The sequence below is a fragment of the Nitrosospira sp. Nl5 genome (assembly GCF_900102495.1).
Lineage (GTDB): Bacteria > Pseudomonadota > Gammaproteobacteria > Burkholderiales > Nitrosomonadaceae > Nitrosospira.
This window is the reverse complement of sequence record NZ_FMVQ01000005.1, coordinates 57,672-173,014: the sequence shown is the minus strand read 5'-3', so window position 1 is coordinate 173,014 and position 115,343 is coordinate 57,672. Positions and strand designations below refer to the sequence as shown.

The window sequence follows — 115,343 nt, the reverse complement described above, 5'->3', positions numbered from 1 at the left end:
ATATGCGAACAGCCATCGCCACCTTGTAGCGCAACCGCAAATTTGCCTGCATCTGCGGGCGCCGCAGATCGAGATACCGGTGTTCCAGGCGCACCGCTTCGCTCAAATTTTCATCGTCCATCAGGAATGGCGGCGTCAGAGAGCTATTGAGGATATCGATGGACTGCACAAGCACCTCGATTTCGCCGCTGACCAGGTTGGCGTTAACGGTACCAGCGGGACGATGCCGCACTGTGCCTGCAACTTTGAGCACGAATTCGTTACGAATTTTTTCCGCGATCTGGAAAGCGGCCACATTATCGGGATCGCACACCACCTGCACCACGCCTTCGCGATCACGCAGATCAATGAAAATCACGCCACCGTGGTCGCGGCGGCGATGCACCCAGCCGTAAAGGGTGACCGTCCGGTTCAGATATTTGGCATCAATGAGGCCGCAATAACCAGTGCGCATAGCGTGTTAAATATAAGGAAGATCAGGAATCAGGACTTGTCGCTTGATGGCGTGGAACTGGCGGGGGAGGCAGCGCTGTTTAACAGTGCTGCTTGTGATTGGGCGGAATGCTTTTTACCGTTGCCAGGTGCGACCACCCCCATGGAAATAATATATTTCAAAGCGGTATCTACGCTCATGTCGAGCTCGATCACATCACTTCTCGGCATCATCAGGAAAAATCCGGAAGTGGGATTGGGGGTAGTCGGCACATAAACACTCACATACTCGCCCTTGAGGTGATTAGCCACATCGCCGCCCGGATATCCGGTCATAAACGCAATCGTCCATGAGCCTTGACGCGGATATTGCACTAACAGTGCCTTGCGAAAAGCCTCGCCCTGGCTGGAAAACAAGGTGTCGCTGACTTGTTTCACGCCATAATAAATTGACTTGACCACCGGGATTCGCCACAAGACCCCTTCCCAAAACAATACCAGCCGCTGGCCAATGATATTGGTCGTCAGCAACCCGGTGATGAATACCACCAGCAACGTCAGCACCGTTCCAACGCCGGGAACATACATACCAACCAGAACTTCAGGATGCAGGCTGGCGGGCAACAGCAATAGCGACTGATCCATGGTGCTAATCAGAAACTTCAGTGCCCAGGCGGTAATGCCAAGAGGCACCCAGATGAGAAGCCCGGTAATGAAATAACGTTTCATATTGAGCGATTTTCGCGCCAGGTATTCAGTCGGTGGCGCAAGCCGGGGAAGCAGTATCGGCGGTAGAGGCGGTTGCAGTAACTGTCTCATTCTTCTTTGCCGCGGGCGCTTCCGCATCCGGCTTGGATTTCGGCTTGGTGCCATTCTTGAAATCGGTGGCATACCAGCCGCTGCCTTTCAACTGAAAGCCTGCCGCGGAAATAAGTTTCGTGTAAACATTGCTGCCGCATGCGGGACAAGCGGCAACTGGCGCGTCGCTCACTTTTTGCAGATGTTCTTTTTCAACCCCACAAGACCCACAGCGGTATTCATAAATTGGCATGACAATCTCCAGCAAGGCGGAATTTGAAAAAACAGGATTATACCTCAACCACTTGGTGTAACCGGAAAATATGGGCTGCAAGCGGGATTACAAGAGGCTGTTGAGGTTATCAGTGCGCATCAAAAGAGGGCACTTGTAGGTTTGTAGCGGGACAAATGTTACAGCGGACAGCGTTTCACGCAGGCTGGTGGAAACAGCACTGGGCACGCATAGGCATGCCTATTTATTTTTGTGAACGTTTATCGTGTAATCATCTCGGTTGTGAGAGCGATAGGGATTTTCCTGGCAGAACCGGATAAATGCCACATGTCCAGCTTCAGTTTCGGAAGCCGCTTCGATATTGTAATCAGCAAGAATGCCGCTGTAATTTGGCCTATCTTCTATCGACGGTTGGATAGGTGTTATAAGAACCTTATATGCCATTCCAAATACCTCCTCTTCATTTTTTTATCATCGTATCTCTTGCCGGTCTTTACATCCGGGAGCTATCCCTGCACTGGGAACCGCAAAGGGCAACTTAGACGTTAAATCGAAAATGCATCACGTCACCATCCTTGACCACATACTCCTTCCCTTCCAGCCGCATCTTTCCCGCTTCCTTCGCGCCCTGTTCGCCTTTGCAAGCAATGAAATCGTCGTACGCGATGACTTCGGCGCGAATGAAACCCTTCTCGAAATCGGTATGAATCACGGCGGCCGCCTGCGGCGCGGTATCCCCTTTTGATATGGTCCAGGCGCGCACCTCTTTTACGCCGGCAGTGAAATAGGTTTGCAGACCGAGCAGCTGGTAGGCGGCGCGAACCAGGCGATTCAGCCCCGGTTCTTCCAGGTTCATGTCAGCGAGAAAGATTTGCTTGTCCTCGTCCGGCATTTCGGCAATTTCCGCTTCCAGAGCTGCGCAGATCGCCACCACAGGCGCGCCCTCGCGTGCAGCATATTCCTCCACACGCGCCAGCAGAGGATTTTCAGTGAAGCCCTTTTCGTCGACGTTGGCCACATAAACGGCTGGTTTGGCGGTTAGCAGGCATAGAGGCTTTAGCAATTGTTGCTGCTCTATATCAAACCCCAGGCTTCTGGCAGGTTTGCCCTGGTCGAGGTGCGCTCTCGTCGTTTCCAGCAGCGCCACAAACTTGATCGCGTCCTTGTTGCCGGACTTGGCGAGCTTGACTTCGCGTTGCATCGACTTTTCCACGGTCGCCAGATCAGCCAAGGCCAGCTCGGTCTGTATGGTCTCGATGTCCGAAACCGGATCTACATTGCCGCTGACGTGCACCACGTTGTCATTGACGAAGCAGCGCACCATGTTGATGATGCCGTCGGTTTCACGGATGGTGGCGAGAAACTTGTTGCCCAGTCCTTCGCCCTTGGATGCACCGGCGACAAGACCGGCGATATCGACAAACTCGACGATGGCAGGCTGCACTTTTTGCGGGTTGACGATTGCGCTAAGTTTGGCCAGGCGCTGATCAGGCACTTCGACTATGCCGACATTAGGCTCGATGGTGCAGAAGGGGTAGTTTTCCGCGGCAATGCCTGCCCGGGTCAGTGCATTGAATAGCGTAGATTTTCCGACATTGGGCAGACCGACGATACCGCATTTCAAGCTCATAAGTTTATTGGCACTCTAAATGCAGGGCCGAGCCCGGCTGATGAAACGTGGAAAATGAAATGAAAGCTGTGGTATTTATCAAGATTTCTCCTTCATCCGCTATCTGCTTTCGTATGCAGCTTCAACATGGCGGCCTGGCAATTGTCTTCCGCGATAAGCGGCCAGACTTTCAGGCTGCGGCTGATTGATTCGTCTATCAGCGGCGCCTCTTCCTTGCGCGGCGGTTGCAATACGTAATTCACCACGGCATTTCTATCGCCGGGATGGCCAATACCGATGCGCAGGCGCCAGAAAGCCTTGGTAGCAAGGTGCGCGGCAATGTCCTTTAACCCGTTGTGCCCGCCAAGCCCGCCCCCCAGTTTCAGCCTGGAGATGCCGGGAGGCAAATCCAGTTCATCATGAACCACCAGAATCTGCTCAGCCGGGATTTTATAAAAATTACATAAAGCTGCGACGGCTTTACCGCTGACGTTCATGTAGGTCATGGGATTGAGCAGCCACAGCTCTGAATCGCCTTGATGAACGCGAGCGCATAAGCCATGGAATCTCGCCTCGGCTTTCAAAGTAATGTGCAATTCATCCGCCAGGCGGGAGACCCACCAGTTCCCGGCATTATGACGAGTGGCTGCATATTCCCTGCCTGGGTTGCCGAGACCGACGATGAGTTTCATCGAGCGTAACAGAATAGTGTTGGATTTACTAAAAGGAAAAGCCCGCCGGAACCGGAACCTTTGAAAAGCTTGCGCCAAACGCGTCGCGGCAAAAGGCGATGATCAGAGACAAGATGCCGCTCATAGCTTGGTCTTCGGCACCAAGGAATGCAACGCGATGAGCGCCGATTCCTCCGCTCATTTGCCAACCGGGCGAAGAGGCGGTTGCGGGGCATCTGCATCTGCTTTGTCAGCGGACGCACTGCGAGAGGGAGGCTGCGCGTCGGCCGTCGCCTCCCTCATCAATGGCACCCGTCCCTTAAAAGCGCCGTCGCGGCCGCAGGAGGTTTATCCAGGAATTCCCTAAAACTCCATCGGTTCGTCCAAAAAACGCAGGGATTATTTCTTCTTTCCAGCGTCTTTCTTCTCGCCTTCCTTTGCCACACCCTCTTTCTTCTGTACAGTCGTCGGGATATCCGCCGCAGCCACGGCGGCGGCAGCTTCCTCGGCCGCCACGGCCCGGGGAATGACGATGGTCGCTACGGGCAAGTTCTCACCTTTGGCCAGTGTGGGAATTTCCACGCCCTGCGGCAGGTTCAGATCGCTCAGGTGCAAGGTATTTCCCGCGGCCAGATCGGTCAAATCAACCGTAATAAATTCAGGCAGATCTTTCGGCAAGCAGGAAATATCCAGTTCGGTAAGCACATGACTGACGATACCTCCAGACAACTTCACCCCTGGCGCAATCTCCGCATTAATAAAGTGCAGCGGTACTTTCATGTGTATTTTCTTGTTCCGGTCGACACGCTGAAAGTCAATATGCAGCACTTGCAATTTGAACGGGTGCATCTGGATGTCACGCAAGAGCACCGGCTCTTTCTGCCCCTCCAGATCCATCGACAAAATGGAAGCATGAAAGGCCTCCAGCTTTAACTTGTGGTAAAGACCGTTATGATCAAGCTCAATCGCTTGCGCGGGACTCTCTCCGCCGTAGATAACTCCCGGCACCTTGCCGGAACCACGCAGGCGGCGGCTCGCACCTTTGCCCTGCAACGTGCGCTTGCTGGCGCCAATTTCAATTTGCATCGTATTTTCTCCAGAATATGGAGCATCCGCGACCAGATGACTCCGATTAATAAACTTGCGAATCTTTGTCCCAATTCAATCCATGATGCGTGTTACGCGTGCTGTCCAGCACGCCACAGCGCCCACATCCATCACTTCAGCCGATTTCGTTATCCGCCTCCCTACCGGTGCTACATGGATTTTGAATCAATAGGGATACGCTCTTACTCCATGAAAAGAGAACTCACAGAATCCTCGTTGCTGATCCTCAACATCGTTTCCGCCAGCAAGCTCGCCACGCTCAGCTGATGAATCCGGATGCACGCTTTCGCATCAGCGCGCAGGGGAATGGTATCTGTAACCACCAATTTGTCCAGCGCGGAATTCTCGATCCGCTCCACCGCCTTGCCGGATAGCACCGCGTGAGTGCAATAAGCCAGCACGCTCGCGGCACCCTCCTCCTTTAATGCCCGGGCCGCCTCACACAAGGTGTTGGCGGTATCCACCATATCATCCATGATAACGCATGTGCGCCCATCCACTTCGCCGATTATGTTCATCACCTTGGCAACGTTGAACTTGGGGCGTCGCTTGTCTATGATCGCCAAATCGCATTCCAGGCGTTTCGCCATCTGCCTTGCGCGCACCACCCCCCCGACATCCGGCGAAACCACTACCAGATTCTGATAGTCGCTTTTCCATAAATCGCCCAGCAGGATTGGCATGCTGTAGATATTATCCACGGGGATGTCGAAAAAACCCTGTATCTGGTCCGAATGCAAATCCATGGTCAACAGCCGATCTATCCCAACAGTGGTCAGCATGTTCGCTACTACTTTCGCGGTAATCGGCACCCGCACCGAACGCGGCCTTCGGTCCTGACGGGCGTAGCCAAAATAAGGCATTGCCGCGGTAATGCGCCCGGCGGAAGCGCGTTTGAGCGCATCCACCAGAACCAGGAGCTCCATCAACGTATCGTTGGTGGGCATACAGGTGGATTGCAAAACGAATACATCCTTGCCGCGGACATTCTCGAGGATTTCCACCATGACCTCGCCGTCGCTGAAACGGCCTACCGTTGCGCGGCCCACGTGGATGTTGAGATGCCGTACCACATCCTGCGCCAGCTTGGGATTGGCGTTGCCGGTAAAAACCATCAAGCTATCGTAGGCCATGGCTGGTAACTAGAGTTTGAAAATTGTAAGGCGGGAACTGAAGGATGGAAGCGGATACAAGCGATTTCTCGCAGTGTCCGGTTGTCCGGCGGTTCCAGGTTTAAAGATCTGAAAGTTGGCTGGGGAGGTAGGGATCGAACCTACGAATGCCGGAATCAAAATCCGGTGCCTTACCACTTGGCGACTCCCCAATGTTTACGGTTCCACAAAATCATGCATGGGATGGCGGTCCAATCCTTGCGCGACAAAACCGCTCATGCCAACCGGAATTTGCTCCAGGGCCGCTCGTGCCGCCTGTCCCGTGGCAAACTCGGCAAATACACAGGCGCCGGACCCGGTCATTGCCCTTATCCCGGCGTTATCGAGCCGCTTGAGCCATTCCAGATGACGCGCCACCTCAGGATATTCCCGGGATACCACGGGCTCCAAGTCGTTATGCCCATGCTCGACGGAAAAGGGCGGTATTTTGATTGGAATCGTGTTTCGTGTCAATCCTTTACTGGCAAAAACCTGCGCGGTTGGCACATGCACGGGTGGTGTCAGGACGAGATACCAGGCGGGCGGTAGCGTGATGGACGAAAGTTTTTCGCCTATCCCTTCAGCAAAAGCATTTTCGCCGAAAATGAACACGGGTACATCCGCTCCTAATCTCAACCCCAGTTTTATTAGCCGATCCTTTTTCCAGCCCAGTCCCCACAGGCGGTTGAGCGCCAGTAATGTGGTAGCCGCATCGGAACTACCGCCCCCTAGTCCGCCCCCCATGGGAATGCGCTTTTCCAGGAAAATTTCCACCCCCCGAGGCGTGGCGCTTTCCTGCTGTAATAATTTTGCGGCGCGTATACACAGATCCTTGTCTTCGGGCACGCCGGGAATGGGCGTATGCAACTTGATCACGCCGTCCTCGCGCACGGCAAAACGGAGCCGATCCGAGAAATCCAGGAAACGAAAAACCGTTTGCAGCAGGTGATAGCCATCCGTTCTACGACCGACCACGTGTAGGAACAGATTAAGCTTGGCAGGAGCAAGACAGATGAGCTCGGTCATCGAGTACGCAGTCGTTTGAGCCTGAATCCGGCTCGTCGTGGACTCCGGAGTGAAATCATTAAAAAGATGAAAGCCAAGTGGCGTAGAACGTTATTGAGAGTCATGGAGTGAACTGATAAATGCGCCGAAAAATACGGGATCAATAGGTTCAGGTTCAGAGTTTGCCCGGGTCCCAATGATCTATTACCAGTTTTATTTGAAGGCTGCCACGGTTAAGCATCAACAATTTCGGTTCCGCAATTTGCGCCGGCATTTGCGTCTGGACCATCGGAAAATAGCTTAAATAACTAATCTCCCATCCGTCCTGCCGGATAGCCGCTACGCGTGCGTTAGCATCCATGTCTATCTCGGCGGCTGTCGCGGGCGAATTCATGCCTCGTACCCAATATTGCAAACCTGCAAGGGGGAGACGCCATCCCAGCACTTGTTCAGTCAGGCTTTCCACGTCGGCGGCGTAATAGCTTTCCTGCTCCGAGGTCGTCAGGTATACGCCCTCCGGATCGCCCCGAATCTGCGCTAGCGTCTGCCCGAGCGGAGAAAGCAGAAGAATTTCATCGGTACTTTCGGTGTGATGCCACTGAATTCCGCCAGAGAAACTTTCTTTGCCGCCCTTCACCGAGACTCTGCCAACTAGCCCGAAATTCGCTGGTTCTGTGTCCGCCGCGCCCGCCCCAGGCTCGGTAACGATGGTGCTGACTATGTTATTTTTAGGGGGAAGGGTGGTGCATGCGGCAAAAGGCAGCACACATGCAATCAGCCCCCACCATGGGACATCGATCCGCTTGTTTAAAAGAAAAAACAGCCGGGCCAGACTGAACCGGCTTTTCACAAGCATGCTCCATTACCTTTCTGCCGCACTGCACTACTTCATGAATTTCTTCATGGTGTTGATCAACGCCTCGTTACCGGGATTGTTCTCGAGGGCCGACCGCCAGACTTCTTTCGCTTCTTCCTTCATTTCCTGTACCCACAGAACTTCGCCCAGGTGGGCTGCAATTTCCGGGTCAGGATTCATCCCGAACGCTTGCCGCAGGTAACTCAGGCCTTGATTAAGATTACCCATGCGATAATGCACCCAACCCAGGCTATCCAGGATGTAAGGGTCGTTGGGGGATAGCGCGATAGCTTTTTCAATGAGTTCCAGCGCTTCCGGCAGGCGACTGCGGTTGCTATGCTCTGCAAGACCATAACCGAGGGCATTATAAGCATGCGCATGATCGGGTTTCAATTGAATCAGCTTGCGTAAATCCTGTTCCATGATATCGGATTTGCCGATCTTCTCCGCCGCCAAGGCTCGGTCATAGAGCAACTCGGCGAAGTCTGGCAGTTTTTCAAGGCCACTGCTCAACAGCTGAAAAGCCTTCTGATAGGCGCCCGTTTCACGCAGTAATTGGGCTTCGGCAATGATCAGCTGAGCACGTTGCTGATTATTCGTAGCCGGCAATTGTTGCAAATACTGGAGGGCCTCATCCGCTTTGCCTTTCTTGGTGAGCAGAATGGCATATCTGATTTGTGCCGGAATATATTGATTGCCGGCCGTCACTGAGCGATACCATTCCATCGCTGCATCGATACGCTCGGTTTTTTCATAAATTCCGGCGAGATAAAAGCGCACCATGCCTGGATCCCTGTAACCCAGCTCCAGGGCCCTCTTAAAATTCAACTCGGCGGTATCATATTCGCGTAATTCCAGGGAGAGCAAACCCACCGCCAGAGCGACGTCGGCGTTACCCGGATTTTCCTCCAGCAATTTCTGGAATTGGTCGCGCGCCTTGATATAATCTTTTTCCGCCAGCAATAACCGGGCATAGGTGATGCGCGTATCGTTGGCCTTGGGATGGGCCTTGAGATAGTCTTCATAAAATTCGAGAGCGCTGGCATTGGAAGTGCGCGCCAGGATCCGTCCCTGATAAACTGCGGCTATCTCCCAGTCCGGACGCAATGCTAATGCCTGCTTCATTTCAGCCAGCGCAACATCAAAATTGTTGGCAAACCAGGCAGCCTGAGACACCGCGAAATGCGCTTCCGGCAGCTTAGGATAGGGCTGTGCAAGTTGTTTTACCAGTTCGAATGTCGCACTTTTATTGGAGTTGCGGGCCAGCAAACTATTCAGTTGCATAAAGGCCTCGTCGATGCTACCCCCCTCCGAGGCCAGCAATTTCTCCAGATGGGGCCGCGCTTCCTCCAATCTGTCGGCGTTCACCAGCAGCGCCGCCACCGTTTGGCGGGCAGTTACCGAATTCGGATCAAGTTCCACCCAGATTTTTGCTGCTTCAAGCGCCATCACGGGTTGACGCGAATGAAGCGCGATCTCGGTGGCACGCTGGGCGACACGGGGATCGCGGGTCGTCCGCGCGAGTTTGAGATAAGTGCGGCTCGCTATATCCTGTTCGCCGCGCTGCAGGGCCGTTTCTCCCAGCAGGAAATCGAACAGCATGGGCGCGGTCAAATCCTGACTGGGTAATTTTGACTTTCCAGCAGCTTGACTCCGCTCCGCCCGCTTGTCGGCATCGGCCGTGGGCTTAGGCAGAATCTGCGCACAGGCGGAGAGAAAAAGCAGCAGCAGCGCGCCAGGTATTTTAAGATTCATGGGGAAATCCAGACAGGTTCGAAATAAAGCAAATAAGGAAATAAGAGGCTGGATTGGCTTTCAATACATCGCACATATTAGGTATATTTTCCGCTTATCACAAGTGCACATTGCCAACTAGCAATTGCCGGGCTTTGAGACTTGAAGCGAATGCGTGACCGGGCGAGGACAGATTTTGAGGATTTTGAGGGCGAATAGTTGCTCTATTTGCCGAAAAAGCCGCGAAATATGAATCGGCCCAGCGCTTCTGCAGGCGATTTCTTCAACTCGGACAGGCTGTCAGTCGGGGTGTTTGCGACATGCTTATATGGCAGCCTTATAAATTCAAAGTTCCAAGTGCGACCTTATATGCACCAAAGAAATATGGAAGGCAATTAATACCCGCAAGGAGCGGCTCCAGACGATTCAAAATGGCAGAATGTTTTTATGGCTGAACAAATTGTCCCTGTAACCGTCTCGGTCCGCGGCTTGTGCCGTAACTTCGATGCACACGTCGCCGTGCGGGAAATCGACCTGGAACTGAAGCGTGGAGAAGTACTGGGGTTTCTTGGTCCCAACGGCGCGGGCAAGACCACCATCATGCGCATGCTCACCGGCAATCTCGCGCCGACTGCGGGGAGCATTGAGATCTGTGGGATAGACTTGCTGGATAAGCCCCGTGACGCGAAGGCACGCATTGGTTATCTACCCGAAACACCTCCGCTCTACCGGGAATTGACCGTGCGGGAATACTTGCATTTCGCCGGCAGATTGCATCGAATAAACAGCCCAAGTATTGATTCTGCCGTGGATAAAGTGATACAACGCTGCGGGCTGAATGATTCAGCCAAACGGCTGATTAGCTCGCTGTCGAAAGGCTATCAGCAGCGGATCGGAATCGCGCAGGCAATTATTCATAATCCCGATGTAATCATCCTTGATGAACCAACCGTGGGGCTCGATCCTAACCAGATCCGCGAAATTCGCACCCTCATTCGTGAACTGGGCTCCGAGCACAGCGTCATTCTCTCGACCCATATCCTGCCGGAGGTCGAAAGCATCTGTGACCGGGTGCAGATCGTACACGAGGGCCGCGTCGTGTTTTGCGGCTCTGTCGACGGACTAAAACTGAAAGGAACAAGCCTGGAGGAGGTATTCACACGATTCACCATGAATCCAAAAATTTCCGAGAGTTTTTCATCGTTGTGATTTTCATCATTTCCCTGTGATTTTCACCATTGCCCGGAAGGAACTGAAAATTCTGTTTAGCTCGCCGCTGGCCTGGATACTGCTTGCGCTGGTGCAATTAGTGCTGACCTGGATTTTTCTCGCCCATCTCGATACCTTTCTGCAAATCCAGCCGCAACTGGTGGCCATCGCCAATCCACCGGGAGTGACGGAGACAATTATTGCACCGGTATTCTCCATGGCTGCGGTAATGCTGTTGATGGTCACACCCGTTTTAACGGCGCGGCTCATTGCTGAGGAGCGCCGTAACCACACCATGACTCTTCTCATTTCCGCGCCCATTTCCATGACCGACATCGTACTGGGAAAATTTCTCGGTTTGATGGTCTTCTTTTCAGCTGTGATAACGCTGGTGGTGGCACTGTCGATTTCTCTACTGGCAGGCGGCACCCTGGATTTCGGCTTATTGCTGAGCAATGTCTTTGGCATATTCTTGATCTCCGCGTGCTTTGCCTCTCTCGGGCTTTATATTTCCTGCCTCACCGCCCATCCGGCGATTGCGGCTTCCGGCACGCTGGGCGCACTGCTGGGATTGTGGGTAATAGACATTGGCGCGGGAGACGAAAAAGAGAGCATTACGCGCAACTTTTCTCTCCTCGAGCATTATGGGAATTTCAATCGAGGCATGATTGACACGTTCGATCTCGCGTACTTTTCACTGTTTATTACCGTCTTTCTGGTGTTGTCCGTTCGCCGACTGGACGGAGAACGGCTACGTGGTTGAAACCGTGCAGGTGTATCAATGATCACAGTGACTGATAAACTGCGGACGCACTGGCAGGTGCAAAATGGCGTGCTTGTCGTGCTGCTGATATTGTTCGTCGTGTCGCTGGGCTACCTGGCGTGGAAAACCCGCGTCCAGTGGGATGTCAGCCAGAACGGACGCCACAGTTTAAGCCAGGCAAGCCTGGAGGTACTGGAAAAGGTTAGCGGTCCGGTCAGCATTACCGTCTACGCAACGGCGCAAGACGCGAAACTGGGGGATATTCGTAAAATTATCGGTGAGTTTCTCGCACGTTACCAGCGCGCAAAACCCGATTTCACAGTCACGTTCATTGATCCGGTCGAGCAGCCAAAGCTCACGCAGGACGCGGGAGTTCATGTTAATGGGGAAATGGTGGTAGCGTTTGAAGGCAGGCGCGAACACCTCACCACTTTCAATGAACAAGCGTTAAGCAGTCTACTGATGCGGCTGGCGCGTTCAAGGGAAAAGCGGGTGATGACGCTCACCGGCCACGGCGAACGCAAGCTGGACGGTATCTCCAGCCATGACATGGGAGAATTTGGCAGGCAACTAGCGACCAAAGGCTTCAAGATCGAGACGCTCAATCTTTCTATTGACCGCGATGTGCCGGCGGATGCGAGCATGCTCGTTATTGCCTCGCCACAAGTTGATCTGTCGGAGGGAGAAGTGGACAAGCTGCTTTCGTATATCGCCCGGGGCGGCAATCTATTGTGGCTAATCGATCAGCAACCTTTGCGAGGGCTCCAGCCGCTGGCCGAGAAACTGGAACTGACGCTCACATCCGGCGTGGTGGTTGATCCTCAAGCTCAGAAGCTAAAATTGCCCATCACTTTCGCGCTGGGTGCGAATTACGGACAGCATCCGGTCACGCACAATTTCGATTATATTACGATGTTTCCTTTTGCCCGGCAGATAACCATCAATGAAAACAAGGAATGGCATAGCGTTTCGCTGGTGGAGGCTGCCCAAAGCGGATGGGTGGAAACCGGCAAGCTGGATTCCGAGGTCGTCTTCGACAAAATGTACGATGTGTCCGGTCCCGTCAGTATCGCCGCCGCCCTTAGCCGCATTTGGCAAGACCGCGAGCAGCGCATCGCCGTCATCGGCAGCGGAAATTTTCTTGCCAATACTTATCTCGGTAACGGCAACAACCTGGATTTCGGCATTAATCTCGTCAATTGGCTCGCCGGTGACGAAAATCTTATCACTATTCAGCCTCGGGCCACTATCGACAGCAGCGTGATGTTAAGCGAGCCGGCGCTAATCATCATTGCCGGCGGCTTCCTCATCATCCTTCCATTCGTGTTTTTGACCAGCGGCGCGATTATTTGGTGGCGCCGGAGAAGAAGATGAGGCCAAAATTTTACAGGGATGTTCCAATTGCCTGAACTCCCTGAAGTCGAAGTCATCCGTCGCGGTATCGTATCCCATCTTGAGGGACGCCGCCTTATTGGCGCTACCATACGAAACCCGAGCTTGCGCTGGCCGGTACCACACGATCTGGGAGGCATGCTTTGCGGGCAGGAAATCAGCAAGGTGATGCGACGTGGAAAATACCTCTTATTCGACTGTGGCAAAGGGACGCTGATCCTGCATCTCGGAATGTCCGGCAGCCTGAGATTGCTGCCTGCCGCAACCCCGCCGCAAAAACATGATCACGTCGATCTGATTTTAGATAATGACACAGTCTTGCGGTTGAAGGACCCGCGACGTTTTGGCGCAATTGTGTGGGAAACCGCCGATGTCGCACACCATGCGTTATTGGCTCGACTTGGGCCTGAACCGCTTACCGCTGCATTCAATGGAAATTTGCTATACGAAAAAACCCGGCGCCGTACCGCCAGCATCAAGGAGGTCCTGATGAACAGCCGTATTGTGGTCGGCGTCGGCAACATTTACGCCAGCGAAGCGCTCTTCCATGCGGGCATCAATCCCACTACGTCGGCGGGACGAATTGGCGTAAGCAGGTACGGCAAACTAGCGCGGGCGATAAAGGAGACACTCCACCTCGCGATAGAAGCCGGCGGCAGCAGCTTGCGCGATTTCGTCAACAGCGACGGCAATCCCGGCTATTTCCAGCAGCAGTATTGGGTGTATCACCGAACCGGGCAGCCCTGCCGAAAGTGCGGCGCTGTCATCGTCCAGATCAGGCAGGGACAGCGTTCAAGTTTTTATTGTCCGCGTTGTCAAAAATAGGCATAGAGAAATATGGGCCAGCCCTCGGCCTTTGCGGCCTTTGCGGCCTTCGCGCCCTTTTGTAGCCGATTTTCTTTAAGTCGACAGGCTGCCAGGGTATATCATCGCCATTTACAAAACTTCGCACAGGATTATAGGACCGCATGAACATCACTTTCATCGGCGGCGGCAACATGGCGTCAGCCTTGATCGGCGGACTGCTGCAGCGGGGTTACCTGCCTGCGCAACTACGTGTAGTGGAAATCAACGCTGAAGGGCGCGAGAAAATAAAACATGAGTTTAACGTGGAAGCGGTGGCGGAGCTTGCCGAAGGCGTGGCCAATAGCGATGCCGTCCTGCTGGCTGTGAAGCCGCAGCAACTCCCAATCGTGGCGCAGGAGCTTGCGGCACTGCTCGGAAATCATCTGGTCATTTCCATCGCTGCGGGTATTCGCGCCACTGATATCTCCCGCTGGCTGGGCGGGTACGAACACGTGGTGCGGGCCATGCCCAATACGCCTGCGCTGGTTCGCTCGGGGGTCACTGGTCTCTATGCTCTGCCTGGTGTGAGTACGGAGGAAAGACACGATGCGGAGGCCATACTTGCTGCGGTAGGTTCCGTGCTATGGGTTGAGCGCGAGGAGTTGCTGGATGCGGTGACTGCCCTTTCCGGCAGCGGGCCGGCTTATGTTTTCTATTTCATCGAAGCAATGCAGAAGGCGGGACAGGAATTAGGGCTAACTGAGGCCCAGGCAAGGCTGCTGAGCCTGGAGACCTTTCTCGGGGCGGCCGGGCTCGCAAGTCAAAGCGATGAAAGCGTTGCCGTGCTGCGCGCCCGGGTAACTTCACAGGGCGGCACCACGGAACGCGCGATAGAGTCTCTGGAAAAAGATGGAGTCAAGAATGCCGTCATACGTGCGATGCATGCGGCAAATAAGCGCTCGCGTGAATTGGGCGATGAGTTTGGCAGAAACTGAATTTTAGGAAACACTGATGCTTAACCAGATACTGATATTCCTGCTCGACACCCTGCTGGGATTGTTTTCGTTGGCGCTGCTGCTGCGTTTTTATATGCAACTGCTGCGCGCTCCCTATCGCAACCCGCTGTCGCAATTTCTCGTCGCACTTACCAATTTTATCGTACGGCCCGCACGCCGGGTGATCCCTGGATTCAAGGGAATGGATCTTTCCACGTTGCTGCTGGCATGGCTTGCGCAATGCATTCTGCTGGCGGGGGTGCATATGCTTCAGGGTTACGATTTCACTTCCACTATCGGTATCGCCGTTGCGGGAATAGCGCTGCAGGGATTGATGGAAATCATTAAAATGACGCTCTACATTATCCTGGTGGCGATAATCATACAGGCGGTACTTTCGTGGTTCAGCCCGCACAACCCGTTGGCCCCGACGCTCGACAGTTTCACGCGCCCATTCCTGGGTGGTATTCGTAGGCGCATTCCTCCCATCGGCAACGTGGACTTGTCGCCGCTTTTCGTGCTGATCGTCATTCAGCTACTGCTGTTTGTCGTGGCGCAACTGCAGCGGGAAATCGCCCGTTTGTTCTGATCATTTTTGTTCGGCAATTAGCTGGCTTCCCTGATCGCGCTTCTCCATGACTTCCAGAGCGCTATCCTCAAACCACATCCTTTCCGCCGCTATGTGTCCAGCTCAAAAAATGCCCCCTCTCATTCTTTTCAACAAGCCCTACGGAGTCATTTGCCAGTTCACCCCGGAGGCCGGCTACAAATCTCTAAAGGACTTCATCCAGTTGCCCGGCTTTTATCCCGCGGGGCGGCTCGATGCCGATAGCGAAGGCCTGGTGCTGCTGACTGATAATGGCAAATTGCAGAACAAAATCAGCAACCCCAGGCACGGGCTATCCAAAACGTATTGGGTCCAAGTGGAGGGCGTACCGGATGAAGCTGCGTTGAATAAGCTGCGACAGGGCGTGACACTGAGCGGTTTCAAAACAATGCCTGCACAAGTAAGCGTAATGGATGAACCCGATAGTCTTTGGCCGCGTACGCCACCCATTCGCTCGCGTAAAAATATTCCTGTTTCATGGATTGAACTGACGCTCAAAGAAGGCAAAAACCGCCAGGTGCGGCGCATGACTGCGGCCGTATCCTTCCCTACGCTGCGTCTGATCCGCTATGCTGTCGGGCCATATTCGCTGCATGGCATTGCGCCAGGCGAGTGGCGCTTCTCGGAACAGACGACCGCCGCTTTAAAATAGGCCGCTAATGTCCACGGCGATTCTCAGGGGAAACGTATTATTTCGCGATCGTGATACTTGGTACCCCATGGCGTGGAATATCGGTAATCGTCATCTGAAACAGGAGATACAACATCTGGAAGGCGTCTCGGTTCCAGCGGGCGAGCGGACCCACGGTACCCACCGAGTAATAGCGGCCGTGCGAGTGAATCGATAGATCGGCTTCCGAGGGTTGCGAGTCGGACACAATCAGTCCCATCGTGGAAATTGGGTTTTCGCCGCCCTTGATCGGCGGCGTCCGGATGTCCTTCTCGATATGGTACTCCGGCTCGTCGCCGATGGACCGGCCGAGGAAACTGAGAATTGCATGGAAGCTTCTGAGCCGGAAGGCTCCTCTAACAGGCCAATCTCCGCCAGGATGGTTTGGTCGGATGTCGAAAGCGACATCGTTCATACTCCACGCTTCCACCTCATCGCTCAGCCGCGCGCGCTCGTCTGAAGACAAGGTATTCGGATTATAGTTGGTGATGAGGATAGGTCCCGCCACCTGTTTGCGAAGCGTATAGCTATTATCCTGCTTGTTGTAGCGCAGGACAAACTCTCTCTCCAGAGCTTGAAAACCTTCTGCTGTAATCGAACCGCCGGGAATTGTCCAGGTGCGTTCCAAGGTCAGCGGTTCGGCATAGAGCTGGTTTTGATCCTGAATGGCCGACAAATGCAGCACCACGCGGCGGAACATTTCATAGCCCGGCTGATCAGAAGGCGTGTTGCGATAAGCAATCTGCTGTGCCTGGTGCTGAATGCGCACTTCCTGTGCCATCAGTCTCAGCAAGAGATCGATATCAAAACGCTGACGGAGCAGAAGGGTGAGTTTGCTTTGCTGAAACGGGGTGAGGAGCCGCTTGGTAAACTCTTCTCCCTCTATCGGTACGATGCTGATGGTGGGATTTTCCGCAACACTCCCGCCGAATATCGGCATCAGCACCTGTCCGGCTAGCCCCCCCAGCGCGGGCGTAGCCCCGGCATTAAAGCGAAAATCGAAGGTGGCCGCGACATTTGATACGCCAGTGAAATGGATGGGCTGATGGTGATGGGCGCGAGCGATATTCGTCAACAGCTGCTTGGACGCCGCGCTGGTAATGGCATCGTCATAAGCGCCAACAGCGCGGTTGAGCGCGATGGGCGATACACAGCCGGGGAGCGCGAGTAACAACCCAATACACGGCAGCGACCATAGTAAATGCTGAAGGTAGAAGACATTCGTGCGGCTTATTTTCATCGTCAAGCAATGAGCGTTCAGATTGCCACGCCAATAAAGGATAATCGAGGCACCCAACGTAGGGATTCAGGCCGGAGTAAAGGTCCATGAAACAACAGTGCTGGCAAAAGCATGGTTAAACAACCGGCAATTAGTATACCGAGCACTAGTATACCGAGCACTACGGGATTCGGTTTGCGAAATTTTGCCGCAAGTGGGTTTTGCCGCCATTTCCGTAGGGGGATGCAACACGCCAGTCCGCTGAAAGGCATATTTGTAATGTATATTTAGACCTATTGCCCGGCGTGCTAACCGGTGGGGATAGCGGGGACTAGGGTCTACCAGAGCTCGAAACTCACAATGCGAACGCCTATTGAAAACCATTGTTGTGAATGACCTTCGAGCGTCGAGCCAATCGTTCCGTCAATCTGAAAATTGGGTCCGAAGACGTGCCTGAACCCCACCTGTGTAGCCATCACTCTCATGGTCGGGTCATATGGATCGCCGCGGTAAATCTCTCCAACGGAATGAAACTTCCCTATGAGCCTTGCCTGAAAACCGAGGCCCGCTGTCAACGTTGGCTTCCATTGCATTGCTTCTTTGATGGTGGCAACACCGAGATTGGCGTGGAATAGCAGGTCGTCCTTGAAGAAGGATTGCGACAGCGCGGCATAGCCAAACATACCGACCCCATCCGGCGTTACCGAACCAGAACCGAATGGAGGTATCACACCAGCCGCAAAAGCCACTCCCGGCCAATCGTTTGGCTTGGTCTCGCGGACGAGCGCTTTCACCTGCAAAATTCCCCCTGTAACACCATAGTTACTCTCAGCACCTCTGTAGCCGCCACCGTGAGTGAAACCAGAAGTAATTTCGAGCCAATTCGTGGGACCTATTGCGAAAAGTGTGTTGTGTGCACTCTCTTGTCTATCCAAGACGAACCACGACTCGACTTGACCGAGCCGGGAACCCACCACACGTGCGTCGTCCGTGACAAATGGGCGAATGGCGTGTGCCCCGCTCTGAGTCATCAGCAGCACTAACGCCAAGGTCAGCGAAGCGATGGTTCGATGTCGTATGAGCTGTATCATGTAGCGCAGGCGAGCATAACCTGACTTGGAATTTGACGTCTAAAACTAGCTCCCTACGCGCACTCGGCTGGTCGCTGAAACTTGGCGCACCAGGAAAATCCGTTCCTTCAAGTTGGATTTCGAATTCGAATCCGCGTCGACCGAATACAGATCGATGTTACCTTTATGGTCGGCCAAATCGAGAGCGGGCTCCGGCATCGTCAGTTCTCTGCTGGGCCTGTGACTCTGTCCCCGGCCTTTCTGCCGTGATACGCTTATAAAACAACTACGAAACCAGGAATCCGCCATGTTTAAAAAAAGTCATTCCCAGCAACACAACAGGAGCCTCGAAAACGAGGTGATCCTGGCTGTGGTCGTATTGTATTTGTTGCTCGCGATCGTGATGACAGTGGTGCATTACATCCAGCCCGCCGAGCAGGAAACGGTAACGTCGTCGACATCGCCTTCCCATAACGAAAGGAGCTCCCGGCAGATTAAAGAATGAATGAGTCTGGGAGCAAGCAGGCCTGCTTATCGCATGATCCGGAAGAAAGGGGAAATTTATCATGATCCGCAGCATTATCAGAGTTAGAAACAACCAGTCGCTTTCCATCATTCAGGGGCTACCGCAGCCAGCAAACGACAAGGACGTGGTTTGGCTTGAAATCAATGCACCGACGGCTGAGGAAACAGCGGACCTGGGCCGGCGCTTCGGCATCGATACCGGCCCACAAAACAGCAGTGTCACGGATGACGGGACTTTCATGTATATGCGCTCCAAGCTGCTCGCATTGGGCGCCGATGCGATCCCGGGGTTTGGAGACGTAACCTTCGTCCTGGGGGAACAGGTTGTGGCAATTCTTTGCGGGGACTCTGATTTTCATCCATTTGAATTCGCCTTGCAACGCATGAACCGGAAACCGGATCATGTCAAAAGTGCAAAGGCGGTATTGCGGCTATTATTACAAGTGGCCAACGATAGCGCCGACGCCGTCATAGACCGGATCGCGGATGAACTGGAGCGAAGTGCCGAGGAGATTTCTGAAATATCCGATGGGTACAATGCCGTTGGCAAGGAGCTGGGCGTGCCGGATCTCATCGGTACGATGCAGGATCTTAACGAAAAAGAAGAGCTGATTTCGCGTTGCCTGGAAGCCCAGCTATCGCTGGCGCGGACGGTGCGTTACCTCAATAGCGAGATTGATAACGTGACCGAGGCAGAGTTGCAGGTATTAACAACCGAACTCGCCGAGGATGTCGCAGGAGTCAAGGAGCATGCCTACTTCGAGCATGAGAAAGTGCGTTACCTCCAAAACGCCGTCACGAATATTCTCAACATCAAACAGAACCAGATCGTCAAAGTCTTCACGATCATCACCGCTGTTTTTCTGCCGCCTACACTGGTGGGCACCTTCTACGGCATGAACTTCGCTGTGATGCCCGAGCTTTCCTGGAAGCACGGATTTATTTATTCGATGATCCTTACGTTAACGGCCGCCCTGCTACCGCTGTTATATATAAAAAGTAAGGGTTGGTTACGATGAGCCGAGGGCATCCACATTTTTTTGGGCAATTGCCGACGAGTTGAAGGATAGGAACTCTCAACCCGCTTCCCCGGTCTACCAACAGCGAGACGTTACGTTTTCCGATCCTGCGCCAGGTATTTAATTTTTGATAGCGGGGTGTATACTGTTTATACGGAGGTTTTCCGCCAAGCGCTGCCTTCAATCTTTCACGGAGAATCAGTCAGCTGAAACCCATTAATGATTTCCGGAGGCATCGAAAGACGCTCCCACACTTATAAAAGTATGCCTGTAGCGCGCCCGTAATAAAATTTACTTGGGATCCCTGCCGGAAGGGGGAAATCATATGAAAAAGCTTTCGATCACATCTGCTCTAATTTTAAGCCTGATTTCAACCGGTGCGCTTGCCACTGAAGAAGCCACATCTGTTGGCAGTCCCGGCGATCCCGGCAAGGTGTCACGCACCATTGAAATAACAATGGTGGAGAATCGTTTCAAACCATCTGAAATAAAGGTAAAACAGGGTGAAACGATAAAATTTATGCTGAAGAACGCTGGCAAGAAAAAGCATGAGATGATGATTGGCACCCCGGAGGAAATTGATAAGCATGGCAAAATGATGAAAAAATTTCCCGATAAGGAACACCCCGATGAACCCAACATGATCACGATCAACCCAGGAGAGACCGGGGAACTGGTGTGGCATTTCACCGAAGCCGGCGCGGTTAACTTTGCCTGCCCGATGCCAGGTCATTTCAAAGGCATGAATTTTTCAGGTATGAAAGGAACCATCGACGTGGAGGCCAAATGAAAACACCCATTCGCACATTCCTGGCGGGATCGATTATCATCATCGCCTTATCAGGTGTCGGCACTCATGCCGCCGCAACAACAATTGACGTCTACAAGAGCTCGACCTGTAAATGCTGCGCAAAATGGGTTGACCATATGCGTGCCCACGGATTTACCGTCAATACCCACGATGTAGGCAACAAGGAAGCACGTGAACGTGCGGGCATTTCAACTACGCTCGGCTCGTGCCATACCGCCCTGGTTGATGGGTACGCAATTGAGGGCCACGTGCCGGCACAGGATGTGAAACGGTTTCTCAAGGAACGTCCCCGTGCCATTGGCCTGGCTGTTCCCGGCATGCCTCACGGTTCTCCTGGCATGGAAGGCGCGCGTAGCGACCCATACAATGTACTTTTGATCGATAAGCAAGGCGATACAACGGTATATAGTCGCCATCTTCCATCTGATCCGAAAGATTCTGTGATGAAGCTGAAGTAAAGAGCGTGAATCCATATCTTGACGATGCTGTCGCCGCCACTATAGCTAGCAATCACGCTTTTCTTACCTGAGGGATGTCATGAATTACGGTAACACGCAGCATCAATGGGATTCGAGTATTGCGCATGGAAGGCAAGGAGTGGTTGGTACGAACATCGAGCAGTCATGAGTGCTCGATATATCCTTCTGGCGGGAGTGATAGCGGGGTTTATTGCGGGCTGCGGCGAATCGAAGCCGCCGGCTCCAACATCGGCGGCGCCCACCGCTGCACCCGCTTCCCCCGCGGTAGAATCAGCGCCATCTGCTGCTGCCCCGGCGCCTTCTGCCGTTGAGCCCACGCCCTCTGCCGCGGTCCCGGTTACGCCCCCAAAAAATTTGGCGGCGCGTAATTTAGACCCGGAGAAAATCAAGCGTGGCGAGGCCGTTTATCAGGCAAACTGTGCAGCCTGCCATGGACCGAAGGGGGAAGCGACTCCAGGCTGGCGAATTCCGGGAGCTGACGGAAGGTATCCTCCGCCGCCTCTAGACGATAGCGCCCATGCCTGGCATCACTCAACGGAGACACTGGAAAGAATGATTCGGGAAGGCAGTCCGGCTGATGGCGGCGGTATGCCTGCGTGGGAGGGCAAGTTGACCAATCAGCAAATCGATGACGTGATTGTCTGGATCAAGTCATTGTGGTCGGATGAGGTCTACGAGGTCTGGGATAAGGAGATTGAGCATAAGCCGGAGCCCCCAAAGAGTTGAGTGCTGAGTTGGTGCGCCAAGTTCATTCGGTCCATTCGACCTGCGGTCGTTGCCGATATACCTGAACCCGGCGGTTAACCGCTCGTTCTTCACGCATTCTTTGGGGCGGCCCTATCGTCCACAAGGGGATTTGCCCCCCATTTGCAACTTTGCCACCTGATTTTCAAATTTATGGCGGGTTCGCTGTGCGTTCAACCGCCGCTACAGATTGAAAGCTTATGCTGACTCTGCTTTCTGTGGTTCCTTTTTTACTGAGGCACGCGCAGGAAGTTTCTCGCGGATACGCGCCGATTTGCCGGAACGATCCCGCAGGAAATAAAGCTTGGCGCGGCGGACATCGCCGCGACGCTTGATCTCGATGTTGGCAATCAGCGGCGAATAGGTCTGAAACGTTCGTTCTACACCTTCCCCGCTGGATACTTTGCGCACGGTAAAGGCCGAATTGAGACCCCGATTGCGCTTGGCGATGACAACACCTTCATAAGCTTGTACGCGTTTACGATCGCCTTCCACCACTTTGACGCTAACAATCACCGTGTCCCCAGGGGCGAAATCCGGAATCGTCTTGCCAAGGCGGCTAATTTCTTCACTTTCAAGTTGTTCGATCAGGTTCATTTGCTACTCCTTGCTGTATTTCGCTTGGTTTCAATCAGTTCTAATTGTCTTCGTAGGCACGTTTGAATTCTTCCAGCAATTTCTTTTCTTCTCCCGTCAGGCCGCGTTCGATTCTCAACGCCAGCAAATCCGGTCGTCTCAGCCATGTTCTGCCCAGCGACTGCTGCAAACGCCAGCGCTTGATTCTGGCATGATTGCCGGACATTAAAACTTCTGGCACGATATTTCCCCGATAGATTTCGGGCCGTGTGTAGTGGGGAAAATCCAGAAGTCCGCTTACAAATGAATCCTGGCTGGCTGATTCCGAATCACCCAGCACGCCTGGCATTTGCCGCACCATACAATCTATCAGCACCATTGCCGCAAGTTCGCCGCCAGAAAGCACATAATCCCCGATGGAGATTTCGTCATCTACTTGGCGCGCTATCAACCGCTCATCCACACCTTCGTAGCGTCCGCAGAGTAGCACCAATGCCGGCAGTTGACACAACTCCATCACCACATCATGATTCAGGAGCCGTCCCTGGGGGGAAAGATAGATCACTTTCGCCCCGTTAGCCCCATTCTCTGCCTGCCTGGCCATCGCCGCGGCGATGGCTTTTTCCAGCGGCTGCGCCAGCATCAGCATTCCGGGGCCACCGCCATAAGGGCGGTCATCCACCGTACGGTAATTATCCTCGGTAAAGTCGCGCGGGTTCCAGGCGTGCAACCCGTAAACCGCATTTTCCTTCGCTCTGCCGGTTACGCCATGCTTGGTGACGGCGTCGAACATTTCGGGAAACAGCGTGACGACATCGAATTCGAAAGTCATGGCGAGTTAGTAATCCACGCCCCAATCCACTATTATCCGGCAAGCATCCAAGTCCACGCTAATGATCACCTGGCTGACGAAAGGGATCAATCTTTCCCTTCCACTTTCTTTCATCAGGCTTTGCACTTGAAGCACGTCATTAGCGCCGGTTTCGAGTAACCCCGTCACTTTTCCCAATTCTTCATTCTGCAGATTAACGACCGCAAGGCCGATCAGATCCGACCAGTAGTAGCCGTCTTTACCACTCTTTGCCAAGGCCGGCAATTGACTGCGAGGGACCGCGACCTGCATGCCTTTTAGCCGTATTGCCGCGGTACGGTCAGCGCATTGCTCAAGTACAGCGGTCAATATACTCCCGTGAACTTCGCAACCCGCAACGTTTACCTCGCGCCAATCGCCATCGCCTTTGCCGAGCCACCATACCGGATAATCAAGCAATCCATCTACATATTCGGTATAGGGAAAAACTTTGACCCAGCCTAATACACCGAAGGGGCCGATAATGCGGCCCATCACCACCATCGGCTCAACCGCGTCGCCTGGCTTAGCTGCTTCCGGCAGGCTTTTCCTTTGCACCGAACTGCCTGACCAGTCTCGCCACGGTATCGGATAATTGCGCACCGTGCGATCGCCAATGGTTAACGCGATCCAGTTGAACACGCAGCGCTTCTTCGCCTCCAGCCGCCCTGGGATTATAGAAGCCAATGCGCTCGATGAACTTGCCATCACGGGCATTGCGGGAATCTGCTACTACCATGTTGAAAAATGGGCGCTTCTTGGCGCCGCTTCGCGCCAGTCGAATAATGACCATGTATATGCCTATGGAGGTCTGAAACCGAAAAGGGTGTGATTTTACGGTAATTTTTACCCTATTAGCAATACAAAAATACTGGCAGCCCGCTCGACTTAAAGAATCGCGCGGGAGAATGACTGGGCGAAGACCGATTTTGACGCCTTTAAAAGGCCAATAGTTGTTTCTCCATCTGCCTTCGTGGATGAAAGCGGCGAAATATGGACCAGTACACTAGTGTGCTTGCTCCCAATTTGGCCCCACGCCCACTCCCACCAGCAGCGGTACATCGAGTTTCGCCACATCACCCATAAGCCGCGGCAACTCATTTTTTATGGTTTCAATCTCATCATCCGGCACTTCCAGTACCAATTCGTCATGGACTTGCATGATAAGTTTGCTGCGCATATTTTGTTCAGCCAGCCAAGGGTGTACCGCGATCATGGCGAGCTTGATAATGTCCGCCGCGGTACCTTGCATGGGAGCGTTGATTGCCGCGCGTTCTGCACCCTGCCTGCGATTGCCGTTGGAACTGTTGATCTCCGGCAACCACAGCCTGCGTCCCAAAACGGTTTCGACGTACCCCTTTTTTCTGGCGGTTTCTCTGGTGCTCTGCATGTAATTCGCTACGCCCGGGTAGCGGGCAAAGTACCGGTCTATGTATGCCCGGGCAGCGGCGCGTTCAATGTTGAGTTGCGAGGCGAGACCAAATTCCGACATGCCATAAATCAGGCCGAAGTTGATGATTTTCGCGTAGCGGCGCTGTTCACTGGTCACCGCGTCCAACGGGAGACCAAACACCTCCGCGGCGGTGGCGCGGTGGATATCCTCCCCGGCTGCGAAGGCTTTGAGCAATCCCGCATCCTGCGAGATATGCGCCATGATGCGTAGCTCGATCTGTGAATAATCAGCAGAGATAATGCTGTATCCCGCCGACGCGATGAACGCTTCGCGAATGCGGCGGCCTTCAGCGGTGCGTATCGGGATATTTTGCAGGTTTGGCTCGTTACTGGCCAGCCGCCCGGTAACCGCTACCGCCTGCGCATAATTGGTATGGACTCGTCCGGTGGATGCGTCCACCATGCGGGGCAACTTGTCGGTGTAAGTCGATTTGAGCTTGGCAAGGCCGCGATAATCGAGCAGGATTTTTGCCAGGGGATAATCCAGCGCGAGTAGTTGCAGCACGTCTTCGTCAGTGGATGGCGCACCGCCCGGTGTTTTCTTGATAACAGGAAGCTTCAGCTGGCCGAACAGGATTTCCCGAATTTGCCCGGGTGAATTCAAATTGAATGGCTGGCCGGCGACTCCGTGCGCCCGGTCCTCCAGCGCCAGCATTTTCTCGCCGAGTTCGCGGCTTTGGCTTTCCAGCAACTTCAAGTCCAGTAATACGCCATTGCGCTCCATTTCGAACAGTATGTTCAGCACTGGTATTTCAAGTACGCGATAAACGTAATCAAGCTTTACCTCCCCTGTAATTGCCGGGTATAAATGTTGGTGCAATTGTAGGGTGATATCTGCATCCTCCGCCGCATATCGCGCTGCGCGTTCAATATCCACCTGATCAAAACTTATGCGGCTGGCCCCCTTGCCGGTGACTTCATCATAGCCAATGGTTTTGGCGCCAAGATGCCGCAGCGCAAGACTGTCCATGTCGTGCGGGCGATGGGATTCCAGCACATAGGATTGCAATAGCGTGTCATGCGCGATGCCGCTCAAGTTAATGCCATGATTAGCGAAGATATGCTTGTCATATTTGAGATTCTGCCCAAGTTTAGGCTTTGCCGGATCTTCCAGCCATGGTCTGAGTTTGTCAATCACGAGATCGATCGCCAATTGCTGGGGGACCCCGGCATACCGGTGCGCCAGGGGCAAGTAAGCAGCCTGATGCGGTTCAGTGGAAAATGCAATACCGACGAGCTGCGCCTGCATCGGGTCCAGTCCGGTGGTTTCAGTGTCCACCGAAACCAGCGGGGCGGCATTGATACGCGTAACCCATTCATCCAGTTGGGACTGAGTGAGAATGGTCTGGTAATCCGCTGATACAATACCGGCGGACCGCTGATCCGCACCTGTTTTCTGGTATCCGGCGGCAGAAGATACATTGCCCCTCTCCCCTGGACCCGTCTCTTGCTGCAATTCCCGCAACCAGCTTTTAAAATCCAGCCGCTCATACAACTCAGCTAATTTTGCAATATCCTGCGGTTGCAGCCCAAGATTATGAAAGCTCACCGGTAACGCCACGTCGCACTTGATAGTAAGAAGTTCGCGCGATCTACTCAACCAATCCAGCGCTCTGCGCAGATTTTCGCCAACGACGCCGCCAATTTCATCGGCATGAGTGATAAGATTATCCAATGTTTCATATTGTGTGAGCCATTTTACCGCGGTCTTGGGACCCACCTTCTCCACCCCCGGAATATTGTCGACTGCATCGCCGACCAGTGCCAGATAATCCAGCATGCGCGCAGGCGTTACGCCGAACTTGGCAAGCACCCCCGCTTCATCGAGGGTTTCGTTACTCATGGTATTGACCAGCGTGACTTGCGGATTCACCAGTTGCGCAATATCCTTGTCCCCAGTTGAAATTATGCATCGCATGTTTTCTCGCACGGCCTGTTTCGCCAGCGTGCCGATCACATCATCCGCCTCCACCCCTTCGACGATCAGCATCGGCCATCCCATGGCGCTAATACACTCATACAGTGGCGTAATCTGCGCCACGAGATCGTTCGGCATCGGAGGACGGTTCGATTTATATTCCGCGTAGAGGTCGTCGCGAAAAGTCTTACCTTTTGCATCAAATACGCACGCGCTATAATGGGCCTGATAATCCTTGTGCAAACGGCGCAGCATGCTGAGCACACCATAAATCGCACCCGTCGGCTCGTTATTGCGGTTACGAAAATCCGGCAGCGCGTGGAAAGCGCGGTACAGGTAGGATGAACCGTCAACCAGCAATAATGTTTTCATTTAGACTTCCAAAGGTTTCCAATGAACCCGCAAGATAAACTCGCTCTTACCATGACAAGTGATTTTCGGGAAAAAACCTGGTCAGCAAGGGAATCGTGGCGCGTGTTCGGGATTATGGCAGAATTTGTCGAGGCAACGGAACGTCTGAATTCGATTAAACCCGCGGTAAGTATTTTCGGCAGTGCACGCACTCTTCCCGATCATCCCAACTATAAGCTAACCGAGCAGATCACCCGGAAATTGTCCGACGCCGGCTTTTCCGTCATATCGGGCGGCGGGCCGGGTATTATGGAAGCGGCCAACAAGGGCGCTTACTTTGGTAAATCACCCAGTATCGGCTTGAATATCCAATTGCCCCATGAACAACATCGCAACGTTTACCAGGACATCAGCCAGACTTTCCGCCATTTTTTTGCGCGTAAGTATATGTTCGTGAAATTCGCCACTGCATACGTGGTGTTACCTGGCGGATTCGGCACACTGGACGAACTGATGGAAGCGCTCACGCTGGTTCAGACCGGCAAGACCCGGAAAATGCCCATTATTCTGGTTTGTTCAGAATTTTGGCGTGGCATGCTTGATTGGCTCCAGCAATCGCTTGTAGCCGAAGGCATGATCGCTCCGGAAGATATGGACTTGATACAGATGATTGATGAACCCGCTGAAATCGTTAATGCGATCTTCCAGTATTACGCAACGCGCGGCTTCGAGCCTTCCGCAGCGGAACGGGAAGTTCAACTCAATCTGTAACAAGCCATGTCATTTCGGATAGAATGAACTCATTCATCCCGCCGGGAGCCGCCATGCGCCTAATCATTCTTGTATTGTTATTGAGCACTGCATTGTCAGCGGCTGCGCAATCCAAACAGCCCAAGCAGCCAAAGAACCTGGTGCCCATACCAGAAGTGCCTGAACCGCCGGCAATACCCCTGCCTTCCCCCGGGGCCGACCAGGAGGATTCCGAGCTTGAGCCGCAGGTTACCATCACCCGGCGTGGAGAGGATAAGGTCGAAGAATACCGCATCAATGGGCGCCTTTATATGATCAAGGTTACTCCCCGCATTGGTGTGCCGTATTACTTGATTGACCGTCATGGGGACGGCGCATTTTCCGATGGCGCCACTGGTGGTCTCGACCAAGGCATTCGGCCTCCAATGTGGGTGATACGCGAATTTTAACCTCACCCGGTAGCTGAACTGAGTGTGAGTTTTTGTGTGCCACTCGGCAGAAGCGCAACGAAGCGGAATACCGTCTTCGTGGCGACGGCAGAGACTTGCGGCGGCATCCCATAGCGAATTACCTAAAAAAGCAGGCCGAGCGGTGAAAAAGGTGCCTGCGGGTCATAGTGCTCGATTGACAGATGAAAAGCTGAAAAATGAGCGGTCAACGTCCGGATTAGGTTAAAATGTCCATAAAAGACAAGAAGATTGCGTCAGCCGATAGTTCTTCTGCTTCCTCCTTTTTTCACTCATGTCTGTATTCACTACCGTCACTCAGCATCAACTTTCCGCCTGGCTGAGAAACTATTCGCTGGGCACGCTGATTAATCTGCAGGGGATCTCCTCCGGCATCGAAAATACGAATTATTTTGTCACGACCAGTCATGGAAAATATGTTCTCACTCTATTTGAAAAGCTCACCGCGGCCGATCTGCCTTACTACCTGAACCTGATGGCATATTTGTCGCGGCACAGCATTCCATGTCCCTGCCCGATAGCTGATCTTGACAATAAATTCCTCGGCGAACTTAATGGTAAACCGGCAAGCATTGTTACCTGTTTGCCTGGAAAATCGCAGGAATGCCCTGGCCTGGCGCATTGCGCAGAGGTCGGCGCACTCCTGGCGAACATGCATTTGTCCGGCCTATCGTATCCTGAGAAAATGGAGAATCCGCGAGGTCCAAAATGGTGGAAAGCGGTAGCGCCCGATATCATGCCATTCCTGACAGCCGAGGAAATCGCGGTTCTCGAAGAGGAACTGCATTTCCAATCGTTGTATCGTTTTGAAAATCTGCCGCGCGGCGTAATTCATGCGGATCTTTTTCGTGACAACGTATTATTCGTCGACAGCGCGATAGGCGGAGTGATTGACTTCTATTTCGCCTGTAACGATGCGTTGTTATACGATCTCGCTATTACCGCCAATGACTGGTGCCTGAGTGAGAGCGGGGATCTGGATGAGGAACGCACGTTGTCTCTACTTGAGGGTTATCACCATGCCAGGCCGCTTACCGCTATCGAACGCGGCGCCTGGCCGGTGATGCTGCGCGCCGCGGCTTTACGCTTCTGGTTATCACGGCTGCATGATTATCACTTGCCGCGCACGGGGGAATTGACCCATGCAAAAAACCCCGCACATTTCATGCACATACTGAAAAGCCATGCGGCATCCCAGCCAAGACTGGCACAAGTCTGGATTTGAACGGTTAACTACGTCGGAATCTGGCGCTATCCTATCGGAGATACGGAAATGGAAGTCAGGCAAGTCGATGCAAAACAGGGATGGCAATGGATTGTGACCGGCTTCCTTATATTCCGCCAGGTTCCGCTGACGTGGATTGTACTATGCACGACTTTGCTTCTGATCGCTGCCACGTTGTCCCTGATACCAGTAGCAGGACAATTTATTTTTACGCTCCTCTCGCCAGTATTTTTAGCCGGGCTGATGATAGGATGCAAGGCCCTGGAACAAGGCGACAAACTGGAGATTACACATTTACTCGCAGGCTTCCGGCACACCTCCGGCCCGCTGATCACTATTGGGGGGATTTATCTGGTCGGACAGGTACTGATTCTCGGGGTATTCATGCTGGTCGGAGGAAATGTACTGATGGATCTTTTGATAGACGGAAAACGGGTCGACGAGAATGAGTTGAAAAACGTCTCGGGAGATATGTTATCCGCATCCCTGGTGGCACTGATGCTATCCATTCCGCTAATGATGGCCGCCTGGTTCGCACCTTTACTGGTGATATTCAAGGATATGCCCGCACTGGATGCAATGCGGATAAGCTTCTTTGCCTGCCTCAAAAACATCGTGGCGTTTCAGATTTATGCTGTCATACTGATCGTGCTGACGATAGTCGCAGCAATGCCCTATGGTCTGGGCTTGTTTGTTCTGGTGCCGACCATGTTTGCCTCTATTTATGCAAGTTACAGAGATATTTTTACGGATGATGTAGTCGAATCAACCGGAGCTGACAGTAGCGATGTCCGACCGGGCTGATTCAGGTTTACATTCACGCAGAAATCAGTTTCGCATACTCCAGCAATAACCACTTCGTGCCGGCACGGCCAAATTTGACCTCCACGCGGGCGTCAGTGCCTTGACCTTCACAGTTGACTATCACTCCCGCGCCGAATTTGGCGTGTATCACGTTCTGTCCCACCCGCCAACGCGATGTCGTCGCGTCCTGAATGTTCAATGTACGAGTCTGCATGCCGTAACCAGTTTCCTGGGCTCGGCTTGCCCCTTGCTTCCGGACTGCCAATCCCTGATTGCCGATCTGATTCTTCTGAAGCGGCTGTAGCCACTTCAGCAAACCATCCGGGATCTCCTGCAAGAAACGCGAGGGAATGTTGTAACGGATCTGCCCGTGCAACATGCGGCTCTGGGCAAAACTCAAATACAACCGTCGCCGTGCGCGGGTGAGGGCCACATACATCAAGCGTCGTTCCTCCTCCACGCCCCCTGCTTCATTACGGCTGTTATCATGAGGAAACAAACCTTCTTCAAGCCCATTCAGGAATACGCTGTGAAATTCCAACCCCTTGGCCGAGTGCACTGTCATCAATTGCAGCGCATCCTGGCCGCCCGCTGCCTGATGCTCGCCTGCTTCCAGCGATGCATGGGCCAGAAATACCACAAGACTGTCATCCTCGGCCTCGTGCACGAAGCTGGTGGCGGCATTGACCAATTCGTTCAGATTCTCCAGCCGTTCGGCTCCTTCGCGTTCAGCGCGGTAATGTGCCGCCAGCCCGCTGTGCTCCAGCATGTGTTCGACGACTTCCGGCAATGGCAGCGTTTCACAACCCTGGCGCATTGATTCAATCAGCGCAACAAAGCCCTCAAGGCCTTTCTTGGGCCTATCCGCCTGGCTTTTCCGCTCGATCCGGGCCGAGAGTTTATTTTCCGAATCGGGAATGGCAGTTGTCCTGCCTCTGCATTTCTTTAGCGCTGCCGCCCACAAGCTCCCCCCTTGCTGGCTGGCATCGTCCTGCAATAGCTCCAGGCTCCGCATGCCGATACCGCGTACAGGAAAATTGATGATCCGAAGCAGCGCATTATCATCGTCGGGGTTGGCTATCAGCCTCAGGTAGGCCAAAGCGTGCTTGATCTCCTGCCGTTCGAAGAAACGCATGCCGCCATATACCCGATAAGCCAGGGAGGCATTGAATAAAGCGTGCTCCAGTACCCGTGACTGGGCGTTGGAGCGGTACAGCAATGCTATCTGGGACAACGCGACGCCTTCCGCATGCAGCGATTTAACTTCGTCCACGATAAAAGCCGCCTCATCGAAATCGGTCGGCGCGTTATACACGCGTATCGGTTCTCCATGTCCTTCCGAAGTCCAGAGATTTTTGCCGAGGCGCCCGCTGTTGTTGCGTATCAGGGTGTTAGCAGCGGCCAGTATGTTGCCATGCGAGCGATAGTTCTGCTCCAGTTTGATGATTTTGGAGATGCGGAAGTCTTTCTCAAAATCTTTCATGTTGCCGGTATTCGCACCCCGGAATGCATAAATACTCTGATCATCATCGCCAACCACAAACACAGCAGCGCGGTCACCGGCAAGCAGCTTTAGCCAACTGTACTGCAACCGGTTGGTGTCCTGAAATTCATCCACCAGGATATGGTCAAATCGGCCGCGATAATGCTCGCGCAGATGTTCGTTTCGCGTCAGCAACTCATAGCTACGCAATAGCAGTTCAGCAAAATCCGCTACGCCTTCCTTATTGCATTGCTGCTCGTAGAAAAGGTAGAACTCAACCATCTTGCGTGTGAAATCGTCATAAATTTCCACCCGCGATGCCCTGAGGCCTTCTTCTTTGGCGTTATTGATGAACCATTGCACTTGGCGTGGAGGAAATTTTTCGTCATCCGCGCCAAGACTTTTCAGGAGACGCTTGATAACCGCCAACTGATCAGCGGAATCCAGAATCTGAAAAGCCTGGGGCAACCCTGCGTCCTGGTGGTGGGCACGCAGCATCCGGTTACACAGTCCGTGGAAAGTGCCTACCCACATCCCACGCGTATTGATGGGCAGCATGGAAGAAATGCGAGCGAGCATTTCCTTCGCTGCCTTGTTAGTGAAAGTGACGGCCAGTATGCCGTGAGGGCTGACCTGACCGGACTGGATGAGATGCGCAATACGGGTAGTGAGCACACGTGTCTTGCCGCTGCCCGCGCCTGCCAGCACTAGCGCTGACTCATGCGGCAGGGTAACGGCTTCTAGTTGTTCGGGATTTAATGCTGAAAGTAGGGAAGACATTGAGAAAAGACTTTTCCGGAACGCGTTTGCTGACCGGAATATTTCGAGCTACACGGCCGTAAAGGATAATAAGGACAACAAGGACAATATAAAGGCGATATACCCGATTATTGTTTAGGGCTCCCTATCGTTTAAAATACAATGGAATCGCTTGGACGCCAGCAGTGCAAAATACGTCAATCTCATCTGATATGACGACGTTACGCCTCATGCACTTTTAACGGGCGCAGAAGTCTGTCAAAAAACACGTACCACAACGAAGTGAATGATAGAGACCCTTTATGACGTTGCACTTTTCAAAAGAACTGCCTGATTACTTGCTTCGGCTTTCCCTGACCAGATCCAGAATCAGCGGCGTTAATATCAATTCAATGGCCAGTCCCATTTTTCCACCGGGAACGACAATTGTATTCGGGCGAGACATGAATGAGTTGTGGATCATGGAAAGCAGGTAAGGAAAATCCACGTTCTTGGGATCGCGGAAACGAATCACGACAAAACTTTCATCCAGGGTCGGAATATCGCGCGCAATGAAGGGATTGGACGTGTCAACTGTGGGTACCCGTTGAAAATTAATATGGGTACGTGAAAATTGCGGAGTAATGTAATGCACATAATCGTGCATACGGCGAAGTATGGTATGGGTCACCGCTTCCGCCGAATACCCACGAGCATTCATGTCGCGATGGATTTTCTGGATCCATTCCAGGTTGACAATGGGCACAACTCCTACCAGCAGATCCACATAGTTCGCTACGTCGGCGGTATCGCTCTTCACTCCGCCATGCAAACCTTCATAAAACAGCATGTCGGAACCGGGCTCTATCGATGTCCATGGAGTGAATGTGCCAGCCTTTTGCTGATAAGGTGCGGCTTCTTCATCATTGTGCAGATACAGGCGGGTCTTGCCGCTTCCGCTCTCGCCATACTCCTTGAACAAGGTTTCCAGCTTCTCGAATTCATTGGCTTCCGGGCCGAAATGACTAATGGGATGACCGCCGTCCTTTTCCGATTCGGCTACGGCTTTCCGCATGGCATCACGATCATAGCGGTGGAAACTGTCGCCCTCTACCACCGCAACGGTCAGTTTCTCACGACGAAAAACATGGTCGAAACTATTCTTGACCGTCGACGTCCCGGCGCCGGACGATCCGGTAACGGCGATAACAGGGTGTTTTTGTGACATGCAACGCTCCTCGGGCAATAAGATAATAGAAATGGGTAAAGGTCTTCGCGCCAATAAACTTGCTCGGCTCCGGCAAGTCGCAGACGCACTTTCGGTCGACATAATACCCGTTTTCTTGAGAATTTTGGCAGGAATAGGCAAAGATTAATTCCGTGGCGGCTCGGTTTGAAGTGTATGTGCTGACAGGAATATACTCAGCCTGATTAGCGGCGCCTGTAGAGTAATTTCCGTCCCTTTGCAGTAGCATAAGACTTTTTCAGCGAATATCGTCTGGAGTCCAGGGTGCGGGCGCGGAATCGCCGGGTCCCCTGTATGGCCGCGATGTCGTCGAGCAGCTATTCCCGGAATTCCATGAGGGGCTTCAAGTTTGACATCCGTCCGGGTCTGGCATAAAATCCGCGGTTATCTCAATAAGCATAAGCAGGCAGGCTTTGTGAAAACATTTTCAGCAAAACCACATGAAGTAGTCCATGACTGGTTCGTGATCGACGCGGCCGGCAAAGTGTTGGGACGTCTCGCTGCAGAGATCGCCCATCGTTTACGGGGCAAGCACAAGCCCATTTTCACTCCTCATGTGGACACCGGTGATTTTATCGTTGTCATCAATGTCGATAAGCTGCGCATCACCGGCAGCAAGGCGGAAGACAAGACTTACTATCGTCATACTGGTTATCCGGGGGGCATTTACGAGACCAGTTTCGCCAAAATGCACGCGCGCTTTCCGGGCCGGCCATTGGAAAAGGCGGTCAAGGGTATGTTGCCGAAAGGGCCTCTTGGCTATGCAATGTTAAAGAAACTCAAGATCTACGCGGGTGCCGCACACCCGCACGCGGCGCAGCAGCCGCGCCAACTCGAAGTCAGGGCTTAAATATATGAGCGCAACGTATAATTATGGTACAGGTCGCCGCAAAAGTGCGGTGGCTCGGGTGTTCATCAAACCCGGCAAGGGTTTGATTACCGTTAATGACAAACCGGTTGACGAATTTTTTTCCCGCGAAACTGGCCGCATGGTGGTTCGCCAGCCGCTTGAGCTGACTGGGAATCTTACAAGCTTTGATATCATGGTCAACATTCATGGGGGCGGGGAATCCGGGCAGGCCGGAGCAGTGCGCCACGGTATTACCCGTGCGTTGATTGATTTTGACGCCACGCTTAAACCGGTGTTGAGCAGTGCCGGACTGGTGACACGTGATGCACGTGAAGTGGAACGAAAAAAGGTGGGGCTGCGCAAGGCGCGCCGCCGTAAGCAATTTTCCAAACGATAAGCTTTTTTGCGCGTACGTCATATTTGGAAAGCCGCCTGTTTCTGGCGGCTTTTTTTCTTGCCATCGATCAGCCCGCTGCATTTTCCATGTAAGCAATCGGGCTAATCGAACCAAAAATATAAAGGCATCTCTAAAAATTCCAGGCAAGCGCATTTGTTAACAATCTGCTCACTGAGGATTTTATGCTTAAAGTTGCTATCGTAGGCGGAACCGGTTATACCGGCGTGGAGTTACTGCGCATCTTGTCGCAGCATCCCCAAGTAAACTTACACGCCATCACGTCCCGTAAAGAAGCCGGAATGGCCGTAGCCGAGTTATTTCCAAGCCTGCGTGGACGTGTGCCACTTCAATTTTCCGATCCAGCCGAAGCCGGCCTGGATAAATGCGACGTCGTATTCTTCGCCACACCCAACGGGATCGCCATGCAGCAAGCCAGGTCATTGCTGGATGCGGGAGTGCGGGTAATAGATCTGGCCGCCGATTTTCGTATCAAGGATGTCGCGGTATGGGAAAAATGGTATGGCATGTCGCACGCATGTCCCGATCTGGTGGCGGAGGCTGTTTATGGCCTGCCTGAAATCAATCGTGACGGAATCAAGGCTGCACGGCTCATAGCAAATCCCGGCTGTTATCCCACAGCAGTGCAATTAGGCTTCTTTCCCTTGATCGAAGCTGGTATTGTCGATCTGGATCATCTTGTCGCGGATGCAAAGTCCGGGGTTTCCGGCGCGGGAAGAAATGCGGAGGTGCATACGCTGTTTGCCGAAGCGGCTGACAATTTCAAAGCCTATGGTGTGTCTGGGCACCGCCATTTGCCCGAAATCAGGCAAGGCCTGTCCCACGTGGCGGCAAAACCAGTCGGACTGACATTTGTCCCGCACCTCACTCCAATGATTCGGGGCATTCATGCCACGCTTTATGCCAGGCTGACCGGTGACGCCGATCTACAAACGTTATACGAAAAACGCTACGCCGGGGAACCGTTCGTTGACGTGCTTCCCGCGGGCGCGCACCCTGAAACCCGCTCGGTACGTGGCTCAAATCTCTGCCGTATTGCGGTCCACCGTCCGCAAGGTGGCGACACGGCGGTGATATTGTCGGTAACAGACAACCTCGTCAAGGGCGCAGCGGGCCAAGCCGTGCAGAACATGAACCTGATGTTTGGCTTGCCGGAAACCCTTGCTATCGACTTTGTTCCATTGCTGCCTTAGTGTAGAAGCCTGCCGACCCGGAGAATCGAAGCGGCGGCTGGAGGAGAATGGTTATTTCCGGGATCTTGGGAATGATGAAATGTCGCCAGTTATCCTTTAGTCGAAACAAACGGCGAATATGGCTGGGGCGGATGCCTTCGCCTTCGCGGCCCGGTTCCTTTAAGTCGGAAGGCTGCCGGGACGGGGGTAGAAACTATTGTGCGTAATGGATTAAAGTTAAACCAGGCGGAAGACGTAGAATAGCAAGGTGCCGTCATGTTGTATTATCTTTCGTTGCAGAGTTGTCACGCCTCGCTTCTATCCGGCGCCCACCGTTTTCCCATTTCGCTCCAGGGAAAAACACTTTGTCAATTAAATTAAAGCTTTCTCCGCAATTTCTCTAATGCCACTACGCCCAGATGTATCGCTTCGTAGCGCGATAATTTGATGGTCAGGATCAAATCGCTAAAAAGAAAAACTGGCATATTCGCGCCGCGAGTGGCGTTGCGCCCGCAAAACCCGCCTTATTTGCGATGGCTGGTTATCGCCGTCCTTGCCACACTTGCGTTAGGCCTGTCTTGGGGCATGTACGATGCCGGACGCAAGTTCGCGGGTTTTGACAAGAATGAAACAAGCTATGAACTGGATCGGCTATCCCAGCTGAACAAACGTCTGCAGCAAGATAACGATGAACTACGCATGAAAGCAGCTGGCCTCGAGCGCCAGTTACAGATGGACGTCGCCGCAAGCGAAGATGTTGCCAAGCAAGTCAAGATGCTGGGAGATGAAAATACCCGCCTGAAAGAAGACGTGGCGTTTTTTCAGAACCTCCTGTCAGTCAACGGAAAGTCCGAACAAAAAGTTTCCATTGGCCGTTTAAAGCTGGAGCGCGGGCAACTACCCGGAGAGTATCATTACAGCCTGTTGCTGGTGCAAGGTGGACAGCGCACCAAGGATTTTCAGGGCAGTCTGGAATTCGTGGTCAATTTCCGGCAGAATGGGGAGAACATGGTCACGCCTCTTGCCAGTGAAAGTCCTTCAAAGACGTTTAACGTTAGTTTCAGATTTTACCAGCGCGTAGAGAAAAGCTTCCGTTTGCCGCCAGACGCCGTTGTGGAAAGCATGCAGGTGAAGGTATTTGAAAACGGTGTAGCACAGGCAAAGTTGGTGCAGACCGTGAGCCTGTCTTTGTGAAGGAGAGAGAATGTTCGGAAAGAAAGCAAATAAGCCTCTTAACCATATTGATTCGCTAATTGGCGCGGGCACGCGCATTGACGGCAATATTACTTTCAGTGGAGGTTTGCGCATAGATGGTCAAGTCCGGGGAAACATCACCGCGACTGGAGACAAGCCGAGCACCTTGGTGTTGAGCGACCAGGCGGTCATTGAGGGCAAAATCAAGGTTTCCCATGCGGTCATTAATGGTACCGTGGTCGGCCCGATACACTCGAACGAATATCTGGAACTCCAGGCGAAAGCCAGGGTCTCGGGTGAAGTATGCTACAAAATCATGGAAATTCAGCTTGGCGCATCGATTGAAGGTATGTTGCTTCGACAGGATGATGCGGAGATCGACAACAAAATCGTGGCATTGATACCCTCCGCCCACGGAGATTGACGTTTAAGTCATAGCAGAGGATAATTTTTCCCATGGTTAATTTTATTCGGAAATCAACATGAACGCAGCAACCGAGGCGGACCTGGTCGCGGGAATGCAGGCCCCATTGATCTTTACCGATGGCGCGGCAAGCAAGGTCAGACAATTGATCGAAGAAGAAGGGAACAATGACCTCAAGCTGAGAGTATTTGTGGCAGGTGGTGGGTGTTCGGGTTTTAAATACGGTTTTACCTTTGATGAGCTAATCAGCGAAGATGATACCGTGATGGAAAAAAATGGCGTGAAACTCCTGGTTGACCCGATGAGTTTTCAGTATCTGGCCGGGGCGGAAATTGACTATCAGGAGAACGCCGAGGGCGCGCAATTTGTCATCAAAAATCCAGGCGCCTCCAGTACCTGCGGTTGTGGATCCTCATTTTCGGTTTAAGTCTAACGTCCATTTTTCCGCAGAGGATGCAAAGGTAAAAACCCGGCTTTAAACCGGATAAATCGCACCGAGTAATCTGGCGCCCCTGGCGCCGGTTACTGCAGGGAGATTGCCTGGAGCCCCCTGAATGGCCTGTTTTGCCAACCAGGCAAAAGCAAACGCCTCCAGCCAGTCCGCATCGACGCCAAGCCGATCTGTCAATTCCACCTTTTTACCTGGTAAGGCTGTCCTTAACCGGGTAACCAGGGTTTCGTTACGCGCCCCGCCGCCGCACAGATAAATTTCCATCGCACCTGGGAAATAAGCAAATATTGACTCAGCAATTCCTGAGACGGTCAACTGCAGCAGCGTTGCCTGCACATCCGCCGGGTTCTCTTGCCCGGATAAGCAGTCCTCCAGCCAGGCCAGACTGAATACTTCCCTGCTGACGCTTTTCGGTGGGGGAAGAGAAAAAAAATGAAGTGCCCGCAGTTTCTCAAGCAACGCCGGAATGACGTTGCCGGATCCGGCCCATAGACCACTTTCATCATATGCCTTTCCGGTATGACGCAAACACCATGCGTCTATCATTATATTGCCGGGGCCGCAATCGAATCCCGTTACATCTCCACCATACGGAAGACTGGTGAGATTGGCGATGCCGCCGATATTGACAATGACACGATGCGTTTGTGAATCGTTGAACAAGACTTGATGAAATGCCGGAACCAGAGGAGCGCCCTGGCCGCCTGCGGCGATATCGCGGCTCCTGAAGTCTGCCACTACGGTAATGCCGGTCAATTCAACAAGCAATGCGGGATTGAATAGCTGGATGGTATAGCCTCTATCCGGTTGGGGGCAATGGCGCACGGTCTGGCCGTGACACCCGATAGCGGCAACATTCCGGGATTCTACTTCATTTTTTTCAAGCAAATTTACTACCGCCCCGGCATAATGACGGGCAAGCTCGTTGCCAAGCATGGCTGCGCGGTGCAACTCATCATGACCCGAATGGTGGATACCCAGCAATCGGCTGCGCAACTCCTCGCCGTAGGGCAAATAAAGGGTGTGTAACAGAGATGGGGACGGCGAATTAAAATCAGCTAACACCACATCGATCCCATCCAGGCTGGTGCCCGACATGACGCCGACATAGTAAGCGTTTTTCAATTCCGGGTAATTTCCCGATTCGGAGTGATTAGAAGGCTAATCCAGGAATGCGAGGCTGGTGCCACGCAGCATATCCAGCCGCGCCATCAATGGCTTTGTGCTTTCGTAGAATGCGGCCATGCTTCTACTTGCCACAGGGTTAGCGACGGGCATTGCCACGCGTAACGGGTCGCGTTGAATACCGTTAAAGCGAAATTCGTAATGCAAATGCGGGCCTGTGGCCATTCCGGTCGCGCCGACATAACCGATTATATCGCTCTGGCTGACCCGCTGGCCTTTACCCAGGCCTTTGGCAAACTTCGAGAGGTGACCATAGACGGTAGAGTATTGCCCCCGATGTTGTAGAATAACGACATTGCCGTAACCACCCTGCCAACCCGCAAATTCCACGATCCCATCGGCGGCGGCCTTTACCCGCGTACCTGTCGGCGCGGCATAGTCAATGCCTCGATGGGCACGCCAGGTTTTCAGAACGGGGTGGAAACGGGCGTGAGAAAAGCCGGAACTGATGCGGGAAAATTCCAGTGGCGATCGCAGAAATGCCTTGCGCAGACTCTTGCCGTCCGGTGCGTAATAGCCGCTTTCCCCGTTTTCCGCCTCAAAGTATACCGCCCGGTGAGGCGTCCCCTGGTTGATGAATTCCACCGCTAGCACGCGCCCGGCTCGAGCCGGTTCCCCATTGCCATAGAGCGAATCATACACCACGGTAAAGCGGTCACCCTTGCGTAAATCCCGATGAAAATCAATGTCGGACGCCAAAATATCGACAATCTGGGTGGCGACGCTGTCAGGCACACCCGCGCTATCGACGGCAGCGAAGAGCGAGCTGTTTATCACACCGGATTTCATCTGAATGTGCGTTTCCAGCTTGGCCGCCTGTCCGCTTACTTTGAAAACGCCATCGCTTTTTTCTATCACCAGCTGTTCACTGCCGCCGAGGAAGTAGCGCAACAGACGCAACTCGCCTGCTGTGGTGGTCTGCACATGGACGATCTTGCCGGCCACCAGTTGATGCATGACTTTGATATCCCTTGTGTCGCGCAGAAAATTGGCTGCATCGTGACTATTCACTTCAAGCCGGGAAAGCAGGGTCCCAATAGTGTCGCCCCGCTGAATGCTTTCCTGCCGCCAGAACGTCATATTTTCATCCGAGGCCGGGAGTATCTCAGGGAGATCAAGCCCGAGAATAACTTCCTCGATAGGAATATCCTCCGGGGAAGTATCAGGCGCGATACCAAAAGCAGTCACCATCCCGAATAAGGGGAAACTCGATAACAGAATTAGCCAGCGTAGTCTTTTTTTGGTCAGCGTCAGCGGTTTTTGCGCTAAAATGCCGATGTTGTCGCCCAGCATGCTTCCCCTCACCAAGTTTTGAGAACATAAAGTTTAACATAACTTGCTCTCTACGTAATGCAGACCTGTATTAATGTCGTCACAATAAAAATGATTAGTTTATTGGTTTACTGATGACGTTTGTCGGACCGGCACGGTCGATTCACTCTTCTGCGAGGAAAGTAGCATTGAATTTATCTGAGTAGTAAAGCGCATCCTCATCTCCGCCTTTCTGAGCATTTCCTATTGTTTCACAGAGAATATTTATGTCCACGGAAGACCTGACACTCGATCTTTTGGCCTATCATGCTTTTCCTCGTCTTGCGGCGGCATTGCAGTCGCGGTTCGATATCATTATCCTGGAGTGGGAAGCTGCTGTGCTGCGAACCCTCCCTGCCGCCGACGAACTGACTCTCCAGCAACTCCGAGACTCTCTGCCACAGATTCTGCGAGAGATCGTGAGCGCATTTGCTTCGGATACACCTTTCACTACTCGTGAGCTGATGGAAGGCAGCAAAATGCATGGCGAAGCACGCTTCCATGAGCATTACAATGTACGAGAGCTGATCGTCGAATACAGGCTACTCCGGAGAGTGATCATTGAACAAGTCTCGGAAGCCCTGGATGAGCGATTGGATGTTCAGAGTAACATTGCCTTGAACATGGCAGTTGATACAGCCCTGCAGAGCGGAATGGTCATGTTCACCGATCACCTGCAACAGCAGATCAAATTTTCCACCGAGGTTCAGTCCAAGTACCTTTCTTTCCTCTCGCACGACCTTCGAAATCATCTCAATCACGCAACGCTTCATCTACAGCTTCTCGCCGCAAAACTTGCGCACGTCCCTGAATGTTCGGATGCAGTAAAGGATATTCATTCGATCAAACGCGCCATCTTTCAAACGACTGCCGGAATGGATAGGCTGCTTCAGGCGGAGCAGCTTCGGAAGGAGTCTGTGGAGCTCAGGAACGGCCTGGTAGATCTGAATCTGCTGCTTTCGGAAGTGGTTAAACAGATATCGCATGAAGCCAAATCCAAGGGATTGGAATTGAACGTGGACGTGCCCGAGAAAGCTCAGGCCGCGAGCGACGAAGGATTACTGACCCTGGTATTGCAAAACTTGTTAGGTAACGCAGTGAAATACACTTCAAGGGGGAGCGTGAAGGTAACCGCCCGGCACCTTTCGGATAGAGAGGACATTGGCTGGGTATTGAGCGTTAGCGACCAGGGGCCGGGAATCGCACCTGAAAAATTGAGCCATTTATTCCTTGCCTTCAAGCGTGGCGACACGTATGGCAAACCTGGAGTAGGACTGGGACTGTCAATCGCATCGGAAGCGGCTAAGCTTCTGGGTGGAAAGCTGGAAATAGATTCGGAAGTCAATGTGGGCTCAACGTTCCGGTTGGTGTTGCCGCGGTAGGAACCGAAGCATGACCATCTGAAGATTTGAATACAATCCGCTCGGCATTAGCCGCTTCTTTTCTACTCGGCGCATTTACCGTTCTCGGTTTTGCGCCGTTTTACCTTTTTCCGATTCCTGTTCTCACGCTCGCGCTCTTGTGCCATTTCTGGCGCAAGAGCGCGACGCCCCTGCACGCAGCTTTGCTAGGCTTCTCCTTCGGCATGGGTATGTTCAGCGCCGGGGTGACCTGGATTTACGTCAGCCTGCATGATTTCGGTGCAATGCCGATGCCGATGGCTGTGCTTGCGCTGTTCTTTCTGTGCGCCTATCTTGCATTATTCCCCGCATTGACAGGCTGGATACTGGCGAAGCTGCACATCAACATACCGGTGCTCTGGGCGTCGACCGCGGGGGCGTTATGGGGACTTTCGGATTGGCTGCGCAGCGTATTGTTCACCGGCTTTCCATGGCTGACGCTGGGATATTCGCAAGCACCTGCCAGCCCCTTGGCAGGTTTTGCTCCCATAGTGGGAGTCTATGGTGTCTCACTGATACTTGTTCTAAGCGCGGCGCTCATATGTTTGTTTTTTGAAAAGCCATTTCGAAAACGGCGCTATCCGTTGTTCCTTTTCGCAATCTGGATTATCGGTTTCGGCTTGCAGCATATCCGTTGGACCAAACCGCAAGGTGATCCGGTAACAGTAAGCCTGTTGCAGGGGAACATCTCACAGGATATGAAATGGCGGGAAGACCAGCTCTTCAATTCGATGGATACGTATGCCCGCCTCACGCTGGAAAGCAGCAGCCGTTTGATTATCACGCCGGAAATTTCCGTGCCGCTCTATCGTGACGAGGTGCCGTCAAGCTATCTGGCTCAACTTGCGACCCATGCCAAGCGGAATAATGGGGATATCCTTGTCGGCATGGTTGAAGCGCCCGCCGGAGCCAGCGAATATTACAATACCATGTTCAGTTTCGGTGCGTCACCGGATCAGAGTTACCGAAAACATCACTTGGTTCCGTTTGGCGAATTTATTCCATTGAAGCCGGTATTCGGCTGGGTGATCAATGTACTGAAAATCCCGCTATCGGATTTTTCGCGAGGCGGCCTTGACCAGCAACCCATGCACCTGGCGGGGCAGAGAGTAGCGGTGAATATTTGCTATGAAGACGTATTTGGAGAAGAAATAATCAAGCAATTGCCGCAAGCCACATTACTTGCCAACGTCAGTAACGACGCCTGGTTCGGGCGATCCATCGGTCCCCGGCAGCACTTGCAGATTTCACAGATGCGCGCGCTGGAGACAGGGCGTTACATGCTGCGTGCCACCAATACCGGCGTTACCGCCATTATCAATGAACGCGGCACGGTATTGCAGGAAGCTGAAGTGTTTACCACGACCGCGCTGCACGGCATGGCGCAGGGATACACCGGTACAACGCCTTATGTCCGTTTCGGCAACAGTTTGACATTAGGACTTGCCGGTGTGCTGCTGGTCGCCAGCTTGTTGCCAATTTTTCGCGGCAGGCGCAAAAAACTGTAAAATCCCAGCCTTATCGTTGTTACCCGTCACGGCAATTTCTCAGGCGTTCTTCATGTTCACATTCCAGGAAATTATCCTCACCTTGCAACACTATTGGGATAAGCAGGGTTGTGTGCTGCTCCAACCCTATGACATGGAAGTAGGTGCCGGCACTTCGCACACCGCTACCTTTCTTCGCGCCCTTGGCCCCGAGCCCTGGAAGGCCGCATACGTGCAGCCGACACGTCGCCCCAAGGATGGACGCTATGGCGAAAACCCCAACCGCCTGCAGCATTACTATCAATTTCAGGCCGTGCTGAAACCCGCGCCTGCCAATATCCTCGAACTGTACCTGGGTTCGCTGAAAGAACTCGGCTTTGATCTGCAGCAAAACGATATTCGCTTCGTTGAGGATGACTGGGAAAATCCAACGCTTGGCGCTTGGGGCCTGGGCTGGGAAATATGGCTGAACGGGATGGAAGTTACGCAATTTACGTATTTTCAGCAAGTCGGCGGCATGAACTGCAAACCCATTACCGGCGAAATCACCTACGGTCTGGAGCGGCTTGCCATGTATCTGCAAGGCGTGGAAAGCGTGTTCGACCTCACCTGGACGAAAGGACTTTTGTACAGTGATATATACCACCAAAACGAAGTCGAGCAATCAGCCTACAACTTTGAGCACAGCGATATCGATTTTTTGCTGAGCGCATTTGGTAGTCACGAAGCACAAGCCGACTATCTGGTGAAACGGGAATTGGCATTACCCGCTTACGAGCAGGTACTGAAAACCGCGCATACGTTCAACCTCCTGGACGCGCGCGGGGCGATTTCGGTCACTGAGCGCGCGGCCTATATTGGACGAATTCGCGATCTCGCCCGTAGCGTAGCAAGAGCCTATTACGAGAGTCGCGAACGCCTGGGTTTCCCTATGGCACCTCGCGACCGGATCGAACAATCCATGGAGAAGATCAGTTGAGCCACGCAGCCAAAAGCCTGCTCGTTGAGTTGCTTGTCGAGGAGTTGCCGCCAAAGTCGCTGAAACAGTTGGGGGAGTCATTTGGAGCTCTCATGTTTGAAGGATTGCAAAAACTCCACAACCTCGACGGCAATGCGCAACTGACAACGTTTGCGTCTCCCAGAAGACTTGCAGCGCATATCACCGACGTCCCGGAACGTGCCGTACAGAAGCCTCGCAAGGTAAAGCTCCTGCCGGTATCGGTAGGGATTGGTGCGGATGGGGAGTACACGCAAGCATTTCGTAAAAAACTACAGCAAACGTGTGATTATCCCGATGAGATATCCCCTTCGGTTCTTGGGGAGCGCATCTCCCGGGAATTTGATGGAAAGGCAGAATTTCTATTCCACACTGATGTATCCGCCGGATTCCCTCTGGCGGTAAACCTGCAACAGGTGCTGCATGCCTTGATCACGAAGCTGCCGGTCGCCAAGATGATGACCTATCAACTGGCCGATGGCTGGAATAGCGCAAGTTTCGTGCGTCCCGTGCATGGATTGGTCGCGCTGCATGGTGCAGAGATTTTACCGATGGTGGAAGTGCTGGGATTGACCGCCGGAAACAAAACCCGGGGTCATCGCTTCGAGGCCAGCGTCAATCCGATAGTATTGCGGGATGCTGACAGTTACGCACAGCAACTGGCAACGGAAGGCGCAGTCATAGCCAGCTTTGGCGCGCGCCGTGCAGAGATTATGAAACAACTCGCCGTTGCCACCGCCGGAGAGGGCCTCAAGTTCGCCGAAGATGAAGCATTGCTGGAGGAGGTGACGGCGCTGGTCGAGCGGCCTAACGTGCTGGTGGGGGAGTTTGATGCGGCATTCCTTGAGATACCGCAAGAATGCCTGATTCTTACCATGAAGGCGAACCAGAAACATTTTCCGCTGCTCGACGTTAACGGCAAGCTCACCAACAAATTTCTCATCGTTTCCAACATCCGTCCCTCGGATGCAAGCCAAATAGTAGGCGGCAACGAACGCGTGCTGCGTTCCCGCCTGGCCGATGCGAAATTCTTCTTTGATCAGGATCGCAAGAAGACGCTGTATTCGCGTGTTGCCGGTCTGGATAAGGTCGTTTATCACAATAGGCTCGGTACTCAGGCCGAGCGCGTAGAACGCATCTGGGCGATCACGCAAGCGATTGGTTTGCAATTGGGCAGCAACGAACTTGCAGCACACGCGGGTGAAGCGGCAATGCTATCCAAAGCAGACTTGCTCACCGGTATGGTGGGCGAATTCCCCGAGTTGCAAGGTATCATGGGACGCTGCTACGCTCAGCATGACGGGCTGGCGGACGATATTGCATATGCTATCGAAGACCACTACAAGCCCCGCTATGCGGGCGACGAGTTGCCGCGCAATATAGCTGGCGTCTGCGTCGCACTGGCGGATAAAATGGAAACCCTGGTCGGCATGTTCGGCATTGGTCAGATTCCGACTGGCGACAAGGATCCATATGCGTTGCGTCGCCATGCTTTAGGTGTAACTCGCATGCTGATTGAAAAGAGGCTCGAAATTTCTCTGGAAGACATGATTGGAATTTCCAGAGGAGCATTCAATAATAAAATTAATTTTGGCAATACAGAATCTCATCAGTTGCTTGATTTCATCTATGAAAGAACGTCCAGTCACCTGCGCGAACAGGGGTACTCCGTACAGCAGATTGAGGCAGTCATTGCAAAACGGCCGCAATTTTTGAACGAGATTCCCCAACGTCTTGCTGCCATACGCGCGTTTTCCGCTTTGCCTGAAGCTGGAAGCCTGGCTTCCGCCAACAAGCGGGTCGGTAATATTTTGAAGAAGGTTGGAAGTAAGATTGGCGGCCCTGTAAATGTTGCGCTGTTGCAAGAGCCTGCCGAGCAGGCATTGCATGCTGTGCTCACCATGGTCATGCCAAAAGCTGAGGCCGCTTTCAAGCTTGGAGAATTCAGCTCGGCTCTTCAAGAACTTGCGGCATTGAAAATGCCTGTCGATGCATTTTTTGATAATGTGATGGTAAATACTGAAGACGCCGCTTTGCGCGCCAATCGCCTTGCGCTATTGGCACAGTTGCAGCAGGCGATGAATCGGGTGGCCGATATTTCCAAGTTGGCTATTTAGCGTAGTGAGTCAGAGATATCGCTACTTCACGGTTTATTCGTTTGAATCGGTTATTTACCGACACTTTTGACTCACACTAGGATTAGCTGCCTAAGATGAAACTGATCATTCTCGACCGCGATGGCGTCATCAATTATGACAGCGCCACCTTCATCAAGACACCGGATGAATGGAAGCCTATTCCCGGTAGCCTGGAGGCGATCGCCCGCCTTACCCAGATGGGTTATCGGGTAGTGGTGGCCACCAATCAATCCGGCATCGGGCGGGGACTACTGGACATGGCGACGCTCAATGCCATTAATGACAAGATGTGGAAGGCGGTGAATCAGGCAGGCGGACGCGTCGATGCAATGTTTTTCTGTCCTCATACCACTACGGACAAGTGCGATTGCCGCAAGCCCGCGACCGGCATGTTCAAGGAAATCGCGCAACGTTTTGGTCTTGAGTTAAATGGAGTACCGGCCGTCGGCGATTCTTTGCGGGATTTACAGGCTGCATCCGAGGCGGGTGCACTCCCCGTTCTGGTATTGACCGGCAAAGGCAAAAAAACGAGCACGAAGGGCGGGCTGCCGGAAAATACCAAAGTATTCCCTCATCTCGCTGCGGCCGTTGATGCTCTGGCGGAATGAGCATGGTCCTCGCCGTGCTGCGCTCGACGCTATACAGTCTGTTGCAGATTATTATTACGCCACTTTATGCTGTGATTGTATTCGCCGCGTTTCCGCTGTCGCCGTTCAAGCGCTATCGCATCACTTCCGGCTGGGCGCATCTGATGTTGTTTTTGCTCCGCGTTATTTGCGGTATCCATTATCGCGTGATGGGAGCGGAGCATATTCCCCGGACACCAAGCATTGTCCTGTCCAAGCATCAATCCGCATGGGAGACGCTCGCGTTTCAGCAGATTTTTCCGCCCCAGGTGTGGGTGCTCAAGAAAGAGCTGTTGCGTGTGCCGTTTTTCGGCTGGGGACTGGCGATGACCAATCCCATCGCAATCGACCGCAGTTCAGGGAAGGCCGCACTGAAACAGATCGTCGAGCAGGGAAAAGACCGGCTTAAGCAGGGATTCTGGATAGTCATTTTCCCGGAAGGCACACGGATCGCGCCTGGAAAAAAAGGCAAGTACCGTATAGGCGGAGCATGGCTTGCAACACATACCGCAACGCCGGTAATACCGGTGGCACACAATGCGGGCGAGTTCTGGGGCAAGAACGCCTTCATTAAACTGCCCGGTACGATTACGGTAAGCATCGGTGCTCCGATAGACCCCTCAGGAATGGAACCGGACGACCTCAATGCCAGAGTCGAAGGATGGATCGAAGCAGAGATGATCAATATCGGAAATCGGGATCAAAGGGAATATGACGGCAGCAGAGAATTTATCTAAATTCCTGAAAGGTAATCCAGCAACGCTTAAGGGGGAAGTCCGTCATATCAGCCTGAACGGCAAGGAGGTGGCGTACACCCTCAAGCGCTGCAGACGGAAAACCATCGGGATGAGAGTAGACAGCCGCGGCTTGACCGTTCGTGTGCCGTCAAGGGAATCGCTACGCTGGGTGGAATCGGTATTGCAAAACAAAGCCGATTGGGTGGTGACAAGGCTGAATGAATGGGAAAACAGGCAATGCAGCAGGCTGGTATGGGAGGAGGACGCGATTTTCCCACTGCTGGGAGAACCTTGGCGGCTGGCAACAACAGCTGACGGAATTGTGCAAATGGTTCGGTCAACAGCACGGACAGCAGCAAATCCGGGAATTGGAGCCAGGCAGTTGAAGTTGCCGCTGCCATCCGCGATAACCGCACAGCAAATCGAAGCAATTGTGATGGAATGGTATCGCAGTCAGGCACTGACGTGTTTCAGCGCGCGCATCGAACTGTATGCGGATAAACTCGGTGTAGCGCTGCCGCGGTTGCGGCTATCCCGCGCCGCAACTCTTTGGGGCAGTTGTAATATACACGGAGTTGTCCATCTCAACTGGCGGCTAATCCAATTGCCGCTCCACCTGGTGGATTATGTTGTGGCTCACGAATTGTCGCACCTCATCGAGATGAACCATTCACCTGCATTCTGGCAAACAGTGGAACGTGTCTATCCGGGTTATATGGCGGCTAGGAAGGAGCTGAAGAGACTTGGATGATAACAAGGCCCAATAGCTGTAAAAAAGCCCCTGTACATTTATTGTCGTAGTTTCAACTTAATCTGGCTATCTGGACTCTATTGATTAGAAGGGCCATGAATGGTCCTCCTAAAGCACGTTGCCGACTAAATTCGGGGGACTTATTCAGAGGCTCTTAACCTTTATGTTAGTATTCCTATTCATCATTCCAGTATCGTCCCATGCGTAAATTCTGCACTGCTTTTCTGCTAGCCCTGCTGCTTGGCGCCTGCGGCTTGAAGGCGCCTCTCTATCTTCCGCAAGAGCAGCAACCCCCTCAGCAATCACCCCAATCGCAACCATTGCAGGGTGAAGAGAAAAAGAAGTGAGCGGTTTCCCGTCGTTTGATTATCGCAATGCCAGTCTTTATGGCGAATCGATTCGGCTGGATCGCATTGCCGGAGAATTCGGCACACCTTGTTATGTATATTCACGTGCGGCGCTAGTCGCTGCGTACAGGGAATTCGACGCCGCTTTTGCCGGGCGCGACCATCTGGTGTGCTATGCGGTCAAGGCCAATTCCAACCTGGCTATCCTCAATTTGTTTGCCCGTCTCGGCAGCGGCTTCGATATTGTTTCCGGCGGTGAACTGAGACGGGTAATGAAAGCGGGAGGCGATCCGCAAAAGGTCGTATTTTCCGGGGTAGGCAAGCGGCCTGACGAAATGCGAGCAGCGCTTGACGCGGGAATACTCTGCTTCAACGTGGAATCGGAAGCGGAGTTGGCGGTAGTGGACCGGGTAGCGGGCGAGATGAATAAAATCGCGCCGGTGAGCCTGCGGGTCAATCCGGATGTCGATGCAAAAACGCACCCCTATATTTCAACCGGCCTCAAGGAAAATAAATTTGGCATACCCTTCGACCAGGCGGAGAAGCTGTATGTCTCTTCTCGACAGTTTGCCAATGTACGCGTTACCGGGCTGGACTGCCATATTGGTTCACAATTGACCGAGCTCGGCCCATTCGTCGAAGCCGGCGAAAAAATACTTGGGCTGCTGGATCGTCTCGAAACACAAGGATTGCAAATCGACCACCTGGATTTGGGTGGTGGACTGGGAATACGTTATTCCGGGGAAAGCCCTCCACGGGCGCGAGATTATGTCGCGGCCTTATGCAAAGGGATCGGCCGTGGCAGCCAACGCATCTTGATAGAGCCGGGTCGCGCCTTGGTGGGAAATGCCGGCATATTGCTGACGCGGGTCGAATATCTGAAACACACGCCGCATCGGGATTTTGCCATCGTGGACGCTGCCATGAATGACTTGATGCGCCCGGCATTATATGACGCCTACCATGAAATCCTCCCGGTTACCGCTAATAAAGGGAACGTTAAAACTTATCAGATTGTCGGCCCTGTTTGCGAAACAGGCGACTTTCTGGGACACGACCGGAAACTGGCGCTGTCCCAGGGCGATTTGCTAGCTATCATGTCTGCCGGCGCCTACGGCATGAGCATGAGCTCAAATTACAATACTCGCCCTCGTGCCGCCGAGGTAATGGTGGATGGCGACCAGGTTCATCTTATCCGAGAACGTGAGTCTGTGGATCAATTGGTCGCCGGCGAGAAATTTTTGCCCTGACTACACTAATGCAGTGAGTCAGAAGATAGCTACGTAAAAATGGCTGGATTGCCGCCATACTGCGTTGTTCATCGTTGCATATGAATAATTATGGCCTCCTCGCGCCTTGCCTGACAACAATCCAGTCATTTTTAACATTCCTTCCCGGTCTACTCATTTGAACCGGTTATGTAACGATATCTCTAACTCACTACACTAGGAATATCGTAGCAAGCCCCAGGAAAATAAAAAACCCTCCGCTGTCGGTGACGGCGGTAATCATTACGCTGGAGCCTGCCGCGGGGTCACGGCCAAGCTTATGCAGAGTCAACGGAATCAACACTCCTAATAACGCAGCCAGGAGCAGATTCAATATCATCGCCAACGTCATCACCAGGCCAAGAGGAATACTGCGATAAATGAAGAAAGCGAATAGCCCGACCACACTACCCCACACCAAGCCATTTACGGCGCTCACGCCAATTTCCTTGGCGAACAGTTTGCGCACATTGCCTGGGTTGAGTTGTCCTAAAGCGAGCGCGCGCACAATCATCGTGATCGTCTGATTGCCGGAATTGCCGCCGATCCCCGCGATAATAGGCATCAGTGCCGCCAACGCCACCAGTTTCTCGATTGAATCTTCAAATATCCCAATCACGCGTGACGCAATAAATGCGGTTATCAGATTAACGGCCAGCCATGTCCATCGATTCTTCAAGCTTTTCCATATCGGCGCGAACATGTCTTCTTCTTCCCGCAGACCGCCCAGATTTAACGCTTCGTTTTCTGACTCCTCACGGATAAAATCCATCACCGCGTTGACGGTGACGCGTCCCACCAGCTTGTCTTCCGCATTCACCACAGAAGCGGAAACGAGGTCGTAGCGCTCGAACGCCTGCGCCGCCTGGTGTGCGTTATCACTGGGGTGAAGCTTTACCATTTCTGTACGCATTACCGATCTCACCTTGGCATCAGGATCGCTGACCAGCAGGCGATTCACCGGCAGCACGCCCTTGAGATGCTCGTTCCGGTCGACCACGAACAATTGGTCGGTATGATCAGGCAGTTCCTCCAGACGGCGCAGGTAACGCAGCACGACTTCCAGCTTCACGTCCTCACGGATGGTAACGACATCGAAATCCATCAGGGCCCCGACTGAATCTTCCGGGTAAGACATCGCAGCGCGTAGCTGCTCACGTTCCTCCATCGGCAGGGACTGGAAGACATCTTCGATAACGTAACGCGGCAAATCGGGCGCGAGGTCGGCGATTTCGTCGGCGTCCAGTTGCTCGGCCGCGGCCAGCATCTCATCGCTGTTCATGGTGGCGATGAGGGTTTCGCGCACCGCATCCGAGACTTCCAGCAGGATTTCGCCGTCGCGCTCCGCCTTGACCAGCTCCCAGATCATAAGACGATCTTCAAGCGGCATGGCCTCCAGAATATGCGCAATGTCGGCGGGATGCAGCTTATCGAGAAGGTTTTGCAGCTCCGCCAGATTCTGTTTATGCACCAAGGGATCGACCGGCTCCTGGCGCGGCACTTGCTGGGTATGCACAAGGCCTTCCACCAGTTTGTATTGGTGCAATAAATGGATCAGTCGCTGCAAGTTCTCTTGCAGGCTTTCGGTTTCCCTGGCGTTATTGGCTTTAGTCATGGCTGATCGCCCTGGTGGCGCGGCAGAATTGCCGATTGTAGGGAAAATCAGGAGGCAGGGCGAATATTATGACAAAATGATGAATCTGAATCCGGTAATTGACGGTTCATTTCTCAGCTTGGCGCATGACACAAGATTCTTTTCTCGCCACTTGACCCCCTGTTCCCTACCGGCTATTTGTCACACCTTCCGCGGCTTGAATTTCTTAAGCATCTCGATTACCGGAGCCGTTTGTGGCCTTACGCCGCGCCACAAAAAGAACGACTCAGCCGCCTGCTCTACCAGCATACCGGTACCGTCTGCCAGACGCGTTGCACCGTCCTTTTTTGCGAATTGCAAAAAAGGAGTATGTCCACCATACATCATGTCATAGGCCAGAGATTCTCCAGTGAAAATGCCAGAGGGCAGTAACGGCAGTTCGCCATTCAGACTGGCGGAGGTAGCGTTAATGACGAGATCGAATTTTTCCCCGCGAAGATCAGCATAGTCGCCGGATACAACGTTTCCGTAGTGCGAAAATTGCTGCTGTAATTCGTGCGCTTTTTGTCCGGTGCGATTGGCGATGGTCAATATGGACGGTCCCTGTTTCAGTAGCGGCAGCATCGCGCCGCGAGCTGCCCCGCCCGCACCCATTAGCAATACCCGCTTCGCAGTAATGGAAAACTCTTGATTGATCATGATGTCGCGCATCAATCCGGCGCCATCAGTATTATCGCCGAGGATCCCGCCGCCATCGAATACAAGCGTGTTAACCGCTTGCGCGGCATGGGCTCGCGCGCTGAGACGGCTTGAAATATTGCAGGCTTCAAGCTTGAACGGGACAGTGACATTTATTCCCTTGCCGCCTCGCTCCCTAAAAATTGCCACAGTTTCAGCGAAAGCATCCATCGGAGCAAGTATGGCTTCGTAACGCATCTCCTGACCCGTTTGCCGGGAAAATTCGGCATGAATCAGGGGTGATTTGCTGTGGGCGATGGGATTACCAACAACGGCGTACAAATCAGGCATGGCGGACTATTAGTTGATATACAGATACTGAGCAACAGCACAGGTTCGATCTGCGCCAATTACCCTTGAAGCCGTCAGGCTGACCTGGATGGTCTGGATGGGAGGGGCGGTTTTTTGAAGTCAGGGCAACGACGCGAAATGGCGTTAAGCTTAAAAACAGCGCTCCATTGCCGGATTCGGGATTACTGGCTTGTGAGCTCGTCAGACCGCGTGAACGCCCAGGTGCGGGTAATGTGCAGGACATCAGTGTCTCGACTGATATCGGGTGGGAAGGGAGAGAATCCATTTTGCCCCGCCAGTTTAACGATGCGTATCGCTGCTTCATCCAGAATTGCTTTCCCTGACGAACGGTTTATTTCAAGCGATTCCAGGCTGCCGTCAGACCTGATGCCAACGGTAAGTTGCAAATTACCGTAGAGCTTTTCCCGCCTCGCTGACTCGGGGTAATTCATGTTGCCGATCCGCTCCACCTTGATACGCCAGTCTTCGACATAGCGAGCAAAGCGATATTCCTGAGTGCGAGCCCCGATAAATCTTCGTTTTGGACGCTTCTGATAAGCATCGTAATCATGGGCGGTTTGCGCTTCCACGCGAGCAATTTCGAAACTGCGCCGCACCAGATCGGCGGCATCGATAATATTGTGATTCTGATTTTGCTCGAACTGCTCGGGATGGGCCTCGGCTTGAAGGATGTCTTGATCGCTATTGACCGCATTCATCAACTTTTCAGCCTCCTGTTCAAGTTCTTCCGCTTTTTGCGTCGCAGTGGCTGTATCAACAGGCGACGGCGCGGGCAAGGGTGTTTTGACGCGGCGGTCGCGATCAGTGTTGCCGCCACCATTGAGGTTAGCCTGCGCCAACGCATCCGCATTGCCCGGTTTTGATGGGGATTTACTGTTGACCAGCACCACTTCCAACGGGACAGCGGTATGGTCGATCCTTGGAAGCGGAATTTTGACGGCAACACCGAATAACACAACCGCGTGCAAAATCACCGATACCAATATTGCCACATTCAAGCGTGACGATGAATGTAACAATCCGCCGGGGAGTGTAGCTAAATTAAAATCCGGTATGTTTGAGGTGGCGCTCAATGTGCCAAAAATTCGAAATTAGACCGTAGAACGTTAAATCCTGAGCACGGCAGTTGACCATTCGTTTTTCATCTCATTTTTTCAACCGAGCACGATGACTCTCAAAACTTTTCTTGCCATCTGCCTTCACCTTTGGCGAGCTTGCTACAGGTCCTTTGGCGGATTATGCATAAGTCTCGTCTATTGTAAAGCAACTATGACCTCCTCGTCACATGGATAACGACAGTTCTATGTTTCCAGTTTACGCAGAAATTTTGCGTTGAAAGTGAGCTCCAGCAAGTCAATCTGAGAAATCTCCAATTCAACATTCGTTTCTGGCGGCACATCTGGTAACGAGGCCACCCGCGCCATCAAGGGAAGATGGTTCAGTTTTACCAGATTCTCCTTAACAACTTCCGCACTCGTTATATTGACCTTTTCCTGCAAGAGCCAGCGCAGGCACCAGTAGCGCTCCATCGTGCGCTGAAAGTCTCCATAAATCTCATAGGCCGCCTCGAAATCCCGCATGGACGTCCTCAGGCTATCGCTTTCCTTGGGATACGGCGGCGTCTCACCGCGCAGCAGCGCGACCAGCTGCCGCTGATTAATGAAATCCACGTAGCGACGCATCGGCGAACTGATCCAGGCATACTGTGAAACACCCAGACCCTGATGTGGTGCGGGAGACGTGCTTATTCTGACTTTGCCGCCTCCCTGGCTGCGATAGATGCCGGAAACACCGCTATCGGCCAATTGCCTGCCCCATTCGGTATTCACGTAAATCATCAGTTCCGACACTACTTTGTCAATTGGTGAACCCCGTCGGCGCTCGCTTATGGTAATGCGGTCATCCTGAACGTTAAAGCCGTAATCGATTTTCTCGTTATTGCTGTCGTTGGTCTTGCCGCGGAACGCTTCCCTCTTGCATGCAAAATTCCACAGCGCCAGCAACTCTTTGCCAAAAGGATGATCGAGATTTCCTCCCGCCACGGTAGATTCATTGAATCGCTCTTCCAATGTGTCGTGCCTGAGATTCGCGGCAACCTTCACGCGTTCAATACGGCTGGTTGTATTGACAACGGTGAAATCGTCCGCCACGTCGAGATACATCGAAAGCGCCGGACACAGCCGTTCTTCGCCCAATGTATAGTGCTGTATTACAGCTTCGGGCAGCATGGTAATTTTATTGCCCGGCAGGTATACGGTAGAAAGCCGCCGTGCCGCCACGGTATCCAGCAACGAACCTGACGGGATACCCAAGATTGGAACGGCAATGTGAATACCGATGCGGAAGCTGCCGAGAGTCAGCGGCGTGACCGAGAAGGCGTCGTCAATTTCGGTAGTAGCGGCATCATCTATGCTGAAGGCGGCCACATCGGCGATGGGCAGATCTTCCGGATCGTTCAATTCGGCGGCTGCATCAAGCGTGCCGAAGTCCGTGCCTTCGGGAAAATGCTCCAGCAAAAACCGATTGACGTGATAATCGTGGGTAGACGGTATCGCACCGCATTTTTCCAGCAGTCTGGCAACACTCAGCCTGTTTGCGGTGCAAACGGCCTCCAGCGCTTTCCATTCAACCGTATTTTTGTCCGGTCGATAGAGAAGATTGCATAGCGACGGTCTGAATTCTTCCGGTAGAGTGAATGTGCCCAGTAACTCCGCATAACGGGTTTGCTGTTCCGCCTGACGGCGCTTTTTTTCCTGACTGGCAAGTGCCGCCTCAAGCGCTTTTGGCGGGGCAGCCTTATACCGACCCCTGCCTTTTTTATAAAAATACATGGGTGCGCTATGCAAGCGGATCAGCACGCCCGCAGCTTCCTCCGGACTGGCTGCATGACCAAAATACTCTGCGGCCAGCGCATCGCTGGCGAATTCGGCCTCGCTCTCGCAGCACTCCCAAAGAAAATTCGGGTCCAGATCATCGGCGGTTCTTTGCGCAAGGTCCATGAATTCGGACAGGGACGGTGCGTCAAATCGCAACAACACCGAAGCCGCTTTTATTTTAGCGCGCTTGCCATGAGGCGCCTCCACCTGAAGCGAAGTGGTATTGTCGGCAAGGATGGCGCCAACCTTAAAAGTACCTTCTTCTTCATAAAAGACATTCATGAAATGGTTTTTTCAGGCGGAGCCTATAGGGGTTGTTTGAATGTCGAACAGGATTTCAGCAGGAAACCTCCTCAAATAGAGCCTCTTGTGGGAATGTCCCCTGGAGGACGCATTCGGAGCGCATCCTCAATTAACGACCGTGGGATTACTGAAACTGAATATATGTAGCCGAAAACGTATCCGCGACGAGACCGTGCTGGCTCATCTTTCTTGGGTCGACCCTCTGAGCACGGGATGCGAAGTCCCGCACCCCGGTTTTTCATTCCCGGAGCAATTAAGCCAGTTAAAATATGGTATGACGACAGGTATGAATACTTTCTAATTTGACTAATACGAACAGCAGATTCTTTTCCGTCTTCTAGAAAAACGGTGGCAACATTGGCCTTATCGCTTCTGTTGATCAGGCTCCCGGAAACATGCCGCTTCACAGCGCTTCAGATCTCAGCTAATTGCCTGATAAGATATTTGGCGGGATTCGACTATAATAACCCAAGAACCGCATTTTCGCCAGAAAGGAACCGCCGTGAACCGATCTTCTATTGCATTAGAGATGCGACGCAAATATTTTGTTCCCCTGTTAATTCTTGTGATCGCTCTCTTGCCTGGCTGTGCGGCGCTGGGGGATGCCGACCCGGATCGTGGCGCAACCACGGTCAGGCAGGATGTTTTTGGGGATAACTTCACGGCCGTAAAGTATCTTGACCAAGGATGGTCACCTGCCGACAGTTTATGGTTTTACACCATCACCCAGGGATCGGACATGATGCCCTACGATTTCTTTCTCGCGCTGGAGCAGGTCGGCAAACCGGAGCCGTTTCGATCCAACGAGAATATGAACCGTTACCGGTATCTGCCGCAGAAGACCACTTCCGGTAATCCGGATGGGCTGCCGGTCGGATTCGTCAAAGATACCTATCAGGGTAAAGAGTATGTCGGTTTGACTTGCTCTGCCTGTCATACGGGACAAGTGAATTACAAGGGCAAAGGGATACGGATCGATGGAGGGCCGGCAAGCGCCGATATGGAAACTTTCATGGCGGATTTGGTTCGCGCCTTGATCGCAACCCTTGAAAATGAGGAAGTCAGGAACCGGTTTGTGAAAAATGTACTGGCCCGCGGCAATTACACCGCTGAAACAGAGGTACTCGCAGACCTCAGGAAATTTCGCGAGCGTCTCGCCAGCTACATTACGATCAACTACAGCAGCCTCCATTACGGCTATGCCCGGCTGGATGCGTTCGGACGCATCTACAACCGGGTACTGGAACATGTCATAAACGTGAGAGAGCTTAAAGAACTGCTGCGTGACCCCAGGGTAATGGGCGACCGCGCAATGACGGAGGAACAGATAGAGTCGATAACAAGTGAAACAGGTAATGTCCTCAGTGGGGCTGAACGAGACAAAGTCGTCGAGAAACTGGTGAAGACGTTAAACGAAAACAACGGCTGGGAAGCCCTCGGACGCCTGCGGAAGAAACTGTTTAATCCTCCTGATGCGCCGGTCAGTTATCCATTCTTATGGGACACTCCTCAGCATGACTATGTTCAATGGAACGGTCTCACGGAAAATGCGGGGCTCAAGGCAATCGCACGCAACGCTGGAGAAGCAATAGGAGTATTCGCCACACTTGATTGGACAGAAAAGAAAGGGTTCTCGCTATCTTCCTTCATCAATGGCCAGGGTCTCTACGGGCCTCACATCAGTTACTATTCCTCGGTTAACGTCAATAACCTGCGTCTTATCGAATCGCGTCTGCTGAGCCTGCAATCTCCATTGTGGCCCGAAGATATCCTTCCCCCCATTGACGCGGCCCGCCTTGCGAATGGAAGGTCCTTGTTCAATAAACATTGCGTGAGTTGCCATGCAAGAATCCAGCGCGATGATCCGGATCGACGCGTGGTGGCGCAGATGTCAAGGGCCAGCACTGTCGGCACGGATCCCCAAATGGCAGAGAATAGCGTGGATTACCAGGGTTTCTCGGGCATTCTACGGAATCAGTATGTTGGCGTTAGTGTGGGCGATATTCTGCTGGACCGGCGGGCGCCAGTTTCAGCCTTGCTGACTAAGGCGACGATAGGCGTCGTTGCCACTCCAGATCAGGACAAATGGTTTTTTCGCCGCTGGTTCGACTGGATTTATAACCTGGCGGCAGGATTTCGCCATAACGAGATCAAGCCTTCGATCAAGCACGGTGACTACGATCCCGACACCACGGCCAACCCGGTTGCATCGTTAAAGGCTTATAAGGCGCGGCCGCTAAACGGTATCTGGGCAACCGCGCCTTATCTGCATAATGGCTCGGTACCAACGCTCTATGATTTGTTACTGCCCAAAAAGCGCCCGGGAGATCCGCAAGACGGCGAATATCGGCCTGACGAGTTTGAAGTGGGTTCACGCGAATTCGACCCGGTTAAGGTAGGCCTGAAGAGCAGCGGATATGGGGGCTTCATTTTCAAGACCGATATTAGCGGCAACAGTAATGCCGGACACGACTACGGGGTTAAACGCACCGCGGATGAGTCCAATGGGCCCGTGGATCAGAAGATTAAAGAGCAATGCATGGACGAGACGATTAAAGACGAACTTCTGGATAAGTCCATTAGAGATAAATGCCTGTCCCCCATGTCCAGGGAAGAGCGCCTGGATCTGCTCGAATACTTGAAGACGCTATGATTAACTCATGATGGTGCGTCGCCGCCGCGATCTTTGATTCTATACGCACCCAAAATAACAAGGGAGGTACCGATGAGTGCAAGTTACCTGGAGCAATACGATGCCGCTGCCGATGAGGATAAGTCTCTCTTGGCGCGCCGCTGGATCGACACGGAACCGCTGCCGTTCTTTAAGGAACTGCGTGAAAAACGTCCCATTCTGATCACCCCCAGATTCACCCTGGTCACACGCTTCGATGACGTCAGGGAAGTGCTGAGTATGCCGAAAGTATTTACGGTCAAGCCCTACGTCCCAAAAATGGCCGATTACCTGATGATGCATGATGATGATGCACTGCATACGCGCGAAAAATCACTGATGCAATGCATGTTGAACCGTGACGATTTGCCGGCCGTGCGCGACATGGTGGCGAACGTCTCCAAGGAGATATTGGACACCGCCCATGGCAACATTGAGCTGGTAAACAGTTATTGCCGCATGGTGCCGGCCACACTGGTGCGAGAATATTTCGGACTAACCGGAGCGAAGCGGCGGGACTTGATCGAGTGGTCCTACTGGAACCAATGGGATACTTTCCACAACCAGCCTTTCGACCTGTTGCCCCCGGAAAAATCCCAACACATTATTGATCGCCACAACGAAACTTCCAAAAAACTTGGTATGTTCATCGTTGAACTGATTGCTCGCCGTACACTGCAGGTAAAAGCGGAGGAAATAACCTTTTCGACCCTGGTGCGACTGGATGACGATATCGTAACGAGAATGCTGCGCACGGATTACCCGAAACAACTGGATTTCGACATCAAGCGTCTGGGACTGAATGCAGGCGGTCTTTTGATTGGCGCAATCGAGACCACGGCTCAGGCGGTTGCCCAGATCATCCAATATCTGATGGACCGTCCGGAATGGCTGGGCAAGGCAAAGACTGCCGCGCTGCAGGATACTCCCGCCGAATTTGACGGCATCGTTTGGGAGGCCCTGCGCTTTGTGCCGATTACGCCATACCTGTTTCGCACCACCGCAAGCGATTACACCGCCGCCAAGGGTACTGGACATGCAACCGTACTTCGTGCGGGCACCCATGTTTTGCCGGTTACCCTGTCGGCAATGTTCGATGAGAGGGCATTTGAATCACCGGATGAATTTATCCCGCAACGCAACTGGTATAATTATTTCCATTTCGGCTTTGGGAGTCATGAATGCCTGGGGCGCTACGTAGGCATGGTCATGATCCCCGAGATGGTGCGGCAAGTCTTAACCAGACAGGATATCAAGGCGAATGCGCCTATCGATTACAAGTCCGGCCCCTTCCCGGAACAATATGACCTTTCCTGGACGTTACAATAACGAGCAGCATGGGCTTTTAATACGGCGCATCCGATATATTGAGCAAGATTGCCGAGCAAATTCTTGTTACCTGTTACCTGGCTCCGGCATCCTTAAGGAGTTTTACCACGTCCCGGTGTCGATACTTCGATGCCAGCATTAGTGCGGTAGCGCCGTTCCCTGCCTTGGCATTCACCTCGGCCTTAGCCGCAAGCAGCGTCTGCACCACTCCGGCGTGGCCAATCTGTGACGCCAGCATTAACGCGGTAGCGCCGTTGCTCAGCCGGTCATTCACATCGGCTCCGGCAGAGAGCAGCATTTGCACGACCTGCCGCTGCCCCTCCTGCGACGCCTGCATCAATACCGTCCTGCCATCGTCCCTCCTGGCATTCACATCGGCTTTGGCCGCAAGCAACTCTTGCACGACCTGTTCATGACCTTTCTGTGACGCCTGCATCAACGCGGTAGTGCCGTCGTTTGTCTTCGCGTTGATATCTGCTTTGGCTTCAAGCAACGTTTGCACCACCTCTTCGTAGCCATTCTGCGACGCGGCCATCAACGCGGTAGCACCATTATCCGCCTTCGCATTCACGTCAGCTTTGGCCGCGAGCAGTGCCTTGACCCGCGGCACATTGCCATTCCCCGCTGCGGCGATAAGATCACTATCTCCCATGTTAGCCCACGTGCTTGCGGAAGCGCAGAATAGCGTTATCAGCATGGCCAAGCCATGCATATGTTTCTGCAACGCCATCATTCAGTTCCCCTCTTTATGACATATCTCTCGTATTCCCGGCTCCGCACCCACGATAAAAACAATCGCTGAGCCGGCTTATGTCGATCCTCAAACGCGGACGATTCCGCGTTGCATCCCTCACGGCGTCGCTCGTGAATCTGGTATCCTGAATCTGTACCCTTGTTGCTGCCAACGGTTGTTCTATTGAGCAGGAATGCGTCGAAATAGGACCAGCAGATGTTTTTGCAGCCAGTTTTCCTTTAATCCGGCAGCCTGCTAGACTTGCCAAGTCAAATATACTTTAAAAGGTTATGTATTGTCGCCTTCAGGAGATTCGATGCGAAAAATTCTTTTGTCGCTATCATTGTTATCAATAATGTCAGCAGCAAGCGCGGCTGAAAACCACATGCGCCCTGGATTATGGGAAGTCACGACGACCTCGATGTTATTGGCCCTGGTGCCCCAGATTCCACCGGATCAAATGCAAAAGTTGACAAACCTGGCCAAGCAATACGGATTGGACATGCCAAAGATCCAAAATGGGACGGCGACATCCAAGGTTTGCATCACGCAGCAAATGGCGGATCAAAAAATTCCATCCTATTTTCATCACAGTCAAACTGGCTGTAGTGTTAAAAATGCGATCCGGACAGAAAATAGTTACAAAATGGATCTCGTTTGTACAGCAGATTCTCAATTCAAGGGCAATGGAAGAGCGGAAGGAACGTTTACTAGCCCCGAGAGCTTCTCCGGATGGACCACATTTAGTGGCACTTTGCAAGACAGCCCGATCAACGAGCATGCCGATACGAGCGGCCGATGGATAAGCGCAAGCTGCGAAACAGCAGAGCCGCCACGCTGATTCCCCTCGACCAGGCCAATCAACGGTTGTTCTATTGGCCTCCATGGACGGAAAGAGCGAAACATTGGACCGGGGCTGGACACTTTTGGGAGCCGCTCTCCTTTAATTTCGACAGGCTGCTATCGCATTCAGCAGCTTTTCATGAATACCGCCGAAATCACCATTGCTCATGATGAGTATATGGTCGCCGGGATGACTGGCGGCTGCGATAGCCGCAATTAACTGCTCCAGGTTGTCATGGCTTACTGCCTTGGCACCTACGGAGCTTAATGCTTGTGCCGCGTTCCAGCCCAGGTTGGCGTTATAGCAGAAAACCAGGTCGGCCAACGCGAGACTATCTCCCAAGCTGTCTTTCCATATGCCCATTTTCATCGTGTTGGAACGAGGTTCCAGCACAGCGATAATACGTGCCCCATTCACCCTGTTGCGCAAGCCGTCAAGAGTTGTTCGGATTGCGGTCGGATGATGGGCAAAATCATCGTATACCGTAATCCCTTTGATTACCCCACGCACTTCCATGCGGCGCTTTACATTTTTGAACTGCATCAGGGCGGCGATAGCTGTCTTGACAGGCACACCGGCATGACGGGCGGCAGCCAGGGCGGACAGTGCATTCATCTGGTTGTGTTCTCCCAATAATTCCCATCGCAATGTTCCCTGAGATTTGCCCATGAAATAAATCGCGATTTCACCGTCGCCTGAAGCGTTAACCTGCCAACCGTTAGCTACCCCTACCCGCTCGACCGGCGTCCAGCACCCTTGGGTCAGAACACGTTCCAGACTCTCCTCTCGCCCGTTGGTGACGACAAGACCGTTGCCGGGAATAATGCGTACAAAATGATGAAATTGCTGCTCAATTGCCGCAAGATTTGCAAAGATATCGGCGTGATCGAATTCCAGGTTGTTGAGAATCGCGGTCCTGGGATGGAAATGGACGAACTTTGAGCGCTTGTCAAAAAAAGCGGTATCATATTCGTCCGCTTCGATAACGAAGAAAGAAGAACTGCCAAGTCTGGCAGAAAAACCGAAATTCCGCGGTATGCCGCCGATCAGAAACCCAGGCTCCATTCCCGCATAGTCGAGTATCCAGGCCAGCATTGAACTCGTCGTGGTCTTGCCGTGGGTACCGGCCACAGCCAGAACCCATTTGTCGCGCAACACATTCTCCAACAACCACTGCGGACCGGATACATAGGGAAGATTCCGATTGAGGATCTCCTCAACGAGCGGGTTGCCGCGCGTCACGACATTGCCAATCACGAACAGGTCGGGATTCAGGTTGATTTGTTCCGGGGAAAATCCTTCGATCAATCCTATTCCCCGAGATTCCAGTTGGGTGCTCATCGGCGGATAAACGCCCGCATCGCAACCGCTGACCTCGTGTCCGGCTTCGCGCGCTATCGCCGCAATACCACCCATGAAAGTGCCGCAAATTCCAAGAATATGTATGTGCAAGACCTAACTCCTGAATCCATTCATATAGCTGTCCTCTGTTTTTTGTTACACTTACACAATTTTTTGCTCTCCTTGATTCGTCATCGAGCCTAATCGGGCAAGGAGCCTAATGCAGAGCGCTCCCAATCTTCATAATCCGGCCCCAATAGGCTACATGCCGGCGTGCCTCGATGCCTGGGTGCGCGACTGATAAATCTGAAAGCGGCAATTCATCCGTGTCGAGATGCTTTTTCGGGATGAACATCCTTAAACCTAAATCCGGCAGTTGACCGCTCATTTTCCAGTTTAGGTTATGATCTACGAAGACGTCTTGCGCCACTTGACCTTCACCTCTATCGTGGGTTTGCTACCGCCGGATTTAGGTTAAATGAAATCGCGTTTTTCCCGCTCCATCCGCTGCTCCGCTTTTTTATTCTGCCTTGCATCCACTGCACTTGCCGACACGCCATCGTCGTCACCGAAAAACAAGCACGAACAGACAGCCCCCTCCGCACAACCGGAAATAAACAATAATAAACCCGTGCTGATTGGCACGGAACGCATACAGGGCCACCATGAATATGAGATCGATGCCAGAGGCGAGACCGAGTTGCGCAGCGGTCCTGTTCGCTCAGCCGATCGAATGAAAGATCGTAAAAAAACCGATGAGCCTGGGACGGGAAACATCGAACAAGCCGGCAGCGCATCGCCAGACATGCAGCCCAGGCCGACGCAGAACTATACACTATCGCCACCTGTAAAAGATGAGCGCACGCTGGCGGCGCCTGCTGCCGAAACGGAAAATAAAGAAAACCAGCCCGTGCTGGCAGGAGCGGAGCAGATACCCGGACACCATGAACAGGAGGGAGAAACCAAGCTCCGCACCCAGGGTGGACGGACTGCCCCCGCTGTTGCCCCTCCCGCGTCACCGGCATTGAAAAATGGAAGCAGATTGGCAATGCCAATTACCGGGGTGGGGGACAAAAAGAACAGCCCCCTGTTTACTGATACCGAGCACCTTCGGGGGCACCTTGTGCAGGAAGGCGATGTCAGGCTGAGACTGGGCGGCGAGGTTGCACCTGATGATATCCCATCGCTGGCGCGGAAGGATGAAATCAAGCTGGGAATACCTGCTACCGGGACGGAAAAGAAAAAAAGCAGACCGATATTCATTGCCGCTGACCGACTGGAAGGCCACGTTGAGCAGGAGGTTGAGGCGATCGGCAAGGCTGAGTTGTTCAGCGGCGACCGGTTTGTCTCGGCTGATCGGATGAAATACCATCAAAGTACGGACACAGTGGAGGCCGAAGGCGGCGTGCGTGTGGAACAACGTGGAGACATATTGGAAGGTTCCCGGCTCAGGTTCAATCTGGCAAACAAAACCGGGCAGTTGAATGATCCCAACTATCGTTTGCGTGATGCCAGCAGCCGCGGCAACGCCACTATGCTGCTATTTGAAGGAGAGAACCAATATCGGCTTCGGCAGGCAACTTATACGACGTGTCCGGCAGGAGATGACGACTGGTTCCTGCAGGTGGACAACCTGGAAATCGACAACGCCAAAAAAACAGGGACTGCGCGGAAAGTCAAGCTCACGTTCAAGGACGTACCGATATTGTACACGCCGTGGATGGATTTCTCATTTAGCGGCCAACGCAAGTCAGGGTTGCTTGCGCCCCTCTATGGTTACAATGTCAGGACTGGTATCGAGTTAACCGTGCCGTTTTACTGGAACATCGCGCCCAACTACGATGCAACATTCTCCACGCGGGCGATGTCCCGGCGCGGGGTTGCGTTGAATACCGAATTCCGCTACCTGGGAACCAATTCGAATGGCAATTTGCTGGCGGAAATATTGCCGAACGACCTTCAAACCAAAGAGACCCGATATCGCGTCGCGTTTGGGCATAGTCACGCGCTCGGGGCGGGTTTCTCCACCCGCCTTGACTACAACAGGGTCTCCGACGACGCCTATTTCCGTGATCTCGGTAACACGATGAATTTGACGTCCCGAGTCAACCTGTTGCAGCAGGGTCTGGTGGCGTATAACCGTAATCTGGGAGACAACGGTGCCTTGAATGTAACGACACTTGTCCAGCAATTTCAGACCATACAGGATCCGCGCGCGGCAGTCGCCGAGCCGTACAAGCGTCTGCCACAGGTGACTTTGGCAGCGAATAAATCTGACGTTCTGGGGGCGGATTTCAATCTGATCAGTAGCTATGCCAATTTTTCCCATCCTACGCTGACAAGCGGCCATCGCGTCACATTCTTTCCCAGCGTCAGCTACCCCATGCGCACCGCGTATGGTTATATCACGCCCAAGATCGGCATTCACCATACCAGATATAACCTGGAATCCTTTGGCACCCCATCGCAGGATACGGATCCGACGCGTACATTGCCAATATTCAGCGTGGACAGCGGCATCGTGTTTGATCGGAAGACAGAATTTCGCGGGGAGAAATTTACTCAAACCCTTGAACCGCGGCTTCTATATCTTTATGTGCCGTTCCGCGACCAAAGTTTTCTCCCCAATTTCGATTCCGCCAAGACGGATTTCAGCTTCGCCCAGATGCTGAGCGAGAATCGCTTCAGCGGCAGCGATCGTATCAATGACGCCAATCAGGTTACCTTTGCGCTCACATCCCGTCTGATCGAAGCAGATACCGGCAAAGAACGTTTGCGCCTCGCCATTGGTCAGCAAATGAGTTTCATAAATCGCCGCATTACCCTGGATGCACCTGAGACAATCGACAGGAGACCCGATCTGGTCGCCGCAGTTACCGGGTTTATCACCCCGAAGATCACCACCGATTCCAGTGTGCAGTTTGATCAGTCCCGGCTCCTGGCGGACGTGGTGCGTTCAGGCCTGAGCTACCGCCCCGAGGCTGGCAAGGTGGTGAATTTTGGCTACCGTTTTACCCGCGAGGTATTGCACCAGGTTGACGCCTCATCACAATGGCGATGGTCGGAAAGATGGCAAACCGTGGCACGGCTGAATTACTCGTTACAGGATCAGAGAGTTCTGGAAGGACTGGCAGGGATTGAGTATAATGCGTGCTGCTGGTCGTTGCGATTCGTCGTACAGCATCTAACCCTCGCCACTCAGAGAACAACCACGGCGGCTTTTTTGCAACTTGAGTTGAATGGCCTGATGCAAATCGGATCAAATCCGCTACAGGTATTGCAGCGCAGCATTCCTGGCTACACCAGGACCGGGAGCCAGGGCAGTGGCACAGTGGAAGGGCCTTAGACGATAGGCCGCACTTATAAAACTGTCGCCCCCACGCAGATCGCCATGACTTTCTTACTCTGCAACCTTTGAATCTCAATCCATCAGTTGACCGCACACTTTTCAGTTTGTATTATGATTGCCGATTTAGGTTGACGCGCTTATTTCACATGGGCACGAAATTTTTGTTACGTCCCCCTTTCCTGGTGGCGATGTTGGTAGCCGGAACTGCCATTGCCCAACAGCCCGCCCATTCCGGTAGTATTATCGCCATAGATCACATCGTCGCGGTCGTTAATGAGAACGTCATTACCCGCCACGAACTTGATGAAATGCTCAAAAACGCACTCAAACAGTTGCAGAAACAGGGAATACAACCGCCTGAACCGGCGGTGCTGGAGAAGCAGTTGCTGGAGCGCGTTATCCTCAATCGCGTGCAGCTGCAACTTGCAAAAGAAACCGGCCTGACAGTAAGCGATACCGAGCTCGACCAGACTCTTCGTCGCATCGCTCAGGAAAACAAGATGTCGCTGCAGGAATTTTACAACGCACTCGAGCAGGACGGAATCAGTTTCAATAAGTTCCGTGACGAAATCCGTGATGAAATTATTTTAGTACGACTAAAGGAACGTGAAGTCAACAATCGGATAAACGTGACGGAAGGGGAAGTGGACAGTTTTCTGCAGGCGCAAGAAACCTCATCCGATGGTAACGATGAATACCGCATTGCCCATATTCTGGTACAGCTGCCGGAACAACCGGATGCTCTGAAAATCCAGGCAAGGCGAAAAAGGGTGGAAACTGCCCTGGATCAATTGAAGAGTGGCGTCGAGTTTGCCAGCGTTGCTGCCGAGTTCTCCGATTCCGCCGACGCGATGCAAGGCGGCGTGCTTGACTGGCGCCCCGCTTCTCAATTGACGAAAAAATTTGCCGAAATCCTGGGACCGATGAAGCCCGGCGAACTGACCGACATCATTCAAAGCCCAAACGGGTTCCATATTCTCAAACTGCTTGACCGGCGCAATCAAAAAGATGCCATAACGATGGTGGATCAGACTCATGCTCGCCATATTCTTGTAAAAGTCAACGAGCTGACATCCGAGGCCGATGCCCGGCGCCGTATCACCGACCTGAAAGAGCGCCTGGACAACGGCGGCCAGTTTGAGGAACTGGCGAGACTTCATTCTGAAGACGCCAGCGCCTCGTCGGGCGGTGATTTGGGCTGGGTCTCACCCGGCGATACCGTTCCCGAATTCGAGCAAGCCATGAACGCGCTGCGGGATGGCGAAATCAGCGCGCCGGTGCAATCTCCATTCGGCTGGCACTTGATTCAGGCGCTCGAGCGCCGTAGCCAGGATATGAGCAAGGAACGGCGGCGCCAGTCGGCCCGCCAGGCAATCCGGGCGAAAAAAGGCGATGCGGCTTTTCAGGAATGGCTGCAGCGGTTGCGTGACCGAGCTTATGTCGAATACAGGCTCGAGGAAGGCTAGCAACTATCGGACTCAAAGGAATACGTCCGGCTGCCTATATTTTTTCTTCCTTTTTAGGGCAATAGAACAATAATTATCGGTCAGTTTCGGTTTCAATATTGAGACTGTTTCCCTCCCCGTGGGCGCCATGATCTCACCTAAACTCACCGCCACCCCAACTCTGGCCCTCACCGCTGGCGAACCTGCTGGTATCGGCCCCGACTTGTGCGTGCAAATCGCCCAAAAAGATTTACGATGCAGGCTGATTGTCATCGCCGACCGTGAACTGTTGCAGGAGCGGGCGCGGCTATTGCAGCTCCCGCTGCAAATAACAGACTACTCCCCGATGGTTGAGATTGAACATAAAACCGCCAGCTTGCACGTACTGCACGTGCCGCTGGCCGAATCCGCTGTTCCGGGAAAGCTGAACCCGGCCAATGCCCGCTATGTCCTCAATACCCTGGAACGCGCCGTTGAGGGTTGCAGCAATGGCGAATTCGACGCAATGGTCACCGCGCCGGTGCATAAAGGCGCCATCAATGATGCTGGCATTGCCTTTACCGGCCATACCGAATATCTTTCATGGCTTACAAACAGCCATGCAGTAATGATGCTCGTCGGTGGTAGCATGCGGGTGACGCTTGCTACCACCCATTTACCACTGAAGGACGTGGCGGCGGCTGTCACATGCGAAACGCTGGAGCAGAAACTGCGTATTATTCAGCACGACTTGATCACGCGCTTTGCAATTCCCAAGCCGCGCATCGCCGTGGCCGGATTAAACCCCCACGCGGGGGAATCGGGCCATCTTGGCCGGGAAGAAATAGATATCATCATTCCTTCGCTGGAAAAGTTGCGTGGCGAAGGCATAAATTTAATTGGGCCGCTGCCGGCCGATACCCTGTTCAATCCTTCGCATCTCAAGAATTACGATTGCATATTCGCCATGTATCACGACCAGGGATTGCCGGTGTTGAAACATGCCAGCTTCGGGGCAGGAGTCAACGTCACATTGGGGTTGCCCATTATTCGTACGTCGGTGGATCATGGTACTGCCCTGGATCTTGCATCAACCGACAGAGCTGATCCCGGCAGTTTGCTGGCGGCAATCGAAATGGCGATAACGCTGGCCGGAATCAGGGGTAAATTTTCTAAATTGGAACATGCTTGTCCATAACGGCAGTGGTTCTCCAATCCATGCATCACATCCCCCGCAAGCGCTTTGGTCAGAACTTTCTAATTGATCCCCGGATCGTAACAGACATTATTCGCGCCGTTCGTCCGGCGAAAGACGACCTCCTGGTGGAAATCGGACCAGGCCTGGGGGCGCTGACACGGCCCTTGCTGCAAACGCTGGACCATCTGCACGTGGTGGAAATCGATCGTGACATCGTCGAACGCCTCCGCCGCGAATTTTCCGAAAAAAATCTTACGGTACACTCGGCCGACGCTTTGGAATTCGACTTTTCCGTACTTGGAGGGAACCTTCGAGTAGTCGGCAACCTTCCCTACAATATTTCGACACCTATCCTGTTTCGCTTGAGCCGATTCGCGGCCAGTATCAGCGATATGCACTTCATGTTGCAGAAGGAAGTGGTAGCCCGCATGGTGGCCGTGCCATCCACCCCGGATTACGGACGGCTCTCGGTTATGCTGCAGTATCGCTTCGAAATGGAACAGCTTTTCATCGTCTCGCCGGAGTGTTTTCGCCCCGCGCCAAAAGTAGAGTCCGCTGTTATTTGCATGGTTCCGCGCAGGCAACCGCTGATTGAAGCAAGCAGGGAAAAATTATTGGCCGAAGTCGTCTCAGCCGCGTTTTCACAGCGGCGTAAAACGCTGCGCAACACGCTGCAGGCTCATCTAAAGCAGGAAGACTACCTCGCGCTGGGAATTGATCCAGGCCTGCGGGCGGAGAATTTGTCGGTGGAACAGTTTGTGATGATTGCGGATCACTTGAGCAAGCGATAGCTCGCTCTAGGCTATGGCGCCAGAACGCGTTTAGGAGTCATGGAATGTCGGGGTTAGATGCTCCCATCGCTATCGTGCTGACGAGCAATTGCAGGAACAATCAGGGACAAGCCAGGTTTCGCGGAATAACGAGAAGTCACTATGTCTCTGACACGGGCTGTCATATCACTGGGGACTATTAACCCTCATTTCTTCGGCATGTAAAGATCGGTAATCGATCCTTCCGCCATTTCGGCAGCAAAAAAGATCGTTTCAGACAAAGTCGGGTGCGGGTGAATAGTCAATCCAATGTCTTCCATATCCGCGCCCATTTCCAGGCTCAGCACCGTTTCACCGATCAGTTCACCGGCATTGACACCTACAATCCCCGCACCGAGGATACGCCGAGTCTTTTTGTCCAGCAGCAATTTGGTCAAGCCTTCGTCGCGGGCCATTGCGAGCGCGCGGCCACTCGCAGCCCAGGGAAATACCGCTTTCTCGTAATCGATGCCTTCCTTACCGGCTTCGGTCTCGGTTAAACCCATCCAGGCAATTTCCGGATCGGTGTAGGCCACCGAAGGAATGGCGCGGGCGTCGAACGCGGCGCCTTTTGCGTGTTCTCCACCCGCGATAATTTCCGCCGCAAGCTTGCCTTCGTGCGAGGCCTTGTGCGCAAGCATGGGTTCGCCGCAAATATCGCCGATGGCAAAAATATGCGGCACGTTGGTACGGAGCTGTTTATTCACGGGAATGAAGCCGTGTTCGTCCACCTTAACGCCGGCTTTTTCCGCGCCGATATCCCGCCCGTTGGGGCGGCGTCCCACCGCCATCAGAATGCGGTCGTAGATTTGCGGTTCGGGTGCCGGCGCGGTATTGGACGCGCTTTCGAATGTCACGCTCAAACCACTCTCTTGCGCCTCGATCCGGATGACTCTGGTTTTCAGATAGATTGCCTCATAGCGTTTCTGGATGCGCCGATGCAGTGGCTTGATAAGGTCCGCGTCCGCGCCGGGGATCAATTGATCCATCAACTCCACCACGCTGATTTTGCAACCCAGCGCGTCGTAAACCGTCGCCATTTCCAGGCCGATGATGCCCCCGCCAATGATCAGCATGCGCTTGGGAATATCCTCCAGCTTCAGTGCGCCAGTTGAATCCATGAGTCGCGGATCGTCATAAGGAAAACCCGGAATGCGCGCCGCGCTTGAACCCGCAGCGATGATGCAATGCTCGAATGACAAAGTTTTCACGCCCTCGCGTGTTTCCACCTGGATCATGTTGGGAGAGGTAAACCTGCCATGTCCTTGCACTACCTGCACCTTGCGCTGCTTCGCCAGCCCTGTCAGCCCCTTGGTGAGTTTGCCGATGATGGATTCCTTCCAGGCCCGCAGCTTGTCGAGTTCTATGGCAGGCTTGCCGAAAACAATCCCCTGGCGCTCCATTTCTTCCGCTTCGGTAACGACTTTCGCTATATGCAGCAGCGCCTTGGATGGAATGCAGCCGACATTGAGGCAGACGCCGCCTAGCGCGGAGTAACGCTCGATTAACACGACTTTCCTGCCGAGATCCGCGGCGCGGAATGCAGCTGTGTAGCCTCCCGGGCCCGCTCCAAGCACCACTATATCGGCATGAATATCGCCACGTGGAACATCCGGGGAAGAGCTGGCCGGAGCAGATTCTGGACTCACTCCCGCAGTTGAATTCTGCGGCAACTCGATCTTCTCCGCAGCGGAACCGGATGACGGAGCAGGCATTTCAGCCGGTGAAGTTGGCTCCGCCGATTCAGCCGCTGCTTCCAGTAGAAGGATAGTCGTCCCTTCCGAGACCATGTCGCCGATCTTGACCTTGATCTCCTTCACAACGCCAGCTTGAGGCGCGGGAACATCCATCGTTGCCTTATCGGTCTCCAGCGTAAGAAGCGGTGTTTCCTTTTCCACCGTATCGCCCGGCTTCACCAGCAATTCGATAACGGGAACGTGCTTGAAGTCGCCGATATCGGGAATCTTGATTTCGATAAGCTGTGTCATGACAACCTTATTTTGGGAAACTGAGCTTCCGCTGCTTGAAACGCCTATTGCCTGATGTGTCCATCGCCGAGCACAATGAATTTCTGGCTGGTCAATCCTTCCAGTCCCACCGGGCCACGGGCATGAATTTTGTCAGTGGAGATCCCGATCTCCGCACCGAGACCATACTCGAACCCGTCGGCAAAGCGAGTGGACGCGTTCACCATGACCGAACTTGAATCGACCTCACGCAGAAAGCGGCGGGCGCGGCTGTAGTCCTCGGTAACAATCGAATCGGTGTGTTGTGAACCATAAATCGCGATGTGTTCAATGGCTTGGTCAAGTCCGCTTACCACTCGAACGCTCAAGATCGGCGCGAGATATTCGGTATGCCAGTCTTCTTCCGTGGCTTCATTCATTTGTGCGACGATGGCACGGGAAGCCATGTCACCGCGCAGTTCCACGCCTTTGTCAAAATAGATTTTACATAGCGGAGGCAGCACTTCCCTGGCAATCCCCTCATGCACCAACAGGGTTTCCATGGTATTGCAGGTGCCATAGCGCTGCGTCTTGGCGTTGTCGGCGATGCAAATGGCCTTTCCCAGATCGGCTCCCTCGTCTATATAAACATGGCATACGCCGTGCAGATGCTTGATGACGGGGATACGCGCCTCGCTGGAGATACGCTCGATCAGTCCCTTGCCGCCGCGGGGCACGATGACGTCGACGAACTCTTTCATGGTAATGAGCTCACCCACAGCGGCGCGGTCGGTGGTTTCGATCACTTGTATCGCAGTTTCCGGCAGACCGGCAGCGTTCAGCCCCTCTTTCACGCAAGCCGCGATAGCCTGGTTACTGTGAATCGCTTCCGATCCCCCGCGCAGGATCGCCGCATTACCCGATTTCAGGCATAACCCGGCGGCGTCCGCAGTAACGTTGGGGCGCGCTTCGTAAATAATGCCGACCACGCCGAGCGGTACGCGCATTTTCCCCACCTGTATGCCGGCAGGGCGGTAATTCAGGTCGCTGACTTCACCGACCGGATCAGCCAGGGCGGCGATTTGAAGCAGGCCTTCCGCCATGCCGGCAACGCCTTTGGAAGTCACTGTTAAACGGTCAATCAAGGCAGAATCCAGCCCTCTGGCCTTCGCGCTTTTCACGTCCGCGGCATTGGCGGCCAGCAATTTCTGCTCGTCGCGCTTGATAGCCATCGCCATGGTAGTGAGTGCCTGATTTTTGACGGCGGTTTCGGCCTTGGCGATCAGGCGCGATGCAGTACGGGCCTCGCGTCCCACCGACTGCATGTAAGTCTTGATATCTATAATGTCCATATCACAACTCCATTTACGCAAAAATGATGGATGAGAAGATTTTATCGCTGATATGGGGCTGTGAATACAATTTAAGACAGGCACATGACAGGCTTCATTGTGCTGCCGTCGCCCGCCTATTGCCCAACGAAGGCCCTTGCTTACATATCGCAAATCGTAGCCCCAGTTGCAGCAATTCATCCCAGGCATCACCCTCCGCGACACCTTTGCTGATCCTGTCTATTCTCGCAACATGCAGCAAAGCCTGTATCAACTGCTGGGGACCGAGGCGCCGGGCCGCGCCTTCCATTGCTTTCTGCTGGTCACTCCACACTCTGGATTGCTTGAACAGTTGCATGAGCGGCTTGCCTGAATCCAGTCCTTTACGAATGGTGATCAGCGCGCGAATATGCCCGGCGAGTGTGACGACAATAAACGGCAACGCGGTGCCCTCGCCTTGCAGGCCTTCCAATATACGGGTGTAACGAACTGTATCCCCGGCCATCATCGCATTTGATAACTTGAAAACGTCGTAACGGGCAACATCCAGTACCGCATCTTTTACTTGGTCAAAAGATAACGCGCCCGCCGGGTAAAGCAGGGCAAGTTTCTTGAGTTCCTGATGGGCCGCCAGCAAATTGCCCTCCACCTTGTCTGCAAGGAATTGCAAGGTATCGGGGGAGGCTTCTTGTCTCTGCATGCCGAGACGGAGACCGATCCACGCAGGCAGACGCGTGCGTTCCACAGGAGAAACCGGAATCATTGCTCCCGCTTGTTCAAGCGCCTTGAACCATTTTGTCGCTGAGCCTTGTTTGTCGATTTTAGGCAAAGTAACGAGCGTAACAGTATCGGGTGGCAGTGAACGGCAATATTCTTCTATCGCTGCACTGCCTTGATTTCCCGGTTTGCCGGATGGGATGCGGATATCCATTACACGCCGTTCGCCGAACAGGGACAGGTTGCTGCTGCGCTGTTGCAAGTCCGCCCAGTTGAAGTGATGATCGATCGTGAAAATCTCGCGCTCGATGTACGCAGCCTCGCGTGCCCTGGCCCGAATTAAATCGGCAGCCTCGAACGTGAGCAACAACTCGTCGCCAAATACGGTGTAGAGCGGGGCAAGCTGTTGCTGAAGATGCCGGGATAGGTGATCGGGGCTAATATGCATGGTTAAACGAATTTATAGCAAACGATGACGGCATTTGAGGCCATCATCTGAATCCGCAGCTGGACGAGACGGCCGGAGTCAGGATGGCTTGGGCTTGGTTTCCGCTATTTTCACCGCTTCCAACCGCCGCAAAATCTGATCTGCGGAGTCGCTTTGCATTTCTCTGACGAGCATCGCTTCCTCTCCCTCTTTCGCGACGACTTGCGCGTCCGTAAAAGGAAGAATGCGACGCAAGGCGATCTCGTTGGTGGGGATGAGTTCCACTCCCTTGGCATCAATGAGGCGAAAAGAAACGCGGTAGAATAATTCGAATTCCCGCACCCGACCGCCTCCAGACACCGACATGATCTGTTTGTCATTCATGACGCTGATAATTTCCAGCGTGGCTTGTGCTTTTTTTGCATTATCAATAACACGGGTGGTGGTACCGGCTTTGATGAGGCGTTTAAGGTCTGTCCCAATAGGGTGCCCTTGCGGAAAAGAAACGTAAATGGTTTCAAACGGGAGCGAAGCCTGGCCCCGTAACTGGAAACCACAAGCAGCAAGCATGGAGCAGAATGCAACTAACACGATTTTGTTCATGACTGAATCCTCAAGTTTTGGATCTGATATTCTTACACGACAATATTCAGCAGCCTGCCAGGTACCAGTACCACCTTCTTCACTGCCTTTCCGGCGATAAATTTCTGCACCTGTTCGCTTTCCAGCGCAAGGCGCTCAATCACTTCACGCTTGGTATCTCTGGCAACACGTATCTGGCTGCGCAGCTTGCCATTCACTTGCACTACCAGTTCAATTTCATCCTGCACTAGCGCTGTGCTATCGGCTTGCGGCCACCGCTGGTCGAGGAGTTCGGTCCCCGGTTTGAGTTCGCGCCATAATGCATGACAGACATGAGGCACGATGGGCGACAACAGCAATACGATTTTCTCCAGCGATTCCTGCATCAGATTGCGTGCTTCCGGGCCCGGATCGTGCAGTTTTCCTAGAGCGTTCATTAACTCCATTACCGCCGCAATGGCGGTATTGAAGGTGTGCCGTCTGCCCAGATCGTCACTCACCTTGGCGATAGTCTGATGCAACTGAAAACGTAGGGCCCTATGTTCAGAGTCAAGTTCTTTGCCTTGCGCTGGACCCGGTGCTGGCACGCCTTGCTGTAAATGTTCGTACACTTGTTTCCACAACCGTTTCAGAAAACGGAACGCGCCATCCATGCCGGTATCCACCCATTCAAGGGTCTGCTCCGGAGGACTGGCAAACATCATGAACAAGCGCGCGGTATCCGCACCATATTGTTCCACCAGTTTTTGCGGGTCAACGCCATTGTTCCTGGATTTGGACATGGTACCCATGCCACCCGATTCAACTGGTTGAGCATCCGCCCGCAGTCTCGCGCCGATGCGCCTGCCTTGCTCGTCGATTTGAATTTCTACATCTGCCGGATTGAAGTAGGTCAAGCGCCCGGTTTCAGTCTTGCGAAACATGATCTCATTCAGCACCATACCTTGGGTCAGCAGATTGGCAAATGGTTCATCGAACTTTACCAAGCCGAGATCACGCATGACCTTGCTCCAGAAGCGAGAATAGAGCAGATGCAGAATGGCATGTTCTATACCGCCGATATATTGATCGACAGGCAGCCAATAGTCCACGCGCTCGTCAGTCATGGCCTCTTCCTGGCCAGCACAGGCATAGCGAATGTAATACCAGGAAGAATCGACGAAAGTATCCATGGTATCCGTTTCCCGCCGTGCGGGCTTGCCGCAGTCAGGGCACTGACACTCGTAAAATGACGGCGTTTTCGCCAGCGGATTGCCGGCGCCATCCGGCACGAGGTCCTCTGGAAGCACCACGGGGAGCTGGTCATCCGGTACCGGGACCACTCCGCATGTGTCACAATGAATCAGGGGAATCGGGCAGCCCCAGTAACGTTGGCGGGAAATGCCCCAGTCCCGCAGCCGGTAATGCACGCGTTTCTCGCCCAATGCTTTCTGTTTCAGCGCTACCGCGATGGCGTCCACCGCCGCCTGAAATTCAAGGCCGGAGAATTCACCTGAATCAAAGGTGACACCATGCTCCACATAAGCCTGCGTCAGGGGCATGGTCAGCTTAACATCACCCGGTTTGATCACTGGCTTGATCGGCAGCGAATACTTTGTTGCAAACTCAAAATCGCGTTCGTCATGGGCGGGGACGGCCATCACCGCCCCTTCACCGTAGCCCGTCAGCACGTAATTAGCGATCCACACCGGCAGCTTTGCTTCGGTCAGCGGATGGATGACAAACAGTCCCGTATTCATGCCTTTCTTTTCCTGACTCGCAAACTCAGCTTCCATTATGGCGCCGTGTCTGCACTCTTCAATGAATTCAGCGAGTTTTGGATTGCTTTTTGCCGCATATAGCGCCACCGGATGTTCAGCCCCTACAGCCACGTAGGTAACGCCCAGCAGCGTGTCGGCACGGGTGGTATATACCTTCAGTGCTTGCGGCATGCCGGAGCTGGCATCAGCGGGAAAAATAACGTCGATGCCAAAACTCTTGCCGATCCAGTTGATCTGCATCGTCTTTACCCGCTCCGGCCAGCCAGGCAGGATATTCAATGTTTCCAGGAGTTCGTCGGCATAGGCGGTGATCTTCATGTAATACATGGGGATTTCGCGCTTTTCCACTAGTGCCCCCGTGCGCCACCCGCGCCCGTCTATTACCTGCTCGTTGGCAAGTACCGTCTGATCAGCGGGGTCCCAGTTAACCGTTCCGGTCGTTTTGTAAGCCAATCCTTTTTCCAGCATTCGCAAAAACAGCCACTGATTCCAGCGGTAATAATCCGGCGTGCAGGTAGCAAGCTCGCGGCTCCAGTCAATGGCCAGCCCCAGGCTCTGCAGCTGTTTGCGCATGTATGCAATGTTGTCGTAAGTCCATTGCGCGGGAGGGACGTTGTTTTGTATCGCCGCGTTCTCCGCGGGCAGGCCGAAAGCATCCCACCCCATGGGCTGCAGCACGTTATAACCCTGCATGCGGTGATAGCGCGACAGCACGTCGCCGATAGTATAGTTACGCACATGCCCCATGTGCAGCTTGCCCGACGGATATGGAAACATCGACAAGCAATAATATTTCGGCTTGCCGGGTAGCTCGATGGCCCTGAAGGCAGCACTCACCTCCCAATGGCGCTGGGCTTCCTGCTCGATTTGCTGCGGATTATATTTTTCCTGCATAAAACTCCGCTTCGCTGCCCATGAAAAGCTAGATTATACCGCAGGGAGCGAGCATTCTCGCGGAGTGGGGAACTGAAAATTGAATGCCTTATTTACTGCGATTTCGGATGAGTTGCTTTAGCTCATGGAGGCAAAGCTGAAGTGGCTACGAATTCAGGCCTTTGCTCAAACTCAAGACTTCTGCCACGCCAGGCTCGAATGTTTCCTGGTCAAATGCCTTGTCGCCGTCGGGGACAGGCCCGTTTCCAGATTTGAGTCCCCGGAAATCGTAGAGCGCAGGATCCGCCAGGTGCGAAGGCTGTACGTTCTGCAGCGCCGTAAACATCGTCTCCAGCCTGCCGGGAAATTTCTTGTCCCACTGTTGCATCATTTCCTTCACCGCCTGGCGTTGAAGATTTTTTTGAGAACCACACAGATTACAGGGAATAATCGGAAAATCCTCAATCTCGGCGTAGGTTGCCAAGTCCTTCTCCTTGCAATACGCGAGCGGACGAATCACGATGTGCCTGCCATCATCGCTTACCAGCTTTGGCGGCATGGTCTTTAACTTGCCGCCGTAAAACAGGTTGAGAAACAGCGTTTCAAGAATATCGTCACGGTGGTGTCCCAGCGCGATCTTGGTCGCACCCAGCTCTCCCGCTACGCGGTAGAGTACGCCGCGGCGCAAGCGCGAGCAGAGGCTGCAAGTCGTCTTGCCTTCTGCAATGACGCGCTTCACCACGCTGTAGGTATCCTGTTCGACAATGCGGAAAGGTATATCCCTGCTCGTGAGGTAACCCGGCAAGACATGCTCGGGAAAACCGGGCTGCTTCTGGTCCAGATTCACGGCAATCAGTTCGAACGGTAGTGGCGCATGAGCCTGTAGATTGCGCAGGATATCGAGCAGCGCATAGCTATCCTTGCCACCCGAGAGGCACACCATCACCCGGTCCCCCGCCTCGATCATATTGAAATCGGCAATGGCCGCGCCGACAAGACGCCTCAACCGCTTGTGCAGTTTATTCATATCACGTTGTTCTTTTCTCGTTACGACTTCCATTACCCACCTCTTGACTTAAAAAATAAAGCATCGCGCAGCCAAGGACTCGAATCACTAAGGTGCGACTCGACGGAGTTTACATTTTCCCAGATCGGATGCAATTTGGACAGCCTACTTCGAGAAACTGTGGAATTGATTATCAATTCTCAAGGCGAAGCTTAGAAACCAGGGCAGCATATAAAAAAAATAGATAAGCAAATGAAATGTTATTAGTTTTAATTATAAGGAATTGCCGTTAACCTTCCTTCTCGTGGGCTGTTCAATCTCGGAAAATAGAAATGGCCATTCTCCCCGGTATCGTGGACTTGAAAGAAAAAATGACACCGGAACATGATGGCAAGCGGATACCGGCAGCAATCAGCCGACAGATCCTGTGTGCGATTGCCGATATTGAGTATGGCTCGGTCGAGGTGGTGATTCACGACGGTAAAGTTGTACAGATCGAGTGCCGAAGGAAAATCAGGGTCGATCGCAACGAGCCTCTCCGAAGAGATGTAATGCCGTGAATGAGAACTGCCGCGATGAACCCGGCACTCTGCATAAAGAACACCGACCATAAACTGGAGGTGCGACAAACAAATCATCGACACCTGACCGAAACAACGGAGGGGCGATTCGGGAAAGAGCATGAACTTTTACTGGGGAATGACACTTGCTTCTGTAATCGGCTTATTGCCGCTGAATTTCGTTCACGCGGAGGTGAACCGCACGCCATCGGAGAAATCTTTGCTAATCCAACCAACAGCGCAGCAGATAAGCCAAGCCGAAGCATCGGCTGCAAATAAAAAGCCCGTCAAATCGGCAAACGAGAATTTCAAATGGGCGATCAAACCTGCCGCTCCACCTGTTCCTAGACAAGATCTGTACTCGGATCGCGAGTACGACTGGTGGGAACGACCTGCTGCCAAAGGAGCAGCAAAAACAACCACGAGCTATCACCGCCGTGCCAACAGCTATGCGACGAATCCAGATTCCGATCCCCCAAGATACGTGCGCAATCTGAGCCAAATCGGTATTGAGGCATTCAAGGATATCACCTGGCTGGATATTGGTTTGGAATTTCGTACCCGCTATGAAATGCGCCGTGATGACATTCGGCGTGTTGAAGGCGGATTCGACAACCCCTTTTTCCTACGCTCCCGCGCATACCTGGGAATAAGGGAAATCCTCGACCCGTTCCGTTTTGCCGTAGAGTTTCAGGACTCCCGGGTTTACAACAACCGTTTTCCCACAACTGATCAGGAAAACAACCCGCATGACCTGATCCAGGGGTACGGCGAATTATATTTTGAAAACGCGCTGGGTGAAGACGATCGCAAGCAGAACCGGCCACTTAGATTCCGGGTAGGGCGTATGGCCTATGAAACGCTAGACCGGCGTTTCATCGCGCGCAACGAATGGCGCAATACCACCAATAGCTTCGAAGGCTTCCGCCTGAACCTGGGCCGGGAAGCCAATGACTGGGAAGTCGATTTGTTTGGTATGCAGCCAGTCAAACGTCTGCAAACCAGGTTTGACCAGGGCAACGAACACTTGTGGTTTTATGGTGCGATTGGCCATTGGCGCAAGTGGTCGGACATCATTACGTTGCAACCTTACTACATGGGTCAAAAGCAAACCGCTGATCCCAATGGCCATACGGCAACAAACCGCCTCGACCGGGAAATTCACATGCCGTCGCTGCGTGGCTATGGCAAGATTGGAAATCTGCTGGATTACGACGTCAATTTCAGCTATCAGTTCGGCACCCAGGGTGCCGAACGGTTTGATGCTTATGGTTACACCATCGAAATAGGGCGAAACTTTAACTACGCCTGGAAACCCCGTGTGAGCGCATTTTATGGATACGCTACCGGTGACCGTAATCCCAACGACAATGTGAATAATCGTTTTGACCGTTTTTTCGGTTTTGCACGGCCCTGGTCGGCGGATCATTACGTTATTTATGAGAATATCAAGGCCCCCAAAATCAGGTTTGACATTCAGCCGACTCAAAAACTGGGACTGGAAGCAGGCTACAGCTGGTTCTGGCTGGCCAGCAGCACAGATCGTCTCTTTGACTCCTTCGACGGCAATATCAGCGTCGTCAGGGATCCGGGTTTCAACCGGGATAGAACCGGGAGAAGCGGTGACGAGGTGGGGAGCGCGTTGGAAATGCGCTTACGCTATCAGGTCACGTCACGGATTAATACCACGGTGGGGTACACCCATTTCACCGCAGGCGACTTTGTAAAAAATGTAATAGCGGCACACCCTGACCATATCGCGCAGCGCTCAGGCAACACCGACTTTTTTTACGTCGAAGTGTTAATAAGCGCCTTTTAACAATCTTGAACAGAGTTACTCAATATCTCTTTAAAGGAAAAATCGTGAAAATCAAAACATGGCTGCCAACAGTCCTGCTCGCAAGTTTATTAATCAGTGGTAACACTTTCGCGGGCAGGACTTTACTCAATGTCTCCTATGATCCAACGCGGGAGCTTTACCAGGAGTTCAATGAGTCATTCATAAAACAGTGGCAGGCAAAGGCCGATGAGAAAGTAGCCGTCAAGCAATCCCACGGCGGTTCTGGCAAACAGGCCCGATCCGTCATCGACGGTCTTGAGGCGGATGTGGTGACGCTTGCGCTGGCCCATGATATTAATGCCATCGCGGAGCAGGCCAAACTGCTTCCGGAAGACTGGCAGAAGCGATTGGTGCGTAACAGCACGCCTTATACCTCGACTATTATTTTCCTGGTGCGGAAGGGCAATCCCAAGGGGATTAAGGACTGGAACGATCTTGCCAGACCCGGCGTGGCTGTGATCACCCCCAATCCAAAAACTTCCGGTGGTGCGCAATGGAATTACCTGGCGGCATGGGAATTTGGCAAGCGTAACTTCGGTGAAGCCAGGGCAAAAGAATTTGTCGCCGACATCTACAAGAATGTTCCAGTACTCGATTCCGGTGCACGCGGCTCGACCACGACCTTTGTAGAGCGTGGTGTTGGTGACGTATTCATCTCTTGGGAGAACGAGGCTTTCCTGGCAATCAAGGAGCTTGGGCCTGGGAAGTTCGAGATCGTCGTGCCATCGCTTAGCATTCTCGCGGAACCGCCGGTCGCGGTGGTGGACAAAGTGGTGGACAAGAAGGGTACGCGCGATCTCGCCGTCGCCTATCTACAGTATCTATATTCGGAGGAAGGTCAGGAAATCGCTGCAAAGAATTTCTATCGGCCTACCAATAGCAAGATTGCTGCGAAATATGCCGGTCAATTTCCTGCCATTACGCTTTTCACAATCGATGAAGCATTCGGTGGCTGGAAAAAGGCACACAAGGTTCACTTTTCGGATGGCGGAACGTTTGATCAGATTTATCAGAAGTAACTTTTTTTCGACGCGTGGGCACGACCACATCATTTCAGGAGCTAGCGTGACTGCATTAATCGTAGGAGGAGATTACACCCAGACATTGAAGCGAGAGCTCCTCGCGTACGGCTTGCGGCGCGTCGAACACTGGGACGGTCGGCAGCCACGATTTGCCAAGCGCCCGATTCCAAACAGCGCCAGACTGGTGGTCATACTTTACGATTTTGTTAGCCACAGCGTAGCGAATGCGTTGAAGCAACAGGCGAATAAGAATGGTGTGCCGCTGGTATTCTGCCGCGGTTCGACGCATGAGCTACGCCGAAAACTGGAAAGCATGGAATTGAGCAGGCTTCCCTGTCACCGGCTGCGATGATGCGGTCCGGTTCGGGGTATATGGACCTGACACAGTTTGCCGATGGCTCCCACTATCGTAATAAACGAAAGAAAGGACAGGGATGAACGCAAGAAAGGCGCACGATGCACTGACGCGTGTTCAGGCAACCGATGATCAGTTACAGCGATCTGAAGATGGCTGGATAGTCGGGCATTTCCTTAACAGCCGACTATCGAGTGTCTTCCAACCGGTCTTTGATGGAAGCCGGCGCAATGTCATTGGACATGCTGCTTACGTTCGTTCTGAATCAGGTGATAAGAACATATTGTCCCCTTGGAGTATTTTCACTTTGGCATCGAACGATACGCTACTGGTCAGCCTCGATCGTCTATGCCGCACGGTGCATGCGATCAATTACTTCGGCGCTGTCTCGGGGCAGGGCAATCTCTTTGTCAGCGTACAGCCACGCCTGTTGGAAAGCGTCAAGGACGATCATGGCCGCGCGTTCGAAAAGGTCCTCAATCTCATTGAAGTAGCTACTTCTCGCGTAGTCATCGAAATGCCCCTCGAGGTGAATCGTGACGCGAGGCTGCTCAAGCGTGTAATCAGCAACTATCGCTCGCGCGGATATCGGATCTCCGCGCACCCCAACGGGGCAAGTGGCACCTGGATGGCTGAGCTTGGCGCTCTGTATCCGGACATTGTCCGGCTGGATGCGTCTGCATTGTTGCAATATAACCATGCACTGCCACTACTGGATACCGTACATCGCTTCGGCGCCGCCCTATTAGTGCGAGATATCGAAACCAGCCAGCAGCTGGATGCGTCAGTTCGCGCCGGCGCTGATTTACTGCAGGGGCGTTTCTTGGGTGGGCCGGCCCCCATGCTTGCTTGAAACAGATGAGACTTATGACCCCTGGAACAGCACCGCCACGCGCATGAATAGTCAGTGCGACAAAATTTGGGTAATAGGATGAGAAAATTGCATTCATTCAAACAACATAGCGTGTTGCCGGGATTCAATCTGGCACTTGGATTCACCCTGGTTTATCTGAGCCTGATTGTGCTAATCCCACTATCGGCCGCGTTTATCCGCACCTCCGCGCTTACGTGGCCCGAGTTCTGGGCTGTGGTAACGACGCCGCGTGTAGTGGCATCGTATCGGCTGACATTTGGTGCCTCGTTTGCGGCTGCCCTGCTCAATGCCATATTCGGACTTCTGGTGGCCTGGGTGCTGGTACGCTATCATTTTCCGGGCAAGCGACTGGTGGATGCGCTGGTGGATCTTCCATTTGCGCTGCCGACGGCGGTCGCCGGCATTGCGCTAACCGCGCTCTATGCCGGCAATGGCTGGATCGGCCAATTTTTTGAGCCGCTCGGCATCAAAATCGCCTTCACGCCGGTCGGCGTTTTTGTTGCATTGACTTTTATCGGTTTACCGTTTGTCGTGCGTACGGTACAGCCAGTGCTAGAAGACATCGAGTCGGAACTGGAGGAAGCGGCGGCTACCCTAGGCGCGACCCGATTGCAAACGTTCTCTCGGGTGATTTTCCCCACCCTTTTTCCAGCGTTGATGACTGGTTTCGCACTGGCGTTCGCACGCGCGATTGGCGAGTATGGGTCGGTTATTTTTATCGCCGGGAACATGCCCATGATTTCCGAGATAACACCGCTTCTGATTATTACCAAACTTGAGCAATACGACTATACCGGCGCCACTGCACTGGCGGTCGTGATGCTGGTGATTTCATTTGTGATGCTGCTGATCATCAATTTGCTGCAATGGTGGAGCCGTCGAAGCGCGGCGATATGAGGACGTTTTCATGACAGCTATTGCTATTCCGGTCCCCTCCCGTATACGCCGGACAGTGGGCACGGATGAGCCTGCCTGGGTACGCCGGACTTTGATCGGGCTGGCGCTCGCCTTTCTGACATTGTTCCTCTTTGTGCCCCTGATCTCGGTCTTCTATGAGGCGCTAAAGAAGGGCGTGGATGTCTACCTGGCCGCCATTACCGAGCCGGACGCAGTAGCGGCAATCCAGCTTACCCTGACTGTTGCGGCGATCGCAGTGCCGCTTAACCTGATATTCGGCATAGCGGCCGCATGGGCTATCGCCAAGTTTGAGTTCCGCGGCAAGAACCTGCTCATTACACTGATCGACCTTCCGTTCTCGGTGTCCCCGGTTGTTTCAGGGTTAATCTATGTGCTTATCTTCGGCTTACAGGGGTGGCTCGGCCCGTGGCTGGCGGAAAACGATATCAAGATCATATTCGCGGTACCCGGTATTGTGCTCGCCACTATTTTCGTGACCGTGCCGTTTATCGCCCGAGAGCTGATTCCACTGATGCAGGCGCAGGGCACCGAGGAAGAGGAAGCAGCCGTGGTACTGGGTGCTAACGGCTGGCAGACCTTTTTCCGCGTTACACTCCCGAATGTCAAGTGGGGCCTGCTTTACGGCACCATCCTTTGCAATGCGCGTGCAATGGGCGAATTCGGTGCGGTTTCAGTGGTATCAGGGCACATCCGCGGCAGTACCAACACCCTGCCGCTTCATGTCGAGATCCTCTACAACGAATATAACTTCGCCGCTGCATTCGCGGTAGCATCACTGCTGGCACTACTTGCTTTAGTGACCCTCGCGCTGAAGACGTTCGTTGAATCCAGAAATAAGCAGTACCAGGAGAATGCCGATGAGCATTGAAGTACGGAATCTTTCCAAGCAATTCGGGAGTTTCGCTGCGCTGCGCGATGTCAGCCTGGAAGTGCATTCAGGCGAGTTGCTTGCGCTGCTCGGCCCTTCGGGTTCCGGCAAAACAACTTTACTGCGCGTAATCGCCGGACTCGAAGCAGCAGACGCTGGCCAGGTGCTGTTTCAAGGCGAAGATGCAACAAAGCACCATGTGCGCGATCGACAGGTCGGTTTTGTATTCCAGCACTATGCGCTGTTTCGCAATATGACGATTTTCGAGAACGTCGCATTCGGATTGCGGGTGCGTCCAAAAAGCATGCGCCCTGCCGATACGGAAATTCGCGATCGCGTACACAATTTGCTGAAGCTGGTACAGATGGACTGGCTGGCCGATCGTCATCCGCATCAGCTCTCCGGAGGCCAGCGTCAGCGTGTAGCTTTGGCACGGGCGTTGGCGGTGGAGCCAAAGGTCTTGCTACTGGACGAGCCTTTCGGCGCGCTTGACGCAAAAGTACGCAAAGAACTGCGTTCCTGGTTGCGGCGACTTCATGACGACATGCAGATTACAAGCGTTTTCGTTACTCATGATCAGGAAGAAGCCCTGGAAGTAGCAGACCGGGTAGTCGTCATGAATGAAGGCCGCATTGAGCAAATTGGCACGCCGGACGAAGTATACGAACAGCCGGCCAGCCCGTTCGTTTATGAATTTCTCGGCAAGGTAAATTTGTTCCATGGCCGATTGCACCAGGGGCGGGCCTGGATAGACGGTATTGAAGTTGATGCACCTGAGCACACTGAAGCCGAGGACGTCGGAGCCGTCGCATATGTCCGCCCTCACGATATCCACATTGACCGGGTGATACATGGCAGCGGCGCGCTTTCGGCCCATGTATTCCACATTCTCTCGATTGGCCCCGTGGTACGTCTTGAATTGATTCGGGACGACAGCAACGACAAGGAGCCAATACAAGTTGAAATCAGTAAGGAGCGCTTCCGAGAATTACGGTTGGTACGAGGAGATCAGGTCTTCATCAAACCTTCCCGCTTTGATCTGTTCCCCACTCAAATACACTGATCTAGTCCATCACTTTTCATCACTTATTCGGTACATCCGTTTTATTCGCGGTATCGCTTGTATAATAAAAAAGCCCCGGCTCGTAAGAGTCGGGGCTTTTTTATTATAAGGTGCCTGGCAGTGACCTACTTTCGCATGCGAATGCACACTATCATCGGCGCGACTTCGTTTCACGGCCCTGTTCGGGATGGGAAGGGGTGGATCCAAAGCGCTATGACCGCCAAGCGTAACTTTTTAATATGGCTAACGACCAAAACCATCAATACCGGTTATCCGATCGCAAACCACAGTCTGGAAGAAGTAAAATTGGGATGATTGTATCCGGGCAAACACCTTGCCCGGCATCTGTGGAGAAGGGCAAATCCGCGCCCTTTTATTCTCCACTTTCATGCCTTGCTCAAGGTTATAGGATCAAGCCGCACGGTCAATTAGTATCGGTTAGCTTAACACATTGCTGCGCTTCCACACCCGACCTATCAACGTCGTGGTCTTCGACGAACCTTTAGGGGGGTTTAACCCCCGGGAAGTCTCATCTTGAGGCGAGTTTCCCGCTTAGATGCTTTCAGCGGTTATCTCTTCCGCACTTAGCTACCCGGCGATACGACTGGCGTCATAACCGGTACACCAGAGGTGCGTCCACTCCGGTCCTCTCGTACTAGGAGCAGGTCCACTCAAACTTCCAACGCCCACGGCAGATAGGGACCAAACTGTCTCACGACGTTTTAAACCCAGCTCACGTACCACTTTAAATGGCGAACAGCCATACCCTTGGGACCGGCTACAGCCCCAGGATGTGATGAGCCGACATCGAGGTGCCAAACTCCCCCGTCGATATGAACTCTTGGGAGGAATCAGCCTGTTATCCCCGGCGTACCTTTTATCCGTTGAGCGATGGCCCTTCCATACAGAACCACCGGATCACTATGACCTGCTTTCGCATCTGCTCGACTTGTCAGTCTCGCAGTCAAGCACGCTTTTGCCATTGCACTATCAGCACGATTTCCGACCGTACCTAGCGTACCTTCGTACTCCTCCGTTACACTTTGGGAGGAGACCGCCCCAGTCAAACTGCCTACCATACACGGTCCCCGATCCAGATAATGGACCTAGGTTAGAACCTCAACAACATCAGGGTGGTATTTCAACGTCGGCTCCATGAGCTCTGGCGAGCCCACTTCAACGCCTCCCACCTATCCTACACAGATATTGTCAAAGTCCAATGTAAAGCTACAGTAAAGGTGCACGGGGTCTTTCCGTCTAGCCGCGGGGAGATTGCATCTTCACAAACATTTCAACTTCGCTGAGTCTCAGGAGGAGACAGTGTGGCCATCGTTACGCCATTCGTGCAGGTCGGAACTTACCCGACAAGGAATTTCGCTACCTTAGGACCGTTATAGTTACGGCCGCCGTTTACCGGGGCTTCGATCAAGAGCTTGCACCCCATCACTTAACCTTCCGGCACCGGGCAGGCGTCACACTCTATACGTCCACTTTCGTGTTTGCAGAGTGCTGTGTTTTTATTAAACAGTCGCAGCCACCATTTCTTTGCAACCCCCATCCGCTTCACGCGCGAGGCGCTACACGTACCGGGGGCACACCTTATCCCGAAGTTACGGTGTTAATTTGCCGAGTTCCTTCTCCTGAGTTCTCTCAAGCGCCTTGGAATTTTCATCCCGCCCACCTGTGTCGGTTTGCGGTACGGTCTTCATTCAACTGAAGCTTAGTGGCTTTTCCTGGAAGCAGGGTATCACTCACTTGGCGCCCCGAGGGGCGTTGCGTCATCACGCCTCAACTAAGCCGCCCGGATTTGCCTGAGCAGCACGTCTACACGCTTAAACCGGGACATCCAACACCCGGCCGAGTTAACCTTCTCCGTCCCCACATCGCATTGAACAAAGGTACTGGAATATTAACCAGTTTCCCATCAGCTACGCATTTCTGCCTCACCTTAGGGGCCGACTCACCCTGCGCCGATGAACGTTGCGCAGGAAACCTTGGGCTTACGGCGAGGGAGCCTTTCACTCCCTTTATCGCTACTCATGTCAGCATTCGCACTTCCGATACCTCCAGCAGCCTTCTCAAGCCACCTTCGCAGGCCTACGGAACGCTCTCCTACCATCTACACTTGCGTGTAGATCCCTAGCTTCGGTGCACAGTTTGAGCCCCGTTACATCTTCCGCGCAGGACGACTCGATCAGTGAGCTATTACGCTTTCTTTAAAGGATGGCTGCTTCTAAGCCAACCTCCTGACTGTTTTAGCCTTCCCACTTCGTTTGCCACTTAACTGTGTCTTTGGGACCTTAGCTGAGGGTCTGGGTTGTTTCCCTTTCGACACCGGACGTTAGCACCCGATGTCTGTCTCCCACGCTCGCACTCTTCGGTATTCGGAGTTTGCCATGGGTTGGTAGGCCTAAACGGCCCCCTAGCCATAACAGTGCTCTACCCCCGAAGGTGATACGTGAGGCACTACCTAAATAGTTTTCGGAGAGAACCAGCTATTTCCAGATTTGTTTAGCCTTTCACCCCTACCCACAGCTCATCCCCTAATTTTTCAACATTAGTGGGTTCGGACCTCCACGAGGTGTTACCCCCGCTTCATCCTGGCCATGAGTAGATCATCTGGTTTCGGGTCTACACCCAGCAACTAATCGCCCTATTAAGACTCGCTTTCGCTGCGCTTCCCCTATTCGGTTAAGCTCGCTACTGAATGTAAGTCGCTGACCCATTATACAAAAGGTACGCAGTCACGGAACAAGTCCGCTCCCACTGTTTGTATGCATGCGGTTTCAGGATCTATTTCACTCCCCTCCCGGGGTTCTTTTCGCCTTTCCCTCACGGTACTGGTTCACTATCGGTCGATTACGAGTATTTAGCCTTGGAGGATGGTCCCCCCATATTCAGACAGGATTTCTCGTGTCCCGCCCTACTTGTCCCAATCCTAGTTCCACACTCAAACTTTCGCCTACGGGGCTATCACCCACTATGGCCCGACTTTCCAGACGGCTCGGCTAATTCGAGTGCTAAAAATTGGAGGCTGCTCCCATTTCGCTCGCCACTACTTTGGGAATCTCGGTTGATTTCTATTCCTCTGGCTACTTAGATGTTTCAGTTCGCCAGGTTCGCCACGCTTGACCTATGTATTCAGCCAAGGTTGACCCTTGCGGGCCGGGTTTCCCCATTCGGACATCTCCGGATCAAAGCTTGTTTGCCAGCTCCCCGGAGCTTTTCGCAGGCTACCACGCCCTTCATCGCCTGTAATCGCCAAGGCATCCACCACATGCACTTATTCGCTTGATCCTATAACCTTGAGGGCTTGGGAAATAGAAAATTGAAAACCGGCCAAGAACCGCCGCACTCAATCCCCTCTTCCAAACCAGTTGGTTACAGGTGTTTGCTCGTATCGCATCCGACTAAAAATGCGATACGTCGATACAATCATACCCATTATTCCGCATCCGGGAGCGCGCAGCCCGATCAAAAAGGCACGCATTCGCTGATGCGAAATATTTTACTTCTTCCAAATTGTTAAAGAACATCGGGACAAGGTAAGAAATAAAGAGTGATGTAAAACACTCGATGCTTCCTGCCGCTATCCCTGCAATACAGCCGCTGGTTAAAAACCAGAAGTAAACGCTTTCGCTTACTTCTGCTTTCTAAAATATGTTGCTCTCGACTTCTGAACTGGTGGAGGTGAACGGGATCGAACCGATGACCCCCTGCTTGCAAAGCAGGTGCTCTCCCATCTGAGCTACACCCCCGATTAGTGGTGGGTCTGGGTGGATTTGAACCACCGACCCCACGCTTATCAAGCGTGTGCTCTAACCAACTGAGCTACAGACCCTGAACAAAGCTCAAGAATAGGGCGGGGCGTTCTTGATTTTTTAGCCCTCTGGTCCTTAGCCCCTAGCCCTGCTTTTTAGAACAACCGATAGGTTGTGGACACTTGAACAGGGATCTTCTCTAGAAAGGAGGTGATCCAGCCGCAGGTTCCCCTACGGCTACCTTGTTACGACTTCACCCCAGTCATGAATCTCACCGTGGCAAGCGCCCTCCTTGCGGTTAGACTACCTGCTTCTGGTGAAACCCACTCCCATGGTGTGACGGGCGGTGTGTACAAGACCCGGGAACGTATTCACCGCGACATGCTGATCCGCGATTACTAGCGATTCCGACTTCACGGAGTCGAGTTGCAGACTCCGATCCGGACTACGACGCGCTTTCTGAGATTAGCTCCCCCTCGCGGGTTGGCAACCCTCTGTACGCGCCATTGTATTACGTGTGAAGCCCTACCCATAAGGGCCATGAGGACTTGACGTCATCCCCACCTTCCTCCGGTTTGTCACCGGCAGTTTCATTAAAGTGCCCAACTGAATGATGGCAATTAATGACAAGGGTTGCGCTCGTTGCGGGACTTAACCCAACATCTCACGACACGAGCTGACGACAGCCATGCAGCACCTGTGTTACCGCTCCCTTTCGGGCACGCCCGCCTCTCAGCGGGCTTCGGTACATGTCAAGGGTAGGTAAGGTTTTTCGCGTTGCATCGAATTAATCCACATAATCCACCGCTTGTGCGGGTCCCCGTCAATTCCTTTGAGTTTTAATCTTGCGACCGTACTCCCCAGGCGGTCAACTTCACGCGTTAGCTGCGTTACCAAGCCCGTTAAGGCCCGACAACTAGTTGACATCGTTTAGGGCGTGGACTACCAGGGTATCTAATCCTGTTTGCTCCCCACGCTTTCGTGCCTGAGCGTCAGTGTTAACCCAGGGGGCTGCCTTCGCCATCGGTGTTCCTCCACATCTCTACGCATTTCACTGCTACACGTGGAATTCCACCCCCCTCTGCTACACTCTAGCCTTGTAGTTTCAAACGCAGTTCCCAGGTTAAGCCCGGGGATTTCACATCTGACTTACAAAACCGCCTGCGCACGCTTTACGCCCAGTAATTCCGATTAACGCTTGCACCCTACGTATTACCGCGGCTGCTGGCACGTAGTTAGCCGGTGCTTCTTCTTCCGGTACCGTCAGTAGTCACGGTTATTCACCGTGACCGTTTCGTTCCGGCTGAAAGAGCTTTACAACCCGAAGGCCTTCTTCACTCACGCGGCATGGCTGGATCAGGGTTTCCCCCATTGTCCAAAATTCCCCACTGCTGCCTCCCGTAGGAGTCTGGGCCGTGTCTCAGTCCCAGTGTGGCTGGTCGTCCTCTCAGACCAGCTACTGATCGAAGCCTTGGTAAGCCTTTACCCCACCAACTAGCTAATCAGACATCGGCCGCTCCAAAAGCGCAAGGTCTTGCGATCCCCTGCTTTTCTCCTCGGAGATTATGCGGTATTAGCGCATCTTTCGATGCGTTATCCCCCACTTAAAGATACGTTCCGATGCATTACTCACCCGTTCGCCACTCGCCACCAGGGTTGCCCCCGTGCTGCCGTTCGACTTGCATGTGTAAAGCATGCCGCCAGCGTTCAATCTGAGCCAGGATCAAACTCTTCAGTTCAATACTGGTAAAACTCTCGCTTGACGTGTTACTGCAATTCCAGCTTCTACCCCGATATCATCAAGATAGCCGCCGGAATTTTGTTACATCGTGCGAGCACTTCAACTCTTAGCTACCCGGATATTCCGCCCCGAAAGACAAAATAGCCGGGTGTCCCGGTCAAGTGCCCACACCTATCGGCTGTAAATTTTTAAAGAGCAATGCTGCCTGAAAACTTCTAGCCAGACAACGAAAGGCGGGATTATACAGACACCAGATACCCGGTCAAGGGTTTTGATAAACTTTTTTATTTTTATTCGGAGATTGTTACTCTGGCAAACTTCCGCTTGCCAACTTGTACTATAACAGTTTGACCACGGGGCAGGCTAAAAGTTTTATCGCTGATCCTTTCGCCATTTAATTTTACACCGCCTTGCTCAATCATGCGTAGTGCCTCTGTGGTACTTGCTGTTAACCCGGCTTGTTTGAGTAACTGGGCAATGGCCAACCCTTCTTTCTCAACATACAGCATTTTCTCCGGCATGTCTTCCGGCAATGCACCGCGTTTGAAGCGCGCCTCGAAGTCGGCCAAGGCAATTTCCGCATCTTTTCTGCTGTGAAAACGGGTAACGATCTCCCGGGCGAACGTTACCTTTATATCGCGCGGATTACCCCCATTCCTCACGTCCTGCTGCCACTGGCGAATAATATTCAGCGGCTCAAACGACAACAGTTCAATGTACCGCCACATCAATTCATCGGAAATAGACATCAGCTTGCCGAAAATGTTTCCGGGACTCTCCGTAATTCCGATGTAGTTGCCAGCCGATTTGGACATCTTGTTAACCCCATCCAGCCCTTCCAGAAGCGGCATGGTAAGAATGCACTGCGGCAATTGCCCGAAATGCTTTTGCAATTCCCGTCCCATCAGCAGGTTGAATTTCTGATCAGTGCCGCCCAGTTCAATATCCGCCTTGAGGGCAACCGAATCATAGCCCTGGATTAGCGGATACAGAAATTCGTGAATGGCGATCGCTTTGTTACTTCGATAACGCTTGCCAAAATCGTCGCGTTCCAGCATGCGCGCAACGGTATGAGTGGCTGCCAGCTTGATCAGATCGGCGGCATTGAGCGTATCCATCCAGGTGGAATTGAATACCACTTCGGTCTGCTCCGGCCTGAGTATCCGGAAAACCTGGTTTGCGTAGGATTGCGCATTCTCGACCACTTGTTCGCGCGTGAGAGGGGGACGGGTCGTATTTTTGCCGCTGGGATCACCGATCATGCCGGTGAAATCGCCAATCAAGAATAAGGCATGATGGCCTAAATCCTGCAGTTGACGCATTTTGTTGAGCAAAACGGTATGACCCAGGTGCAAATCCGGCGCTGTTGGATCAAATCCGGCCTTGATTCTGAGTGGCCGATTTAACGCAAGTTTCTGCTCGAGCTCCTCTTCTACCAGGAGCTCGCTACAACCGCGCTTGATAACTTCCAGCTGTTCTGAGTTTTGCGTGGTCACAGTAGCCCGCGGGGCACGCTACCCATGATTGTCCGCCGCAAAACCCCAATTGATCAGCTTGTCGAGCACGGCGTTGACATAATCCACGCGCCGGTTCTGGTAATCCAGGTAATAGGCATGTTCCCATACATCGATAGTCAGTAGTGGCTTTAATCCACTGGTCAGAGGCAAATCAGCATTGCTCGTCTTGACCACTTTGAGTTTGCCGCCATCCTGCACCAGCCACGCCCAGCCACTCCCGAACTGAGTCGTTGCCGCAGCTGCCAGTTCTTTTTTGCATGCTTCCACGGTCTCGAAGGAAGTCTCGATTTTTTGCTTCAAAGCCGCGGGGGGTTCACCGCCGCCTTTCGGGGACAGGCTCTTCCAGTAGAACGTGTGATTCCAGATTTGTGCCGCATTATTGAAAACCCCGGTCTTATCCGCCTTGCCGGCTGTTGAAGCAATGATCTCCTCCAGGGACAAATCCGCAAGCTCCGTACCGGCAATCAGCTTGTTCAGGTTGTCAACATAAGTCTTGTGATGCTTACCGTAATGAAAGCTTAGCGTATTGGCGGAAATGACAGGATCCAGCGCATTATCCGCGTAAGGCAGAGGTGGCAGGGTGTGCGGCGCACTTCCAGTCTTTTGGTTGCTCATCGTTTTCGCTCCTATGTGGTAACAAAAAAATCCGATCCGTTATCATTTTTTCTCGTATTGGAATCCAACACCTTGAGTATAACTAATTTTGGAGGAAAGATAGATCAAGGATGTCCCCGGTCCCCCTCCCATCCTGAACGCTGAATCGTTATCCCCTGTCTGGCGAGTGTCAACGCAAGTATATTCGAAATATGTCCGCTTACACACGAGCGGCCCACCGCTTGCCCTATAATCCAGGAATTATCTCCATCTCAAACGAACAAAAGAATCCGGCACCTTTGCTACTTCAGGAACAAAACATGACGGAACCCACCATTACCTGCTCCAACTGTAAAGCTGAAATCCGGCTCACAGAGTCGCTCGCCGCACCGCTGATCGACGCCACACGCAAGCAGTTCGAGCAGCAACTCTTGCAGAAAGACAAGGAAATCGCCGGGCGCGAACTGGATATTCGCCAAAAAGAGAAGGAAATCGCGGAGTCCAGGCGCACGCTGGATAATCAGATAGCCGATCGGGTCGCCACACAGGTGAATGCCGAACGCATCCGCGTCATTGCCGATGAATCGAGAAAAGCAAAGCTTGCCAATGCCGCCGAACTGGAGAACAAGGCACGTGAACTTGCCGAGCTCCAGGAAGTGCTCAAAGGCCGCGATGAGAAGCTGGCTGCAGCCCAAAAGGTGCAAGCCGAGCTTATAAAAAAGCAGCGTGAACTCGACGATGCCAGGCGGGAGCTTGAACTCACTGTGGAAAAACGCGTTCAGGATGGGCTAACCGAAGTACGCGCTCACGCCAGGCGGGAAGCGGAGGAAGGACTCAAGCTCAAGGTAATGGAAAAAGACCACACCATCGCCTCCATGCAACAAAAGATCGAAGAACTGAAGCGTAGAGCCGAGCAGGGTTCACAGCAATTGCAAGGAGAAGTGCAGGAGCTTGCGCTTGAGAATCTGTTGCGCGCCAAATTCCCTTTCGACGCGATCGAGCCGGTACCCAAGGGAGACTATGGCGGAGATGTGTTGCACCGCGTCATTGGTACCGGCGGGCAATTGGGCGGCACCATTCTATGGGAAACCAAGCGTACCAGAAACTGGAGCGATTTATGGCTGGCCAAATTGCGCGAAGATCAGCGTACCGCAAAAGCGGAAATTGCTGTCATTGTGAGCCATATATTGCCGAAAGGCGTGGAAACTTTTGAAATGGTTGATGGCATCTGGGTGACGCATCCCCGCGCTGCGTTGCCGGTGGCGCTTATCCTGCGGCAATCACTGCTGGAACTTGCTCTTGCCCGACAATCTTCCGAAGGCCTGCAAACCAAAACCGAGATGATCTACCAGTACCTTACCGGCCCGCGTTTCCGTCAGCGCGTGGAAGCTATCGTCGAAGCGTTTTCCACCATGCAGGACGACCTGGATAAAGAACGCAAAGCGATAATGAAGCAATGGGCCAAGCGGGAAGAACAAATTATGCGTGTGATGGGCGCGACGGTGGGGATGTACGGAGACCTGCAAGGAATCGCGGGCAAATCGTTGCAGGAAATCGAGGGACTTGAATTGAAAAGCCTGGGTTTGAGCGAGTAAATAATGGTGATCGTAGCAGCGTATTGCCAAGCTAAGACCAAGGGGGAAAGAAGCTGAACAGTAAAGGGAATCACGTTCTGTTCGGTAAATCATCCGGCCAGGTTGTGTGGCTTAAGCCAGGACCGGAAGAAACCGAACAGAATACTCACAAACTCAGGTCGTTCACATCGGCCGGAAATTACGCTCCACTGAGTTCGACCAGCTGCCTGTCGGGGTAGCGCTCCATTTGATATCTCAGCCACAGTCTGCCGCCGATGTGAAAAGCTAGCGTATCCGCGTTGAATTGCAAAACCGGATTTCCCATCTCGCTTGTCGTTTGGTGGAAGAGTTGCAGCCACCGCTCGAACAATTCGGGGGTAAGTCCCGGCAGGGCGACGTGCTTGGGCATGGGCGCCCCGCGGAAACGGCTGGTTCCACGTAACTTCATTGACCAGAAATTGATCATTTGCACAAAATGCGCGTCCCAGTCGGTAACATGTGCTTCAAAGATCGGTCCCAGCGAGGGATCTTTTCTGGCTCTTGCATAAAAGGCATGAACCAGCCGTGAAATCTCCTCTTCGGTACACAGATCGGGATTAGGTGCCGTAAACTCTGGGTGTGACATATTCATAAGTGGTCCCCGGAAATAATAACCGCCGCTATATGTTGCGGTTGTTGGTTAAAAAAGTCTTCATCTACAAAGCTTGCGCGGTTACGCGCGTGGCCGCCAATGATACCAATATTTGCACTTTAAACATATCTTAATGTGACAAGTCCGCTGATTTAAGATTCAAAGCGGTTTAAAGGGAATTGTTCTAAAGGGAATTCGAAGGGACAAACCACTTGTCCATGCCGCCGACTTGGTGGTTACGGCAGTCTTGCCGGAGTGAAGGGTTTGAGCAAAAAGCGGGCAAGGACAGTTTGAGGATTGAAGACTGCTCCTGTTCCATTGGCTAAAAAGGCAGGCAAATATACCGCTGCGGCACTCCCTCGGCGCTATCTGCTAAAACACCCCATCCTTCGACACACCGTCGCATCTTAATATTACGCGCAATGTTTGCAATGCTTCCAGCTGAATCTGGCGCACGCGCTCACGCGTGAGATCGAGTCTCTCCGCCAGTTGTTCCAGCGTTTGCGTTTCGTCACCGTTGAGGCCGTAGCGCTGCTCGATGATGTATCGTTGTTTGTCATTTAGCCGGTTAAGCCACTCTCGCACGCGATATCTGATTTCAGACTTTTCAAGCATGAGATCAGGACCGGGAGTTTGATCGTCCGCCATGACGTCGCCGACGGACAGTAATGGGTCAATATCGAGCGGCGCATCCAACGACATCATGCTCATATTCAGGGACAGCATCCGCTGCACCTCTTTTACCGGGCGTCCCAGCAAGTGCGCGACATCTTCCGCTTTGGGTTCCTTGCCTGTATGTGCTTCCAGATGACGAGACGCTTGTAGAATGATGTTCAAATCTTTAATGACATGCACCGGCAGGCGAATAGTACGCGACTGGTTCATAATGCAACGTTCAATGTTCTGACGTATCCACCACGTAGCGTAAGTTGAAAAACGGAACCCGCGTTCCGGATCAAACTTGTCCAGCGCGTGCATCATGCCCATATTGCCTTCTTCGATCAGGTCCAGTAGCGCTACTCCATGATTGGTATAGTGTTTAGCGATATTCACCACCAACCGCAAGTTGCATTCGATCATTTTCTGGCGAGCCGCGAAATCGTCCTGCTTCACCAGGCGTGTCAGAATCGCTTCTTCCTGCGCGGTCAAGAGCGCATTATGGCCGATTTCGTTGAAATAAATTTGGGTGACGTCGGTCAAAAGGAAGTCGCCGAGCGTTTCGTTCCCTCCTTTGGATGGCGTTTCTTCGGAGCCCTCAGATGATGCGTTATCCCGCTCGGGCGGGTCCGTCTCGGGCGGTTCGTCATCGTCACGATGGAGGCGGTAGCTCATCCGGATGTTCCGGGCAGGTGTTTTAGCGGATCCACTGGTTTCCCATTCTTGCGAATTTCGAAGTGAAGCTTTACCAGCGTAGCGTCAGTATTTCCCATCTCAGCAATTTTTTGTCCTTTAGCCACCGTTTGCCCTTCCTTCACCAGAAGTTTGTTGTTGTGGGCATACGCGCTGAGGTAGGTATTGTTATGCTTAATGATAATGAGCTTGCCGTAGCCGCGTAATCCCGCGCCGCTGTACACCACTTTGCCTGCGGCGGATGCCGAGACCGCCTGCCCCGGTTTGCCCGCGATATCGATACCTTTCGTGCTTTCCGAAAAACCTTCCAATACCTTGCCCTTGGCGGGCCAGATCCATTCTAGGCTATCCTCGCCACGCATCGCGTCGAGGGTCGAGGGCACGGGGCTAATGCCGGTTTCAACATTTTTTCCGGCCGGCACATCAATCTTTGGCACAACCGCCGCGGGCACCGCTCCCCCCTTCAGTAGCGCTACCGCCTGTTCCGAATAGGGTAGCTTGAACGCCTTGGGTTCGACCTTAAGCTTATCGGTATTCACCGCATGCTTATCTTCAAACGGCGGAATGGTGTTCGGCACAGCCATTCCTGGCGCGGAAGGGGGCGTGGGCTCAGAAAGGGGGAATAGGGAGGGTTGCGCCAGTTGAGAAGGCGAGGATAAATTAAGCTGCTGACCGATATGGATGGCGCCCGGGTCCTGGATATTATTCCACTGGGCTAGATCTTTTTGATCAATGCCATGGTTCAGCGCAATGCTGTAAAGCGTGTCGCCCTTCTGTATGGTATAAAAATTGGGCCGCTGACCGTCCGTTTCCGGAACTGTATCCGGTTTTTCCGTAATCTTCTGGGACTCCACCACGTTTACATCAGTCACAGGCGCGCGCTGCGGGGTAGATTCGCAACCCGCAACCACCAGACAGAGAATGAGCGATGAACAATAAAAAGTCGAAGAAAAAAATCTTCCTGAAAGGAATGCGGGCCGAGAGCGCATCATAACTGCCTGAAGTAAAGCGCCATTGTTCAGATGGACCGGCCCGGTTCTCTTGTTCCTCATTCTTATCCTTCGGTTCTGCATTACTTAACCTTTCAAGATACCCGGCACCATCGGTACGAACCTCACCTCTTCCAGCATTGTCTCAGTGTAACCCTGCGAATTATGTTCGATAACGCACAAAAACTGCTCTCCGCTTCCTTTGGGAAAAACCATCCTGCCGCCAACCGCCAGTTGCTCCAGCAGTTGATGAGGAGTATGCGCAGTCGCGGCGCTGAGGACGATGCCGTCAAACGGCGCAGGTTCAGAAAGCCCCAGAAAGCCGTCGCCGTGTTTCAGGCGAACATTGTTGAGACGCAGCTGCCGCAAACGGATGCGAGCACGGGTAAGTAATGGTCCGATGCGTTCGACCGAGTAGACTTCGCGCGCAAGCTGAGCCAATACCGCTGTCTGGTAACCACAGCCGGAACCAATTTCAAGCACTCTGCCGAGAGTTGACCCTGCGCGCAGTAATTCGCTCATGCGCGCCACGATAAACGGGCTTGAAATGGTCTGGCCAAAATTGATGGGTAGGGCGACATCGTCGTAGGCGCGACTCGCCAGGATTTCCTCCACGAAGATATGACGAGGAATGGCGTTCATCGCCGCCAGAACCACTTCGTCAACGATACCTTGCGTGCGCAGGCGCTCAATCATGCGTACACGGGTACGCTGGGAAGTCATACCGATTCCGGAATGATGAGCGTTCAACCTAAATCCGGCAGTTGGACAGGGTGGAGTGTGCGGTTTTTGGGGTGCAGGGCTAGCCGCAACGACGCGGAATGGTCATTCCATTCCAAGAAGTTGCAACGCCGCCATGTACCGCAAAAACCGTGCAATCCGCCCTGTAGCGAACTCACCTTACAGGTGAAAATCAAATGATACAGAAAGTCTTTATGCATCATTGCGCTAAATTAAAATGAGCGATCAACTGCCGGATTTAGGTTCAACTAAATATCCCTGAACAGATGCTTAACCATCCGAGACAACAGGAAATACTTCCGTTGCTATTTTAGCCACTGCTTTACCGCCTCCATCTGCCCATATCGGGTCAAGTCGATTTGCAATGGGGTTACCGATACCCGATTCCGCTCAACCGCGAGGAAGTCCGTACCTTCACCAGCATCCTGCGCCAACCCGGCCGCGCCTACCCAGTACACCGTTTCGCCACGTGGGCTTTGGGATTTGACTACTGGTTCGGCCTTGTGACGGCGGCCAAGCCGGGTTACCTCTATGCCTTGCAGCTCGTCATAAGTAACATCGGGCACATTCACGTTCAGCAGTACCGGTCCGTGGAGTTTATCGCCCTCAAAACGTTGCACCATCTCTGCGGCGATACGGGCGGCGGTAGGAAAGTTTCCGGCGGAAAAACCGGCAAGAGAAATGGCAAAAGAAGGAATACCCAGCAGAAAACCTTCTGTGGCGGCCGCTACCGTGCCGGAATAAAGAGTGTCGTCACCCATGTTAGCACCATCATTGATGCCGGATACCACCATGTCAGGCAATGCGTCCAGCATGCCTGTAACCGCCAGATGCACACAGTCCGTGGGCGTGCCATTGACGTAATAGAAACCATTATGGGATTTGTGCAGGCTGAGCGGACGGTCGAGGGTGAGCGAATTGCTGGCACCGCTTCGGTCGCGCTCCGGTGCGACAACGATAATATCCGCAATAGCGGAAAGCGCTTCGGCAAGACAGCCAAGGCCTGGCGCAAAATACCCGTCGTCGTTGCTGAGCAATATGCGCATTCGAACAGTACCGAGGTGATTTTTTTGCTTATCCGGTGAAAAGATATCAGCTATTGCTATATCAAGCCTGAACGACGCGCATAAGAACCAGCCGACCTGTGGATCTGGTTGGTCGGGGCGAGAGGATTTGAACCTCCGACCACTTGCACCCCATGCAAGTACGCTACCAGGCTGCGCTACGCCCCGAAGAATGGATTATACCAAACAAGCCACGGCGTTAGGAATTGCTATTGGGTGAGTGACGCGAAGAGGGCAAAGAACAGAACAGGGCGACCTGAATACGCCCCCATAAAGATGAATATCATGTGGCGCCCAAAATCCTTGCGAATCGTTACATTCGACCGACAATGAGCGACGGATTTTGGGTTTAAGACCGGAGCAATGACACAACGCTTTTGATCTCGCGCCGTAGCATTCCCAGATCAATCGATGGTGAAGGCGCGGCAATTGAAGTGGCAAGTGCAGGCACCGATTCAACCGGGCCCTGCCCCAGCCGGCTGCGCGCGCCATGGATGGTGAAACCCTGTTCATAGAGCAGTTCCCGAATACGACGAATCAGCAGCACTTCATGATGCTGGTAGTAGCGGCGATTGCCCCGACGCTTGACCGGCTTCAATTGTACGAATTCCTGCTCCCAATAGCGCAATACATGAGGCTTGACACCACATAACTCGCTCACTTCGCCGATCGTGAAGTAGCGCTTCGCCGGAATGGGCCCTAAAGCGCTGCTAGGTATTATGTTTTCCATGCTGGTTTTTTTCAACCATCGCCTTCAGTTTTTGGCTTGCGTGGAAAGTTACCACGCGACGCGCGGTAATCGGAATTTCTTCTCCGGTTTTGGGATTGCGACCCGGACGCTGCGGCTTATCGCGCAGCTGAAAATTGCCGAAACCAGAGAGCTTCACGCCATCACCATTTTGGAGCGCGACACGAACTTCCTCGTAAAAGGATTCCACCATGTCTTTTGCTTCGCGCTTATTGAACCCGACTTTTTCGAATAGCAAATCGGCCAGCTCGGCTTTTGTTAAGGTCATGCTCTCCCTCACTGTTTATATAATTCTCGGATACGGCTAAAACAGCCATTCCTTATCAGTCGCGTAGTCTTGCGCCCAATTGCCTTTCCAGGATATTTATTAACTTTGCGATGGCCAAGTCCGCTTCAGCGTCGGTTAACGTTTTTTCAGTATCTTGCAATAACACTCGGAATGCAAGACTTTTTTTGCCATTTTCCACTCCCTTGCCCCGATATATATCAAATGGGGAAATTTCTGAAATAACGGGTAATTTCTCAGTCTGCATGCAATCCAGCAGTGCTTGGACGGTAACATCCTCGGAGACGACCATCGCGATGTCGCGCCGTACTGGAGGATATTTTGGAATCTCCGCAGCTACCCGCGGAGGCCGCGTCATCAGGATTTTGAGATCCAGTTCAAATAATACCGCGGATTTTGGCAAACCAATCTTTTGTCGCCAATGAGGGTGAAGTTCTCCCGCATAACCGGCGATTTGTTCACCTACCTGAATCCGAGCAGATTTGCCGGGATGAAAGGCAGGATGAGATGCTGCCTCAAAACGCACCGCTAGCGGCCAAAACAGTGCCTCAATATCTGCCTTAGCGTCGTAAAAATCCACCTCGCGAGCAGATACTCCCCACTGCTCAGCCATGGCGTTCCCATAGCAAAGCCCGGCCAGTTTTTCCGATTGGTCGTAGGTTTCTCCCTTTCTCATAAAGCAACGTCCAGCCTCGAATAACCGTACCCTGGCCTGACTGCGGTTAAGATTGAATTGCAAGTTGGATACGAGACCGCCGAGCAGGCTGCTACGCATCACACTCATTTGAGTGGACAGCGGGTTTTTCAATACCGCCGGTGTTGTGTTGCCCGCCAGCTCCAACTCCCATAAAGCATCCACGAAAGCATAATTGATGACCTCCTGATAGTCCCGTCCCACGAGGATTTGCCGCGGCTGTGACGGGGTGCGTACCGCTTCGTACTCGGGCAGTATCCGCAGGGCCGCATGCGGCGAGTTGGCAGGGATATGATCGTATCCGTAAATACGCGCCAATTCCTCGATCAGGTCTTCCTCGACAGAGAGATCGAAGCGGTAAGTCGGCGGCGTTACACGGAACACGTCGCCAGCGCAAGAAAAAGGGAATCGCAAACGCTGCAATAGCTCTGCGATCCGGACTTCACCGAGTTCTATACCCAGCACTCGCGCCGCGCGCTTGGATCGCAAATTAATGGGATCGCGTTGCGGCAACGCACCTTTGACTTCGGTAATCGGCCCCGCCCTGCCCCCGCAGATAGCGAGCACCAAAGCCGTGGCACGCTCCAGCGCATCGCGTGTCGCGGCAAAATCCACGCCGCGTTCGAAGCGGTGCGCTGAATCAGTGTTAAAACCGAGGCGAAACGATTTCCCGGCAATTACGCCTGGACTAAAGAAAGCGCTTTCCAGAAATAGGTCACTTGCGCCCTGCTCTACCATGCTTTCGTTCCCGCCCATGATGCCCGCCAACGCGAGTGCCTTGGCCTCATCGGCGATCAGCAGCATGTCGGGTTGCAGCGTGAGGGTTTCTCCATTCAGCAACTGGAGCGTTTCACCGGACTTGGCATGGCGCACATGGATTGTTCCCGTCAGTGCACCCGTAATCTTCTCGAGATCGAAGGCGTGAAGTGGTTGGCCGGTCTCCAGCATCACATAGTTGGTCACATCCACTACTGCATTGATCGCTCGGATGCCGCTGCGTTCCAGCCGGCGGATCATCCATTGCGGCGTGGAAACATCAAGGGAGATACCACGTATTACTCGGCCACAATAAAGCGAACAGGCATCTGGCGCGTCCACCTGAACCGTCAACGCTTCACTGGTCTGACCCGGGACCGGGTTCATTTCAAGCACATTGAGATTTGCCGAAGTAATCGCCGCCACCTCTCGTGCTACTCCGGATAACCCCAGGCAATCGGCGCGGTTAGGTGTTAACTTGAGCGTGAAAAGGTTGTCGTCAAGCTCATAATAATCACGGAAGTCCTCACCTATTGGAGCATCGTCCGGGAGCAGCAATAAACCTGACATAACATCTTCCAACCCCAATTCCCTGGCTGAACATAACATACCGCAGGATTCGACTCCGCGTATACTCGCCGGGTTGATGGCGATGCCAGGCAGCTGTGCGCCAGCTAGCGCACAAGGTACTTTTATTCCGGCACGAACATTCGCTGCGCCGCAGACGATTTGAAGCGGTTCACCGCCAGTAGCTGAGCCGGCGTCCACCTGGCAAACATTGAGGTGATCTGCATCGGGATGTTTCTCTACCGACAACACTTCGGCCACTACTACCCTACTAAAAGCCGGAGCAACTGGTTCGACAGCTTCCACTTCCAGACCCGCCATCGTCAGTACATGCGCAAGATCGCTGGCGGATAGCGGCGGATCAACGAAAGTACGAAGCCAGTTTTCAGAAAATTTCATGAGGGCTTGTTTTGCCGCAGAGGAGGCGATTCTGTTCTTTTAGCACACCTTGTCCCATAGCTCAAAAACCGTACACGTCATCTTGTTCAACTCCGTGATTTCGCATGAATCTTAAAAAATCCCTCAATTAAACCGCCTTAGAAATCGCAAATCATTCTCGAAAAATAGCCGCAAATCATTCACCCCATACCTCAGCATTGCTAGCCGCTCCACCCCCATGCCAAATGCAAAGCCCATATATTTTTCGCTGTCTATGTCGACATGTTTCAAAACGTTGGGATGCACCATGCCGCAACCCAGCACTTCCAGCCAGCCGGTGTAACTGCATACGCGACAGCCGCTGCGGCACATTACGCAGCCAATATCCATTTCAGCGGAAGGCTCGGTAAAGGGGAAGAAAGAAGCGCGAAAACGCACCGGTAAATCGTCACGCTCGAAAAAATGTTGCATAAAATCCGCCAACACCCCCTTGAGCACCGAGAAATTGGCGTTTTCATCTACCCACAAACCTTCCACTTGATGAAACATGGGAGTGTGGGTCAAATCGGAGTCACGGCGATATACCCGTCCTGGTGCGATTATCTTTAATGGAGGCGCGTTACTCTGCATGTAACGAATTTGCACCGGTGAAGTGTGTGTCCGCAGCAAGTGCCCTTCACTTCCATCATCAATGTAGAAAGTGTCATGCATCGCCCGCGCAGGATGATTTTCCGGAATATTAAGCGCAGTGAAGTTATAGAAGTCGGTTTCGATTTCCGGCCCCGAGACCACAGCAAAACCGATCGAACCAAACAGCGACTGGATGCGCTCCAGTGTATGCGTTATCGGGTGCAACCCGCCCGTTCCCAAGCCACGTCCGGGCAACGTCACATCCAACGTTTCCTCCACCAATTGCGCTTCCAGTTTTTTTTTCTGTATCGCGTCACGGCGAAGGTTAAGCGCTGCTTCCAGCGTTTCCTTTGCCTGATTGATGCGGCTACCCATGACAGGCCGTTCTTCAGGCGAGAGCTTGCCCAATCCCTTCAGTAACTCGGTTAGGCTGCCTTTCCGCCCGAGATAGCGAGCTTTAGCCTGCTCCAATTCAACGGCATCGTTTATGCCATTAAACAAACTAATGGCTTCACTGAGGAGGGAATCCAGATTCATGAAAATACAAAGTAGGGCACGTTGCCCAGTCTCAACAAGAAAAAAGGAGGCAAGGCGTCTCTGCCTTTAGCCTCCTCGCGTCTTTTTCGCTGCTACCGATTATATAGCCAGACTAGCTTTGGCTTGTTCAACTATTTTCACAAAAGCTGGTTTATCAAATACGGCAATATCAGCCAGCACCTTGCGATCCACTTCAATCGCCGCTTTTTTTAAACCGTTCATGAACACACTGTAGGGTAAACCACATTCACGCGCAGCGGCATTGATACGGGCGATCCACAAAGCGCGAAACTCGCGTTTCTTCTGACGGCGGTCACGGTACGCATATTGTCCCGCCTTCATCACCGCTTCCTTGGCAATCCGATAGACATTTTTGCGGCGTCCGCGGTAGCCCTTCGCTAAATCCAGTACTTTCTTGTGACGGGCGTGAGCCGTTACACCACGTTTTACTCTTGGCATGGCAATCTTCTCCTCAAGCGTAGGGCATCATGGAGCGCACAGACGCTACATCGCTGCAATGGACACCGACCGTTCCCCGCAATTGACGCTTGCTCTTTGTGGTCTTCTTGGTAAGGATATGACGCTTGAATGCCTGCGAACGCTTGACGCTGCCACCCGCTCGCACTTTGAAACGTTTTGCTGCGCCACTCTTGGTTTTCATCTTTGGCATGACACCACCTCTGCTTTAACATGACGCCGGGTGTTTCCTGAAGGGAACACTTTTAAAACCCGGAAATCACTTGTTTTTCCGTTGGGCACTCTCACCGCACGGCTTTGCTGCTATCGTTGATGAATTGACGTAATGCTGATCCGAACCGGCTTCGTAGCGCTATGTCTGCGTTGGCGCCGGACCTGTGCCGATGGCCGGTGTTGCACTATCACTATTACCATCGATTTCTGTAACGACCTTCGGCTTGGCTTCCTTCGGCTTCACCGCTTTTACTTCTTTCTTCCGGGGAGACAACACCATCACCATTTGTCGTCCCTCCATTCTGGGGAACTGTTCCACCACTGCATGCGGCTCCAGATCGCCTCTCACTCGCTCCAACAGGCGCACGCCGAATTCCTGATGCGCCATTTCACGCCCGCGAAAGCGCAATGTAATTTTAGCCTTGTCGCCCTCCTCCAGGAAACTGATCAGGTTTCGTAGCTTAATGTTGTAATCGCCCTCGTCGGTATTGGGCCGGAATTTGACTTCCTTGATTTGAATTTGTTTTTGCTTGAGCTTGGCTTCGTGCTTTTTCTTGCTCTCCTGATAACGAAATTTGCCGTAATCCATCAGGCGGCAAACTGGAGGTCGAGCGGTAGGCGCGATCTCAACCAGATCCACCTCTGCCTCCTCCGCCAAAGTGTTGGCGGCCGTCAGGGTAACGATGCCTATCTGCTCTCCCTCTACACCAATCAAGCGCACTTCCGGCGCATTAATCTCCTGATTGATGCGCGCTGCTTTTTCCTGAACTATAGCAATTCCCCAAGTCGATTGATAAATAAGCCGCACCGGCACTCATGGAATCTCTCCCCTAAGGCGTTCAACCAGCGCCTCTAAAGACATTTGACCCAGATTGGAGCCCGCGCGGGTCCGCACGGAGACCATTTGCGCCGCCACTTCCTTGTCGCCCACGATGATCTGATAAGGCAATTTTTGTAAACTATGCTCCCGTATTTTATAGGTTATTTTCTCATTTCTCAAGTCCGCATATGCCCGGATGCCGTTGTGCTTGAGTTCGCTGGTTACTTTCCTGGCATAGTCCGCCTGTCCTTCGGATATGTTCAGCACTACTGCCTGATCCGGGGAAAGCCACAGGGGAAGCGCTCCAGCATAGTTTTCGATGATGATACCGATGAAGCGTTCCAACGAACCAAGAATCGCCCGGTGCAGCATTACCGGCACCCGGCGGGAATTATCTTCGGCCACAAATTCAGCTTCCAACCGCTCCGGCATGGAAAAATCCAGCTGTAGAGTACCGCATTGCCACACACGCCCGATGCTGTCCTTGAGTGAGAATTCGATTTTCGGTCCGTAGAAAGCACCTTCCCCCGGCTGTAAATCCCAATCGAGCTGCTTGTAATCCAGCGCCGATTGCAACGAAGCTTCTGCCTTGTCCCATTGTTCTTCCGACCCGACGCGCTTTTTCGGGCGAGTCGAAAGTTTCACCAGAATCTCGTTAAAACCAAAATCGGTATAAACTTTCCGCAATAAGTCAATAAACTTCACCGCCTCGTCCTGGACCTGAGATTCGGTGCAAAAAATGTGCGCATCGTCCTGGGTAAATCCCCGAACTCGCATAATGCCGTGCAGCGCGCCGGAGGGCTCGTTCCGATGACATGAACCAAATTCTGCGAGCCGCAACGGAAGATCACGGTAACTTTTTAATCCCTGCTTGAATATCTGGACGTGACCAGGGCAGTTCATTGGCTTGACCGCAAATTCTCGCTCTTCGGAATACGTAGTAAACATATTCTCACGGAAGTTTTCCCAATGCCCTGAACGCTCCCACAGCCCTTTGTCCAGCACCAACGGCGTGCGGATTTCGAGATAGTCATTATCGCGGAATACTTTCCGCATATACTGCTCCACCTGCTGCCAGATAATCCAGCCCTTGGGATGCCAGAACACCATTCCCGGCGCTTCCTCCTGAATATGGAACAAATCCAATTGCTTGCCCAGTTTGCGGTGATCACGTTTTTCGGCTTCTTCGAGACGATGCAAATACGTGTCCTGGTCTTCCTTTCTGGTCCACGCAGTGCCATAAATTCGCTGTAACATTTCATTGCGCGAATCCCCGCGCCAATAAGCACCGGCCAACTTCATCAGTTTGAATACTTTGAGCCTGGAAGTGGTGGGTACATGGGGCCCGCGGCACAAATCGGTAAAATTTCCCTGGGAATAGAGTGAAACGTCCTCGTTGCCGGGTATGGCCTCGATAATCTGGGCCTTGTAGTGTTCGCCCTGATTCTTAAAAAAATTGATGGCTTCGGAGCGTTCCCAAACTTTTCGCTCCACTTTCAGATTGCGCGCGCTGATTTCAGCCATTCTCTTCTCTATCGCCACCAGGTCTTCCGGTGTAAATGGACGCTTGTAGGAAAAATCGTAATAGAAGCCATCCTCGATTACCGGACCGATGGTGACCTGCGCTTCCGGGAATAACTCTTTCACCGCATGTGCCAGCAAATGTGCGCTGGAATGACGAATGATTTCCAGCCCTTCCGCGTCTTTCTCGGTGACAATGGCCAAGTCGCTGTCGTTTTCGATGCGGCTGGATGTATCGACCAACTTGCCGTTCACCCGGCCCGCCAGCGCGGCACGGGCTAATCCGGGACCGATCGACGCCGCAACTTCGCCCACCGTCACCGGTTGCTCATACCTGCGCTCTGAACCATCCGGTAGACGAATGACGGTCACCGCTTTCCTTTCATAAAATAGAAGATTAGCCTACAGAACCATTTCAAATTTCACAGGAGTCGGAAGTTTACCACTGCCCGCGTCGTACAACGCATTCTCCCATAGCTCCCATTGCGGAACAACTCAACCCGTCAGGCCTATCCGGGGAAACGCGAACAACTACCGTGGATGCAGCCTGCCGGAGCCAACAAAGCGGTAACCGTCAGCCTCTGCCTTGCTTCTGTTTAACGCCGTGATAATTACGAACCGGGGAGATGGGCAGCGGGCTTTGATCAGCGATCCTGACTAAGGACGCTGCCCAGGAACGTGAAGGACACCTCGAAAACCACTAGCCGGCTGGATTCTGAAGCCGGGAAGGATACCGTAGGATGATGAGTAGAAGGAATTGAAGAAGATATATAATGTCGGCGGGCTAGCACCCCTTGCATTCGCCAAATTTTTTCGCAGCGGCCGGACTGATCTGTTTATTTCCCATCCTCAGATCACCAAGTTCGTAGTCCGGCTATGTCCGCTACTTCTCGTGAGATCCATTCCGCATCCGGCGATTGACCCCATAAAAGTGAAAGATCATCGGGAGTCATGAGGACCCGCCCCCACTGAAGTACGAGCGGGCAACTACCGAAATTCAGATTATAGACTAGTCTCTCGCTTGAGCAGTTCTTCGATCCTGAGACCCACTTCTGGTTTGCCACCAAAGACGGTTCCAACCTTCTTTTTGTTGAGATGTTCCAGATTGATGGTATAGGCTTGGGCCGGCAGGGGAAAGAATTTAACTTCTTTCACCAGGTTCTCCGCGTTTTTCATATAAAATTCAACGTATTCTTTCACTTCAGGCTTCTCTGCCGCCTTGACGTTCACGTAAATGAAAATAGGACGGGATAAGGGCTCGTAACTTCCATCCTTCACCGTTTCCGCAGACGGTATGACGCCGCCTTTGCCGCTATCAACAGCGACCGCTTTTACCTTTTTCTGATTTTCCACGTAGTAGGCGAAGCCAAAAAAGCCCAAGCCATTCTTGTCGCTCGCTACACCCTGCACCAATACGTTGTCGTCCTCGGATGCGGTGTAATCGCCGCGACTCGATTTGGCCTTGCCAACGATGGCTTCTGTGAAGTAGTCAAAAGTACCTGAATCCGCGCCAGCTCCGTAGAGTTTAATCGTGACGTCGGGCCACGTGGGGTTCACCTGACTCCATTTGGTGATGGTGCCCTGCGCAGCCGGCTCCCAGATTTTTTTTAGCTCCGCGACCGTGATAACTTTGCTCCAATCGTTTTTCGGATTTACTACTACCGTCAACGCATCATAAGCCACGGGCATTTCGATATATTGAATATCTAGTGCTTTGCAGTCGTCCATCTCTTTTTTTAGAATGGGCCGTGAAGCATTGACGATATCGATTTCACCGCGGCAAAATTTCTTGAAGCCGCCGCCGGTACCTGAAATGCCGACCGTCACCTTTACTGCACCCTTCTTGGCTATTTGAAAGTCTTCCGCCACTGCCTCGGTGATAGGATAAACAGTGCTGGAGCCGTCAATTTTCACAATGCCAGCAGCACCTGCGACACTGGCACCGCCAACTAACACGCTCAGCAGGGCCGACAATCCAAGTGCCTTACTATTCGGCAATTTCAACATTTCGCTCTCCATTTATTGAATCAGATACGTTTTTAACAGTATTACTATGTTAAGTCATGATTATTACCGTTTTGCGACAGCAGCGTTATCAGTCGGCAAATTAGCGATCCATTATGTACGGCATTCAGTCATAAGAGCGTCATGCCCGATTGATACAATAAGAGGAATTAAAGACCATGGGAGATATCATGACGCAATCTAAAACCAAGGGGTTACACCCGGTATATGTGGCGCGTTTTCTAGCTGTCAGCCGCATATGTCTTTTTGTCGATTTTTCGAATTTGGTAATCTGGACCTACAGGAAACCAGCCGCAAAAATGGCCGGCCAATCTATATTTCGTCGCTTTTTCGGCCGACAGGACGGCTATTGGTCCTTCAAAAATCTTCAGTAGCCACCCTTGCCCAGCCACCTTTTTGCTTCGATTCCTTAGACAGACAAGCTGCTATTAGCTTGCAAACATTCTGTATTGTGCGAAACAGCGGATCAGCAGGCATCCCTGATAAAAGGTTCTTACACCTCCATGCTGTTCACTCTACCGCAGTATTCCGCACAACCTCAGCTATTTTCTCTGCCCAGTGTTTAACTTTCCGCTTGGATTCACCCTCCACCATCACTCGTATCAGCGGCTCAGTCCCTGATGCGCGCAGCAGCACGCGGCCACTGCCATCAAGGTCGCGCTCTGCTTCCGCCTGAGCTGCTTTAATCGCCACGCTAACATGTGAATCGAACCCTTTGGGAACCTTGACATTGATCAGCTGTTGCGGGTAAAGCGTTACGCCGCGCGCAAGTTCAGCCAGGCTCTTGCCGGAATCACGCAGGGCATATAATACCTGCAGCGCGGAAATAATGCCGTCGCCCGTCGTATGCTTGTCGGTACAGATAATATGGCCGGAGCCTTCGCCCCCCAGTTGCCAACCTTTTTCCTGCAGCAGCTCCAATACGTAACGGTCGCCGACATTTGCGCGGGCAAAAGGAATATTTAATTTCCTGAAGCCATTTTCAATGGCGAGATTTGTCATTAATGTACCCGCCACCCCGCCCTTAAGCAGCCCGTTCTGCTGACGGTGCCTGGCGATAATGTAAATCAGCCGGTCACCGTCGTAGAGCGCGCTTTTTTGATCGACCATAACAACACGATCACCATCGCCATCAAGCGCAATACCAATATCGGCCTGATGCCGCTTGACGGCTTCCTGCACCGCCGCGCTATGGGTCGCACCGCACTCGTAGTTAATATTGAGGCCGTTAGGCTGCGTTCCGATGGCAACAACGTCCGCACCGAGCTCATGCAGCACATGGCCGGCAATTTGATATGTCGCACCGTGAGCACAGTCGACCACAATGCGCAAGCCGCGTAGATCGAGATGATTCGGAAAGGTGCTTTTGCAGAATTCGATGTAACGCCCGCGTGCGTCATCGACACGGCGCGCTTTGCCGAGCTTCGCTGAAGGCATGGAGCTGATGGGAGCCTTCAATCCGGCCTCTATCTCGCGTTCAGTGGCATCGGGCAGTTTGCTGCCCGCAGCGGAAAAGAACTTGATGCCATTGTCTTCAAATGGGTTATGGGAAGCAGAGATGACGATCCCAGCCTGCAGCCGCAACGCACGGGTAAGATAAGCGACCGCTGGCGTAGGAATGGGTCCGGACAGCAGCACATCCACGCCGGCAGCGGATAGCCCCGCTTGCAGGGCCGACTCAAGCATATAGCCCGATATGCGCGTATCCTTACCAATCAATACTGCCGGACGCTCCCCCTTGGACAAATGCCAATTCGAGGAAGCCAGGACTTTACCTGCGGAGTAGCCAAGATGCATGACAAATTCCGGCGTAATTGGCATCTCCCCCACACGCCCGCGTATGCCATCGGTGCCAAAATATTTTCGCGTCATTTATGAAGAATCCGTGAATGGTCAGTTGAAGAGCGAGAGCGTGCCTTTTATCCTCGTGGGGACGCCGGTCATTCGGAAGCACTGCAAACAACGCCGCCATGCACCGCAAAATCCATCTTGCAGCGAGTTCACCAAAAGCTGAAGGTAAAGCGGCGCAACACCTTTGTGTATCATAACGAAAAATGAGCCTGCCGCCATTCAGGTTTAGCCGTTAACCGCATTATAAACCGCTAGCGCATCCTTAGTCGCTTTTACGTCGTGTACTCGCAGAATTCCAGCGCCCTTGACTCTCGCCAATAACGCGGCTGCGACACTGGCATAAATCCGGTCATTCACCGGGTTGCCGGTGATTTTTCCCAACATGGATTTGCGCGACAATCCCACCATTACCGGGGCGCCCATATCGGTAAAGCGGTCGAGATGGCGCAGTAATTCGATATTATGTTGCAATGTCTTACCAAATCCAAAACCTGGGTCTATTATCAATCTCTCGCCTGAAATACCTGCAGCTTGTGCTGCATTCAGCCGCTGCCGTAAAAAACCCTTCACTTCCGCCACCACATCATCATATTGAGGACTGACCTGCATGCCGCGCGGTTCCCCCTGCATGTGCATGAGGCACACTGCAACACCTCCTTCCGCAACCGCCTCAAGTGCGCCTGGTGCTCGCAATGCATTCACATCATTAATCATCGCCGCACCTGCCTTGATCGCTGCGCGCATGACCTCCGGTTTGGATGTGTCGACTGAAACAAATGCATCCATTCTGACCAAGGCTTGAACTACCGGAATGGTGCGGCGCAGCTCCTCTTCCGTGCTGACCGGGGTACCGCCCGGACGGGTGGATTCGCCCCCAATATCCAGCAGATCGGCACCTTGTTCAATTAAGCACGCGGCATGGCGGAGAGCGCTCTCGGTTGACGCATACAGACCACCGTCAGAAAAGGAGTCTGGCGTGACATTAACGATCCCCATGACGAGAGGGCGGCACGGAAAGGGATTTGGGAATTGCTTCAATGGAAAAAATGTGGAAGAGAAACAGACGGGTTTCGTTGATGGAAAGGCGGAAAGGAAATGCAGGCAGACCGGGGGCTCATAAAATAAGGCGGGACTAGCCCGCCTTATTCGCTTTTACAGCCTCCGCCAGCCTGTATTGCTCACACTTCCTGAGCTGGTGTTGCCGTCGTTGCCGGTGCTGCCGGGGGGATATTGTCTTTCGGCGGCGGCGGTGCGGATTTGTTAGGCTTTGGAGGCCGTGGCGCACGGCCTTCCATAATATCGCTAATCTGATCCGAGTCTATGGTTTCCCACTCCAGCAGAGCCTTAGCCATGACTTCGATCTTGTCGCGATTTTCTTCGATCAGCTTGCGTGCCAAACCATACTGGCCATCAATGATGCGACGAATTTCCACGTCCACTTTCTGCATGGTGGCTTCGCTGACATTCTTATGCGTCGTGACCGAGCGGCCGAGAAAGACTTCTCCCTCGTTCTCGCCATATACCATTGGACCAAGGGAGTCGGACATGCCCCACTGAGTGACCATGCGGCGCGCCATTTCGGTGGCGCGCTCAAAGTCATTGGAAGCTCCCGTTGTCATTTGCCCCATGAAGACTTCCTCGGCGATGCGTCCTCCGAACAGTACCGCGATGTTCTGCAGAATTTCCTCGCGATCCATGCTGAAGCGGTCTTCCGTCGGCAATTGCATCGTCACACCCAGCGCACGTCCACGTGGAATGATGGAAACTTTATGGACCGGATCAGTTTTAGGCAGCAGTTGCGCCACGACGGCGTGCCCGGATTCATGATAAGCAGTATTGCGCCGTTCGCGCTCCGGCATCACTACGGAGCGGCGTTCCGCACCCATGAAAATCTTGTCCTTGGCACGCTCGAAGTCGTCCATATCCACCAGCCGTTTATTGCTCCGCGCCGCAAACAATGCTGCTTCATTCACCAGATTGGCTAGATCAGCGCCCGACATCCCAGGGGTGCCACGCGCAATGATTTCCGCATGAACATCAGGAGCAATCGGCACCTTACGCATATGGACGTGCAATATCTGCTCGCGCCCCCGTATATCCGGAAGCGGTACCGTTACCTGCCGGTCGAAACGACCGGGGCGCAATAGTGCCGGGTCAAGCACGTCGGGACGGTTAGTGGCTGCAATGACAATCACTCCCGCGGTCCCTTCAAAACCGTCCATTTCCACCAGCAACTGGTTCAATGTCTGTTCGCGCTCATCGTTACCGCCTCCCAGACCGGCGCCGCGTTGACGGCCGACCGCATCAATCTCATCAATGAAAATAATGCAGGGCGCGTGTTTCTTGGCCTGTTCAAACATGTCTCGCACTCTCGCCGCGCCAACACCGACAAACATTTCCACGAAATCGGAACCAGAAATACTGAAAAACGGCACTTTGGCCTCTCCGGCAATGGCACGAGCCAGAAGCGTTTTACCGGTGCCAGGATTCCCTACCATTAACACGCCACGAGGAATGCGCCCCCCCAGCTTCTGGAACTTGCTGGGGTCACGCAGGAACTCGACCAACTCGGAAACCTCCTCTTTCGCTTCCTCGCAACCGGCTACATCGGCAAACGTCACCTGATTGGTGGATTCATCAAGCATGCGCGCCTTGCTCTTTCCGAACGAGAATGCGCCGCCGCCCCGGCCACCGCCCTGCATCTGGCGCATAAAGAAAATCCACACGCCAATCAATAACAGCATCGGGAACCATGAAACGAAAATATTCATCAGCAACGACGGTTCTTCCTCCGGCTTGGCGTCGATAATGACGCCGGCCTTAAGCAAGTCGCTGACCATCCAGGGGTCCGAGGGCGTATAGGTGGTGAAACGCCTACCATCGGATTTGGTACCTTTCAGCGTACGGCCCTCGATGGTTACCTTGGCAATTCTCCCCTGTTTCACCTCCTCGATGAACTGGGAATATTCCATTGGTGCCTGTGCTGTCTGGCGCGTACTGAACTGGTTGAATACTGTCATCAGCACCAAAGCAATCACTAGCCAGATGGCCATGTTTTTAATGAGGTTATTCAAAATAACTCCTTGGCTTGCGCCGTAAAAATCGCTGAAATTTCATTTTAAACCCATTTCGAGTTTAATAATAGCGCGGATTACCCATAGCGACTCGCCCCTCTCCGGTAAAACCCTGCATGCTATTTCTTTAAGCGAAAGATTAATCCCGTTTCTCCAACCCCAGCAGATAAGTCTCGCTACTACGGCCACGAGACGCTTCGGGCTTGCGTGTAACTACCCGACTGAACGTAGCGCGCATTCCATGCAAAAACTGCTCGAAACCGGAACCTTGAAACACTTTGACGAGAAAGTTGCCACGAGAGTTCAATCGCTCCGCGGCGAATTCCAAGGCCAACTCGGCTAGATACATGCTGCGGGCTTGATCACTTACGCCTATGCCGCTTATATTAGGCGACATATCTGAAATTACAAGGTCAAGAGGATATTTTCCCAGATTTTTTTTAAGTTCCGTCAAAACGACCGTTTCCCGAAAATCCCCCTGAATAAATGTAACCCCTGGCAGGGGCGCCATTTCCAGCAGGTCCAGAGCAATGATCTTGCCTTTTCCGCCCAACTTTTCCGCCGCCACTTGGGACCAGCCGCCCGGCGCAGCGCCCAGATCCACCACTGTCATGCCAGGCACGAGTAAGCGGTCACGCTCGGCG

The 115,343-nt window shown here is 53.0% G+C and carries 99 protein-coding genes, 4 tRNA genes, 3 rRNA genes and 1 pseudogene (2 of these 107 cut by a window edge); 47 read left to right on the top strand and 60 right to left on the bottom strand.

What is annotated here, in order from left to right; genetic code table 11:
• The 11 genes from aspS to BLP45_RS07205 all read right to left on the bottom strand — a co-directional run.
• Positions 1–454: the 5' end (the start) of an aspartate--tRNA ligase gene (gene aspS / locus BLP45_RS07260; RefSeq protein ID WP_090371223.1), read on the bottom strand. Its footprint begins 1,328 nt before the window's first position; only the first 454 of its 1,782 coding nucleotides appear in the window; it begins with the start codon at positions 452–454; the stop codon falls past the left edge of the window.
• A gap of 29 nt (positions 455–483) precedes the next feature.
• Positions 484–1,161 (bottom strand): DUF502 domain-containing protein, encoded by a 678-nt coding sequence (locus BLP45_RS07255; protein WP_090371221.1) that lies wholly within the window; start codon positions 1,159–1,161, stop codon positions 484–486.
• Positions 1,162–1,186: 25 nt separating this feature from the next.
• Positions 1,187–1,483 carry an FmdB family zinc ribbon protein gene (locus BLP45_RS07250; RefSeq protein WP_090371219.1) on the bottom strand — a complete coding sequence of 99 codons (297 nt, stop codon included), beginning with the start codon at positions 1,481–1,483 and terminating at the stop codon, positions 1,187–1,189.
• Positions 1,484–2,000: 517 nt separating this feature from the next.
• The gene (gene ychF / locus BLP45_RS07240) at positions 2,001–3,092 is read right to left on the bottom strand and encodes a redox-regulated ATPase YchF (RefSeq protein WP_090371215.1); all 1,092 of its coding nucleotides are present in this window, start codon (positions 3,090–3,092) and stop codon (positions 2,001–2,003) included.
• A 92-nt stretch (positions 3,093–3,184) separates the two neighbouring features.
• Complete coding sequence (gene pth / locus BLP45_RS07235) at positions 3,185–3,763, bottom strand: aminoacyl-tRNA hydrolase (RefSeq protein ID WP_371128737.1); 579 nt, start codon at positions 3,761–3,763, stop codon at positions 3,185–3,187.
• Between the two features lie 378 nt (positions 3,764–4,141).
• Positions 4,142–4,828 (bottom strand): 50S ribosomal protein L25/general stress protein Ctc, encoded by a 687-nt coding sequence (locus BLP45_RS07230; RefSeq protein ID WP_090371213.1) that lies wholly within the window; start codon positions 4,826–4,828, stop codon positions 4,142–4,144.
• Between the two features lie 203 nt (positions 4,829–5,031).
• Positions 5,032–5,982: a ribose-phosphate pyrophosphokinase gene (locus BLP45_RS07225; protein WP_090371211.1), complete on the bottom strand. Its 951-nt coding sequence runs from the start codon at positions 5,980–5,982 to the stop codon at positions 5,032–5,034.
• A gap of 116 nt (positions 5,983–6,098) precedes the next feature.
• A tRNA-Gln gene (locus BLP45_RS07220) sits at positions 6,099–6,173 on the bottom strand.
• A 4-nt stretch (positions 6,174–6,177) separates the two neighbouring features.
• Entirely contained in the window at positions 6,178–7,026 is an 849-nt protein-coding gene (ispE, locus tag BLP45_RS07215) for a 4-(cytidine 5'-diphospho)-2-C-methyl-D-erythritol kinase (protein WP_090371209.1), read from the bottom strand.
• 154 nt (positions 7,027–7,180) lie between these two features.
• Positions 7,181–7,861: a lipoprotein insertase outer membrane protein LolB gene (lolB, locus tag BLP45_RS07210; RefSeq protein WP_090371207.1), complete on the bottom strand. Its 681-nt coding sequence runs from the start codon at positions 7,859–7,861 to the stop codon at positions 7,181–7,183.
• A 27-nt stretch (positions 7,862–7,888) separates the two neighbouring features.
• Entirely contained in the window at positions 7,889–9,616 is a 1,728-nt protein-coding gene (locus BLP45_RS07205) for a tetratricopeptide repeat protein (protein ID WP_090371205.1), read from the bottom strand.
• 426 nt (positions 9,617–10,042) lie between these two features.
• Between BLP45_RS07205 and BLP45_RS07200 the strand changes: the two genes are divergently transcribed.
• The 7 genes from BLP45_RS07200 to BLP45_RS07170 all read left to right on the top strand — a co-directional run bounded on the left by BLP45_RS07200 (position 10,043) and on the right by BLP45_RS07170 (position 15,999).
• The gene (locus tag BLP45_RS07200) at positions 10,043–10,804 is read left to right on the top strand and encodes an ABC transporter ATP-binding protein (RefSeq protein WP_090371203.1); all 762 of its coding nucleotides are present in this window, start codon (positions 10,043–10,045) and stop codon (positions 10,802–10,804) included.
• Between the two features lie 16 nt (positions 10,805–10,820).
• Positions 10,821–11,567 carry an ABC transporter permease gene (locus tag BLP45_RS07195; RefSeq protein ID WP_090371201.1) on the top strand — a complete coding sequence of 249 codons (747 nt, stop codon included), beginning with the start codon at positions 10,821–10,823 and terminating at the stop codon, positions 11,565–11,567.
• An 18-nt stretch (positions 11,568–11,585) separates the two neighbouring features.
• The gene (locus BLP45_RS07190; protein WP_090371199.1) at positions 11,586–12,941 is read left to right on the top strand and encodes a GldG family protein; all 1,356 of its coding nucleotides are present in this window, start codon (positions 11,586–11,588) and stop codon (positions 12,939–12,941) included.
• A gap of 27 nt (positions 12,942–12,968) precedes the next feature.
• Positions 12,969–13,784: a bifunctional DNA-formamidopyrimidine glycosylase/DNA-(apurinic or apyrimidinic site) lyase gene (gene mutM / locus BLP45_RS07185; protein WP_090371301.1), complete on the top strand. Its 816-nt coding sequence runs from the start codon at positions 12,969–12,971 to the stop codon at positions 13,782–13,784.
• 143 nt (positions 13,785–13,927) lie between these two features.
• Positions 13,928–14,740, top strand: coding sequence for a pyrroline-5-carboxylate reductase (proC, locus tag BLP45_RS07180; RefSeq protein WP_090371197.1), 813 nt, complete (start codon positions 13,928–13,930; stop codon positions 14,738–14,740).
• A 16-nt stretch (positions 14,741–14,756) separates the two neighbouring features.
• Entirely contained in the window at positions 14,757–15,329 is a 573-nt protein-coding gene (locus tag BLP45_RS07175; RefSeq protein ID WP_090371196.1) for a YggT family protein, read from the top strand.
• A 109-nt stretch (positions 15,330–15,438) separates the two neighbouring features.
• Positions 15,439–15,999: a pseudouridine synthase gene (locus BLP45_RS07170; protein ID WP_090371195.1), complete on the top strand. Its 561-nt coding sequence runs from the start codon at positions 15,439–15,441 to the stop codon at positions 15,997–15,999.
• Between the two features lie 37 nt (positions 16,000–16,036).
• Here the strand turns inward: BLP45_RS07170 and BLP45_RS07165 are convergent, their stop codons facing one another.
• Both BLP45_RS07165 and BLP45_RS07160 read right to left on the bottom strand, forming a co-directional pair.
• Complete coding sequence (locus BLP45_RS07165) at positions 16,037–17,257, bottom strand: hypothetical protein (protein ID WP_090371299.1); 1,221 nt, start codon at positions 17,255–17,257, stop codon at positions 16,037–16,039.
• Between the two features lie 317 nt (positions 17,258–17,574).
• Positions 17,575–18,327, bottom strand: coding sequence for a transporter (locus tag BLP45_RS07160; RefSeq protein ID WP_090371193.1), 753 nt, complete (start codon positions 18,325–18,327; stop codon positions 17,575–17,577).
• 286 nt (positions 18,328–18,613) lie between these two features.
• On the opposite strand from BLP45_RS07160, the gene BLP45_RS07155 reads away from it, so the two are divergent.
• The 5 genes from BLP45_RS07155 to BLP45_RS07135 all read left to right on the top strand — a co-directional run bounded on the left by BLP45_RS07155 (position 18,614) and on the right by BLP45_RS07135 (position 21,866).
• Positions 18,614–18,811 (top strand): hypothetical protein, encoded by a 198-nt coding sequence (locus BLP45_RS07155; protein ID WP_090371190.1) that lies wholly within the window; start codon positions 18,614–18,616, stop codon positions 18,809–18,811.
• A 61-nt stretch (positions 18,812–18,872) separates the two neighbouring features.
• Positions 18,873–19,850: a CorA family divalent cation transporter gene (locus tag BLP45_RS07150; protein ID WP_090371188.1), complete on the top strand. Its 978-nt coding sequence runs from the start codon at positions 18,873–18,875 to the stop codon at positions 19,848–19,850.
• A gap of 325 nt (positions 19,851–20,175) precedes the next feature.
• Positions 20,176–20,640, top strand: coding sequence for a cupredoxin domain-containing protein (locus BLP45_RS07145; protein WP_090371186.1), 465 nt, complete (start codon positions 20,176–20,178; stop codon positions 20,638–20,640).
• The gene (locus BLP45_RS07140; protein WP_090371184.1) at positions 20,637–21,119 is read left to right on the top strand and encodes a DUF411 domain-containing protein; all 483 of its coding nucleotides are present in this window, start codon (positions 20,637–20,639) and stop codon (positions 21,117–21,119) included. Before BLP45_RS07145 ends, BLP45_RS07140 begins: the two co-directional genes overlap by 4 nt.
• A 165-nt stretch (positions 21,120–21,284) precedes the next feature.
• The gene (locus BLP45_RS07135) at positions 21,285–21,866 is read left to right on the top strand and encodes a c-type cytochrome (RefSeq protein ID WP_090371182.1); all 582 of its coding nucleotides are present in this window, start codon (positions 21,285–21,287) and stop codon (positions 21,864–21,866) included.
• Between the two features lie 216 nt (positions 21,867–22,082).
• On the opposite strand, the gene rplS is transcribed toward BLP45_RS07135, so the two are convergent.
• From rplS to polA, 5 genes are all read right to left on the bottom strand, one after another.
• Positions 22,083–22,481: a 50S ribosomal protein L19 gene (rplS, locus tag BLP45_RS07130; protein ID WP_090371180.1), complete on the bottom strand. Its 399-nt coding sequence runs from the start codon at positions 22,479–22,481 to the stop codon at positions 22,083–22,085.
• A gap of 40 nt (positions 22,482–22,521) precedes the next feature.
• A complete protein-coding gene (gene trmD / locus BLP45_RS07125) occupies positions 22,522–23,292 on the bottom strand; it encodes a tRNA (guanosine(37)-N1)-methyltransferase TrmD (RefSeq protein ID WP_090371178.1) in 771 nt (256 codons plus the stop codon).
• 6 nt (positions 23,293–23,298) lie between these two features.
• Positions 23,299–23,814, bottom strand: a complete 516-nt coding sequence (rimM, locus tag BLP45_RS07120) for a ribosome maturation factor RimM (RefSeq protein WP_090371176.1) — start codon at positions 23,812–23,814, stop codon at positions 23,299–23,301.
• 22 nt (positions 23,815–23,836) lie between these two features.
• A complete protein-coding gene (gene rpsP, locus BLP45_RS07115; protein ID WP_090371174.1) occupies positions 23,837–24,103 on the bottom strand; it encodes a 30S ribosomal protein S16 in 267 nt (88 codons plus the stop codon).
• Positions 24,104–24,316: 213 nt separating this feature from the next.
• Positions 24,317–27,052, bottom strand: coding sequence for a DNA polymerase I (gene polA / locus BLP45_RS07110; protein WP_090371172.1), 2,736 nt, complete (start codon positions 27,050–27,052; stop codon positions 24,317–24,319).
• A 21-nt stretch (positions 27,053–27,073) separates the two neighbouring features.
• Here polA and BLP45_RS07105 point away from each other — a divergent pair, with 21 nt between their 5' ends.
• The 4 genes from BLP45_RS07105 to BLP45_RS07090 all read left to right on the top strand — a co-directional run bounded on the left by BLP45_RS07105 (position 27,074) and on the right by BLP45_RS07090 (position 30,277).
• Positions 27,074–27,802 (top strand): LOG family protein, encoded by a 729-nt coding sequence (locus BLP45_RS07105; protein WP_176754690.1) that lies wholly within the window; start codon positions 27,074–27,076, stop codon positions 27,800–27,802.
• A 53-nt stretch (positions 27,803–27,855) separates the two neighbouring features.
• Positions 27,856–28,230 (top strand): DUF2782 domain-containing protein, encoded by a 375-nt coding sequence (locus BLP45_RS07100; RefSeq protein WP_090371293.1) that lies wholly within the window; start codon positions 27,856–27,858, stop codon positions 28,228–28,230.
• 292 nt (positions 28,231–28,522) lie between these two features.
• Positions 28,523–29,473, top strand: coding sequence for a homoserine kinase (locus tag BLP45_RS07095; protein WP_090371170.1), 951 nt, complete (start codon positions 28,523–28,525; stop codon positions 29,471–29,473).
• Positions 29,474–29,521: 48 nt separating this feature from the next.
• Positions 29,522–30,277 (top strand): BPSS1780 family membrane protein, encoded by a 756-nt coding sequence (locus BLP45_RS07090; RefSeq protein ID WP_090371168.1) that lies wholly within the window; start codon positions 29,522–29,524, stop codon positions 30,275–30,277.
• A gap of 13 nt (positions 30,278–30,290) precedes the next feature.
• Here BLP45_RS07090 and BLP45_RS07085 read toward each other — a convergent pair whose 3' ends face one another.
• On the bottom strand, positions 30,291–32,540 hold the full coding sequence (locus BLP45_RS07085; protein ID WP_090371166.1) for a UvrD-helicase domain-containing protein: 2,250 nt from the start codon (positions 32,538–32,540) through the stop codon (positions 30,291–30,293).
• A gap of 313 nt (positions 32,541–32,853) precedes the next feature.
• Positions 32,854–33,726 (bottom strand): phosphoribulokinase, encoded by an 873-nt coding sequence (locus tag BLP45_RS07080; RefSeq protein WP_090371164.1) that lies wholly within the window; start codon positions 33,724–33,726, stop codon positions 32,854–32,856.
• A gap of 433 nt (positions 33,727–34,159) precedes the next feature.
• Between BLP45_RS07080 and rplM the strand changes: the two genes are divergently transcribed.
• From rplM to erpA, 6 genes are all read left to right on the top strand, one after another.
• On the top strand, positions 34,160–34,594 hold the full coding sequence (gene rplM, locus BLP45_RS07075) for a 50S ribosomal protein L13 (protein WP_090371291.1): 435 nt from the start codon (positions 34,160–34,162) through the stop codon (positions 34,592–34,594).
• Positions 34,595–34,598: 4 nt separating this feature from the next.
• The gene (rpsI, locus tag BLP45_RS07070) at positions 34,599–34,991 is read left to right on the top strand and encodes a 30S ribosomal protein S9 (RefSeq protein WP_090371162.1); all 393 of its coding nucleotides are present in this window, start codon (positions 34,599–34,601) and stop codon (positions 34,989–34,991) included.
• A 182-nt stretch (positions 34,992–35,173) separates the two neighbouring features.
• Entirely contained in the window at positions 35,174–36,202 is a 1,029-nt protein-coding gene (argC, locus tag BLP45_RS07065) for an N-acetyl-gamma-glutamyl-phosphate reductase (RefSeq protein ID WP_090371160.1), read from the top strand.
• Between the two features lie 426 nt (positions 36,203–36,628).
• Positions 36,629–37,375, top strand: a complete 747-nt coding sequence (locus BLP45_RS07060) for a DUF6776 family protein (RefSeq protein ID WP_256327737.1) — start codon at positions 36,629–36,631, stop codon at positions 37,373–37,375.
• Between the two features lie 10 nt (positions 37,376–37,385).
• Positions 37,386–37,799 carry a bactofilin family protein gene (locus tag BLP45_RS07055; protein ID WP_090371158.1) on the top strand — a complete coding sequence of 138 codons (414 nt, stop codon included), beginning with the start codon at positions 37,386–37,388 and terminating at the stop codon, positions 37,797–37,799.
• A 58-nt stretch (positions 37,800–37,857) separates the two neighbouring features.
• Positions 37,858–38,226 (top strand): iron-sulfur cluster insertion protein ErpA, encoded by a 369-nt coding sequence (gene erpA, locus BLP45_RS07050; RefSeq protein ID WP_090371156.1) that lies wholly within the window; start codon positions 37,858–37,860, stop codon positions 38,224–38,226.
• Between the two features lie 48 nt (positions 38,227–38,274).
• Here erpA and BLP45_RS07045 read toward each other — a convergent pair whose 3' ends face one another.
• Positions 38,275–39,375: an anhydro-N-acetylmuramic acid kinase gene (locus BLP45_RS07045; protein ID WP_090371154.1), complete on the bottom strand. Its 1,101-nt coding sequence runs from the start codon at positions 39,373–39,375 to the stop codon at positions 38,275–38,277.
• 36 nt (positions 39,376–39,411) lie between these two features.
• The gene (locus BLP45_RS07040) at positions 39,412–40,728 is read right to left on the bottom strand and encodes a M23 family metallopeptidase (protein WP_090371152.1); all 1,317 of its coding nucleotides are present in this window, start codon (positions 40,726–40,728) and stop codon (positions 39,412–39,414) included.
• Positions 40,729–40,973: 245 nt separating this feature from the next.
• On the opposite strand from BLP45_RS07040, the gene BLP45_RS07035 reads away from it, so the two are divergent.
• From BLP45_RS07035 to lysA, 9 genes are all read left to right on the top strand, one after another.
• Positions 40,974–42,128, top strand: a complete 1,155-nt coding sequence (locus BLP45_RS07035) for a sensor histidine kinase (RefSeq protein WP_143002417.1) — start codon at positions 40,974–40,976, stop codon at positions 42,126–42,128.
• 35 nt (positions 42,129–42,163) lie between these two features.
• On the top strand, positions 42,164–43,654 hold the full coding sequence (lnt, locus tag BLP45_RS07030; protein ID WP_256327740.1) for an apolipoprotein N-acyltransferase: 1,491 nt from the start codon (positions 42,164–42,166) through the stop codon (positions 43,652–43,654).
• A 52-nt stretch (positions 43,655–43,706) separates the two neighbouring features.
• Positions 43,707–44,612, top strand: a complete 906-nt coding sequence (gene glyQ / locus BLP45_RS07025) for a glycine--tRNA ligase subunit alpha (RefSeq protein WP_090371149.1) — start codon at positions 43,707–43,709, stop codon at positions 44,610–44,612.
• Positions 44,609–46,747: a glycine--tRNA ligase subunit beta gene (glyS, locus tag BLP45_RS07020; protein ID WP_090371147.1), complete on the top strand. Its 2,139-nt coding sequence runs from the start codon at positions 44,609–44,611 to the stop codon at positions 46,745–46,747. Before glyQ ends, glyS begins: the two co-directional genes overlap by 4 nt.
• A 95-nt stretch (positions 46,748–46,842) precedes the next feature.
• Complete coding sequence (gene gmhB, locus BLP45_RS07015; protein ID WP_090371145.1) at positions 46,843–47,376, top strand: D-glycero-beta-D-manno-heptose 1,7-bisphosphate 7-phosphatase; 534 nt, start codon at positions 46,843–46,845, stop codon at positions 47,374–47,376.
• 2 nt (positions 47,377–47,378) lie between these two features.
• Entirely contained in the window at positions 47,379–48,131 is a 753-nt protein-coding gene (locus BLP45_RS07010) for a lysophospholipid acyltransferase family protein (protein WP_371128736.1), read from the top strand.
• Positions 48,106–48,882, top strand: a complete 777-nt coding sequence (locus tag BLP45_RS07005; RefSeq protein WP_090371142.1) for a M48 family metallopeptidase — start codon at positions 48,106–48,108, stop codon at positions 48,880–48,882. Before BLP45_RS07010 ends, BLP45_RS07005 begins: the two co-directional genes overlap by 26 nt.
• A gap of 200 nt (positions 48,883–49,082) precedes the next feature.
• Positions 49,083–49,229, top strand: coding sequence for an LPS translocon maturation chaperone LptM (locus BLP45_RS14925; RefSeq protein WP_256327736.1), 147 nt, complete (start codon positions 49,083–49,085; stop codon positions 49,227–49,229).
• Positions 49,226–50,479 carry a diaminopimelate decarboxylase gene (lysA, locus tag BLP45_RS07000; protein WP_090371141.1) on the top strand — a complete coding sequence of 418 codons (1,254 nt, stop codon included), beginning with the start codon at positions 49,226–49,228 and terminating at the stop codon, positions 50,477–50,479. Before BLP45_RS14925 ends, lysA begins: the two co-directional genes overlap by 4 nt.
• Positions 50,480–50,669: 190 nt before the next feature.
• On the opposite strand, the gene mgtE is transcribed toward lysA, so the two are convergent.
• From mgtE to BLP45_RS06980, 4 genes are all read right to left on the bottom strand, one after another.
• Positions 50,670–52,112: a magnesium transporter gene (mgtE, locus tag BLP45_RS06995; protein ID WP_090371139.1), complete on the bottom strand. Its 1,443-nt coding sequence runs from the start codon at positions 52,110–52,112 to the stop codon at positions 50,670–50,672.
• Positions 52,113–52,292: 180 nt separating this feature from the next.
• A complete protein-coding gene (aroE, locus tag BLP45_RS06990) occupies positions 52,293–53,120 on the bottom strand; it encodes a shikimate dehydrogenase (RefSeq protein WP_090371137.1) in 828 nt (275 codons plus the stop codon).
• Positions 53,121–53,302: 182 nt separating this feature from the next.
• Positions 53,303–54,133, bottom strand: coding sequence for an energy transducer TonB (locus BLP45_RS06985; RefSeq protein ID WP_256327735.1), 831 nt, complete (start codon positions 54,131–54,133; stop codon positions 53,303–53,305).
• 309 nt (positions 54,134–54,442) lie between these two features.
• Complete coding sequence (locus BLP45_RS06980; protein WP_090371134.1) at positions 54,443–56,299, bottom strand: ribonuclease catalytic domain-containing protein; 1,857 nt, start codon at positions 56,297–56,299, stop codon at positions 54,443–54,445.
• 523 nt (positions 56,300–56,822) lie between these two features.
• Here BLP45_RS06980 and BLP45_RS06975 point away from each other — a divergent pair.
• Together BLP45_RS06975 and BLP45_RS06970 are read left to right on the top strand one after the other, a co-directional pair.
• Complete coding sequence (locus BLP45_RS06975; protein WP_305367073.1) at positions 56,823–58,973, top strand: di-heme-cytochrome C peroxidase; 2,151 nt, start codon at positions 56,823–56,825, stop codon at positions 58,971–58,973.
• Positions 58,974–59,045: 72 nt separating this feature from the next.
• Positions 59,046–60,320: a cytochrome P450 gene (locus BLP45_RS06970; protein ID WP_090371132.1), complete on the top strand. Its 1,275-nt coding sequence runs from the start codon at positions 59,046–59,048 to the stop codon at positions 60,318–60,320.
• A 73-nt stretch (positions 60,321–60,393) separates the two neighbouring features.
• Here the strand turns inward: BLP45_RS06970 and BLP45_RS06965 are convergent, their stop codons facing one another.
• Complete coding sequence (locus BLP45_RS06965) at positions 60,394–61,053, bottom strand: ankyrin repeat domain-containing protein (RefSeq protein WP_090371130.1); 660 nt, start codon at positions 61,051–61,053, stop codon at positions 60,394–60,396.
• Between the two features lie 316 nt (positions 61,054–61,369).
• Between BLP45_RS06965 and BLP45_RS06960 the strand changes: the two genes are divergently transcribed.
• Positions 61,370–61,894 carry a DUF3617 domain-containing protein gene (locus tag BLP45_RS06960; RefSeq protein ID WP_090371128.1) on the top strand — a complete coding sequence of 175 codons (525 nt, stop codon included), beginning with the start codon at positions 61,370–61,372 and terminating at the stop codon, positions 61,892–61,894.
• Between the two features lie 102 nt (positions 61,895–61,996).
• Here BLP45_RS06960 and mpl read toward each other — a convergent pair whose 3' ends face one another.
• Positions 61,997–63,349 carry a UDP-N-acetylmuramate:L-alanyl-gamma-D-glutamyl-meso-diaminopimelate ligase gene (gene mpl, locus BLP45_RS06955; protein WP_090371126.1) on the bottom strand — a complete coding sequence of 451 codons (1,353 nt, stop codon included), beginning with the start codon at positions 63,347–63,349 and terminating at the stop codon, positions 61,997–61,999.
• A gap of 367 nt (positions 63,350–63,716) precedes the next feature.
• Between mpl and BLP45_RS06950 the strand changes: the two genes are divergently transcribed.
• From BLP45_RS06950 to rsmA, 4 genes are all read left to right on the top strand, one after another.
• Positions 63,717–66,584 carry an LPS-assembly protein LptD gene (locus BLP45_RS06950; protein ID WP_090371124.1) on the top strand — a complete coding sequence of 956 codons (2,868 nt, stop codon included), beginning with the start codon at positions 63,717–63,719 and terminating at the stop codon, positions 66,582–66,584.
• A gap of 149 nt (positions 66,585–66,733) precedes the next feature.
• Positions 66,734–68,053, top strand: coding sequence for a peptidylprolyl isomerase (locus BLP45_RS06945; RefSeq protein WP_090371122.1), 1,320 nt, complete (start codon positions 66,734–66,736; stop codon positions 68,051–68,053).
• A 127-nt stretch (positions 68,054–68,180) separates the two neighbouring features.
• Complete coding sequence (pdxA, locus tag BLP45_RS06940) at positions 68,181–69,209, top strand: 4-hydroxythreonine-4-phosphate dehydrogenase PdxA (protein ID WP_090371120.1); 1,029 nt, start codon at positions 68,181–68,183, stop codon at positions 69,207–69,209.
• Between the two features lie 20 nt (positions 69,210–69,229).
• Complete coding sequence (rsmA, locus tag BLP45_RS06935) at positions 69,230–70,000, top strand: 16S rRNA (adenine(1518)-N(6)/adenine(1519)-N(6))-dimethyltransferase RsmA (RefSeq protein ID WP_090371118.1); 771 nt, start codon at positions 69,230–69,232, stop codon at positions 69,998–70,000.
• 185 nt (positions 70,001–70,185) lie between these two features.
• Here rsmA and lpdA read toward each other — a convergent pair whose 3' ends face one another.
• The 6 genes from lpdA to ttcA form a co-directional block, all read right to left on the bottom strand.
• Positions 70,186–72,006: a dihydrolipoyl dehydrogenase gene (gene lpdA / locus BLP45_RS06930; RefSeq protein ID WP_090371116.1), complete on the bottom strand. Its 1,821-nt coding sequence runs from the start codon at positions 72,004–72,006 to the stop codon at positions 70,186–70,188.
• A 44-nt stretch (positions 72,007–72,050) separates the two neighbouring features.
• Positions 72,051–73,316 carry a glutamate-5-semialdehyde dehydrogenase gene (locus BLP45_RS06925; RefSeq protein ID WP_090371114.1) on the bottom strand — a complete coding sequence of 422 codons (1,266 nt, stop codon included), beginning with the start codon at positions 73,314–73,316 and terminating at the stop codon, positions 72,051–72,053.
• A 94-nt stretch (positions 73,317–73,410) separates the two neighbouring features.
• Positions 73,411–74,460 (bottom strand): DNA polymerase III subunit delta, encoded by a 1,050-nt coding sequence (gene holA / locus BLP45_RS06920; RefSeq protein ID WP_090371112.1) that lies wholly within the window; start codon positions 74,458–74,460, stop codon positions 73,411–73,413.
• Between the two features lie 78 nt (positions 74,461–74,538).
• A complete protein-coding gene (gene lptE / locus BLP45_RS06915) occupies positions 74,539–75,042 on the bottom strand; it encodes an LPS-assembly lipoprotein LptE (RefSeq protein ID WP_090371109.1) in 504 nt (167 codons plus the stop codon).
• Positions 75,043–75,074: 32 nt separating this feature from the next.
• A complete protein-coding gene (leuS, locus tag BLP45_RS06910) occupies positions 75,075–77,675 on the bottom strand; it encodes a leucine--tRNA ligase (protein ID WP_090371107.1) in 2,601 nt (866 codons plus the stop codon).
• Between the two features lie 145 nt (positions 77,676–77,820).
• Complete coding sequence (ttcA, locus tag BLP45_RS06905) at positions 77,821–78,714, bottom strand: tRNA 2-thiocytidine(32) synthetase TtcA (protein ID WP_090371105.1); 894 nt, start codon at positions 78,712–78,714, stop codon at positions 77,821–77,823.
• Between the two features lie 278 nt (positions 78,715–78,992).
• Here ttcA and BLP45_RS06900 point away from each other — a divergent pair, with 278 nt between their 5' ends.
• The 8 genes from BLP45_RS06900 (at position 78,993) to BLP45_RS06865 (ending at position 86,160) form a co-directional block, all read left to right on the top strand.
• The gene (locus BLP45_RS06900; RefSeq protein WP_256327734.1) at positions 78,993–79,220 is read left to right on the top strand and encodes a YezD family protein; all 228 of its coding nucleotides are present in this window, start codon (positions 78,993–78,995) and stop codon (positions 79,218–79,220) included.
• A gap of 121 nt (positions 79,221–79,341) precedes the next feature.
• On the top strand, positions 79,342–81,039 hold the full coding sequence (locus tag BLP45_RS06895) for an alginate export family protein (RefSeq protein WP_090371103.1): 1,698 nt from the start codon (positions 79,342–79,344) through the stop codon (positions 81,037–81,039).
• Between the two features lie 50 nt (positions 81,040–81,089).
• Positions 81,090–82,079 carry a sulfate ABC transporter substrate-binding protein gene (locus BLP45_RS06890; protein ID WP_218117964.1) on the top strand — a complete coding sequence of 330 codons (990 nt, stop codon included), beginning with the start codon at positions 81,090–81,092 and terminating at the stop codon, positions 82,077–82,079.
• 46 nt (positions 82,080–82,125) lie between these two features.
• On the top strand, positions 82,126–82,434 hold the full coding sequence (locus BLP45_RS06885) for a DUF2325 domain-containing protein (protein ID WP_090371099.1): 309 nt from the start codon (positions 82,126–82,128) through the stop codon (positions 82,432–82,434).
• An 82-nt stretch (positions 82,435–82,516) separates the two neighbouring features.
• The gene (locus BLP45_RS06880; RefSeq protein WP_090371097.1) at positions 82,517–83,290 is read left to right on the top strand and encodes an EAL domain-containing protein; all 774 of its coding nucleotides are present in this window, start codon (positions 82,517–82,519) and stop codon (positions 83,288–83,290) included.
• An 87-nt stretch (positions 83,291–83,377) separates the two neighbouring features.
• Positions 83,378–84,208, top strand: coding sequence for a sulfate ABC transporter permease subunit CysT (gene cysT, locus BLP45_RS06875; protein ID WP_176754689.1), 831 nt, complete (start codon positions 83,378–83,380; stop codon positions 84,206–84,208).
• Positions 84,209–84,218: 10 nt separating this feature from the next.
• Complete coding sequence (gene cysW / locus BLP45_RS06870) at positions 84,219–85,097, top strand: sulfate ABC transporter permease subunit CysW (RefSeq protein ID WP_090371093.1); 879 nt, start codon at positions 84,219–84,221, stop codon at positions 85,095–85,097.
• The gene (locus BLP45_RS06865; RefSeq protein WP_090371091.1) at positions 85,087–86,160 is read left to right on the top strand and encodes a sulfate/molybdate ABC transporter ATP-binding protein; all 1,074 of its coding nucleotides are present in this window, start codon (positions 85,087–85,089) and stop codon (positions 86,158–86,160) included. The genes cysW and BLP45_RS06865 overlap by 11 nt, the downstream gene beginning before the upstream one ends.
• Positions 86,161–86,272: 112 nt before the next feature.
• Here the strand turns inward: BLP45_RS06865 and rrf are convergent.
• The 7 genes from rrf to BLP45_RS06830 form a co-directional block, all read right to left on the bottom strand.
• Positions 86,273–86,385 (bottom strand): 5S ribosomal RNA (rrf, locus tag BLP45_RS06860).
• A 182-nt stretch (positions 86,386–86,567) separates the two neighbouring features.
• Positions 86,568–89,457: ribosomal RNA gene (locus BLP45_RS06855) — 23S ribosomal RNA — on the bottom strand.
• A 385-nt stretch (positions 89,458–89,842) separates the two neighbouring features.
• A tRNA-Ala gene (locus BLP45_RS06850) sits at positions 89,843–89,918 on the bottom strand.
• A gap of 6 nt (positions 89,919–89,924) precedes the next feature.
• Positions 89,925–90,001, bottom strand: a tRNA-Ile gene (locus BLP45_RS06845).
• A 123-nt stretch (positions 90,002–90,124) separates the two neighbouring features.
• A 16S ribosomal RNA gene (locus tag BLP45_RS06840) occupies positions 90,125–91,660 on the bottom strand.
• Together the 16S, 23S and 5S rRNA genes with 2 tRNA genes alongside form the textbook arrangement of a ribosomal RNA operon.
• A gap of 292 nt (positions 91,661–91,952) precedes the next feature.
• Complete coding sequence (gene tyrS, locus BLP45_RS06835; RefSeq protein ID WP_090371089.1) at positions 91,953–93,158, bottom strand: tyrosine--tRNA ligase; 1,206 nt, start codon at positions 93,156–93,158, stop codon at positions 91,953–91,955.
• A gap of 18 nt (positions 93,159–93,176) precedes the next feature.
• Positions 93,177–93,794, bottom strand: coding sequence for a superoxide dismutase (locus tag BLP45_RS06830; protein WP_090371088.1), 618 nt, complete (start codon positions 93,792–93,794; stop codon positions 93,177–93,179).
• A gap of 299 nt (positions 93,795–94,093) precedes the next feature.
• Here BLP45_RS06830 and BLP45_RS06825 point away from each other — a divergent pair, with 299 nt between their 5' ends.
• A complete protein-coding gene (locus tag BLP45_RS06825) occupies positions 94,094–95,368 on the top strand; it encodes a DUF2130 domain-containing protein (protein WP_090371086.1) in 1,275 nt (424 codons plus the stop codon).
• A 178-nt stretch (positions 95,369–95,546) separates the two neighbouring features.
• On the opposite strand, the gene BLP45_RS06820 is transcribed toward BLP45_RS06825, so the two are convergent.
• The 19 genes and pseudogenes from BLP45_RS06820 to BLP45_RS06725 all read right to left on the bottom strand — a co-directional run.
• Positions 95,547–95,978, bottom strand: a complete 432-nt coding sequence (locus BLP45_RS06820) for a group III truncated hemoglobin (RefSeq protein ID WP_090371084.1) — start codon at positions 95,976–95,978, stop codon at positions 95,547–95,549.
• A 372-nt stretch (positions 95,979–96,350) separates the two neighbouring features.
• Positions 96,351–97,310, bottom strand: a complete 960-nt coding sequence (rpoS, locus tag BLP45_RS06815; protein ID WP_090371082.1) for an RNA polymerase sigma factor RpoS — start codon at positions 97,308–97,310, stop codon at positions 96,351–96,353.
• Positions 97,307–98,200, bottom strand: a complete 894-nt coding sequence (locus tag BLP45_RS06810; RefSeq protein ID WP_256327733.1) for a peptidoglycan DD-metalloendopeptidase family protein — start codon at positions 98,198–98,200, stop codon at positions 97,307–97,309. The genes rpoS and BLP45_RS06810 overlap by 4 nt, the downstream gene beginning before the upstream one ends.
• Positions 98,201–98,404: 204 nt before the next feature.
• Complete coding sequence (locus tag BLP45_RS06805) at positions 98,405–99,067, bottom strand: protein-L-isoaspartate(D-aspartate) O-methyltransferase (protein ID WP_090371080.1); 663 nt, start codon at positions 99,065–99,067, stop codon at positions 98,405–98,407.
• Positions 99,068–99,363: 296 nt separating this feature from the next.
• On the bottom strand, positions 99,364–100,104 hold the full coding sequence (gene surE, locus BLP45_RS06800) for a 5'/3'-nucleotidase SurE (RefSeq protein WP_090371078.1): 741 nt from the start codon (positions 100,102–100,104) through the stop codon (positions 99,364–99,366).
• A 109-nt stretch (positions 100,105–100,213) separates the two neighbouring features.
• Positions 100,214–100,290 (bottom strand) — tRNA-Pro (locus BLP45_RS06795).
• A 181-nt stretch (positions 100,291–100,471) separates the two neighbouring features.
• Complete coding sequence (locus tag BLP45_RS06790) at positions 100,472–100,852, bottom strand: MerR family transcriptional regulator (protein ID WP_090371076.1); 381 nt, start codon at positions 100,850–100,852, stop codon at positions 100,472–100,474.
• Positions 100,833–101,138 carry an integration host factor subunit alpha gene (locus tag BLP45_RS06785; RefSeq protein WP_090371074.1) on the bottom strand — a complete coding sequence of 102 codons (306 nt, stop codon included), beginning with the start codon at positions 101,136–101,138 and terminating at the stop codon, positions 100,833–100,835. The genes BLP45_RS06790 and BLP45_RS06785 overlap by 20 nt, the downstream gene beginning before the upstream one ends.
• 55 nt (positions 101,139–101,193) lie before the next feature.
• Positions 101,194–103,572 (bottom strand): phenylalanine--tRNA ligase subunit beta, encoded by a 2,379-nt coding sequence (pheT, locus tag BLP45_RS06780; RefSeq protein WP_090371073.1) that lies wholly within the window; start codon positions 103,570–103,572, stop codon positions 101,194–101,196.
• Between the two features lie 123 nt (positions 103,573–103,695).
• Positions 103,696–104,718, bottom strand: coding sequence for a phenylalanine--tRNA ligase subunit alpha (pheS, locus tag BLP45_RS06775; protein ID WP_090371071.1), 1,023 nt, complete (start codon positions 104,716–104,718; stop codon positions 103,696–103,698).
• A 99-nt stretch (positions 104,719–104,817) separates the two neighbouring features.
• Complete coding sequence (rplT, locus tag BLP45_RS06770; RefSeq protein ID WP_090371070.1) at positions 104,818–105,177, bottom strand: 50S ribosomal protein L20; 360 nt, start codon at positions 105,175–105,177, stop codon at positions 104,818–104,820.
• A 13-nt stretch (positions 105,178–105,190) separates the two neighbouring features.
• Positions 105,191–105,388, bottom strand: coding sequence for a 50S ribosomal protein L35 (gene rpmI, locus BLP45_RS06765; RefSeq protein ID WP_090371068.1), 198 nt, complete (start codon positions 105,386–105,388; stop codon positions 105,191–105,193).
• A 273-nt stretch (positions 105,389–105,661) separates the two neighbouring features.
• Positions 105,662–106,186 (bottom strand): annotated as a pseudogene (infC, locus tag BLP45_RS06760) (translation initiation factor IF-3); the annotation flags it as partial.
• Between the two features lie 36 nt (positions 106,187–106,222).
• On the bottom strand, positions 106,223–108,121 hold the full coding sequence (thrS, locus tag BLP45_RS06755) for a threonine--tRNA ligase (protein ID WP_090371066.1): 1,899 nt from the start codon (positions 108,119–108,121) through the stop codon (positions 106,223–106,225).
• A 630-nt stretch (positions 108,122–108,751) separates the two neighbouring features.
• Positions 108,752–109,756, bottom strand: a complete 1,005-nt coding sequence (locus BLP45_RS06750; RefSeq protein ID WP_090371064.1) for a PstS family phosphate ABC transporter substrate-binding protein — start codon at positions 109,754–109,756, stop codon at positions 108,752–108,754.
• A 528-nt stretch (positions 109,757–110,284) separates the two neighbouring features.
• Positions 110,285–111,646 (bottom strand): phosphoglucosamine mutase, encoded by a 1,362-nt coding sequence (glmM, locus tag BLP45_RS06740; protein ID WP_090371060.1) that lies wholly within the window; start codon positions 111,644–111,646, stop codon positions 110,285–110,287.
• A gap of 204 nt (positions 111,647–111,850) precedes the next feature.
• Positions 111,851–112,621 (bottom strand): dihydropteroate synthase, encoded by a 771-nt coding sequence (gene folP / locus BLP45_RS06735; protein ID WP_090371058.1) that lies wholly within the window; start codon positions 112,619–112,621, stop codon positions 111,851–111,853.
• Positions 112,622–112,803: 182 nt separating this feature from the next.
• Positions 112,804–114,699: an ATP-dependent zinc metalloprotease FtsH gene (gene ftsH / locus BLP45_RS06730; protein WP_090371054.1), complete on the bottom strand. Its 1,896-nt coding sequence runs from the start codon at positions 114,697–114,699 to the stop codon at positions 112,804–112,806.
• 139 nt (positions 114,700–114,838) lie between these two features.
• Positions 114,839–115,343, bottom strand: the 3' portion of a protein-coding gene (locus tag BLP45_RS06725) for an RlmE family RNA methyltransferase (protein WP_090371052.1). Its footprint extends 116 nt past the window's final position; the window shows 505 of its 621 coding nt (coding positions 117–621); its start codon lies beyond the right edge, outside the window; it ends in the stop codon at positions 114,839–114,841.

What these genes read in the sequence shown, in the direction of transcription:
- BLP45_RS07255 (WP_090371221.1), bottom strand. Translation starts at nt 1,161, where the DNA reads ATGAAACGTTATTTCATTACCGGGCTTCTCATCTGGGTGCCTCTTGGC.
- BLP45_RS07250 (WP_090371219.1), bottom strand. Translation starts at nt 1,483, where the DNA reads ATGCCAATTTATGAATACCGCTGTGGGTCTTGTGGGGTTGAAAAAGAA.
- ychF (WP_090371215.1), bottom strand. Translation starts at nt 3,092, where the DNA reads ATGAGCTTGAAATGCGGTATCGTCGGTCTGCCCAATGTCGGAAAATCT.
- pth (WP_371128737.1), bottom strand. Translation starts at nt 3,763, where the DNA reads ATGAAACTCATCGTCGGTCTCGGCAACCCAGGCAGGGAATATGCAGCC.
- BLP45_RS07230 (WP_090371213.1), bottom strand. Translation starts at nt 4,828, where the DNA reads ATGCAAATTGAAATTGGCGCCAGCAAGCGCACGTTGCAGGGCAAAGGT.
- BLP45_RS07225 (WP_090371211.1), bottom strand. Translation starts at nt 5,982, where the DNA reads ATGGCCTACGATAGCTTGATGGTTTTTACCGGCAACGCCAATCCCAAG.
- ispE (WP_090371209.1), bottom strand. Translation starts at nt 7,026, where the DNA reads ATGACCGAGCTCATCTGTCTTGCTCCTGCCAAGCTTAATCTGTTCCTA.
- lolB (WP_090371207.1), bottom strand. Translation starts at nt 7,861, where the DNA reads ATGCTTGTGAAAAGCCGGTTCAGTCTGGCCCGGCTGTTTTTTCTTTTA.
- BLP45_RS07205 (WP_090371205.1), bottom strand. Translation starts at nt 9,616, where the DNA reads ATGAATCTTAAAATACCTGGCGCGCTGCTGCTGCTTTTTCTCTCCGCC.
- BLP45_RS07200 (WP_090371203.1), top strand. Translation starts at nt 10,043, where the DNA reads ATGGCTGAACAAATTGTCCCTGTAACCGTCTCGGTCCGCGGCTTGTGC.
- BLP45_RS07190 (WP_090371199.1), top strand. Translation starts at nt 11,586, where the DNA reads ATGATCACAGTGACTGATAAACTGCGGACGCACTGGCAGGTGCAAAAT.
- proC (WP_090371197.1), top strand. Translation starts at nt 13,928, where the DNA reads ATGAACATCACTTTCATCGGCGGCGGCAACATGGCGTCAGCCTTGATC.
- BLP45_RS07175 (WP_090371196.1), top strand. Translation starts at nt 14,757, where the DNA reads ATGCTTAACCAGATACTGATATTCCTGCTCGACACCCTGCTGGGATTG.
- BLP45_RS07170 (WP_090371195.1), top strand. Translation starts at nt 15,439, where the DNA reads ATGCCCCCTCTCATTCTTTTCAACAAGCCCTACGGAGTCATTTGCCAG.
- BLP45_RS07165 (WP_090371299.1), bottom strand. Translation starts at nt 17,257, where the DNA reads ATGAAAATAAGCCGCACGAATGTCTTCTACCTTCAGCATTTACTATGG.
- BLP45_RS07160 (WP_090371193.1), bottom strand. Translation starts at nt 18,327, where the DNA reads ATGATACAGCTCATACGACATCGAACCATCGCTTCGCTGACCTTGGCG.
- BLP45_RS07155 (WP_090371190.1), top strand. Translation starts at nt 18,614, where the DNA reads ATGTTTAAAAAAAGTCATTCCCAGCAACACAACAGGAGCCTCGAAAAC.
- BLP45_RS07150 (WP_090371188.1), top strand. Translation starts at nt 18,873, where the DNA reads ATGATCCGCAGCATTATCAGAGTTAGAAACAACCAGTCGCTTTCCATC.
- BLP45_RS07145 (WP_090371186.1), top strand. Translation starts at nt 20,176, where the DNA reads ATGAAAAAGCTTTCGATCACATCTGCTCTAATTTTAAGCCTGATTTCA.
- BLP45_RS07140 (WP_090371184.1), top strand. Translation starts at nt 20,637, where the DNA reads ATGAAAACACCCATTCGCACATTCCTGGCGGGATCGATTATCATCATC.
- BLP45_RS07135 (WP_090371182.1), top strand. Translation starts at nt 21,285, where the DNA reads ATGAGTGCTCGATATATCCTTCTGGCGGGAGTGATAGCGGGGTTTATT.
- rplS (WP_090371180.1), bottom strand. Translation starts at nt 22,481, where the DNA reads ATGAACCTGATCGAACAACTTGAAAGTGAAGAAATTAGCCGCCTTGGC.
- trmD (WP_090371178.1), bottom strand. Translation starts at nt 23,292, where the DNA reads ATGACTTTCGAATTCGATGTCGTCACGCTGTTTCCCGAAATGTTCGAC.
- rimM (WP_090371176.1), bottom strand. Translation starts at nt 23,814, where the DNA reads ATGGTGGTGATGGGCCGCATTATCGGCCCCTTCGGTGTATTAGGCTGG.
- rpsP (WP_090371174.1), bottom strand. Translation starts at nt 24,103, where the DNA reads ATGGTCATTATTCGACTGGCGCGAAGCGGCGCCAAGAAGCGCCCATTT.
- polA (WP_090371172.1), bottom strand. Translation starts at nt 27,052, where the DNA reads ATGAAAACATTATTGCTGGTTGACGGTTCATCCTACCTGTACCGCGCT.
- BLP45_RS07105 (WP_176754690.1), top strand. Translation starts at nt 27,074, where the DNA reads ATGAACCCGCAAGATAAACTCGCTCTTACCATGACAAGTGATTTTCGG.
- BLP45_RS07100 (WP_090371293.1), top strand. Translation starts at nt 27,856, where the DNA reads ATGCGCCTAATCATTCTTGTATTGTTATTGAGCACTGCATTGTCAGCG.
- BLP45_RS07095 (WP_090371170.1), top strand. Translation starts at nt 28,523, where the DNA reads ATGTCTGTATTCACTACCGTCACTCAGCATCAACTTTCCGCCTGGCTG.
- BLP45_RS07090 (WP_090371168.1), top strand. Translation starts at nt 29,522, where the DNA reads ATGGAAGTCAGGCAAGTCGATGCAAAACAGGGATGGCAATGGATTGTG.
- BLP45_RS07085 (WP_090371166.1), bottom strand. Translation starts at nt 32,540, where the DNA reads ATGTCTTCCCTACTTTCAGCATTAAATCCCGAACAACTAGAAGCCGTT.
- BLP45_RS07080 (WP_090371164.1), bottom strand. Translation starts at nt 33,726, where the DNA reads ATGTCACAAAAACACCCTGTTATCGCCGTTACCGGATCGTCCGGCGCC.
- rpsI (WP_090371162.1), top strand. Translation starts at nt 34,599, where the DNA reads ATGAGCGCAACGTATAATTATGGTACAGGTCGCCGCAAAAGTGCGGTG.
- argC (WP_090371160.1), top strand. Translation starts at nt 35,174, where the DNA reads ATGCTTAAAGTTGCTATCGTAGGCGGAACCGGTTATACCGGCGTGGAG.
- BLP45_RS07060 (WP_256327737.1), top strand. Translation starts at nt 36,629, where the DNA reads ATGGTCAGGATCAAATCGCTAAAAAGAAAAACTGGCATATTCGCGCCG.
- BLP45_RS07055 (WP_090371158.1), top strand. Translation starts at nt 37,386, where the DNA reads ATGTTCGGAAAGAAAGCAAATAAGCCTCTTAACCATATTGATTCGCTA.
- erpA (WP_090371156.1), top strand. Translation starts at nt 37,858, where the DNA reads ATGAACGCAGCAACCGAGGCGGACCTGGTCGCGGGAATGCAGGCCCCA.
- BLP45_RS07040 (WP_090371152.1), bottom strand. Translation starts at nt 40,728, where the DNA reads ATGCTGGGCGACAACATCGGCATTTTAGCGCAAAAACCGCTGACGCTG.
- BLP45_RS07035 (WP_143002417.1), top strand. Translation starts at nt 40,974, where the DNA reads ATGTCCACGGAAGACCTGACACTCGATCTTTTGGCCTATCATGCTTTT.
- glyQ (WP_090371149.1), top strand. Translation starts at nt 43,707, where the DNA reads ATGTTCACATTCCAGGAAATTATCCTCACCTTGCAACACTATTGGGAT.
- gmhB (WP_090371145.1), top strand. Translation starts at nt 46,843, where the DNA reads ATGAAACTGATCATTCTCGACCGCGATGGCGTCATCAATTATGACAGC.
- BLP45_RS07010 (WP_371128736.1), top strand. Translation starts at nt 47,379, where the DNA reads ATGGTCCTCGCCGTGCTGCGCTCGACGCTATACAGTCTGTTGCAGATT.
- BLP45_RS07005 (WP_090371142.1), top strand. Translation starts at nt 48,106, where the DNA reads ATGACGGCAGCAGAGAATTTATCTAAATTCCTGAAAGGTAATCCAGCA.
- BLP45_RS14925 (WP_256327736.1), top strand. Translation starts at nt 49,083, where the DNA reads ATGCGTAAATTCTGCACTGCTTTTCTGCTAGCCCTGCTGCTTGGCGCC.
- mgtE (WP_090371139.1), bottom strand. Translation starts at nt 52,112, where the DNA reads ATGACTAAAGCCAATAACGCCAGGGAAACCGAAAGCCTGCAAGAGAAC.
- aroE (WP_090371137.1), bottom strand. Translation starts at nt 53,120, where the DNA reads ATGCCTGATTTGTACGCCGTTGTTGGTAATCCCATCGCCCACAGCAAA.
- BLP45_RS06980 (WP_090371134.1), bottom strand. Translation starts at nt 56,299, where the DNA reads ATGAATGTCTTTTATGAAGAAGAAGGTACTTTTAAGGTTGGCGCCATC.
- BLP45_RS06970 (WP_090371132.1), top strand. Translation starts at nt 59,046, where the DNA reads ATGAGTGCAAGTTACCTGGAGCAATACGATGCCGCTGCCGATGAGGAT.
- BLP45_RS06965 (WP_090371130.1), bottom strand. Translation starts at nt 61,053, where the DNA reads ATGATGGCGTTGCAGAAACATATGCATGGCTTGGCCATGCTGATAACG.
- BLP45_RS06960 (WP_090371128.1), top strand. Translation starts at nt 61,370, where the DNA reads ATGCGAAAAATTCTTTTGTCGCTATCATTGTTATCAATAATGTCAGCA.
- BLP45_RS06950 (WP_090371124.1), top strand. Translation starts at nt 63,717, where the DNA reads ATGAAATCGCGTTTTTCCCGCTCCATCCGCTGCTCCGCTTTTTTATTC.
- BLP45_RS06945 (WP_090371122.1), top strand. Translation starts at nt 66,734, where the DNA reads ATGGGCACGAAATTTTTGTTACGTCCCCCTTTCCTGGTGGCGATGTTG.
- pdxA (WP_090371120.1), top strand. Translation starts at nt 68,181, where the DNA reads ATGATCTCACCTAAACTCACCGCCACCCCAACTCTGGCCCTCACCGCT.
- rsmA (WP_090371118.1), top strand. Translation starts at nt 69,230, where the DNA reads ATGCATCACATCCCCCGCAAGCGCTTTGGTCAGAACTTTCTAATTGAT.
- lpdA (WP_090371116.1), bottom strand. Translation starts at nt 72,006, where the DNA reads ATGACACAGCTTATCGAAATCAAGATTCCCGATATCGGCGACTTCAAG.
- BLP45_RS06925 (WP_090371114.1), bottom strand. Translation starts at nt 73,316, where the DNA reads ATGGACATTATAGATATCAAGACTTACATGCAGTCGGTGGGACGCGAG.
- holA (WP_090371112.1), bottom strand. Translation starts at nt 74,460, where the DNA reads ATGCATATTAGCCCCGATCACCTATCCCGGCATCTTCAGCAACAGCTT.
- lptE (WP_090371109.1), bottom strand. Translation starts at nt 75,042, where the DNA reads ATGAACAAAATCGTGTTAGTTGCATTCTGCTCCATGCTTGCTGCTTGT.
- leuS (WP_090371107.1), bottom strand. Translation starts at nt 77,675, where the DNA reads ATGCAGGAAAAATATAATCCGCAGCAAATCGAGCAGGAAGCCCAGCGC.
- ttcA (WP_090371105.1), bottom strand. Translation starts at nt 78,714, where the DNA reads ATGGAAGTCGTAACGAGAAAAGAACAACGTGATATGAATAAACTGCAC.
- BLP45_RS06900 (WP_256327734.1), top strand. Translation starts at nt 78,993, where the DNA reads ATGGCCATTCTCCCCGGTATCGTGGACTTGAAAGAAAAAATGACACCG.
- BLP45_RS06895 (WP_090371103.1), top strand. Translation starts at nt 79,342, where the DNA reads ATGAACTTTTACTGGGGAATGACACTTGCTTCTGTAATCGGCTTATTG.
- BLP45_RS06880 (WP_090371097.1), top strand. Translation starts at nt 82,517, where the DNA reads ATGAACGCAAGAAAGGCGCACGATGCACTGACGCGTGTTCAGGCAACC.
- cysW (WP_090371093.1), top strand. Translation starts at nt 84,219, where the DNA reads ATGACAGCTATTGCTATTCCGGTCCCCTCCCGTATACGCCGGACAGTG.
- BLP45_RS06865 (WP_090371091.1), top strand. Translation starts at nt 85,087, where the DNA reads ATGAGCATTGAAGTACGGAATCTTTCCAAGCAATTCGGGAGTTTCGCT.
- BLP45_RS06830 (WP_090371088.1), bottom strand. Translation starts at nt 93,794, where the DNA reads ATGAGCAACCAAAAGACTGGAAGTGCGCCGCACACCCTGCCACCTCTG.
- BLP45_RS06825 (WP_090371086.1), top strand. Translation starts at nt 94,094, where the DNA reads ATGACGGAACCCACCATTACCTGCTCCAACTGTAAAGCTGAAATCCGG.
- BLP45_RS06820 (WP_090371084.1), bottom strand. Translation starts at nt 95,978, where the DNA reads ATGAATATGTCACACCCAGAGTTTACGGCACCTAATCCCGATCTGTGT.
- rpoS (WP_090371082.1), bottom strand. Translation starts at nt 97,310, where the DNA reads ATGAGCTACCGCCTCCATCGTGACGATGACGAACCGCCCGAGACGGAC.
- surE (WP_090371078.1), bottom strand. Translation starts at nt 100,104, where the DNA reads ATGCGCATATTGCTCAGCAACGACGACGGGTATTTTGCGCCAGGCCTT.
- BLP45_RS06790 (WP_090371076.1), bottom strand. Translation starts at nt 100,852, where the DNA reads ATGGAAAACATAATACCTAGCAGCGCTTTAGGGCCCATTCCGGCGAAG.
- BLP45_RS06785 (WP_090371074.1), bottom strand. Translation starts at nt 101,138, where the DNA reads ATGACCTTAACAAAAGCCGAGCTGGCCGATTTGCTATTCGAAAAAGTC.
- pheT (WP_090371073.1), bottom strand. Translation starts at nt 103,572, where the DNA reads ATGAAATTTTCTGAAAACTGGCTTCGTACTTTCGTTGATCCGCCGCTA.
- pheS (WP_090371071.1), bottom strand. Translation starts at nt 104,718, where the DNA reads ATGAATCTGGATTCCCTCCTCAGTGAAGCCATTAGTTTGTTTAATGGC.
- rplT (WP_090371070.1), bottom strand. Translation starts at nt 105,177, where the DNA reads ATGCCAAGAGTAAAACGTGGTGTAACGGCTCACGCCCGTCACAAGAAA.
- rpmI (WP_090371068.1), bottom strand. Translation starts at nt 105,388, where the DNA reads ATGCCAAAGATGAAAACCAAGAGTGGCGCAGCAAAACGTTTCAAAGTG.
- BLP45_RS06750 (WP_090371064.1), bottom strand. Translation starts at nt 109,756, where the DNA reads ATGTTGAAATTGCCGAATAGTAAGGCACTTGGATTGTCGGCCCTGCTG.
- glmM (WP_090371060.1), bottom strand. Translation starts at nt 111,646, where the DNA reads ATGACGCGAAAATATTTTGGCACCGATGGCATACGCGGGCGTGTGGGG.
- folP (WP_090371058.1), bottom strand. Translation starts at nt 112,621, where the DNA reads ATGGGGATCGTTAATGTCACGCCAGACTCCTTTTCTGACGGTGGTCTG.